We start from the raw sequence: 115,343 nt of genomic DNA, 5'->3' as shown, positions 1-115,343 counted from the left end.
ACGTGTCTCGCGCAATGGAAATCATGCCGGCGGTAGAGCTGTCCGAGCAGATTTCGACGGCCGGAATGGAAGCGTCGGGCACCGGCAATATGAAGATGGCGGTTAACGGCGCGATCACCATCGGCACTTTGGACGGAGCGAATATCGAGATTCGGGAGCGGGTGGGCGAGGACAATATTTTCATTTTCGGGCATACCGCCGAGCAGCTCGGCGAACTGCGCCGAAGCGGCTATAACCCTTGGAACTATTACCACGCCAACAAGGAGCTGAAGCTCGCGCTCGAGATGATTTCGACGGGGTATTTCTCGGCGGACGAGCCCGATCGGTTCAAGCCCTTAGTCGACTCTTTGCTTCGAGAGGGAGATAGGTTCGCGTTGTTAGCGGACTATGAGTCGTATATCGCTTGCCAGGAGGAAGTCGATCGCTTGTATCGCGATCCCGAGATGTGGACGCGAAAAGCGATTTTGAACGTCGCTTTTTCCGGTTGGTTTTCGAGCGATCGCGCCATCGAGGAATATGCGGAGCGAATCTGGGACATACCCACCCGCCGGTAAGTCTAGAACAGCGAAGGTGCCCGCCGCCGGCAGATCGCCGTCGGCCATTCGGCGAACCGGCCGGTTCTAGGATAGGGGCGATCAGGCTGTAGTCAGACCTTCCTCGTCGGACGCTTCGGTGTGCGAAGCGTCGTGGACGCCTTCGTGCCGTCCTTCGAATGCCTTCCTGGCCGCTTCGGCGCCATCGCGTACGCCTTCTTCCAGTGCACTGTGCGCGGGAAGCAGGTTGGCGACCATCAATGAGCCGAAAACCACGCCATAGCTCAAGTAATAGAAACCCGAATACACGCCTTTGTGAATCATGCCGCCGACCTCCGGAATGAGTTCGGCAAAAGCCGAACGTGCGTGTTCTGCGCCTTCCTTGATGGCTTCCCCGAAGCCTTCTCGGGCGCCTTCTGCCGGTTCGGTAACCTTTTCTGAAATATATTCCGGGCGCTCGCCCACGGAACCGGTAGTGGGCTCTGCAGCGGCTTTCTTAACGCTTTCGGAAGCCGGCTTTTTCTTGGTCTCCGCAGTATCCTCGGCGTGCTTTGAGGGTTGCTTCTTTGCCATAGTCGTTCTCCATCTCGAACGAAGAAGAAGGAATGTGAGAGATTCCGGTCGGAATGCCAGTGGGACGATTATATCGCCATAGCGCAGTTACCGGGATGTGTTCATCAAAGACCAGAATTCCGACGATTAGTTCGACCGGTTTGCCACAAGGGCGGGGGTGAGTCGGAAGTCTTGGGATTACGGAGACTCGCAAGACCTTTCGACGGAGCAAGCGCCGGATGAGCGGTGCTTGCTCCCGATCTTTATCAGACGTAGCGAAACTGGCCTGGCCAATCGCGGTAATTGAACACCTGTCCGGTTTGCCGGATGTGGGCTATCGAAGCGAGATCGATTTCGGCGTAAACCCACTGCGCTTGATTGAGCTCGCCGATGGCGAGTATTCCGTTGTCCGGATAGCCGTAATCCACCGGCGTGTAGACCGCGGCGGCGCCGATATTGACGTCCACCGCTTCCGACCACGGCGCCTGACCCACCGTGGGCGATTGCACGATATAGCATTGGTTCTCCAGAGCGCGTGCCTGGCAGCCGATGCGGACGCGGTGATAGCCCGCCAGTGTGTCGGTACAGCTCGGCACCAGAATCAAATCGGCACCGGCCTCAACCTGCTTGCGAGCGATCATCGGGAACTCGCTGTCGTAGCAAATATTGATGCCGATCCGTCCGAATTCGGTATCCAGCGTCTTGATTTCCTCGCCGCCGGTAATCAGCCAGTGTTCGTTTTCGAACCGGGTCATCTGAAGCTTGTCCTGATGATCGGTCGTTCCGTCCGGCCGGAACAGAAACGACCGATTCCGATAGCTGCCGTCCTCCATTCGGACGGGAAAGGAACCGGCCACGATATGGACGCCGTGTTGTTCCGCCATGTCGGAAAACAGCATCACGAAATCCGGCAGCAGAGTCTGCATTTCGCTCAGTTGTTTGGACAGCGATTTGTAAACTTCTTCCGGGAAAAGGGACGCGAGCTCCATGCTGAAGTACTCCGGGAACAGCAGCATCTTGGCGCCGTTATCCGCGGCGTCGGCGACCCAGCGGGCGATTTTGGCGGAATAATCGTCCCAGCTTTTGAGAAAGCCGATGTTGTATTGCGCGGCAGCTAAAAGGAATGCTTGAGATGGCATCAGGTGTTTTCCTTTAACCTAGAAACGGCGGTTGGACGTGCCCGAGTGTGCGGCGGGCGGGACGGATGGCAAGGCGCGGCGATGCGGCGGGGTAGTCTCCCGCAAAGAGGAGCAACGCCGCCAGGTGGCCCGCCCGCCGTGCAGTCGGGTGCGTAGCGGCGTCACCCAAACGGTCAGGCAGAAAAAAGCTAGGACGATTAGAAGTCATCGGACTTTCCCGGTTCATCGAAGCGGTCAACTGCTGTTTCTAGGTTAATGGCTTGAGCCAGAAGACCATGGGTTTGGGCGATTCGATTTCCTCATCCAGGTCTTTCCACGTGTATGTGGTCGCCAATTCCGGATGCTTGGTATAGCCGAATTTGCTCCAGATCCGGTCGAGCGGGACGTAATCCGCGGGGCGACGCGGATGATTTTCGGGGCGCTGCACGCAGCAGAAGCAGCTCCAGTCGAATCGGCCAAGAGACCGGGCGTGGCCTTCCCGTTCCTCGAAGAACTTGGGATAAATGCCTTTACCGCGGTAGTCCTTCAGCAATACCGATTCCCCGCAATAAAAAATTTTCTTCGGGTCGTAACCGTGTTCCACGAAGGGCTTCTGAAACTCTTCGGTTTCATGTTCCATCGGAATTCCGGTCGTCGCGCCCACCACTTTATCGCCGTCCAGCACCAGCACGATCACACTTTCCGGCGACCGCGTATAGGTCTGGAGGTATTTCTCCTCGTACTCGTAGCTTCCGTCGTAGAGATATGGAAAATCCCGGAATACTTCGATTCGCAGTCGCGCCAGATCAGGCAAAAACGGCTGCAATTCCGGGTCTTGGCCGGTAAAGCGCTTGATGCTGATCGAGTCGGTCATAGCCTTAGCCTTAGCCCTTTTCGACTTGGGCGATCCAGTCCTGCAAGTTGTAGTAATTGGTGATGCGCGCCACCTTGCCGTCGCGGATGTCGAAGAACGCGCCGGCCGGAAGACGATATTTCTGGCCTTTGGCGGGCGGCAAGCCTTCGTCGGTCACCAGATATTCGCCGAGAACCACGAATTCCGCAGCGGCCCGTTTGCCGTCGTCGCTGGTCATGATGACCATGTCGACCAACTGTTCCTTGTAGTTCCGATTCATCCGGTTCATGAACTCGCGAAATGCTTCTTTGCCGATTTCCCGCTGTCCTTGGTTGATGTCATGGATAACATCATCGGTAAGCAGGCTTAGAAACGTATCCATGTCTCCGGCGTTGAAAGCAGTGTAGTACTTTTCGATCAGTGCTTGGCTCTCTTTGTTCATGGCAAATTCCGCTAAAGGTTGATGTCGTTCCGGATCGCATCCGGGATATATAGGAAAAAATGTAAACTCGCTAGTTTAATCGATCTTGACTGGAATATCGATGAGGCGAATCGATTGTTTGTAGTCGCTTATTGCGTTTGTAAGAAAAGGCTTACAGAAAAATTTTCATTTAAATGATACGGTTTTTCTGCCCTTCAGCCAGGTATCGTCGTGGATTAGCGTACGATTCGGAAATGTGCTCTAAAATAGTGCTCCAGGGAAGCGAGTCACGTGATACTAAACGGACATCCACAACGGAATAATAACAATAACAAGAGGTTAGCCGTGCGAAACGTTACGTTGTTCAAAACGCCGGAGCATCGGTTCATTTTGCTAAACGAGAGCGAACCGGGCGAAGAAGAAGGTATCCGTTCCAATCAGTATCTGGTTCTCCATGATGGATATGGAGTCTTGCTCGATCCAGGTGGTTTTGGGGTTATGCCTGGGGCGCTCACCGAATTGCTTCAATATCTTGAGCCTCGGGATTTACGCGCCATCATTTTGTCGCACCAGGATCCCGACATCGTGGGTGGACTTTCTACTTGGTTAGAGCTCACCGCGGCCCCGGTATATGCTCCTCGCATCTGGCTCCGCTTTCTTCCGCACTACGGCATCAGGGATTTGAGCCGCTTCGTTCCAGTACCGGATGAAGGTATGTCATGTGCTTTTTCGCCGGGCTTTGAGTTGAAATTATTGCCGGCACATTTCTTACATTCCGAAGGCCAGCTCAATGTTTATGATCCGATCGCCAAAATCCTATTCACCGGCGATATAGGAGCGGCGATGCTTCCAGAGCATTTGGCATACGAGTTCGTTGATGATTTCGCGAGTCATCTCCCTTATATCGAAGGATTTCACCGCCGCTACATGTGTTCGAACCGAGCTGCCAGGTGCTGGGTAGATACGATTTCAGGCCTGGAAATCGAAATGTTGGCTCCCCAGCATGGGCCGATTTACCGGGGCAACGCTGTAAGGGATTTTATCGGCTGGTTTTCGAATTTGCAGTGCGGGATCGATCTCATGGAAAAAGGAGGACGCTTTCCTAAGGACACGCAATTATGAATTTGATGGCCAAAACCATCCCCGATTCTCTCGACCCTCAGCGTGGAATGCCATCGCAGCTCAATAAGCTGCGCAAACAGGTGATGGAGCAGTTATCCTCGCTGCTCGAAAGTCAAACCCGGACGCAGATGTTCGGCGCCACGATTCGAGCCATGATAGAACGCGTCCACGCTAGCGTCATTGCCGATCTGGAAAGCGATACCCCGAGATCTAAAATCATATTGCAGCACTGCAGTAAATTAGATCGCAGCTTGAATCTGCTGGCGGACGAAAGACAGCGGCAATGGCATCGAAACGGAAAGTACATACAGGAAGTTTTGAGGGAGTTCAGTCAGACCATGGATCTTTTGGCTTCGACGCTGGTGGAGAAAGAATTGTTCGAGCGCCAGAGCCAAGTGTTGGAGCAAATCATTTTTTCCCATGAGCGTGTGACGCATTGGGATGAGTTCGTTCAGGAAATTCTTGTCGGTTTCCGCAATATCTTTCCTTTTGATTTCTTTTTCATCGCCTTTCTCGAAGATCACGGCTTATCGCTGTTTTTCTATTACTTCGGCTCGTATTCCGATCAAATCAAATGTTCGGTCAAGGAGCGACTAATCGGGGAAGCGATCGAAAAGCTCAAGCTGCCTCCGGATGCGGCGGTCGAGATCGAAGAATATCAGGTTGGCGGTGACGCAAATATCATTGATCTAGACGATATCAGAACCCTTGCCGTGATGATGCCTGAATATGCGCCTCAGCTCGCGGGATTGCTCGGGGTGGTTTACTCCTCAGCAACGCCGCCGGATGTGCAGGAACTCAGCATGATCCGTTCTTTGCTGTCGGTAATGGTTATGGTGGTTGGTTCAAGCAAGTCGCTGGGGCACACATTGGATGAGCTGGAATACTATTCCGAGCACGATCCGCTCACCGGACTTTGCAACCGGCGACGGTTTACCGAAATGTTGGATTACGAAATCGAGCGCTCTGCGCGGCACGGGCATGAGTTTTCGATCTTGTTGCTCGATCTGGATAATTTCAAGGACATTAATGATTCGTACGGCCATCCCGCTGGCGACAAAACGCTGGTTCAAATCGGTGAATGCCTGCACGGTTATTTACGCAAGGGCGACATTGCTTTCCGCATTGGCGGGGACGAGTTTGCTGTGATTCTGCCCGAGACGCCGCCATCGGGTGCGCTGAGTGTGGCCGAGTCGCTGCGGGAGCGGCTGCGTGGAATGCGACTCGAGGCACCGGACGGACGCCAGTTCTATATCACCACTTCGATTGGTCTGGTCAGTTATCCGAAGAACGGGAAGGATGCCGTCGACTTGATCGCTGGCGTGGACATGGCCCTCTATCACGCCAAGGGAATGGGCAAGGACGAAGTATCGACGCTTGAATCGGCGGACGAATCGGTGAAGCTGAGCCGTCACAGCCGGATCTATGCAGAAGAGCTTCGGCAAGCCCTGAGCGAACACCGCATCATTCCTTATTATCAACCGATCGTTGATTGCCGAAAGGGGGCATTGTTCGCTTACGAAGCGGTTGCGCGCCTCATCAAACCCGGACGAGAAGTCGTGTCGGCCGGGGTATTTATAAAGACAGTTGAAAAATACGGATTGGCTCGGGAATTGGATAGGTCCATTCTGACGGATGCGTTTTCCGCCGCGAGCGCGTTAGTCGGAGCGGATGACCCCTTGCCTCGCTTGTTCATCAATTTATCGGCTCAAGAAATGCGAGAACGTGGAATTCTCGGGTTTGCGGAGGGGCTATGCGATCGCCTCGGTTTTCCGCCGAGTCGTGTCGTCTTCGAAGTCATGGAGCGGGAAGCGATCGGCGACATGGCTCATATGCGTAAGTTTCTGGCCAAGTTGCGGCGTATCGGCTTTTCCTTCGCCCTGGATGATTTCGGGAGCGGTTACAACTCTTTCCATTACCTGCGGGAATTGCACTTCGAGTATGTCAAGATCGACGGCGAGTTCGTGCGCAACATCTTGAATTCCCGCATCGATCGGGCGTTGGTGGGCAATCTCAGTCGTCTTTGCCGCGATCTCGGCATTAAAACCATTGCAGAGTTTGTCGAATCCGAAAACACCTTGGCGGTTCTTCAAGACATGGGAATCGATTACGTCCAAGGCTTCCATATCGGAATGCCGCTGCCTGATTTTGTACCGAAGCCTGGCGTATAAAGGTGATAGCTTCCTCCTGATCGCCGCCATTTTTCAGGATTTTCGCGCCTCCTCGATTCGGCTGATCAGGATGCCGTCCGCAAGCCGGGTCTCCATGCTTTCACCTGGCTGGATATCGCGATAAGAGCGCAGAATTTCTCCCGTGTCCTGTTTGTAGGCGACAGCATAACCGCGTGTCAGCGTCGCCAAAGGGCTCACCGCGTGGAGGTGCTCCGCGAGGCCGGAGACATGCTGATCCTGCTTTTCGAGAGCCCGCTGAATCGCGAGACAAAGGCGTTGGTAAATCTGACATCGTCTTTCTTCGAGCATCTGTAGGCGCTGTTGGGGCCGGTGTCTGGACAAAGCAGCGAATTGTGTCCGCAGTCGCACGTCCAGATTGGACAGCGAATTTCTCGTTACTCGCTTGAGTTGGAGGTCCAAACGATCCAATCGCTGGCTTTGGGTTTGGAGGCGTTTGCTGGGATGTTCTTGCTGCAAGCGTTTGCCGAGAACGCGCAGTGTATTTCGATCGCGTTCGAGCACCGCTTTCATGCGGAGGCAAAGCTGCTGCTCGATCCGTTCGAATCGGGCCAGCAAGGCGGCGCAATCGGGCGTTACCGCCTCCGCGGCTGCCGACGGTGTCGGCGCGCGCAGATCCGCGACGAAATCGGCAATCGTGGTATCTATCTCATGCCCGATCCCCGTAGCCACCGGCGTCTTGCATTCGAAAATCGCGCGGGCCACGATTTCTTCGTTGAACGCCCATAAGTCTTCCAGAGATCCGCCGCCGCGGGCCAATATCAGGACATCGCACATCTGTAGCCGATCCGCCGCGGCGAGGGCCTTCACGACTTCGAATTTAGCTTCGGCGCCCTGTACCTTAACCGGGAAAATGATTACGGGGACCGAGGGGTAGCGGCGCCGGAGCACGGTAAGAACATCATGGACGGCTGCCCCCGTCGGCGAAGTAATGACGCCTACGCATTGCGGCAGACTCGGGATCGGCTTTTTGTGCTGGGCATCAAATAGTCCTTCGGCCGCCAAACGCTGCTTTAAAGCCTCAAACGCGCGCAACAGCAGGCCGTCGCCGGTTTCTTCCATGTATTCGACGATCAATTGGAAATCGCCGCGCGGTTCGTAGAGGCTGACTTGAGCCTTGATCAGCACGTGATCGCCGTTCTCCGGCTTGAAGTCGAGGGATCGGCTCTGTGCACGGAACATGGCGCAGCGTATCTGAGCCTCGGTATCTTTCAGGCTGAAATAAATATGCCCGGAAGAGGGGGTCGAGAGATTGGAAATTTCACCCTCGATCCAGATGCTGCCGAAGCAGTCGTTGAGCAGAAAACGGGTTTCCCGGTTCAGTCGCGAGACGGTGTATACGACCTCCGGCCGAGGAGCGGGTTTAGACGACATGGTCATCGTGGTTGAAAGGCGATTCAGAAAATCTACGCGCTACTATTCCGGGCTGCGCTTGAATCGGTGGATCTGGCGCCGCTCCTTCTTGTTCGGCCTGGTTTCCGGTTGGAGGGAAAGCGACCGTTCATCGCGTCGCCTGTCGACTTCAGCCTGCCGGCGCGTGATGCTTTCCGGAGTCTCTTCGTAAAGCAGCACTGCTTCGGCGGCTGGACGACGCTGGGACGATAAAGCTTGAACCGTAATATCCCAAATGTATTGATCCTTGCTGATTCTAAGCTTTGCGCCGACGCCGATTTCCTTTCCGGGCTTCGCCCGTTGTCCGTTTAGATGCACTTTGCCCCCGTTGATGGCATCTATGGCCAGCTGGCGGGTTTTGAAAAACCGGGCTGCCCACAGCCACTTGTCGAGGCGCATTCGCCCTTCAGAGGCCGAGCGATCGTCTCCATTACGACTAGACGCCATAAGCTTCAAGAAGCGGGAGGCGTTTCCACCGCTTGGCCGGATTCCTGCCAAAGTTTAAAGCCGCCCGCGAGGCTGACGGCGTTTACGTAGCCCAGCTTTTTGAGTGCCTCGGTCGCCAGAGCCGAACGGCCGCCGGTCTGGCAGTAGACGAGGATGTCGGCGTCACGCCGATTTTGAAACGTCGGGTGGCTGTCGATCTTGAACTCCAGTACGCCGCGCGGAATGTTTACCGCGCCAGGCAAGGCGCCTAGCGTGAATTCTGCCGGTTCCCGGACATCCAGAACCAGTGCTTTGCCGATTAGGGCTTTAGCTTCTTCAGGATTGACTTCTCTAATGTGTCGCTTCGCTTCGGCGACCAGATCCATCGGAGTTAAAGGCATCGGAATTCTCCTCTCTTTATCGTGTCTCTTTATGGTACGCCCGCGGTTATTAATTGGGTATAGGCAATCGGTGCCCGCGTATGATAACGGGAGTTCCACATTTAGTTGTTTGTGTGGTAACATGCGTCTATAAACAGCGGGTTACTTTAGAGTGTGTGATTAGAGTCGCCCCGCTTTGATAAGGTATGCCCCATAGGGGCTTTTTTAGTTTTTAAAGGGAATAACAAAACAAGAATGGGCCATTGCGCCCATTTTTTGTGAGTGAAATTTACGAGGTCGCAATGAAGCCGCAGGAGCGTTTGGCGGGTTTGATTGAGCCGGTCGTTAGCGGCTTGGGATATGAACTGATAGACATAGAGTTCGACGCCCACCGGCGCGTGCTCCGAGTCTACATCGACAGCGAGTCTGGCATCACTCTCGACGATTGCACGAGGGTTAGCTATCAACTGAGTGGCGTACTCGATGTGGAGGACCCGATTCCCGGTCGTTATCAGCTTGAAATTTCGTCGCCAGGTCTTGACCGGCCGCTTTCCAAGTTGGAGCACTTCGTGCGCTTCAAGGGTAGTCTGGCCCGTTTGCAGCTCGCCCGGCCCATCGATGGGCGGCGCAAATTTAAGGCTTACCTGGCAGGCGTGGAAGGCGATTACGTTCTAATTCAAGAGGGTGGCGAAACTTTGCGAATTCCATTTGAATCAATTGAAAAGGCGCGCCTGGCGCCTGAGTTTGGTAGTTAAATCTAAGGACGACGCGATGGCGAATAAAGAAATCTTGTTGGTGGTGGATGTCGTATCCAATGAGAAAGACATCGATAAAGAGGTCATTTTCGGCGCCATAGAGGATGCGCTTCGCACCGCAACAATCAAGCGCCACGACAACAAAATCGACGTGCGCGTCGCGATTGACCGGAAAACCGGGGGCTATGAGACATTCCGTCGTTGGCTGGTCGTTGACTCCAATGCGGACTATGAGGCTGGCGTCGAAAACCCGGATATCGAGATTTCCTTGGACGAGGCACGAAAGATTCGGCCCAATATTCAGGTTGGCGACTATATCGAACAGCCCATCGAATCCATTGAATTCGGACGCATTGCGGCGCAGACCGCCAAGCAGGTTATTGTACAGAAGGTGCGGGATGCGGAACGCCGGAAAGTCGTCGATGCCTACAAGAACCGGGTCGGCGAGCTTGTGACCGGCGTCGTCAAGCGCGTCGAGCGGGGCAATGTCTACCTCGATCTGGGCGGTAACGTCGAAGCCTTTGTTCCCAGGGACGAGATGATACCCCGCGAGGCTGTGCGGTCCGGCGATCGTTTGCGGGGCTATTTGAAAGCTGTACGCCCGGAGTCTCGGGGGCCTCAGTTGTTCGTCAGTCGCACGGCACCCGAACTTTTGATTGCATTATTTAGGCTGGAGGTTCCGGAGGTCAGCGAAGGGGTCATTGAAATCAAGGGGGCTGCTCGAGATCCCGGGGTTCGTGCGAAAGTGGCCGTAAAGAGCAACGATCTACGGCTAGATCCGGTGGGCGCATGCGTGGGTATGCGCGGTTCCCGGGTCCAGGCGGTATCCAATGAGTTAGCCGGTGAGCGTATCGATATTATTTTATGGAACGAGAACGACGCTCAATTCGTGATTAACGCGATGTCGCCGGCTGAGATCGTCTCGATCGTGGTCGACGAGGACAAGCATTCGATGGATATTGCCGTGGCGGATGAAAACCTGTCTCAAGCCATTGGGCGCGGTGGACAAAACGTGCGACTTGCATCGGAGCTGACCGGATGGACGCTCAACGTAATGGGCGCTTCCCAGGCGGAAGCCAAGAATGAGCTGGAGACGGCCAAGCTCATGCAGTCGTTCATGGAACAGCTGGACGTGGACGAGAGCGTCGCCGAGATTCTGGTTAGAGAGGGATTTTCGACGGTTGAAGAGTTGGCTTACGTTCCAGCCAAGGAGCTATTGGAGATCGAGGAGTTCGACGAAGACATCGTCGAGGAGCTACGAAATCGAGCGCGCGACGCGTTGCTGATCAAGGCGATCGCCAACGAGGAAGAATTTGAATCTTCGGAGCCTTCCAAGGAGTTGCTGGAGATGGAGGGAATGGACCGTGAAACGGCCTTTCGTCTTGCTGCGCGAGGTGTGAGGACAATAGAGGACTTGGCCGAACAATCGGTCGACGAATTGCTGGAGGTTGAGGGTATGGACGAAGCTAGGGCTGCGCGTTTGATCATGACGGCCCGCTCACCGTGGTTTGCTGAAGGTTAAGAGGATTTGACAGGGCAGGGGCTGAAAGAATGAGCGATGTGACGGTACGGCAACTTGCCGATGTGGTCGGCATTCCGGTAGATCGACTGCTTACGCAGTTGGGCGATGCGGGTTTGGAAAAAAGCGACGCGGACGATGTTCTCAGTGATACTGAAAAGCTTCGATTTCTGAGTTATTTGCGGCAGAGCCACGGCAGAAGCGAGGGGGAAATGGCAGAGCCGAAGCGGGTAACGCTGCAGCGGCGCACCGTTAGCGAGCTTAAGCAAGGCAAGATTCCCGGCAAGGGCGTGAAGACCATCAGCGTAGAAGTCCGCAAGAAGCGGACCTATGTCAAGCGAAGCGAGCTTCCGGAGCTGAGCGAACGTCGCACTGAGGTGGAAAAGGCGCGGCAGGCACTCGAGGACCAGCAGAGAGAACTTGAAGCCCAGGAGGCTTTGCGCGCTCAGCAGGAAGAAGTCCGTCGTAAGGCTTTGGAAGAAGAAGAGAGAAGGAAGCGCGAAGAAGCGGAGAGAGCCGCCGAGCAACAGCGTTTGCTCGAAGAGGCTAGACGAGCGGAAGAAGAGAGGCAGCGGGAGGAGGCTCGACGTCTGGTCGAAGAGCAGCAGCGTACCGAAAAAGCAGTGAGTGTGGAAGAGCGTGAGCCGCCCGCACCCGCGGCAGAAATACCTGCGCCTAAAAAACCGGTCGTTCCGCCTGTGTCGGCCGAGCGGGAAGAGGTGGAGCTCCCACGTCATTTAGAGTCAGAAGCCAAACGTGCCAAAAAGAAGCCGGGCGTTGAACGTCCTAAAGGCCGAAGCGAAGGTGCTCGTGAGCCCTTTGGTCTCGATGACGCAAGAAAAGATAAAAAGAAAAAGCTTAAAGTCACCAAAGGCCCTGTTGCATTTCCGGAAGCCCGGCACGGATTTGAGAAGCCAACCGCCCCGGTGGTGCGTGAGGTCGCCATTCCCGCATCCATTACGGTATCGGATTTGGCCCAGCGGATGTCCATTAAGGCGACCGAAGTCATCAAAACGTTGATGGGAATGGGAGTGATGGCCACCATCAACCAAGTACTCGATCAAGATACCGCCACTTTGGTGGTCGAAGAGTTGGGCCATAAGGCCATACCGCAGGTCGAAAACGCTCTGGAGGCCGAGATTATGGCTACCATGTCGGTGGCTGAGGAGATTGAGCAGTTGCCGAGAGCTCCGGTGGTAACCATCATGGGACACGTCGACCACGGCAAGACTTCATTGCTCGACTATATTCGCAAGAGCCGCGTCGCGGCCAGCGAGGCGGGTGGCATTACCCAGCACATCGGCGCTTATCAGGTCAAGACGGATCACGGCGCGGTGACTTTCTTGGATACGCCTGGCCATGCCGCGTTTACGGCGATGCGTGCACGCGGTGCCAAGGTCACGGATATCGTGGTGCTGGTGGTCGCTGCCGACGACGGCGTGATGCCGCAAACTCGCGAAGCCGTGGAGCACTCCCGCGCCGCCAATGTTCCCCTGGTCGTGGCAGTCAACAAGATCGATAAACCGGAAGCCGATCCGGATCGAGTAAAACAAGAACTAACCGGGCTCAATGTGGTCCCGGAAGAATGGGGTGGGGACACCCAATTCGTGAGTGTTTCCGCCAAGACCGGTCAGGGTATCGACGCATTGCTCGACGCCATTCTCGTGCAGGCTGAGGTTCTTGAGCTCAGAACGCCTTTCGAGATACCCGCAAGCGGCGTGGTATTGGAATCGAAGCTCGAGAAAGGGCGAGGGCCAGTGGCAGACATTCTCGTGCAGCGTGGACAGTTGAAGAAGGGCGATTTTATCCTGTGCGGCATGGAATTCGGGCGTGTCAGGGCCATGTTCAACGAAAATGGCAAGCCAGTGAAAGAGGCCGGACCGTCGATGCCCGTCGAGGTGCTGGGGCTGTCGGGCGCGCCGAACGCCGGCGATGAATTCATCGTCGTTGCCGACGAGCGTAAGGCGCGTGAGATCGCCTTGCATCGTGAAGAAAAACTGCGTGTCAGTAAATTGGCGGCGCAGCAGGCGACCAAGCTCGAGGATGTCTTCTCGCGCATGGAAAGCGGCGAAAGCGTGGATCTGAACCTGATCATCAAGGCCGACGTGCAAGGCAGTCTTGAAGCGCTGAGAGCGTCGGTGACGGACCTTTCGACTGATAAGGTCAAAGTGAAAGTCATTGCCGGTGGTGTCGGCGGCATCAACGAATCCGACGCCAATCTTGCTTTGGCGTCCAACGCGATCATCATCGGATTCAACGTCCGTGCCGATGCGGGTGCGCGCAAGATCATTGAGGAGCGGGGCATCGATTTACACTATTACAGTGTGATTTACGATGTGATCGACGAAATCAAGAAGTCCATCAGCGGGATGCTGGAACCCGAGTTCAAGGAGCAGATCGTCGGCGTTGCCGAGGTTAGGGACGTGTTCCGTCATCCGAAATTCGGTGCTATCGCCGGCTGCATGGTGCTGGACGGCCACGTAAAACGGAATCTGCCGATCCGCGTGTTACGAGACAACGTGGTGGTCTTCGAAGGGCAGTTGGATTCTCTGCGCCGCTTCAAAGAGGACGTCGGCGAGGTCAAAGCGGGCATGGAGTGCGGTATGGGCATAAAGAACTACAACGACGTCAAGGTCGGCGACCAGATCGAAGTGTTCGAAAAAGTGCAAGTGCAACGCTAGACGATTCAGTATCGAGACGGTCTAAGTTCATATGCCGAGAGAGTTTAAACGGAGCGACCGGGTTGCCTCGCAGCTCCAAAGGGAATTGGCGGATCTTATTCGGACGCAGGTAAAAGAACCTCGCCTTGGAATGGTTACCGTGAGCGATGCCGTAGTAAGCCGTGATCTTGCTGTAGCCAAAGTTTTCGTGACTTTCTTGGGAGCCAAGGAGCCGGCCGAAAAATGTGTGGCGCTCTTATCGACGATGGTCCCGATGCTGCGTCGCGAACTGGGAAAGCGCCTTCGCATCCGTAATATGCCCGAGATCCATTTCGTCTACGACGATTCGATCGAGCGCGGCATGCATATGGATGCACTCCTGGATCGGCTGCATGAAGAGCCGAAAAGCGGCGAATAGGTGGTAGCGATGAGTCGCCGCAACGATTTGCGGTCCATTAACGGCATTGTGCTGTTGGACAAAGCTTCCGGTATGACGTCAAACGCGGCACTGCAAAAGGTCAAGCGGATTTTGAAAGCGCAAAAGGCCGGTCATACCGGAAGCCTCGATCCGCTCGCCAGCGGTTTGCTCCCGATTTGTTTGGGCGAAGCGACGAAATTGTCGGGGTTTCTCCTGAATACGGACAAACGTTATCGGGTGAAGGTTCGCCTTGGGATAGCGACACTTACCGGAGATTCCGAGGGCGAGATTGTCGAGACGAAGGCCGTGAAGCCACTGAGCGAGGACGTGGTTGAGCAGGTTCTGGCTGGATTCCGCGGCGAGATCCTTCAGGTTCCGCCGATGTACTCTGCGCTCAAGCATCAAGGGCGACGCCTTTACGATTTGGCCCGCCAAGGCATCGAGGTGGAACGGGAACCCCGTCGAGTGGTCATTCATGAATTGAAGCTGCTGGGGTTCGATTCGTCGAGTCTGCAATTGGACGTCGCGTGTTCGAAAGGCACATATATCCGGACCCTTGCCGAGGACGTCGGCAAAGCGTTGGGTTGCGGCGGCCATGTCGAGATGTTGAGACGTACGGGGGTAGGAGACTTATCGATTGCCGACTCTCACACGCTGGAAAGTATGGAAACACTCGATGAAAGCGAATTGCTGGGACTGGTTCTCCCGATGGATCGCATCGTATCCGCCTTGCCGGCGGTTCAATTGAGTGACGAACTCGGTTTTTATGTGCGAAAGGGCCAAGCCGTTTTAGTTCCTAAAGCGCCGAAGCATGGATGGGTTAGATTGTATGCAAAACAATCTGTTTTCATGGGAGTGGGCGAGATTCTTGACGACGGACGGGTGACACCGCGGCGTTTGGTCAAGGCGGTTCAGAGCGATGTTCAGGAGCTATCTTAATAGGGTGGCTCTTAGATCGTAAATTACTCTGAGTTCGTTGGCGTTTCGATTGAAACGCATCTAGAGCTACAGTTACAATTGTGAGTTTATTAAGTTAAACAAGTTTGTTCAGGAGAAAAAAATGGCCTTTGAAACAGCAGACAAGAGCGCTGTGATGCAAGAATATCAGCGAGCGACGAACGACACCGGCTCGCCGGAAGTTCAGGTGGCCCTGCTTACCGCCCGGATTAACCACCTTACTCCGCATTTCGTTAAACACAAGAAAGATCACCATTCGCGGCGCGGCTTGTTGCGCTTGGTCAATCGACGTCGCAAATTGTTGGATTACTTAAAGAGCAAGGACTCCGACCGTTATCGGACTTTGATTGAACGATTGGGTCTACGTAAATAGTTGTTCACCCGGTAAAGGTATTATTGTGAATCCGATTCGGAAACAGTTTAAGTACGGCGAATATCTCGTTACCTTCGAGACCGGCGAAATTGCGCGCCAGACGGATGCCGCCGTTATGGTGGATATGGCCGGAACCGTGGTTTTGGTCACTGCCGTTGGCGAGAAAGAGGCGTCGCCCGAGACCGATTTCTTCCCCCTGACCGTCAACTATCAGGAGAAAGCCTACGCGGCGGGTCGCATCCCCGGCGGCTTTTTCAAGCGCGAGGGACGGCCGAGTGAGAAAGAAACCCTCACCGCGCGCTTGATCGACCGGCCCATTCGTCCGCTTTTCCCGGAAGGATTCACCAACGAGGTTCAGGTCGTTGCCACGGTTCTCTCCCTGAATCCCGAAGTCGATCCGGATATTCCCTCGATGCTGGGGGCATCCGCGGCTCTGGTGCTTTCGGGCATGCCTTTCCAAGGACCGATCGGCGCAGCGCGCGTCGGCTATATCGATGGCCAATTCGTGCTCAATCCTTCCGGTTCGGTTCTTGAAGATTCAAAGCTGGACTTGGTCGTTGCCGGTACGGAAAAGGCGGTTCTGATGGTCGAGTCCGAAGCCGATATGCTTCCGGAAGAAGTCATGCTCGGAGCCGTGTTGTTCGGCCACGAGCATATGCAGACGGCTATCAAGGCGATCCATGAACTGGCCGAGACCGTGGGTGTCACGCCATGGAACTGGGAGCCACCCGCTGCCAACGCGGCCTTATACCAGGCCGTTAAGGATTTGTCGGCAGCGCAGATTGCCGAAGCTTATCAGACAGCCGATAAGCAGACTCGTCAGCAGAAACTCAGAGAAATTCGCAAAGCAACGATCGATGCTTTGACGGCGGGCGGGAATTATGCCGAGAACGCCGTTCGAGGCATGCTGGAAAAATTGGAATCGGATGTGGTCCGGTGGCGGATTCTGAACGAATCCAAACGCATAGACGGACGGGATTTGAAGACCGTACGGCCGATTACGATACGTACAGGCGTACTGCCGCGTACTCACGGTTCCGCACTGTTCACCCGCGGCGAGACTCAGGCCCTGGTGGTTGCCACCTTGGGTACGGGACGCGATGCTCAATTGATCGATGCAATAGAAGGCGAATATAAAGAATCCTTCATGTTGCACTACAATTTCCCGCCTTTCTGCGTGGGAGAGATCGGCCCGATAGGCGCGCCGAAACGGCGTGAAATCGGACACGGCAGGCTGGCGAAGCGCGGCGTGCAGGCCATCATGCCCGCTCCGGAAAGCTTCCCCTACGTGATTCGAGTCGTTTCTGAAATTACCGAATCCAACGGCTCCAGTTCGATGGCGTCGGTGTGCGGAACCAGCTTGGCACTGATGGATGCCGGGGTTCCGACCAAGGCTCCCGTTGCCGGGATCGCCATGGGCTTGATCAAAGAAGGCGATCATTTTGCGGTGCTCTCGGACATCATGGGCGACGAGGATCACCTCGGCGATATGGATTTTAAGGTCGCCGGCTCCAGCGACGGCGTGACCGCATTGCAAATGGACATCAAGATCGACGGCATCACGCCGGAAATCATGCGGCAGGCGCTCGAGCAGGCCAAAGAAGGGCGTTTGCATATTTTGGCGAAAATGGCGGAGGCTTTGCCGGCTCCCCGGAAGGAGATGTCGGATTTTGCGCCGCGCATCATGAGTTTCACCATCGATCCGAGCAAGATTCGCGATGTCATCGGCAAAGGCGGCGCGACGATTCGTGCGATCACCGAAGAGACGGGAGCCAGCATCGATATTAGCGACGACGGTGTCGTTAAAGTGGCTTCGGTCGACAAGGAAGCCGGAATGGAGGCGCGTCGCCGTATCGAAGCGATCACGGCCGAAGTCGAGGTTGGGAAAGTTTACGAAGGCCGTGTCGCCCGGCTGATGGATTTCGGCGCATTCGTTACGATTCTCCCTGGTAAGGACGGGCTGGTCCATATTTCGCAGATTTCGGACGAACACGTGGAGAAAGTCAGCGATAAGCTGGCCGAGGGCGACATCGTCAAAGTTAAGGTTCTTGAGATCGACCGTCAGGGAAGGGTTCGTCTCAGCATGAAAGCCGTCGACTAAATAAGTCGATACTTCCGACGTGGCGGGGTTCCGGCTCCGCTGATGGCTTTTCCGGAGTTTTGAAATCTTATCCGACCGGCGTCTTGTACGGTCGGCCCACCTCCTCCCGAACGAGTTTGGGAAGCAGATAACCAGGCAATGCTTCCCTCATGACTTGGTAAATCGCTAACGCATCTTCCGTCGACAGGTCGAAATGGCTGGTCCCTTGCGCCTTGTCCAGTACGTGCAGGTAATACGGCAGCACGCCGTTCTCGAAAAGTGTTTCACTCAGTCGAACAAGGGTTTCGGCATCGTCGTTCACGCCTTTTAACAATACGGTCTGGTTAAGGAGTGTAATTCCGGCCTTTTGGAGTGCGTTTAACGCATCGTTGACGTCGTGATCGAACTCGTTCGCGTGATTGGCGTGAATGACGACCACGCTTTTTAAACGAGCCTCCGTCAGCGCGGCGATAAGTTCGGTTGTGATGCGGTTCGGTAGAACTACCGGGAGGCGCGTGTGAATTCGAAGTCGCCTGATGTGCTGTATCTCCCCGATTTTTTGGATTAACTGGGCCAAGCGTTCGTCGCTCAGCACCAAAGGATCCCCGCCGCTGAGAATCACTTCGTTGATACTTAGGTCGCTCCGAATGGCGTCAACGGCATCCTGTTCCTGCCGTTTGCCGATCATGTTCGCGTCGTACGGAAAATTTCGCCTGAAGCAATAACGGCAGTGGATGGCGCACGCACCGGTGGTGATCAGCAACATTCGTCCATGGTATTTGTGCAGCACTCCCGGGGCGGTCACGGCTTTTAAGTCTCCCACCGGATCGTTTGCAAAGTTCGGATGGTCGATCAGTTCCTGCGCATCGGGCAACACTTGAAGCAAAAGCGGGTCGCGAGGATTGCGTTTGCTCATGCGCCGAGCGTAGCTTTGCGTAACGCGAAACGAAAAACGGTCCGTCGCCTCCAGGAATTCCGGTTGATGGATCTCATCCAACTCCAAGAAAGCGAAGAGGTCGGCGGGTTTGGTAAATGAGTCGGCCAGCTCGGCCTGCCAGGGCGTTTTCATAGAGACGTCGGGTTTCTTAGGACAAAGCCGTACATTATAATGCCCGGTATTTTTTGAGTTAACTGAAGCGAACGAGGAGAGAATGGCGACATTCAGCACCAATGAATTCAAGGGCGGCTTAAAAGTGATGCTCGACGGCGATCCGTGTTCGATCATCGAGAACGAATTCGTCAAGCCTGGTAAGGGGCAGGCATTTAACCGCGTAAAGCTCCGCAATCTCAAGACCGGGCGTGTCATCGAGCGCACGTTCAAATCCGGAGAAACATTGGAAGGTGCGGACGTCGTCGATACGGAAATGCAATATTTGTACAACGATGGCGAGCAATGGCACTTTATGGTTCCGGAGAGTTTCGAACAGTATGCCGCTGATAGCGACGTGGTGGGCGATGCCAAGAAATGGCTCAAAGAGCAGGACGTATGCATCGTCACCCTGTACAACAACGCTCCCATTTCCGTTACGCCGCCCAACTTCGTGGAGCTGACGATTGTTGAAACCGATCCCGGGGTGCGTGGCGATACCTCGGGCGGCGGTGGCAAGCCGGCAACCCTGGACACCGGAGCGGTCGTGAGAGTCCCTCTGTTCGTGCAGACCGGCGAGGTGATTAAAGTCGATACCCGCACGGGCGAGTACGTGTCGCGCGTCAAATAACATTATCGTCACACTCGACGGCGGATACTGCGTATCCGCCGACCTCAAGCGACGTTTCTTCCGACGATGGCGGACTGGCGTCCCAGTTGTTCCCTGGCTGCTCTTGAGAATCGGGCAGCTTTGCTTGCGACAATTCGGCAGTTTTTTTCGGCTAGAAACGTCTTGGAAGTCGAGACGCCACTGCTGTGCCGCGCCGGCGTTACCGATCCGAATCTCAATCCTTTCACGACCGTTCTCCGTCGGCCCGGCAGTAGTGAGGGCGAACAACTTTATCTGCAAACCTCTCCGGAGTTTGCAATGAAGCGCCTGCTGGCGGCGGGCAGCGGTTCAATCTACCAGATCTGCAAGGCCTTTCGGAACGAAGAGTCGGGGCGGCATCACAATCCCGAATTTACGCTTTTAGAATGGTACAGGGTGGGATTCGATTTAGCCGAATTGATCGACGAGGTCGATGCGTTGCTGGCAGAAATCTGCCATGATCACCTGATTTTGGCAGCGTCCGAGCGATTTAGTTATCGCGAACTTTTTAGTAAGCATGTAGGCGTCGATCCGTTATCGGCCTCGTTCGAGGAACTCTCCGAACGCTCAAGAGTTCGGGATCTTCCCGAGGCTGAGGCGCTTTGCGGCAGAGATCGCTCGCTTTGGCTCGATTTGCTCTTCAGTCATCTGGTCCAGCCCCATCTCGGGCGAGGGCGGATCACTTTCGTTTACGATTTCCCCGCTTTTCTTCCTTCCCTTGCGCGAAAAAAGCCGGACGACCCGCTTGTGGTCGAAAGGGTGGAGATATTTCTCGAAGGATTGGAGTTGGGCAACGGGTTTCACGAATTGGCCGATGCTGTCGAGCAGGAAGAGCGCTTTGATCGGGATCTCGTCATCCGAGAAGAAAACGGTTTGCCCTTGCCGGCTAAAGACGAGCGCTTGCTGGCGGCGCTGAGGAGTGGACTGCCGGATTGCTCGGGTATAGCTCTTGGATTGGATCGCCTGCTGATGATCAGGATGCGAGCGGAATCTATCGGGGATGTCTTGACGTTTCCGACGGCGCAAGCTTAACCCGGAAAGGCGCCGAATGGCAGAATCTACAGAGACGGTGAATGCGTCAAGGCTTGTTCCTTCTCGTACGCGCTCTGGCAGGCAATACAGCGCTCGGTCGTAGGGTTCGCCTCCAGCCGCGCTAACGCGATCGGTTGCTCGCAATCGACGCAAATGCCGAATTCGCGGCTGCCGATACGGATGAGAGTGGATTCTATCTCGCGAATTTCCTGAATATGCCGATCTATCGTTTGCAGTTCCATATCGATGACCAGATTGGCGACCGAAGCTTCTTCCGAGTCGTGAACCTCGCCGGCGACATCGGTAAAGTGGTGACGACCCGACTGAATGACTTCTTCACGAACGCCTCGGGTCAGTTCTGCAAGACGCGTTTCGAGTCTATTGCGGAATGCTTCGAGCTGTTTATCGGTAAGGTGCTGCGGCATAACGTTATCCTCTCGTCAGTGGAACAAGGTGGCCGTTATAACGGAATTAAGGATTGTCCGGGTCGCAAGAGCCGGTTCTGATCCAAACTCCGTAATCGCAGCGCAGAAGCGTATCGCCGCTACAAACATACGTGCCGTGAGCATATCGTTTGTCGTTGAAGTGACAAACCGGTTCGCCGGGCACTTGCTGCTTTAATACCAGATAATCGTCATCGAATTCCTCCAGAATCGGCGACGTCCTCAGCTCCGGGTCGGGAGCGCCCACTTGGGGTTTGGCGATGCGTTCGGCCACAACGGCTCCTTTGTACAACGTCTTCGATTTGGACGACGAGTGATTATCGGCCGAACGATCCGATCAAAAAATACGTGCTATTCCCACCGTTCGACCATCTTGACCCGCGGTGTGACGCCGCAGAGCAGGGCATAGGGAATAGTCGAGGCGTATTGAGCGATTTCCTCGACGGGCAGGCCTTTGCCCCATAGAGTGACTTCATCCCCAACCCGAGCGTCGGGGCAATCCGTGAGATCGAGGCTGATCATATCCATGGAAACGCGTCCGATCAGGCTTGCCCGCCGACCACGAACCAGCACCGGCGTGCCTGACTGCGCGTGGCGAGGATAACCGTCGCCATAGCCGATCGAGACGATTCCGAGGCGAGTCGGGCGCGGGCAAATCCAATCACCGCCATAACCCACGGCATCGCCGGCTTTCAGATTCTTTATCGCGATGAGCCGGCTCCGGAAGGTCATCACCGGTCTGAGGCCTTCGTCCGGACCGGTACGACCAGGAAACGGCGACACACCGTAAAGCGCAATTCCGGGGCGGACCCATTCGACACGTGCGGTATCCCAGGCCAGAAGTCCTGCCGAATTGGCGATGCTGCATTCGGTTTGAACGTTATGGAGCGCGCTTTTGAAGCAATCCAGCTGTATTGCCGTAATCGTGTCCTGAAAAACGTCGGCATTGGCCAAGTGAGTCATCACGGGAATAGGTTGGCGCACAGCGGAACACCGTTGAAGCCTCGAATAACAGGATGAGAATTCGTCCGGCAGCAAGCCGAGCCGGTGCATTCCTGTATCCAGTTTCAACCAAACCGATACCGACTCCATCGAGGAAACTTGCTCCAGAAGTTCCACCTGAAACGGGGAATGGATGACGGGCTCCAATCCGTGGCGACTATGGAGCTCCAGTTCTTCGCTATCGACGAAGCCTTGAAGCACGGCGATACGCTGCCTTATGCCCGCGTCGCGAAGGGCGATGCCTTCGCCGAGGCGGGCTACGGCGAAGGCATCGGCATCGCTCAATACCTTGGCGATCCGAATCAGCCCGTGGCCGTAGGCGTTGGCCTTGATCACCGCCATGATTTTCGCTTTCGGCGCAAACGCTCGAATGCGCGTGAGATTATGCGTGACTGCCGTCAAATCGAGCTCGGCATAAGCAGACAGCATCATTCTTAAAAGTCCTCGCCCGCGTACGGATCCGAGATAAAGTTTTCGAAGCGCGTGTATTGGCCGAGGAAGGTAAGGCGCACGGTTCCGATCGGGCCGTTACGCTGTTTCGCGATGATGATTTCGGCGGTGCCCTTGTCGGAGGAATCGGGGTGATAGACCTCGTCGCGGTAGATGAACACGATCAGGTCCGCGTCCTGCTCGATCGAGCCCGATTCGCGCAGGTCGGATGGAACCGGCCGTTTATTGGGGCGCTGTTCGAGATTGCGGTTGAGCTGCGAAAGGGCGATCACCGGAACGTTCAGCTCCTTGGCCAATGCCTTGAGCGAGCGGGAAATTTCCGAGATCTCCGCCACACGGTTTTCGCCGCCGGAGCACTGCATGAGCTGAAGATAGTCGAGCACCACCAATCCGAGTTGACCGTGCTCGCGTGCCAGGCGGCGGCAACGGGCGCGGACTTCGGTGGGTGTCAGGGCAGGGGTGTCGTCGATGAACAGCTTGGTTTCCGCCAGGATATTGATGGCGGAAGTCATGCGCGGCCATTCGTCGTCCTCCAGCTTTCCGGTGCGCACCCGGTGCTGGTCGATGCGGCCCAGAGACGACATCATGCGCATGGCCAGTTGTTCGCCCGGCATTTCCATGCTGAATACGGCTACCGGAACCTGCTCCTTGATGGCCACGTTTTCGGCAATGTTCATGGCGAAGGTGGTCTTTCCCATGGATGGGCGGCCGGCGATGATGATGAGATCGGAGGCTTGCATGCCAGAAGTCATTTCGTCGAAATCGGCGAAACCGGTGCTCGCGCCAGTGATGTGGCCTTCCTTGTGGAAGAGCATCTCGATTCGGTCTATGGCGGCCGACAAGAGCGACTTGATCGGCTTGAAGCCGACTCCGCCGCGCCGCCGCTGATCGGCGATCTGAAAAACCTTTTGCTCGGCTGTTTCGAGCAACAGGGCCAAATCGCGATTTTCCGGCTGGAAGGCTGAATCGGCGATTTCGGTACCTGCATGGATCAGCTGCCGCAATACCGACTTTTCACGCACGATATCGGCATAGGACGAGATATTGGCGGCGCTGGGCGTCTCCTTGGCCATCATCGCGAGATAGGCGAGTCCGCCCGCTTCTTCCAGCGAACCGGTTTTTTCCAGGACTTCCGACAGGGTGACGACGTCGAACGGCGTCTGTTTTTCCGCAAGCTGCTTGATCGCGCGGAATATCAGTTTGTGATCCTTGCGGTAGAAATCCTCTTCTCCCACCCGGTCGGCCACGACGTCCCAGGTTTGGTTGTCGAGCATGAGACCGCCGAGTACGGATTGCTCGGCGTGGATGGAATAAGGGGGAACGCGAAGCGCGTCCACCATTCTGTCCGTTAAACGGGCGTGATCAGACATGTTCAGGTATTGCGTATGGCTTGAATGATTCGGGTGGTCGAATAATCGCCTAGAAAATCCAGAATCCTGACTTCTCCTCCGTTGGCCAGAACATGATCGTGGCCGGCTATTTCGGTGATGTCTTTGTAGTCGCCGCCTTTCACGAGAATATCGGGCAGCAGGCGTCCGATGACGTCGCGCGGCGTATCTTCTTCGAACGGCACGACCCAATCGACGCATTCGAGAGCCGCCAGCATGGTCATGCGATGTTCGAGCGGATTGACCGGGCGGCCGCTGCCCTTGAGGCGTCTTACCGAGGCGTCGCTGTTGACCAGCACGATAAGCCGGTCACCCAGAGCTCGGGCTTGCTGGAGGTATTGGATATGGCCGGGATGCAGGATGTCGAAGCATCCGTTGGTGACGACGATCTTCTCTCCTTTGCGTCGCGCCGTGCCGAGCAAAGGCAAAAGTTCGTCGAGCTCGATCGCGCCGCGATGATGGGCGCGCTGACCGTGCAGGGCGTCATCCAATTCTTCGAGAGTCACGCTTGCCGTCCCTAGCTTGCCCACGACGATTCCGGCGGCGAGATTTGCAAGACCCGTGGCATCCTCCAGCGATGCGCCCGCCGCCAGAGCTGCGGCGAGAGTCGATATGACAGTATCGCCGGCTCCGGTTACATCGTAGACCTCTTTGGCGTGGGCTGGCAAATGCCGGGGGGATTCGCCGCGTCGCAGCAAAGTCATCCCGTGTTCGCCGCGTGTAATCAAGAGGGCCTTTAGCTCGAGCTTTTCCAGCAGGCCAAGGCCCTTATCCGCCAGTTCATGATCATCCCGGCAAGGTCCGGCCACGGCCTCAAATTCGCTGCGATTGGGAGTAATGAGGGTGGCGCCGCGGTATCGATCGAAATCGGTGCCCTTTGGGTCTACTAAAATCATTTTGCCCGCTTCTCCGGCGAGTTGAATCAGTTCCTGAACTGAATTGAGGGTTCCCTTGCCGTAGTCGGAGAGTACCACGACATCGGCCTCGTTCAACTTCCCGGCGAAATTCGCGAGGAGATGGGCCGACGGGACGTCATGAAAGCGGTCCTCGAAGTCCAGCCGGATGAGCTGTTGATGGCGGCTCAGCACTCTGAGCTTGGTGATGGTCGGCCGTCCCGGAATTTGCTCCACAACACAGTCGATACCGGCGGATTGCAGGAGAGCGATAAGATTCTGTCCGGCTTCGTCGCGCCCACAATAACCGATGAGGCTGGTTTGCGTCCCAAATGTCGCAAGATTGAGGGCGACGTTGCCCGCACCACCCAATCGTTCCTCGACGCCATTTACCAGTACGACCGGAACCGGAGCCTCCGGCGAAATGCGGGAAGTGCCGCCGTGCCAGTAGCGATCGAGCATTAAGTCGCCGACGACCAGGATGCGGGCCGAGTCGAAATTAGGAAGCTGCATGGATTCAAGGAAGCGAAAAACGGGGCGATAGGATACCACCACCGGGTAGCTTTGATCTTCGGAAAAGCGCGCCTTAGGACGATTATCTCGTTCGGCGGGAGGCGAATAGCGATTCGATGCCCTGCGCCGATCGGACTAGTGTTTCGTCGTTTCCCCACGATCCAGCGATTTGTATTCCGACCGGTAAACCGCGGATGACGCCGGTCGGAATACTGAGGAGAGGAACGCCTGCTTGAGTCCAGGGCAACTGCATCACCGAGTCGCCGGTGCTGTTCAGCCCATGAGGGGCCGGTCCGGTCGCGGAAGGGGAAATCCAAGCATCGATGCCATGTTGTTGCATCAGCGCTGCGAGGTGTGCTCCCTGACGTAGTCGGACCGCTCTGGCGATCTCAAGGTCCGATGCCGAAGCCTTGAGGCCGCGCTCGATGAGCTCTGCGGTTTCCGGACGGTAAAGCGGTTTGTACTTTCGGTACCAATTTTCGTGTACCTGCGCAGCTTCGGCAGCAACGAGCAGATGATGCGAACGATAGAGTTCCTCGAAATCGGGAAATGCCGATACTTCGATGAGAACATACCCGTTGGCTCTAAGCGTCTCGCAGGTCTCTTGAAAACCGAGTCTAGCGTCCGGCGTGACATGATCGAGGTAAGGGCCGTCCGGAATTCCAAACCTCGGACGACCATGGGTTAGGGATGATTTCCAGTCCGGAACCAGCGCCTGTGCAGCCAATTCGATTCCATCGACATCGGAAGCGAACCAGCCGACATGGTCCACGCTCGGCGCCAGGGGAATTACGCCGTCCACGGGAACTCTTCCGTAGCTGGGCTTGAATCCGCAGACGCCGCAGAAAGCGGCGGGCCGATTGATAGATCCGATGGTCTGCGTGCCTAGCGCCAATAGGCAGAGGCCGGCGGCTACGGCCGCCGCGGAGCCGCTGCTCGATCCACCCGGCGTGTGCTCGGGATTGCAGGGATTGCGTGTCGGACCGGGGGCAATATAGGCGAATTCAGCGGTGACGGTCTTTCCGATAATGAGAGCGCCGGCATCTTTCAGGCGCGTCACGGTGCTGGCTTCCGCACCGCTAAGTTCTTCGGGCGGCAAGCGACTGCCTGCGCGCGTTTCAAATCCGTCGATGTGAAAGATATCCTTGATGCCTATCGGCGTGCCGAACAAAGACGGCCGATTCTCGGGCTTCGGATAACGGTGCAGCAAATCGTCGGCCTCCCGATAGAGCCGTGTCCAGCGATGCTCCTCGGGCACGAAAGCCAGGACGTTCGGCTCGATTTCGGCAAAGCGGTTTTCGAGCTCATGGAGGTACGCCAGTAAAGGCCATTCACCGCTTCGAAGCCTGTTTGCAACTATGGTCGATTTCATGGCGTTGTTCATTTAGCCGGCAAACATGGACCAGCCATAGGCCAGTGCGAGTCCGAGATAGACCAGAAAGCTCAATCCCAGGAGCCAGCGTCCGGTATCCGGCGGTCTGGCCCATATCGGCAGCTGCGGCGCAAGGCGGCGAAAATTGAGCAGATACAAAGCCACGGGGAACATGACGGTTCCCGCAAAACCGATGACGGCGCTGGTCAGGATCAACGTGCCCGGCGTATCGAGCAGCATGGTCAACGACGTGATCAGCGTCAGTAGCGTCAGAAAGATGTAATACCAGGTACGTAGAGCGATTCGCCGGCTTTTCGGAAAGAGTACATGGACGATGTCGGCCTGCATCCGGCTGACGGCATCCGCCGTCGCCAGCCAAGTATCGGTCAGAAAGGCCGCGGCTACCGCGAGGAACAACAGCCGCCCGATTTCGCCCCAGCCGACCTCGAAAAAGCGGCTTTGCACCACCGCAAGTTCGTACTCCTGAGGTAACAGGCCTTTGGGAAACAGGAGCGCATAAGCCAGAAGACAGGTCATGAGTGTCGTCAACAGATTGCCGACGATCCCGATCAGAACGTCGGCGCGAAGGAATTGCTGCCATTTCCGCCAGCGATCCTCGTTTTCAGGCAACGCATCCGGAAGAAAGCCGTCGCTGGTGATGACCTCGGGCTTGCCGGCAACGGGCCCCGTGATTTTGCCCATGTGCACCGCCATCCCGACGCCTTTGTCACGCAGCCAGTACGAATAGAACAAGATCCAAAAGCCGCCCAATCCGGCGAACGCGATGGCGGTAAGCAACTTAGTGGCGTCCTGCGGTTCCCAAGGACGAGGCAACGGAGCCGTAGGGCCCAATAGACCCCGAAGAAAGCCCGGTACCGCCGCGATGACCTCGGTCTGGAGACAAGCCCAGAGCAGGCCGGCCACGGTGGTGACGGCCACTATTTTCATGAATCGCTCGACCAAGACGTATACGACTTTGCTGAACACGATGGCGGCCAAGAACACGCCGATCGAGCAATATCCCCAAAACAGCGATTGGCTACGGGCGTCCCAGCCTTCGGGAAGGTGGGTCAAGGCCGCCAAAGCCGTACCGCCCGCCGAGGCGAAGGCTCCGAACCAGAGGAACGAGACCGACATCAATATCCACAGAAGAATGCCGAAAACGCGGTTGAGCCGGATGAACCCGTGAAAAATGCTCTCGCCGGTCAATAGCGTGTAGCGGCCGATTTCGACGTTGATCGGGTACTGGAGCAAGCAGGCCGGAATCAAGAGGAATAGGAATGTCAAACCGTATTTCGCGATCAGATAGGGCCACCAGATCAGTTCGCCGCTGCCTTGTGCCAATGCCATCCATACGATTCCGGGGCCTAGGGCGGTCCACCAGCCGGGAAAGGCGGGTAAAGGTTTTCGGGCGAGATCGGACAGCGCGGAGATCGGGCGATTCATAGTGTTATTGTTATCAGTGATCCGAATGGGGGTTTGAAAAGCCGATTAGCTTAGCGTTTTAGCGGCCACCCGCAAAATATCGAGAAGATCGAAAACGCGGGCGACATAGTGATCCCGGACTCGATAATTCCGATGCTCTTTTCCGCGAAGTTCGTCGCCTATCGCGTCGATAAACTGATTGAGACGCCGTTCGTGTATGCCCGTTTTGGCCAGCAGGGGATCGACGACGACCCAGGATAACGCCGCAATCGCACTGACGGCGGCCATCGTCGTGCCAGTGGCGGCGATAATCAGTCCGGTCGACGCGGACGCAGGAAAGAGGCCGTAATACCAGGCTCCGATCGTGGGACCCAGCAAGAAATTGGCGATGGCCGTGTGCTGGGCGATGGCGGAGGCTGCGGCCATGCCGGTCGAGAACGCACCGGGTAGGGCTTTGTTAAAAGCGGCGTAGCTGGTGGCGAGCGAAACCAGGCTGCCGGCGAGTTCGGTGACGGCGATGCGGGTTTTGCCGTATTCAGCCAGATTGCTTTCCAGCTTCCGGCGAAATTCGGGGTGATCCGCCTTGCTTCGGATTTGTCCAAGAAATTGCTCGCACAGCTCGGAAATCTCGGGATTGCACAGAATGGTTTCCATAAGGGCATCCCGGCGGGATGTCCGTTTCCCCTGAACATACGGCAGTTCCAGCAGTTCGGTATAGATCAGCCACTGCAATTCCGCTTGTAAGGCGGTCGGTATGCCGGTCGGCATCTTGTCGAGAATCCGGCTTATCCTGTGACCCCCGGTTTTTCGAAACAGAGCCGCCGTGCCATGAATGATGAAGCTGGGCAAACCCCATAGCATGTTCAGCGGATGTTTGTAGAAGTCCTTGCCGAAGGTTTTTTTGTGGAGCGCCAAGGCGCCCGTGAAAGAGAAATATTGCTCGACGAATTCGGGAACTTTAGCTTTTCGTGCGACCAAATAGGTTTCAATCCCTTGTGTTACGGCGCGTTCGATGGTCCGAAGTGTGTCGGTTTCCATAGGCATCAGTCATCGTTGGGAATCGGTGCAACCTAGTGAACTCTGCCGCCGGAAGCCATGTGTACGTAGTGTCGGCAGTCGGGCTGAATCCTTAAATTGTCTGGCAACCGGCGCCGTTCGTGCTCATAATAAATGTCTTTTTTGCTTTGGTTAGAGACAACCATTCGTTAGGTTTGATTATGAAAAAATTGATGATTGCGTTTTTGGCCGTTTTTTTGCTGGCCGGTTGCACGAGCAAGGAGAAAACCACTCTAAAAGAGGCGCTCGTCGCTAAATTCAAAGACGATTCCGATTTGAAAGATTATAAGCTCGATCCCGAGACTATCGCGGATTGCGTAGTTGGGGAAATCAGTAACGGATTGCCGGGTTTCGCGGGTGATCCTCGTCGTGAACAATTTTTTCAAGCATATACGCATTTCGCGAATGCAAAATCACCGGCTGATGCGGAGAAAGCCGTTAAGGATTACGAGCAATTATTTGGTTCGGTTAAAGAAGCCCGGCATGCTGCGTTGAGCATTACCGACCATGTCATGACTTGTATGGGCAAGGCGGTGGCTGTAGCTGGAGGGGATCAGGACGAGGGCAATTAAGCGGCATCCTCCTGACTACACAGTTAAGACGGAACAATCTCGGGGATGGCACCATAGAGCACCTGACATCCGAAAAGATTGTTTCTTAGGGGAAATACCGCTGAAATCGAACTCCGCCCGCGCGTGAATGCACAAAGACTTACGTCATAAAGACCGCGATTCGGATTGTAAAAACAAGCGGCGCGCGGGCGGCTACCTTAAGGAACAGTCTACGTATCCGAGATACCGGTAAGGAACGAATTCAGCCACCCCATATCGGATGGTGGTTATCGGGGACAGCCTTCTAGTTTAAAAATTGCATAGCCTTGGGTTTCGATGTCTTTCTGCATTTCCGCCGGCGCATGCGGTTCGCTATGGCAATAGGCACAACTTTCGGAGTTCACGACGGCATCTTCCTCACCGACGGACCGTAGCCAGTCGCGGGCACATTGCAGGGCTTTTGTTGGATCGTTTTCCGGAAGTATCACATCGAAGTGCATGATTTTTCCGCTTGCGCTACGCGCGTAGGTATCAAAAACATGGATTTGGCTCATATCTTCTCTCGTCGATGTTGAGGATGGATAAAGGAGTCGTTTGCGCACGGGAGACTGTGGCGATAACGTGGTGCCGCGCGATATCCAACGAGGGAATGCGTGCGCTCGTCGATTTTGAGCTCGGCAATGGCTTTGTGAAGCCGGACATGTGCACGCTTAGGTTTTGGATCTTAAACCCCGGATGCGGCAGTACTTGCGAACAGTGCACCGAGGCGGGTGATTAAGCCGACAATCGTCGATGTTCATACAGAATTTCCATATCGACATGGACAAATCTTGAAAAAACGGAGTGCGCCTGCTATCAGAACAGTGAGACACGGAGGTTTCGCATTCCACGACCAAAGGAATTGTCGGTTCTACATGATGTCAATAGGTATTGTGTCGATACTAACTCTAGCGGAACTTTAAAGATTTTGTCAATATGATATTGATCCGATACTATTAGATGTATGAATACTGAATCGATTTACGATTACTTGGAACGTATCGCCAACCTCATTCGGACAGACGTCCGAAAGACGGGGGTTGCGAAAGGATTGCAACCGGTGCAGTTGGAAGCGCTCCATTATCTGAGCCGGTGCAACCGATACAGCAACACGCCAGTTGCGGTGGCCGATTACTTGGGCCTAACCAAGGGAACGGTATCGCAAACCTTGGGGGTCTTAGAATCTAGTGGCTTTATCGAAAAGCAGGCCGACCTCAATGATCGTCGTGTGGTTCATCTCAATCTGACTGTTGACGGCGCTCGCGTGGTTTCGGATGCAATTCCGCCTAATATCCTGAAATCCGCAGTGGATGGGCTGTCTGAGACCTCCCGGAATGAGATTACAGCAACTCTGAATCAGGTTTTGAGGGAGTTGCAAACGGCGAACAAGCTGAAAACGTTCGGCTCCTGCAAAACTTGCAGGTATCACTTGACCCAGGAAGACGGAAGGCGCCGGTGCGGACTGACCATGGAGTGGCTAACGGAGGCCGACGCGGAAAAAATATGCCGGGAGCATCAGCCAACAGCGGAAAGTGTCTAGATTTGCAAAGTGATTAATAGGACGGGCCGAGAGCCCGCCCCAAAGGACAGAATCAAATCGCTTGCTCGCCGGTTTCACCGGTCCGAATCCGGATAGCCTGCTCGAGGTTGGTTACAAATATTTTGCCGTCGCCAATTTTGCCCGTGTTGGCGGCTTTGATGATGGAATCGACAGCCTGATCGACCATGCTATCGGTTACCGCCACTTCGACTTTTACTTTGGGCAAGAAATCAACCACGTATTCGGCGCCGCGATAAAGTTCCGTGTGTCCTTTTTGACGCCCGAAACCTTTTACTTCCGTTACCGTAATCCCGCTGATTCCAATTTCGGACAATGCTTCCCGAACATCGTCCAATTTGAACGGTTTAATGATCGCGGTGATGAGTTTCATTATTGTCTCCGATGATGTGAAATGTTCTTAGCCTCGGTTGGCTCGATTTCGAATGATATCGTCGACCACGGTAGGATCTGCCAAGGTGGAGATATCGCCGAGATTGCGGATATCGTTGGCCGCGATTTTCCGAAGTATGCGGCGCATGATCTTGCCGGATCGCGTTTTCGGTAGTGTCGGAGCCCATTGAATGATATCGGGTGTGGCAATCGGACCGATTTCCTTGCGGACCAGCTGCACTAGCTCCTCTTCAAGCTCTGGGCTCGGCGAGACGCCGGCTACCAAAGTGACATAAGCGTAGATTCCCTGTCCTTTGATATCGTGCGGATAACCCACAACGGCGGCTTCCGCCACATGGTCATGCAGGACCAAAGCGCTCTCGATTTCTGCGGTGCCCATGCGATGGCCCGACACGTTCAGCACATCATCGACGCGCCCGGTGATCCAGTAATATCCATCGGCATCGCGTTTGGCACCGTCACCGGTAAAGTACTTGCCAGGATAAGTTGAAAAATAAGTATCAAAAAAGCGTTGGTGACTGCCGAATACCGAGCGAGCCTGGCCCGGCCAAGAGCGGGTAATCGTCAGTACCCCCTCGCACGCTCCTTCCAATACGCTACCCTGGCTGTCGACAATGGCCGGTACGATGCCGAAAAACGGACGCGTCGCGGAGCCCGGTTTGAGCGGCGTGGCGCCGATCAAGGGAGTAATGAGTATTCCACCGGTCTCCGTCTGCCACCACGTATCGACTATAGGGCAGCGGCCGCGGCCTACCTGGTGATAATACCATTCCCATGCCTCTGGATTGATGGGTTCGCCGACAGAGCCCAGAACGCGCAAGCTGTCCCGGCGGGTGCTATCAAGCCAATCTTCCCCCAGGGCCATCAAGGCGCGGATGGCGGTGGGAGCGGTATAAAAAATATTGACACGATGCTTTTCAACCACACGCCAGAAGCGGTCGGGAGCCGGGTAGGTCGGAACGCCTTCGAATATAAGCGTGGTTGCGCCGTTACACAGAGGGCCGTAAACGGTATACGAATGGCCGGTAATCCAACCGACATCCGCGGTGCACCAATAGATTTCGCCCGGACGGTAATCGAACACATATCGGTAAGTCATTGCCGCATAGACCAAATAACCCCCGGTCGTGTGAAGTACCCCCTTCGGTTTTCCGGTAGATCCGGAGGTGTAGAGAATAAACAACGGGTCTTCCGCATCCATGGATTCGGGCGGGCAATCGGGAGAAGCCTCCGACACCGCCTCGTGATACCACACATTATGACTGTCCCAATCGATACTCCCGCCGGTATTCCGAACGACAAAAACCGTTGTCACATTTGGACAAGCCCGCAGTGCGGTGTCCACATTGGCCTTCAGCGGTACTATTCGTCCACCCCGTCTTCCTTCATCCGCACAGATGACATACCGACAGTCGGCATCGAGAATGCGATCCCGTAATGCGTCGGCGGAGAAGCCTGCGAACACGATGGAGTGGACGGCCCCGATCCGAGTGCAGGCCAGCATTACCACTGCCGCTTCGGGGATCATTGGAAGATAGATGCAAACCCGGTCACCTTTTTGAACGCCATGCTTTTTCAGAACATTAGCAAACCGGCAGACTTGTTCGTGCAGCTCGCGGTAGGTGAGCTTCTTGTCGATATTCGAATTGTCTCCTTCCCAGATGATTGCGACTTCGTCACCCTTTTCGACTAAGTGGCGATCGAGGCAGTTATAGCTGACGTTCAGTTTGCCTCCTTCGAACCATCGAATACGGGCGGTACCGAAGTCGCAATCCTGAACCTTGTCCCACGGCTTGAACCAGTCGACAAAACGTTCCGCTTGTTCAGCCCAAAATTTGTCCGAATCCGTGATGGAGTGTTCATACATCTCCTGATAAAGCGCTTCGGTAATTTGCGCTTCGGCAGCTACTTCCGGCGGCACTTCGTAGACTTTTTCGAAGGACATTGGCTTTTCCGATGATCTTCAGAGTGGGATAGGGAGGCTCTGACAGGTGTTGATTTTACCGAATTTTCCGGCGAGTGACCCGCATCATCAAGTCTAACGAACATCGGCATCTTCGTTCTTAAGCCCGCCTCAGCCATAACGCTAGCTTGAGGGCAACCAACATGACCGGCTTTTTAGTACAACTTAGGCGTTCTTAACCAGAACGTTCCTGGCTTCGCGAAGTTCACGTCAAGGGTCCATGAAATGGGACGTTCCGGCTGAGCGATCGGTCAGCGAGCGACCACGAACGGAAGTTGCACGAATAAACTTAAAATTGGAGAGTGTATTGAGCAAAAGGTGCTCTTAGGGCGAGATACTCGCCACTTGAGAGCTTTTGATATCCGAAGTGCGGCGGCAGATCGTGAGTTGGCGGGCTATCGGCTATTCTCGATCCGGACGGATTTAGATCGTCCGTATCGAGAATATCGTTAATAGATATGCAGTGCCTTGGTTTCCCGACACTTCAAAGGACATCTGGATAGCCCACGGCGTCTTAAAGCTAAACTGACGTTAATGAAAGATTGTATCCGCGGTAAAGCCGTCGGTTTCCAATATGTCGCGAAGGCGATTTAGAGCTTCCATCTGAATTTGACGTACTCGTTCCCGGGTAACGCCCATCACGGTCGCGACTTCTTCGAGAGTGGAATGATCATAGCCGCGCAGACCGTATCGGCGGGAAATGACTTCCCGCTGCTTGTCCGTGAGTTGATCCAGCCATTCGGAAAGATTATTGGAAATTAGCTCGTTCTGAAGAGTTTCCGGAAGGGGGAGTTTATCCTCCTCGGAAATGCATTCCACCAAGGACTTTTCAGAATCTTTCTTAAAAGGAACATCGATCGATACAACGCGCTCGTTGAGTTTGAGCATTTTTTCGACCGTTTTTATCGGTTTGTTCAGATATTTTGCGACATCTTCGGCACTTGGATCATGATGCATTGTAATGGCCAAATGACGATACGCTTTTAGGTAGACATTCATTTCTTTTACGACGTGAATCGGTAGACGAATCGTGCGCGTCTGATTCATCAAGGCACGTTCAATCGTCTGCCGAATCCACCATGTGGCGTAAGTCGAAAACCGAAATCCGCGATCGGCCTCAAACTTCTCAACGGCTCTTATCAGTCCGAGATTTCCCTCTTCGATTAGATCCAGAAGTGGCAGTCCGCGATTCAAATAACGACGGGAAATTTTTACAACCAAGCGCAAATTGCTTTCTATCATTTTCTTGCGCGCCGCCTGGTCACCTTTTTGCGCTAAACGGCCGTAGTGCTTTTCTTCATCTGCGGTCAGCAGCTGAGAACTTCCCAATTCCTTTAGATATAGGCGGGTGGCGTCATATTGGTATTCCGAATCGACAGTACCCAGCTCTGCGTCGTTCCAGATCGGCGAATCTTCTTCAAGATCTTCGTTCGCTTCGAAATCTTCGACGAAGGTGGCCGCATCATCGTATAAGCCTGCCTCTCCAAAGGTTTTTAATTCTTCTACGATTTGTTCAGACATACCCATGCCCCCCACACAATTGATTTATTATCGATAGCCTATTTGATAAACCAGAACTTCCGTCATCAATACTTTGTTAATCGGAGCCAACAGCTCTGTGTCAAACCATTTATCGTGCCAATATGCTCTGCGAGCTCCGTACTGCTTTAAATCTGCGGATCATCCATTTTTTGCTTCGCATCGGGTCACTGGGCGCATCGGAAAAATGGCGTTTGGCGACCGAGCGGAGTTACCGTGCGACGGGTTTTTGACGGTTATCTTTCTTATCGGCTTATTATTTTTTTTCTTTAGCAGCTTTTTTGTGACTCAGATAGCAATTTTTAAATGGTGGGATTTTTTTATGATGCCGAATTCGCGCGACCACGCGGGCGCGCGCTCAAACGCACGCGCTTACAGACAGAAAAGGGGATCGAGAGGTTCGGGGATGATTTATAGAGACGAAAAATGCCGACATTCCCAGTTTTTGCTCGATGGCTTGCTAAGCCATTTCCGTGTCAAGCTAGAGCATTTTTCGCTTCCACATAGCGGATTTAGTGCGTGAAAATCCTACCAAGGTGCCGCTGAACGCGGTGCTTGTTTTAGGGCGGGGAGCCGCCCCGCACGCGGGTTCCTTTTGCAAAATCCTTGTGGGATGTTGCTTCCCGCTTTGCCCCCAAGTCCAGGGTGTCGCTCCCTGGATACCCGCTTGCCTTGGGAGCGCCAAGGCAAGCCCCTGGGTTTTATCCTGCGGACCCGCCTTCGGCGGTCCAAATTGACAAGGTCCTTTCCTGGACGCTGCCCTTCGGGCGAACGTCGTTCGTCCCATTCCGCTCCCGGCGAGCCCCCTGATCCTGCGCGTTTCGCACGACACCGGGGCGCTCGAACGGGACGAAGAAAACCGTGTAGCACCCGCTGCCGCGGGCGCTATACCGAATCAGAAAATACTCTAGCCACGGCCGTGCTCGGCGCACCCAGTACACTTCGACGATTTTACCGTCCCAGCAGAACGTCTTTGGCCTGATTGATTTTCGCCGCGAGATAGTCGGAGCCACCTCGGTCGGGATGAATCCTCTGCATCAGGCGACGATGAGCGTCGATAACAATTTCACGAGAAGATCCAGGCGGGATGCCCAGAACACGATAAGCTTCTTCCGCCGTCATTTTGCCGTGGTCCTGATCTGCGGTTCGGCTTTCGCGCTCTTGCCAGGATACGCCATGGACGCGCTCTATATATGCCTTCAGCAGCGATGCGGATTCGGGGTCCTCGCGGACATAGTCACCGTATAACTCGGTCAGTTGTTTCAGGGTCAGGTCGTGCAAGCTACGGCCGGCATGGAACCCTGTCAGTACTACGCCCACGATTTCGCCGGTTGTATGATCGAGTTGCATCCGTAAAAAACGCGACTCAACAAACGAACTGCTACGGCGACCGTCCGAAGCCGTCCGCTGGGATGCGGCTCGTTGTTGCCGCCAGCGTCGTATCAGCGGCGCATATTGAACCAGGAGTTGAACGAGAATTGGCGCAAGCCGGAGAACGGCGGCGATCAGTGCCCCGACCAGCGGGATCAACCAGCCCAGCCGTCCGGTCGCGGCAAGAAATAACAGGGCCAGAATTCCGGTCCAGATCAGCCCGCGTCGAAACTTGTTGGCCAGCGCTTCAGAAGGCGCGGAGTCGAGAAAACGGCGCACCGTGAGCACGGCAAGAACGACGAGAAAAAGAAGCAGAATGAGTTGAATCAAGATTTTTTCATTTCGTGGGCTAATTGCAGAGCGAGCCCGCCTCGGACACGACCGAAGTCTTCCAAAGCCTTCAATCCGCCAGCGGCATAGACCGCAACAGCATTGAGCAGTTCACGGAGTTGCCGTGCACTTCCGGCGTCGAGGCGGCAATGGGCGCCGTGAGTCAATTTGGCGATCTGTTTGAATGCGCGTTCGGCGGTCGGATCGAATCCTTCCTGAAACAGAAACGCTTTGACGCCCCGAAGGCCCAACTCTCCGGCTGTCTTGCAGAGATAGTCGACATTTTCTTCCATACAGTCGCCAACGAATACCAAAGCGTCGACCTTGCTTTTCCGTGTCTCCTGCAAAGCATGCTCCAGAACCTTGCCGATCTGGGTGTATCCCCCGACGCATTCCACGTCAGCCATGCGCCGCCGTAAGTCTTCGGCGTGAATCAACCACGGGAAAGCTTCGAAATCCGCTATTCCGCGGTAATAGCAGAGCTGGATTTCCAAGCCGCCTAGAGCCGCCGCCGCATCGAACATTTCCGCTTGGATACGACACGCCTCCCTCCAAGTAGGTTCGCGGCTCGCCGTCGCGTCCAGGGCAAAGATCAGCCTTCCTTTGCGTCCAACCGGTTTGACGTTGGGCGTTTGCGCAAGTTTTTTCAAGAACGCCTGCACGTCGCTGTTGCTGGATTGTGACGGAAACTTTTTCGAGTCATTCATTTTGGGGGTTCGATAGACACAACGCGGATTATTCTACCCGGCAGAAAATCGCATAAGGAAAGTCATGACCGAGCAGGTTTTCCTTGCGAACGATTAGACCACCCGGAGGCAATTTTGGCTCCAATTACACATGCGCGCATTTGTCGCTCCCCAAATCGCAAATATAACCATGGAGCGTGATAAAGTGCAGTGTTTCCAAATCGCTTCTACGATGCTGTGGAGCAAGCAAATTAACTGTTTGCATTATATTGACAACATGGTAATTTGCGCCTGCTCCAGAGTGTTCGTTCATGAACTCGGGAGGCGATAAGAACTTATAAGAGGAGGTATAGCGTAATGTCCGAAGAGAATAACCCGAGTAAGCCCGCGCAAGGCATTCTCGATACCTTGAAGAGCAACCCGAAAGCTCTCTACGCGGCGATCGGCGCAGTGTTGGTGATCGTTCTCGTTCTCGCAATGAGCGGCGGCGGTGAAGAAGTACAGATCAAAACGACCGTATCCGTAGGCCAGCAGGTGACTTTGGATAATCCGAATGGCGGCGGTTCGCATTTGACGACCATGCCTGGTTTAATTAGCACCTCGGAAGCGGAAGAGGACCAGGAGCAGAGCGTATGCGTCACCAAAGCAGGGACGAAGGCAACCGTTGAAGAAGAAATGGTAGTTGGTCAGTTGCCGTTCGTTAAAGTAAAAGTATTGGACGGAGACTGCCAAGGGAAGAGCGGCTGGACATCGAAAGTCAACGTCAAGGGTAGTTGATAGAAATGGCGATGAGCGCCAGATTATTCGCCCATCGCCATTTCTTGTTTTCTCGTACTCTAAAGTTCTCGCAGCACGCGCATTGGGCTGTTTTTTACGACCGACCGTGTATTCAGATAGCCTGCCAGCCCAACCACCAGCGCACCTAAAACAGGGGTGGCCAGCCAGGTTTCCCAATGGAAACGATACGCTAAGTCAAACACCCGGCTGAACAATGTCCACGCGATCACCTCGCTGATGGCCGATGCCAGGATGCCGGCCAAGAATCCCAATGCGGCGAATTCCACCCATTGGGCATTCCGCAACAAGCGCCGGCTGGCGCCCATGGTCCGAAGCAACACATCCTCGTAGATACGTTCATCCAGCGTCGCTCGGACCGCGGCGAACAGCACGGTAAATCCCGCCGCCAAAGCCAATAGCAAGACATATTCGATGGCGCTCGTCACTTGTCGCAAGATGGTCTGAAACTGTTTCAGCAGCGCGTCCACTTCCAGGATTGTCATGCTCGGGAACGATTTGGCCAACTGTCCCAGTACTGGCTTAAGCTCTGGTGGCACATAAAAGCTGGTGAGCCAAGTGTGCGGATACGTATCGAGGCTTCCCGGCGAAAAAATCATGAAAAAATTCGGGGTCATGGTATCCCAGCGGACGCTGCGGGTGCCGATGACGGTAGCGATAAGCTCCTGTCCCGCAATATTGAATGTGAGTTTGTCGCCTGGCTCGATATCTAGACTCTTGGCTAGCTCGGTTTCCACCGAAACGCTCAGGGGACCACTTCCGTCGACCCATTTTCCCCGAACTACACGGTTGTCGGGCGGCAGTTCCGACGCCCAGGTAAGGCTAAGTTCGCGATTAATCGATGCTTCAGCGCGCGAGTCTTTGTGGACGATTTCGAAGACGTCTTTACCGTTAACGGCAGTCAAACGGCCGCGCACGATCGGATAGTAAGCGCTGCTGGCGATACCCTCTTGGTTCAGCGTGTTGCGAAATCGCGCCAAATCGGTATCGAATAAATTCAGTGCGAAATGATTAGGGGTATCCTCGGGCAGTTGGCGCTTCCACTCCTGCAGCAGTTCGGTACGCACCAAAATACTGACCTGCATGGCCACCAGGGTTAGGGCGAAAGCGAGTATCTGGCTAACTCCCAGTCGCGGCTGACGGGTCAAGTGCTGGAGACCGAAGCGCCATGACAGCGACACGTAAGGCAGGAGCAGACGGCCAAGCCCCAGCATCGATAAGCCGAGCAGGCTGAACAGCGCTATCGCAGCGCCAGCGATCGCCAATACGCTGACGGTCATCGTCCAATCGCGGGTATAGCGCCAAAGAAGCGCGCTCAGAGTAAGGGCGGCTAATCCGTATACCACCCAAGCGCTGGACGGCAGAGGTTCCAGATCGCGGCGCAGTACTCGCAGGGGAGCGAGTCGCTTGAGCCTGAGTATGGGAGGCAGGGCGAAGCCGAGCAGGATCAGGAGTCCCGTGGCCGCGCCGAAGATCACTGCGAGCCAACCGGGACCGGCTAAGGTATGGGGCAGCAAAGAGCGGAGCAACTGGATCACACCGTGCTGAGCCAGGTATCCCAAAGCGCAACCCAACGAGCTCGCGACGAGGCCGACGATCAAAAACTGGCTGGCGTAGATCCACAGGACGTCCCGCTCGCGAGCACCCAAGCACTTGAGCATCGCGGTCATGTCGTAGTGCCGTTCGGTGTAGCGGCGCGCAGTCATGGCGATGGCAACGCCCGAAATCAACACCACGGCAATGCTGGTCAGTCCCAGATAACGCTCTGCACGGTTCAGGGCATTGCCCAGTTCGGGCCGATCCTCGTGTACGTCGAGAATACGTTGACCCGGATGCAGTTGGGGCTTGAGCCATAGCTTGAATGTGCGTAGCGCACGCTCGTCCCCGGCAAACAATTCGTAATAATGAACATGACTTCCGGGTTGAATGACCCGGGTCTCGGCGACATTGGCTCGATTCATCAGCACCCGGGGCGAGAGGCTGTAGAGATCGCCACGGCGGTCGGGTTCATGGGTGAGAATGCGAGTGATTCGCAGCGGTTTTTCACCCACTGTGATTTCGCCGCCCAAGCTCAAACCCAAGGTTGTGAGCACGCGCTGCTCCACCCAAGCCTCCCCGCTTTTCGGGATGTCGTGGGTTTCAACTGCGGCCGTGACATCGCCCAGAGTGGTGCGAAGCGAGCCGCGTAGCGGATAACCTTCCTCGACGGCTTTGACGCCCACCAGAAGCAGTTCGTCGTTTTCGATCAAAACGCTGGAAAATTCGGTGGTACCGGCGACTAGCAGCCCCTGTGCGGACGCCTGTTGCCGCCAAGCATCCGATGGCTCCTGATGGCCGCCGATAACGAGATCGGCCGCCAAGAACTCCGCCGCCTGGAGACTCATCGTACGGGTCAATCTGTCGCCCAACAGGCTGACCGCGGTGGAACTGGCCACTGCGATCAGGAGGGCCGCCATCAGGATGGTTAATTCGCCGCTACGCCAATCGCGTGCGATCAGCTTCAGGGCAAGCTTGAAGTTTCTAACCACAATGCCATTTTCACCGCAAAAGGGATGCCTGAATCAAAGACAAATCGGCCGAAAATAAATTCGAACGTGCGAATAACGCCCGGAAGGGCTCGCACCGGGAAGAGGCACGGAATGCCGCGTTTACCGCTTAAAGATAATTGAAAAGAGACAGTCCTTGTACTTTAACATAAGCTTGCTGCGCAGCCTGTAGCGCGACAAACTGGATGTTGTACCGACTGATTGCTTCTGCGTAGTCCAGATCCTCTATTTCGGAAAGATTCGCTTGGGTGTCGATGATGAATTTGTCGTGAACATCCTCTTGTTCGTCCAGCGCATTCAAGCGTGCGCCGACGCTGGCGCGGGTATCCAGGATGTTCTGGAGGGCGGCATCGATGTCCTTCAATGCGGCGCTGGCAGCGTCGTGGAAAGCAACGTCGGCTCCTGTGCCGGTCTGTGGGCCGGCGAAGCCGAAATCGGTCAGGACTCCATCGGTGTCGTCACTGATCTCCACGGATGAGGCAGTCCCGGTGGTTGTCGATACGAACTCGATAAAGCCTGATCGATGTTGGGCGACCACGGTTCCATTCAAAGCGGTGGCGTTGATGCCGGCGTTTATGGCGGCAACGAGATCATCCGCTGAAGCATAATTCGCTGCGGCGACGGAAACCGTGACCGGCGCACCGCCATCAATGGCCAGATCGAAATTCTTTGCCGGGCCGCCGCTGTAGTCAATGCCGGAGGACAGATCGTTCGTTCCCATAACGGCGCCGTGGGATGCGGTGAACTGTCCGCTCAAAGTCCGGGTGAGGGAGTACAAGGTATTGAGTATGTTCTGGGTACCGCCTGAGGCCGCGATCGCATTGGCACCCGAGCTCGAAGGAATATTCTCGAATATGGAAAATCCGGAATCGCCATCGGCCATATGTCGTTGCGGAGCGATTTGCAAGAGGCGCTGATTCTTGTCGCCTTGATAGACGTAGCTCGGCGGCGTCCCGCCGCCGTCAAATGCGAACGGGACGGTATCGGAACGGAAGCCGGCGAAAATATATTCGCCGTTGGCGTCGCGCGTATTCGCCAGTCCGAGCATTTCGTCCAACAGCTGCTGCATTTCCTGCCCGATCGCCTGCCGATCACTCGGGCTGAGCGTATCATTGAGGCTTCGGACAGCCAATTCACGTGCGCGCTGCAACACGTTGTCCGCTCCCGCCAAAGTGGATTCCTCAAATTCGAGTCTCGAGCGAACAGCCTGAATGTTGGACTGAAATTGCCGATTGTTTTCCAGCGACTCCTTCAAGTCCAGCGCACGTACCGCGGCGCTGGGATCATCCGAGGGCGTCAGAATGCGCTGGCCGGTGGAGAGCTGCAATTGGGTCTTGGAGAGCTTCGCCTGCTGCCTGAGGATGGCGTCGATGCCGAATTGTTCCATCAAGGGCGTCGAAATGCGCATGCTTATCTCCTTATGGCTCCGATCAGTGCGTCGAACATACTGTTCAGCGCGGGAATCAACTGCGCGGCGGCTTGATAGGCTTGTTGATACCGAAGCAGGTTGGCGGCTTCCTCATCGAGATTCACCCCTGAAACCGAGTCTCGTGCCTGTCGAGCATGGTCGAGCAATTGTTTCTGAGCGGTGCTGTCGATGTCGGCGGCGTGGGTCAGCGTGCCCACATCGCCCACGATCTCGTTATAAGCGTCCTGGTAACTCGCTTTACCGCCCAAAAGCGAGGGCAATGTCTGTAGTTGAGCCAGGGCGCGGGCGTTGGTGTTGTCACCGGGGCCTGCAAAAGGCGACCCAGCTGCAGCAATTTCTCGGGGGTCGGTCAGCGAAACGCTTAGATCGCCGGCTACTCGGCGGAACGGGCGAATGAGAAAGCTGTCGCCGGCTGCTACAGCACCGCCGCCAATGCCGATAGCCAAGCCATCTATGGCAAAGGCACCGGTCGCATTGTTGAATTGCGTATTGTCGCTCAGGCGCGTGAGGGTGTAATTGGCGCCGTCATAATCCAGGCGATAGTCGCTTGCGGTCAGATCGGAGGAACCGTTTCCAGCGCTGTTGTCGAACGCGACGGATAATATGGCGTTGCCGCTATTCGTTTGCCTGCCGAACCAACTATACTGGCCGATTGCGGCGTTTGTAACGTCGCTGAAGAAATCGGCCCCGGCGTTTCCGTTCAAGTCGGAGCCGAGCGAGTGCTGCGCGTTGAATGTTGCGGCGAGCCCCGCAGCGATACGGCCCAGGGCGTTTTGGGCCGGGTCGAGTACCTCGCTGCCGAAGCGCAACAATCCCCCGATTTCTCCGCCGCTGATAGCAGTGGTCACGACAACAGCGACAGAACCGCCGGCGGTAATGGCAATGTCTTTCTGATTGGGATCATAGGTCGAGTTCTGCAAGCTGAGCTGGTTTGCCGTCGAGCCCATCACCAGCGCCTGTCCGCTGCCTATAAACACGTTCAAAGAGCCGTCCTTTTGCTCGAACAAGCTGGTGCCTACTTTCTGCGCCAACTGTTCGGTCAACAGATCGCGCTGATCGAGCAAATCATTGGGCGGTTTGCCTGCTTGGTTATAGGCAACAACAATGCGCTCGTTCAAAGAGGCGATACCTCTGGCCAGACCGTTGATCTCGTCGATATTGGTGCTCAGGCTCTGATTCACTTGGCTGCGCAGCTCATCCATGCGGCCGTTCAGCGTATTAAGACGCTGCACCAGCGTTTCGCCTTCGGTCAGCATGACGCGTCTCGCGGCGATGGATGTGGGGTCGTTGACTACGTCCTGCACCGAGTTAAAGAACGATTGGAGCGAGGGCGACAGACTGGCGTCCGGATCGGCGATGAAGTTGTCGACCTGTGAAGCCATGCCGTGATACGTCTCCAATTCCCCATGCGCGGAGAGACTGCTTCGGAGCTGAGCGTTAAGAAAACTGTCGTAGGAGCGGGTAATGGACGCAACGTCGACGCCGTTGCCCACAAATCCCGCCCCGGTAAACGAAGGCAAGCGCTCGACTTGTTCCGTTCTTTGGCGGCTGTAGCCGTCGGTGTTGACGTTGGCGATATTGTGTCCGGTCGTCGCCAATCCGCGCTGAGCCGCCATCAGTCCGGATGTCGCTATGCCAAGAAGTCCGCCAGCCATGATTCAACCACTCGAATGGATAATGTTCTTACGCCTGTTATCGGCACCGATCGTCCTAACTGAAGACCGGATCAGGCAACGGGCAACTTTTCAAGCGCACGATTTTCCTCGTATATGGAGAGAACCTTGCGTGCATAATAAGGATCCGTGGCGTAGCCGGCCTTTTGCAATGAAGCCATGAATTGCCGTGGATTATCGGCATGCTCCAAGGCCGTTGCGTAACGAGGGTTGGTCTTAAGGAACTGCACGTAATCGCGAAAACTCTCGGCGTAATCGTTGTAGGTGCGGAATGCTGCTCTATTACGCACGGCGATACCGTCGGCGTATTCCAGGGTGCGGGCGGTCATATGACGGCCGCTCCAGTGCCGGTCCGCCTTGATGCCGAACAGATTATGGCTGTGTCCGTCGTTCCCTCGTGCCGCCATGGATTTTCCCCAGCCCGTTTCCAAAGCCGCCTGCGCCAGCAGCAGCTTGGGGTCGACGCCCAGTTCGGCGGCCGCTTCCTGAGCATGAGGCCAGAGCGCCTTTACGAATTCCTCGGGATTGGCGAATGCTCCGGTTCGGGAGTCACTCTGGGCGGACCGAGGTTGCACGCGAGCTTTATCGGTCATCCGAGCTCCAGCTCCATAATCCGATTTCGAATTTTCGGCTGTTGTATGCTCGGAAGATCCCTTATCGATCCTGACTAACGCGTTGCCGCGGTAATCGTCCAGACCCATGCCGGGTTTCGCCTCATCGGAGGACTTTTCGCCGCCCAGTTGCCGAACCAGCATATCGGAGAGGCCGAGACTGGATCGCTTGCCGAGTTCCACCGCCAATTGCTGATCGTACATGTCGCGGAACATCTGCGACTGCTTGCCGTCCGTGAGCCCGCCGTTCGGGACCGCCTCCCGCATGCTTTTCAAGGCCATCTGGATGAACAGAGACTCGAATTGCCGGGCGGTCTCGTTCAGCGCCGCTTTCGGATCATGCTTGGCCTGATTCCTGAGCCGGGCGGTGCCGTTGAAATCGGTATACACATCGGCCATGCCAGTCTGCTTTATCATGCCGGTTCTCCTATATCACGATCAGCTCGGCCCGCAACGCTCCGGCGCTTCGCAGGGCTTCCAGAATGGCGACGAGGTCGCTCGGTGCAGCGCCCACGCGATTGACCGCCTGCACGATTTCATCCAGCGATACGCCGGGATTGAAAACGAACATGCGATTCGCTTCCTCGTTCACGGTTACGTCCGAGCGGGGCACTATGGCGGTCGAACCTCCGGATAAGGCCGGAGGTTGGCTGACGATGGGCTTTTCGCTGATGGTCACCGAGAGGTTGCCGTGGGTCACCGCGGCGGGTTGAACCCGGACATGGCTGCTGATCACTACCGTCCCGGTACGCGAATTGACGATGACCTTGGCAGGGGCTTCGCCCGGACTCACGTCCAGATTTTCGATCAGCGACGTGAACGAGACCCGCTGAGCCGGATCATGGGGTGCGCTGACCTGAACGGACGCCGCGTCCAAGGCGCGCGCCACGCTTCCGCCGTAAGTTCGATTGATGATGTCGGCCACTTGGTTGGCGGTGGTGAAATCGGGCGTATGCAAGTTGAGTATCAGATGGCTGCCTTGCGCGAATCCTGTCGGAACTTCGCGCTCGACCGTGGCTCCGTTCGGAATCCGGCCGGCGCTGGGCACGTTGACGGTAACCTTGGAGCCGTCTAGGCCTTGAGCGCTTAACCCGCCGACGACGAGATTGCCTTGGGCAACCGCGTAGATCTGGCCGTCGGCGCCCCTGAGGGGCGTCATCAAGAGGCTGCCGCCGCGGAGACTGGTGGCATCGCCCAAAGATGAAACGTTCACATCTATCGTTTGGCCGGGCTTTGCAAATGCCGGAAGGTCGGCTTGTACGGATACGGCGGCGATATTTTTGGATTTCAGGTCGATACCCGGCGGCACGGTGACGCCCAATTGGAGCAGCATGTTGCGCAGGGTTTGGCTGGTGAAGCGGTTCTTATCGCCAGTGCGGTTCAGACCGACGACCAGCCCGTACCCGATCAGCTGGTTGCTGCGGACCCCGGCGACCGAGGCGATATCCTTGACCCGTTCAGCCATCGCCGGGGATTGTGAGAACGCCAAGCCGAGAAGACCGATTTTTATGACTGAGTGCAGAGTGAACCTAGCCATGGTCTTACCTCAGTCGATCAGAACGGGAACAGTATGCTGGTGAAAAAACGTTGCAGCCAGCCCATGCGGTTGACGTCCGCCACTACGCCCTCTCCATTGTAAATGAAGGTCGCGTCGGCGACCTTGGTGGAATCCACGCTATTGGTGGTGTCGATATCGACCGGACGCACCAGCCCCGAGAGCTTGATGTATTCGTTGCCTTGGTTCAGGCCGACCCGTTTTTCGCCTCGTACCCGAAGATTGCCGTTGGGCAGGACTTCCACCACGGTCACGCTGATGTTTCCCGTCAAGAGATTGCTCTGATTACTTTCGCCTTTTCCTTCGAATTTGTGGGTCGATTCCAGACTGCTGGATACGTTGTAGCCGAGGATTTCAGCCGTTTCCTGCCCCATCAGCATGGGTGCCTTTACCTGGGTGGTTGCCGAACGGTCAGCCTTGGTGTCCGCGTCTTTCTGGGCATTCGTCCGTTCGACCAGCTTAATGGTAAGGGTGTCACCTACCCGGCGCGCTTTATGATCCTCGAACAACCGCATGTCGTAGCCGGACTGGAAAATTGCGCCGGGATTCTGCATGGGCGGCGTCATGTCCTCGGGACGGGCCGGCGCGTAGGCGGGATCCCGGCGCGGCGGCGGATTGAGGATGGAGGCACAGCCGTTCAAGGTCAGCAGGATGAGAAAGAAAGCCGCGTATTTCATCGGATCAATCAGAGAGTATTGGTGGCGAACCCGAGCATCTCGTCAGTGGTTGCGATCGCTTTGGAGTTCATTTCGTAAGCGCGTTGGGTTTCGATCATATTGACCAGTTCTTCCACCACGTTCACGTTCGAGGTTTCCAAAGAGCCCTGGACGAGCTTTCCGATACCGTCTTCTCCCGGTACGCCGACGATCGGAGCACCGCTCGAAACCGACTCCCGGTACAGGTTTTCACCGATTGGTTCCAATCCCGTCGGGTTGATAAAGTCCGCCAGCTGGATTTCGCCGATGACGTTGGGGGTGGGGTTTCCCGGTTCGAGCACGGATACCGTACCGTCGTTGCCGATAGTGACGCTCAGGGCGCCTTGGGGCACGGTCATGGCTGGTTCCAGGGGGTTGCCGCCGTTGGTGACGATTTGTCCGTTGGAATCGAGCTTGAAGGAGCCGTCCCGGGTGTAGGCGAGATCGCCGTTCGGCATCAGGATCTGGAAAAAGCCCCGGCCGTTGATGGCGATATCCAGGGAGTTTCCAGTCTGTTGGATGTTGCCTTGAGTATGAATCTTTTCCGTGGCGACCGTCCTTACGCCGGTGCCCAATTGCAGGCCGGAAGGCAGAGTCGTGTTTTGCGTGGACTGAGCGCCTACCTGCCTGACGTTTTGGTACAGCAGGTCTTCGAACAAAGCTCGCTCTTTTTTGAAGCCGGTGGTGTTGACGTTGGCCAGGTTGTGCGAAATCACCGACATATGGGTTTGCTGCGCATCCAGGCCGGTCTTGGCGATCCAAAGGGAAGGGGTGGTCATGGTCGTGAACCTCTCGGAGTGTCTTTTAGCCGATCCGCATGAGCTCGGCGCTGGCATTGCCGTCGTCTTCGACGGTCTTCATCATCTTGATCTGGTATTCGAACTCACGCGCCAGTTCGATCATTTGCACCATTTCTTCCACGGTGCTGACGTTGCTGCCCTCCAGTGATCCGGTTACCAGTTGAACCTCGTTGGTGGCTTCTACGGGAGTACCGTCCTTGATTCGCATCAGGCCATCCTCGCCTTTTTCAAGCTGCGATTTTTCGGGTTTGACCAGTTTGATGCGGTCGAGAATCGCCAGGGCGGTGGCGTTGGCACCCTGCGGAATGATGCTGATGGTGCCGTCTGAGCCGATTTCGACCTTCTGTGCGGGCGGAATGGCGATGGGGCCCGCGTTGCCGAGCACCGGCAGACCGCTGCCGGTGACCAGCTGCCCTGCAGGCGTAATATGTAAGTCTCCGGCCCGGGTGTAAGCTTCGCTGCCGTCCTTGGCCTGCACGGCCAGCCAGCCATCTCCGTTGATCGCGACGTCGAGGTCGCGCCCGGTGGTTTGCAGGGAGCCCGTCGACAAATCGACGCCAGGGCGCTCGGTCATGGCGTAGACCCGACTCGGATAGCCGTTTCCGAATACCGGCATCGAGCGGAGTTGCTCGAAATCCGCTCGAAACCCCGGCGTATTTGCATTTGCGAGATTATTGGCGTTGGATGCCTGCGCCAGCAGAATCTGCTTGGCACCGCTCATGGCGACATAAAGGCTGCGATCCATGGTCGGAGTTCCTGGCTATCGGGTGTTAACGAATGTTGAGCAGTGTCTGGGTGATCGTGTTTTCGGTGGAAATGGTCTGCGCGTTCGCCTGATACGCCTGTTGGGCGATAATCAGATTGACCAGCTGCTGGGCCAGGTCCACGTTGGCTCCTTCGAGGGCGCCAGCCTTGATGGAACCGAAACTGCTGGTGCCGGCTACGCCATTGATCGGCACCCCGGAGTTTGCGCTTTCTCCCCAGGTGGTATCGCCGAGCTTGGACAATCCTTGCGGGTTTTGGAATCGGACCATGGCCACCTGGCCCAGCGGTTTGGAGCCGCCGTTGCTGAAACGGGCAAAAACGACACCGGTGTCGTCGATGTCCACGCCGGTGAGCCGGCCGATGGTCAGACCGTCTTGGTTCAAGGTGTCGACGCTGAACGCGCTGCCCAGTTGTGTCGAACCGGCCAGATCGATGGTGAGCTGGATGGGTTGGGCGCTGGGGTTGATGGACACTAAGTCGGTCGTGAATTGGGTCGTTGCCGGGTTGCCGTCGACCGAGGCGAGCTTGCCGTCGTTGTCGAATGTCAGAGGAATCGAGTTGGGGGCCGCGTCGTCCAGCATGTCTACCCCGTCCACATAGACATATAGATCCCAGGCATTCAGCGCCGCGCCTTTGACGTAGTAACTGGTCGCGATGTGGGTGTTGCCAAGCGAGTCGTATGTCGTGACCGATGTTGCATGGGTATAGCTGGTGGGGTCTGCCGGGTCGAAAGGCGATGTGGCGGGCGTGGTTTTGCGCGAATCCAGATTGACGCTCATGTCTATCGAGCTCGTGGCTTTCGGTAAGCCCTGCGTAGAATCGAGTTGCAGGGTCTGGAATACGCCGGTACTGAAGCCTTCCTCGACTGTTTCGCCGTTCGGCGCATAAACCAGCAGCGGCTGGCCGAGGTGATTGACCACATAGCCTTCCCGGTCCATGTGAAAAGAACCGGCGCGGGTGTAGACCCGTTCGTTGATGTTGTTGACGTTGTCCCCCATGACGAAAAAGCCTTCGCCACTGATCGCGAGATCGAGGTTGTTCTCGGTGAAATCCAGGTTGCCCTGGGTGAACTGTTGCGCCACATTGGTGACCCGGACACCGGCTCCTGGCGTGATGGACGAGACGCCTCCCAAGCTACTCGCATAGACATCGGCGAATTCGGAGCGCGATTTCTTGAATCCGGTCGTATTGGCGTTGGCAATGTTGTTGCCGGTCACCGAGAGCATATTGGATGCGGCATTCAGGCCGCTCAAGGCACTGTTAAAAGCCATGTCTTACCTCGCTAGATGACTATGATGTTCATTAAAGGACAGCCCGGATATCGCCCAGGGTGTAACGTCCGAGACCGCTGAGCTGGACTTCCATGCCTTTCGAGCCGCCCACGGTTACGCTTTCCACGGGCGCGGCGATTTGGGTTTCGAGCGCAGTCGTTTTGCCGGCGATAACGGCCTCGGCTTTGATCCTGTAAAGTCCGGGATCGGCAAAGTGCAATTCATCGTCCAGTTTTCCGTCCCACTCGAACGACAACGGCCCTTCGGTTTGAGGCCCGAGTTCCAATGTGCGGATCAAGTTGCCGTTCTTGTCCATGATCCGAATATTGACCTGCGAGGCCTCGTACGGCACGGCCAACTCGCCCTGGATCGTGCCGTTCGCGGCCAGAATCGCTTTATCGGACGCGATCAGCGCGGATCGTCCCACCAGGTTCGCGGCCATCAAGGCCTGTTCCTTGTTGGCGGACGCCGCAAAGTCGGCGAACGAGGATTGCAATTGCTGGATTCCCGTGACGGTGCTGAACTGCGCCAGCTGATTGACGAATTCGGCGCCGTCCTGAGGCTTTAAAGGATTCTGACTGGTCAACTGGGTAACCATCAGCTTGAAGAAATCTTCTTGCCCCAGTTCGTTGCGCTTCCGAGTCGGTGCCGCGGTTTCGGTCAGGCCAAGCGATTTGAGCGTGTTGATGTCTAGGCTCATGATCGGTCACCTCAGATCTGTCCGAGACGCAGGGTCTGAAGCATCAGTTGCTTGGCGGTATTCGCCACTTCGACGTTGTCCCGGTAGGAGCGGGACGCGGACATCATATTGGTCAGTTCTTCGATTGTGTTGACGTTCGGCTTGAAGATATAGCCTTCGTCGTTGGCCATCGGGTGGTCCGGCGCATATTCCATGCGCAAGGGCGCCTGACTCTCGACGACGCCGAGTACCTGCACGCCGACCGGCGTGTTTCGCTTGTCCACGGCCTCCTGAAGCTGTGCCGCAAATACGGGCTGTCGCGATCGATAAGTCTGTTCGACGCTGCTGCTGACGCTGTCCGCATTGGATAAGTTACTGGCTACCAGGTTGAGCCGCAGCGACTGCGCAGTCATGCCGGAGCCGGCGATATCGAAGATTTTGAACGACGACATGGTTATTCTCCTGTTAAGGCGGTTCGCAGAGAGGCGATCTTGCCACTCAAGAAGTTGAGCGTGGCCTGGTATTGCACCGCGTTTTCGGCGAAACGCATCTGTTCCTGCTCGGTTTCCACCGTATTGCCGTCGAGACTGGGTTGCGACGGTAGCCGATACAGGGCTTCTCCCCGCGATCCGGGCGCTGTCGCAGTCACATGCCCGGCTTGTGTAGCCGCGAGCTTGAGAGGGGACGTGTGGACGCTTTGCAGTACCGAACGGAAATCCAGATCGCGGGCCTTGTAATTCGGCGTGTCGGCGTTGGCCAGGTTGGAGGCCAACAACTCGGTACGGCGGTCGCGGAGTTTCAGTGCCAGGGGATGAATGCCGAGGGCATTGTCGAAGTTGATCGTCATAAACATATCCTCGTTGCCAGTTATGTGGCGTCAAGCACGAGGTATGCCACGTAAAAATCCTTTGTTTAAACAAAGGCTTGCAAATTAAGACGTGAGAGCGGAAAAAAACGGCGGCAATTTTTCGCCACTTGAGGCGGCAAATTTGCCGGGTGGCGTCAGAAGGCCGGCTTTAGACGGTAATAGCGACAAGAGGCCCCGCGAACGGTTTCATAAAGATCGAGTCCGGAGGGAAGGGATTCCGTGCTGCTTAGGAACAGATAGCCGCCTGGATTGAGCGCTTTGGCCATGCGCGTCAAAATATCGCGCTTCAATTCTTCGGAGAAGTAAATCAGTACGTTACGGCAAAAGACGATATCAAACCTGCCTAGCGCCGCGAAAGGCTTGAGCAGGTTGAATTGTTGGAATCGGACCCGATCAACGATCTCCGATTTAAGTTTCCACTTGTCCTGATAGCGATCGAAGTAGCGTGACCTCAGATTTTCATCCAGTCCGCGCGACAAGGCCATTTCGCTATAGACGGCCTGAGAAGCTTCGGCCAAAACCGATTCCGAAATATCGGTCCCGATGACCTGTACGTTTCTTTTGATGCCGGTCCAACCGTAACGAAAAAATTCCTCGACGCAGATGCCTATCGAATAAGGCTCCTGTCCCGAAGAGCAGGCTGCGGACCAAATTCTCAAGGTGCCGCCGGTTTTGTTGGCTGCCCAGGCAGGCAAGAGAACATTTCTAAGTTCCTCGAAATGGGTGTTGTCACGAAACCAAAAAGTCTCATTCGTGGTCATGGCATCGATAATACGGGTTCTGAGCTTAGCGGAGACAGCATCGCTTCGGAGCGCAGTTACCAACTGCGCTATGGATGAATAATCACTCTCTTTTAGCAGGCCGGTCAAACGATTCTTCACCAGGTATTGCTTGTTGTCGCTGAGCAATATCCCGCAGGCGTCCACGAGAAATTTCTGGAACACCGCGAACGCTTCGGGATTCAAGTCCGAATTCATGAATACTCCAATCGACACGCCGATGGACGGCGCTTGCGTTTTGCCCGATATAGCCAGTTCAGAAGTCCCTGCGCCCTGTTGTCGCTTGCGCGGCGATATGGTCTTTGAGGCGTTGCTGTACGACCCGAGCAAGATCGTCCGGATCGTATTTGGCGAGGAATTTGTTGGCGCCGACTTTTTCAACCATCGCCTGATTGAAAACTCCGCTCAGGGAGGTATGGAGCAATACGTATACTTCCTTCATAGCAGGGTCTTTGCGTACCTTGGTCGTGAGCGTATAGCCGTCCATTCGAGGCATCTCCACGTCGGAAATGATCATCGCCAAGTACTCGTTCAAATTCTTTCCTTCCGATATCCAATGTTCGAGGATTTCCAACGCCTCCTGACCATCTTTGGCAATTGTGCTCTCCACTTCGAGTTGGTTCAAAACACGCAGAATTTGATTGCGGGCCACAAATGAATCATCCACGACGAGTACATGCTGCTCAAGGTTCTTGGCGTCCTCCTCGATCACACCGTCCGAAACCTGGTCGCACTCGCCCATGACTTCCTTCATCACTTTTTCAACGTCGATAACTTCGATGAGTTCCTTCTCGTATTGCGTTACAGCGGTTAAATAGCTTTCTTTGCCTGCGCCTTTCGGCGGCGGCTGAATCTGCTCCCATCCCATATTGATGATGCGATCGACAGTGCTGACGAGGAATCCTTGGGTGGATCGATTGTACTCGGTAATGATGACATAGCCACTCCCGTCGCGTGGTTGCGGGCGCGCGCCAATTGCCATGGAGAGATCCATCATGGGTATGGTCTTGCCGCGCAAGTGAGCGACGCCACAAATCACCGGGTTCGATTTCGGCAGCTGAGTCAAGGGCGGGCACTGTATGACCTCCTGCACCTTGAACACGTTAATACCGAAGCGCTGGTTGCCGCCAAGTTTGAAGAGCAGCAGCTCGAGGCGGTTATGTCCCGCGAGCTTAGTTCTTTGATCTACGCCTTCGAGTATGCTTGCCATTGTGAATTTCCTGGGAAGATTGACGGTGACTAAAGTGTAGCGGCAGGTGTGCGATCCGCTTGAGTCCGGCGCGGCATATTAGATGCATGTCTTGGTCCATCATCGGAGGTTATCTATGCGTGCCAAACTCAAATTCCTGCTTCTGCTCGCGCTGGCGATTCCCGCGGCTTTCGCGGCAGACCGCCTGCAAACCAACGAATCGATAGCAGCTGCGATAATGGCCCTGATCGAGTCGGATTTCCGTCAGCGGAATCAGGAATTCCAGGCAGACCCGGTCAGGCTGGACGGTCGTCTGCAATTGCCGCTTTGCGATCGGCCGCTGGAGGCCTTCTTTCTTCCAGGGCGGCGCGAAAGCGGTTTTCTTTCCGTCGGCGTGCGTTGCGAAGGAACGCATTCTTGGACCGTGTACAACAAGGTTCACGTGAAAGCGTATCGGGAAGTCGTCGTTCTGAAAAACGCCGTCCGGCAAGGCTCAGTTCTCACCGAGGCGGATCTCGGCTTCGAAAAACGAGACCTCGCGAACTTGCGCGGCAGTTATTTCACTTCTTTCGATCCGGTCGTCAATCGGCCCGTCAAACGCACCTTGGCGGCCGGCGCGGTACTGAGCCCCGAATGGTTATCTGTGCCGAAAATGATTCGGCGTGGACAGAAGGTCATTATTCAGGCGGAGAGCAGTCATTTTGCCGTCAAGATGTCGGGACAGGCTCTGAATGATGGGGAGGCGGGGCAGCGTATTCGCGTTCGCAACGACCAATCCGCGAGAATCGTGGAAGGTACGGTTGCAGGTCCTGGCCTCGTATTGATACGGCTTTGAACGCCGGACAGAAAAACGTGGTTTTGCGCTAAAGTTCACCGTCGGGAGGCCGATAAGAATTGAAATTCCCGAGAGGATACGGTCATGGAAATCAAACTTCAAAACAGCGTTAGCGGTCTTTCCGTCGGCGGACTACAAAAGAAATCGAGCACCGCGGCAGGTACAGGCGGCGGCAATGCCTCATCGACCTACAGTGTCAGCGTGTCGCCCGAAATGTCGCTTCGGCTCTCCGAGATCAAACAACGTCTGTTGAGCGAACCCTCGGTCGACGAAGCGAGAGTGACCCGCATTGCCAGCGCGGTTCAGTCGGGAAACTACGAGATCAACCCGCAGCGAGCGGCCGAAAAGCTGATCGCCATGGAACAAAAGCTTCCTGAATTTTCATGATCGCGCACGGCCAGGATCTTCACGACCTTTTCAGCCAAACGCTGGACGGACTCGGCGAAATGTCCAGGCTGCTTGAGGAGGAGGCGCGAAGTCTAGCGGCGCGCGACACGGAGGCGTTGGAACTGACCGCCTCGAAGAAACAGAAACTCGCATTCCTGCTCAACGATTTGGCCGCTCGGCAGAACCATCTCGTCCGCGCTTGCGGTTTTCAGGGCAACGAAGGCGGCGTTGCGGCCTTCCTTGATCGGCTCGATCCCGAGTCGCCGCAGACCAGAGCCCTCCTTGCCGAATGGCGGGAAATCGTGCGCCTCGGTTCGGCTTGCAGAAAGCAGAATGAGCTTAACGGCGCTTATATCGCGCTCTTGCAGCGTCATATCGATTCCAGTTTGAATTTTCTCTACGGCGCTTCGTCGGCGGATGCGACCTACGGGCCGGATGGGTCGACGCGCCGCGGAGAAACTTCACGCCAGTCATTCTCGGCCTGACCGCCGTGCCAGGCGGTTTCCGTCGCAGGTGCCAGTGAACAGGGCGCTAACCGGCCGCAGCATCACTATCCGGCTCGAATCCTTCAATTTCGGACAAATTGCCATGTGCCTCTGCTGCCTCCGATCGAGGCACCGGGCGCCTCCCGGATTTCTTCCTTGTAATAATTTTTATTGCATAAGTAGACGACCGGTCGTATAGTCGCCACATGGCTCGAATCGGCAACAAACAGATTACTCGCGAAAAGCTTTTGGACCAGGGTGTTGCCATGCTCATGGAGCATGGCTATCACGGCACCGGTCTACAGGACTTGCTGTCCAGCGTTCAGGTTCCGAAGGGATCGTTTTACAACTACTTCTCTAGCAAGGAGGAGTTCGGGGCGGAAGTGGTCCAGCACTACATAGAGCCATTCATTCGACAATTGGGCGATTACCTGAGTCGGCCGGAGTTGGATGCGCTGTCCGCGATGAAACGTTATTTCTGCGATTTGATCGCAGAATTGGAGCGGAGACAGTTCAAAGGAGGATGTTTACTGGGCAACCTGATCGGCGAGATCGGAGATACCAACGAGACCTGTATGGCCGCTCTCCGGGATGCCTTTCATCGTTACAGGGATAAGTACACGGAAGGTTTAGCTCGCGCCCAGGCGGAAGGAACGATACGCGCCGATCTGTCGGCCGAATTGATGGCGGACTTGCTTGCTGATGGCCTGCAAGGCGCTTTGCTGCGAATGAAAGTCGAGCAATCCGTACGTCCGTTGGAGGTCTGCTTGAGCCATTTGCTCGACGACTATTTCAAACCCAAGAGTGACTAAAAACCAAGAGGTTATGCGATGAAAAAGCAACGGATAAGAGAAAAGAATCTGGTTCGGGCGGTTCGGGGCATGACGCTGGGATTGGCATCCGGACTGGTTTTGGCTGGAATCGGCATGTCCCCCGTCCAGGCGGATGAGACCTGTCTGTCGCCTTATATGGCGAAAATCACGGGGCAGGAAGATTACGTATACGTTTGGACCCTGGGTGCGACGGGTGTCGGCGACGAGCAGGACAAGCTGGTGACCGTGGACATCAATCCGAAGTCGCCCAAATACGGGAAGGTAGTGGACAGTCTCTCTGTTGGCGGACGTAACGAAGCGCACCATTCCGATTTTACCGACGACCGGAATTATCTCTGGGCTGGCGGGTTGGACACCAGCAAGATTTTCATCTTCGACGTCCATAGCGATCCAGCCAAGCCCAAGCTGCATAAAACGATTACCGATTTCGTCGCGAAAAGCGGCGGCGTGGTCGGGCCTCACTCGTTTTACGCTTTGCCGGGACGGATGCTGATCACGGGGCTCTCGAACAACAAGGATCACGGCGGACGGACGGCGATGGTGGAATACACCAACCAGGGCGATTACGTGGCGACTCACTGGGTGCCCACCGACAGCGATCTGCGTGGTGCCGTGAAGACGGGCAAGTATGCCGACGGCTACAACTACGACGTGCGTGCGCTGCCGAGGCGCAACGTGCTGGTTTCCTCGTCCTTCACCGGATGGAACAACTACATGATGGACTTCGGCAAGATGCTGTCCGACAAGGAGGCGATGAAGCATTTCGGCAATACGGTGGTCGTCTGGGATCTTCACAGCCGCAAGCCTAAGAAGGTGTTCGACGTACCGGGTTCGCCCCTGGAAGTGCGTTGCGCCTGGGAAGAAAACCACAACTACTGCTTCACCACGACGGCACTCACCTCCAAGATCTGGCTGATCTACGAAGATGACAAGGGCGAGTGGCAAGCCAAGGAAGTCGCGGATATCGGCGATCCCTCGAAGGTGCCGTTGCCCGTCGATATTTCGATCTCCAACGACGACAAGCGGCTTTGGGTGAATACCTTCATGGACGGCAACACCCGGGCATTCGATATCTCGAATCCGCACAAACCGGTGCAAATCTACGAGAAGCACATCGGCGCGCAAGTCAATATGGTGTCGTCGAGCTGGGACGGGAAACGGCTTTACTACACTTCGTCGCTGCTTGCCAACTGGGACAAGAAGGGCAAGGACAATGAGCAGTACCTGAAGCTCTATCACTGGGACGGCAAGGAGTTGAAAGAGCAGTTCGCTATCGACTTCTACAAGGAAAAGCTCGGACGCCCGCACCAGATGCGTTTTGGCGCTTACTCGCTGTATAAGAGCGTGGCCGAAGCAAAGCCGGCGGAGATTTTCGCGGAATTTCAGCGTCGCTGATGTGACGGACTTCGGAGCCGCCTGATGGCGGCTCCGAAGTCCCGACGGTTTTTTGACGACTATAACGAGAGGAGGCTGATATGCCCAAGTACTTAATCGAACGTGACATTCCAGGCGCGGGAAAACTGTCTGATCAGGAGTTGCACGCCGTTTCGCAGAAATCGTGCAGCGTGCTGAACCGTCTGGGACCGCAAATTCAGTGGGTGCAGAGCTATGTCACCGACGACAAAGTCTATTGCGTGTATATCGCCCCCAACGAGAAGATGATTCGGCAGCATGCCCAAGAGGGTGGTTTTCCGGCCAACCGGATTTCGGAGATCAAGACGGTAATCGATCCGACTACCGGCGAGTGATGAGGGGCGTGGGAACGGCTCCGACCGTTCCCACGCCTGCTTCGACTACTTGACCCGCATTCCCGGCTGCGCGCCTTCGTCCGGGATCAAAACGAACGGTCCTCCGCGTTCGTCGCTCGCAGCCAGCACCATGCCTTCCGACAGACCGAACTTCATCTTGCGCGGTGCCAGATTCGCGACCATGACGGTCAGCTTCCCTTCCAATTGTGCCGGATCGTAGGCCGATTTGATGCCCGCGAACACTGTTCGTGTCTCGCTGCCGATATCCAGAGTCAGCTTCAGCAGCTTGTCGGCGCCTTCCACGTGCTCCGCTTTGGCGATGCGGGCGATGCGCAGATCGATCTTGGCGAAGTCGTCGATCGATATGGTGTCGGCGATCGGTTGAATCGTGTGTTGCTGATGCTCGGCGTGACGTTGCTGGGAATGAGGTTCCGGCTGAGCAGCGGCTTGCAGGTTGTGTTTGTTGGCTTCCACGAGTGACTCGATTTGTTTAGGGTCGATGCGGGTGAGGAGGTGTTGGTATTCACGCAGCTCTTTGGGAGCGCGAACTGGGCGATAGTCGAGATCTTCCCAAGACGGATTGTCAGGGATCTTGAATAATGCAAATGCCTTACGGGCTGTATCAGGAATTATCGGTGCCAGGAAAATCGTCAAGCGATAAAACGCTCTGAGACAATCGGAACAGATAGCATGCAGTAATTGACGCTTGGTCGGGTCCTTGGCGATTTCCCAAGGTTTATTCTGGTCGAAATATTGATTTATTTGATCGGCAAAGCTCATTGCCTCTCTTACAGCCTTTCCATATTCGCGCGCTTCATAAGCCTCGGCAATGAGTTCCTCATGGGTGATTGACGCAGCTAGAAGAGTGCTTCCAGCCTCGCTTGGTTCATCAAGGCGGCCATCGAAATACTTTTGAATAAACGTTGCGGAACGGCTGGCAATATTGACGTATTTCCCCACCAAATCACTATTCACCCTCGCCACAAAGTCTTCCAAATTGAGATCGATGTCCTCCATCGTCCCATTCAGCTTGCAGGCGTAGTAATAGCGCAGCCATTCGGGGTTCAAGCCCTGCTGGAGATAACTTTCCGCCGTGATGAAAGTGCCGCGGGATTTGGACATTTTCTCGCCGTTCACGGTCAAGAAGCCGTGGGCGAAGATCTTGGTGGGAGTGCGGAAATCCGAGTGTTCCAGCATCGCCGGCCAGAACAGCGCGTGGAAATAGAGAATGTCCTTGCCGATGAAGTGGTAGAGCTCGGTACTCGAATCCTTGTTCCAATATTGGTCGAAATCGAGATTCAGCCGCTCGCACAGGTTCTTGAAGCTACCCATGTAGCCGATGGGAGCGTCCAGCCAGACATAGAAGAATTTGCCCGGCGCGTCGGGGATTTCGAAGCCGAAATAGGGCGCGTCGCGGGAAATGTCCCAGTCGGAGAGCCCCGCCTCGAACCATTCCGCCATTTTGTTGGCGGCTTCGGTTTGAAGTGGGGGTTCGGGAGTGAGTTGCCCGGTTGTCCATTTGCTTAGGAAATCATGGCAACGCGAATCCGAAAGTTTAAAAAAGTAATGCACCGACTCCTTCCGCACCGGAGCTGCGCCGGAAACGGCGGAATAGGGGTTGATCAGGTCGGTCGGCGAATAGGTTGCACCGCAGGCTTCGCAGGAATCGCCGTACTGGTCCTTGGCATGGCACTTTGGGCACTCGCCCTTGATAAAGCGGTCCGGGAGAAACATTTCCTTGACCGGATCATAGTACTGCTCGATCGAGCGGTCCTCGATCAGCTTTCGTTCTTTCAGCCGACCGTAAATGGTTTCGGCTAACTGCCGGGTTTCCTCCGAATGGGTCGAGTAATAGTTGTCGAACTCGATGTGAAAACCGGTAAAGTCCCTAAGATGCTCGCCATGGACCCGTCGAATCAGTTCCTCCGGGGCGATGCCTTCCTTTTCGGCCCTGAGCATGATGGGCGTGCCGTGGGTGTCGTCGGCGCAGACATAATGGCAGGTGTTGCCGCGCATCTTCTGAAATCGCACCCAGATGTCGGTTTGTATGTACTCGACCAGATGGCCCAAGTGAATGGGGCCGTTGGCATAGGGTAGGGCGCTGGTGACGAGGATCGTTCGATGGGTGGTCATGTGGCGAAATTCAATGTTTTCTTGGGTCGCAAAATTATCCCACATTTCGGCCGAGCGTTCAGAGGCGCATAGCCACGGCGGACGCCGTAGAGTGGGGCTCCGAACCTGGTGCGTCGCCAGTCGAAGAAGCCTTTGATCCGTTAAGCTTCGCGGCCAATTGTGTAGAATAACGCCTTATTTGGCCCGAGATGCCGGAGATTCGAATGCCGCTGACTCAATCCGATGTTGAGAATGCCCTTAAGACCTTGGTGGATCCCAATCTGGACCGGGATTTGGTATCGACCAAGTCGATCAAGAAAATCGAAATAGACGATTCCCGGATTCGGGTGAAAGTGGCTCTGGGTTACCCGGCGGCCAGTTTCCACGCCGAACTCAAGAGTCTGATCGAACAAAAGCTCCGTGCGGAAACCGGCGCGACCGAGGTGACGGTGGAAATCGTTACGGAGATCGTTTCCCACTCGGTCCAGAAGAATCTAAAGCCGATGCCCGGCGTCAAGAACATCATCGCGGTCGCTTCCGGCAAAGGCGGTGTCGGGAAATCGACGACCGCCGCGAATCTGGCGCTGGCATTAGCGGCGGAAGGTGCGCGAGTCGGTATTCTGGATGCCGACATTTACGGACCAAGCCAACCGCTCATGCTGGGGATTTCCGGGCGCCCGGATACCGAAGGCGGAAACCGGTTGATCCCGATGGTCGCCTACGGCGTTCAATCCATGTCCATCGGTTATCTGATCGAGGAGGACGCACCGATGATCTGGCGCGGCCCCATGGTGACCGGTGCCTTGCAACAATTGCTCAAGGACACCAAGTGGGACAACCTGGATTATCTGATCATCGACTTGCCGCCCGGTACCGGCGATATTCAATTGACGCTGGCGCAGCAGATTCCCGTGTCCGGCGCGATCATAGTCACCACGCCTCAGGACATTGCGTTATTGGATGCCCAGAGAGGCCTAAAGATGTTCGAAAAGGTGGGGGTGCCGGTCTTGGGGATCGTAGAAAACATGAGCATTCATATTTGTTCGAATTGCGGCCATGCCGAGCCGATCTTCGGCGAAGGCGGCGGTGACAAGATGGCCCAAAAATACGGCGTCGAGCTACTCGGTTCTCTGCCGCTCGACATCAGCATCCGGAAGAACGCGGACGGCGGCCATCCCACGGTCGTCGCCGAGCCGGACAGCAAGCCGGCGCAAATCTACAAGGACGTGGCCCGTAAAATGGCGGCCCGATTGGCTTTGAAGGCGAAGGATTACAGTGCGCGTTTCCCCACTATCACCATCGTCAACGACTAGCATGGGCATCAAATCAGACCGCTGGATCCGTCGCATGGCGGAAGAATATGGGATGATCGAGCCCTACGAGCCGCAGCAAGTAAGGGAGGTGCAGAATTCCCGCGTCATTTCCTACGGAACATCGAGTTACGGCTACGACATTCGCTGTTCGAGCGAATTCAAGATCTTCACCAACATCAACTCCGCGATAGTAGACCCGAAAAATTTCGACGAAAACAGCTTCGTCGACGTGAGCTCGGACGTGTGCATCATCCCGCCCAATTCCTTCGCCTTGGCGAGGACCGTCGAATATTTCCGCATTCCGCGCGACGTGCTGACCATATGTCTCGGCAAGTCCACCTATGCCCGCTGCGGAATCATCGTCAACGTGACGCCGTTGGAGCCGGAGTGGGAAGGGCATGTGACCCTGGAGTTTTCCAATACCACGCCGCTGCCCGCCAAAATCTACGCCAATGAAGGGGTGGCCCAGGTGCTGTTCATCGGTGCGGACGAGATTTGCGAAGTTTCTTACAAGGATCGTGGCGGGAAGTATCAGGGACAGACCGGCGTGACCTTGCCCAAGACATAATAATTCGAGCAGGTATCGGTAGCTGTTTTCGAGACAGAGATTTCCAGAATTTATTGAGAGAAGACTATGGCCGACGTGTCCGCATTGTTCGCGGAAGCTCAAACCTACATTCCGGGCGGTGTGAATTCGCCGGTTCGTGCGTTTAAAGGGGTCGGCGGAACCCCTATCTTCGTGGAGCGCGCCGAAGGGCCTTACCTGTTCGGTGCGGATGGACGCCGCTATATCGACTATGTCGGCTCCTGGGGGCCCATGGTTGTCGGGCACGCTCATCCTGAAGTCTTGAAAGCCGTGCACGATGCCGTGGATCGCGGGCTGAGCTATGGCGCTCCTACGGCTATCGAGACCGCGATGGCGAAAAAACTGTGCGAGCTGGTGCCTTCGTTGGACATGGTGCGGATGGTCAATTCCGGCACCGAAGCGACCATGAGCGCCATCCGCCTGGCGCGCGGCTACACGGGTCGTGACAAGATCGTCAAGTTTGAAGGTTGCTATCACGGGCATGCGGATTCCCTTCTGGTCAAGGCGGGTTCCGGGGCGCTGACTCTGGGCGTGCCGAGTTCGCCCGGCGTTCCGGCCGGTTTGGCCGAACACACGCTGACCCTCCCGTTCAACGACGGCGACGCGGTGCGCGAGGTGTTTTCGCGTTTCGGCGGAGAGATCGCCTGCATCATCGTGGAACCGGTCGCCGGCAACATGAACTGCGTGCCGCCGAAATCGGGCTTCCTGGAAACCCTGCGGGAGGTCTGCGATGCCCACGGATCGGTACTGATCTTCGACGAAGTCATGACCGGATTCCGCGTGGCGCTGGGCGGAGCGCAGGCGCATTACGGCATCTCGCCCGATTTGACCACGCTCGGCAAAGTCATCGGCGGCGGCATGCCGGTCGGCGCCTTCGGCGGGCGGCGCGACATCATGGAAAAGCTGGCTCCGCTAGGTCCCGTTTATCAGGCGGGTACCTTATCCGGCAATCCCGTGGCCATGGCGGCGGGATTGAAGACCTTGGAACTGATTTCCGCGCCGGGCTTTTTCGATCGCTTGAGCGAAAGAACCCGCTATCTGATCGAGGGCTTGCAGGAGCGGGCGTTAAAGGCCGGAATTCCATTTGCGGCCAATTGGGTCGGCGGCATGTTCGGTCTCTTTTTCACCGAGGAGAAGGCCATCGACAGTTTCGAAAAAGTCATGGGCTGCGATCAGGAGCGCTTCAAGCGCTTTTTCCACGCCATGCTGGACGAAGGCGTTTATCTCGCTCCGTCCGCGTTCGAGGCCGGCTTCGTCTCGGCGGCCCATGATTTTGACGTTCTGGATCAAACCCTACAGGCGGCGGAGCGCGTCTTTAATCGACTTTGAGCTTTGAAACGATTTACGCATGGATCGCACTGCATCCCCACCACGCCGGCCTAGCGGTCTTTTTGATTGCCATGGCCGAATCCTTGGCAGTGGTGGGGCTAGTGGTTCCCGGCGTCGCCATGATGTTCGCCGCCGGGGCGCTCGTAGGCGCTGGAGCTCTTTCCTTTGCTCCGACCTGCGCTTACGCGATAGCCGGAGCGGTAGTCGGCGACGGGATCAGCTTTTGGCTGGGATGGCGTTATCGCGATCGCTTATCGTCTCTGTGGCCGTTTACGCGCTATCCGGGAATGATCAACCGCGGCATCGATTATTTCCACCGCTACGGGGGACGCAGCGTGCTGTTCGGGCGTTTCGTCGGTCCGGTCCGCGCAGTGATCCCCTTGGTGGCGGGCATGCTGACGATGCCGGCGCGGCGGTTCGTTTATATCAATGTGTTGTCCGCCGTTCTCTGGGGTCCCGCATATTTGCTGCCGGGCATGGCCTTCGGCGCATCCCTCGATCTGGCGTCAAAGGTGACCGGACGCTTGGCCGCCCTATTGATTGCGTTGCTAGTGGTCCTATGGTTCGGGGCCTGGTTGAGCAAGCATCTTTATCTTTACTTCCAGCCCCGGGCGCACCAGCTCATTCTGGCGACGTTCGACCTTAGCCGAGAGCACCCCCTGCTGGGACGTCTCACCGCTCCCCTCATCGATCCTGAGCAACGCGATTACGCCGGCCTATCGGTGTGGGCGGTGATTTTGGGCCTGTCTGGTTTGCTGGCCTGCTTCTTGGTACCAGCCGATTCGGTGCCCGTGTCCTTGGAAGCCTGGCGAACTCCTTGGTCCGATTATGCCTTGATCGTGTTCGAGGAATTGGGCGAGACCTTGTCCGTGTCGGTTTTCTCGGCGGTCGTGCTCGGCTGGTTATTGATCCGGAAGCAAGCTGTCGCCGCGGCGCATTTCCTGGGAGCGCTGATTTTCGCGTTGGCGCTCGGAACGGTCTGCCGTTTCGTTGACGATAATCCGCTGATCGATAGTCATGTCCTGAACGGCGGCGCGGTGTACGGTTTTGCGGCAGTGTTGACCGCGGACAGCGCGACGCCGCGTTGGCGCTGGTTGATTTACTCCGGGGCGACCCTGCTGGTCACCGTTATCGCGTTCGCTCGCGTCTATGCCGATACGGGCGAGTTTCTCGCGGCTTGCTTTACTCTGTCGATGGTTCTGATCTGGCTGGTCCTGCTGGGGGTGGCCTATCGGCGCCATCGGCACGGCGATGTACCGATCAGAGGCTTGATCGGGATCGTGATGGTTTCCCTAGTGGGCATCGGGGCGGTTGTTTGGTATAGCCACTCGCTGGAAGAGTTTTACTATCGGCGACCGCTTCTAAGCGTAAGCGAGGAGCACTGGCTCGAACAGGGCTGGCGGTTTTTGCCGGCCTACCGGGTGAAGACGATCGGCCGATCCGAGCAGGCGCTCAGTGTTCAATGGGCATCGTCGATCGATACTATCCATTCGGATCTGGTTAAACTTGGCTGGCAAGAGCCGAAGCCTTTGACACCGACCCAGGCGCTGCACTTTCTGAATCCTCAGACCGGAATGGCGGACTTGCCGGTTTTACCTCACTTCAACCAGATCGATGTGGATACTCTTCGTATGATCAAGGCGACTTCCGACGGGCGGTGGTTGATCGTCCGTTTCTGGCCGAGCGGACAACAGTTGCAGCCGGGAGCCATCCCAATCTGGCTGGGAAGTGTCGCCTTTTTGGAGGGGCGTAATGTCTTCGGTATCCTGAAGTTGTCCGAAGAGGCAGTCGACGGTACGGACGCACTCAACATCTTGACCGATGATCTCCTGTCGCTTCGTCCGTTCGTGCTGAGAACGAGCGAGAACGATCAGGTCGTCGTGTTGCTTCCCCCTCGTAAATCTCGATGATCAGCTCTTTTTTCCGGGCAGCGTGGGCCGATGGATAACACACATTGGGTGGCGGATATCGATAAGCTGCCGCCTTCTCTGATTCTGGCTGTCGGCATGCTTTTGGGACTGTCCGTCGGATGGCTGATAGCGTCTTTGCGCCACAGAGGACATCATCCGGAATTGTGCCGGCGATCGGCTGAGGAGCAGGCGGAGAAAATTGCTGAATTGTCGGAAGAGCTGGCTGATCGCCAAGATCGAGTCTATTCGTTGAGCACGGACTTGGCCGTCGCTGAAGAAAAAGCGGGACGCATCCCGCTACTGGAAAGCAGACTGGCCGAAACAAGCCAGCAGCTTACGGCCGCGCGGACGGAATGCGCCGAACTCAGGACGCGCCTCGAGAACGAAGAGAAAAACACCGAAGGAAAGCTGGCGCTGCTTCGTAACGCGGAAGTTCAACTGTTCACCCAGTTCGAAAATCTGGCGCAGAAAATACTCGAGGAAAAGACGCAGAAATTCACCGAACAGAACAAGAGCCAACTCGACGGCGTTTTGACGCCGTTTCGCGAACAGCTCGGCGATTTCCGAAAGAAGGTGGACGAAATGCATCTCCACGACGCGAAGGACAGGGCATCCCTGCGCCAGGAGATCGAGAACCTTCGCTTGCAGACCCAGCGTATCAACCAGGAAGCGGTCAATCTGACTCGCGCGTTGAAAGGCGACAAAAAATTGCAAGGCGCCTGGGGTGAACTGATTCTGGAGCGGGTGTTGGAGCAGTCCGGCTTGCGCAAGGGCATCGAATACGAGACCCAAGGCGGTTATCGCGACGGCGAAAATCGCTTATTTCGACCCGATGTCATCGTGCACCTGCCGGAAGGCAAGGACATCATCATCGATTCCAAGGTCTCGCTGGTGGCTTACGACCGCTGCTGTTCCCTGGACGACGGACCGGAGCGGGAGTCGGCGGTGCGCGAGCATGTTCTGGCCGTGCGTAACCATATCAAAACCTTGGCGCAGAAAGATTATTCCGGCTTGAATGGGCTGCGCTCTCTGGATTTTATTCTGCTGTTCATGCCGATCGAGTCGGCTTTCATGCTGGCCTTCCAGCACGACGACAAGCTGTTCTCGGATGCGTTCTCCAGCAATATCGTAGTGGTGACCCCGACCACCTTGCTGGCTACTTTACGTACCATAGAAAACATTTGGCGCTACGAGCGGCGGAATGAAAATGCGAAGTTGATCGCGGACAAGGCGGGCTCGATTTACGACAAATTGCGCGGATTCGTGGAAGACTTGGAAAAATTGGGCACCCAGCTCAGCAGCGTCCACAAGACTTATGACGACGCGATGAATAAACTTACCCGCGGGCGCGGCAATTTAATCCGGCAGGCGGAAAGTTTTGTGGAACTGGGCGCAAAAGTGAACAAACGGCTCCCAAAAAGTATTTTGGAGAAAGTCGATCTGGACGTCGAAGACGACATGTACGCCGCGCTAAAGCTGGAACTTCCGGCAATCGGGGAGACGAGCGAATCGTCCGAAGGATGATTATACGGCTTGTTTTGAGCTGAACGGCTTGGATCGGCTTGAAGGAGGGGCTTTTCTTGCTCCTTCAGCGCTTCATCATGTCGAAGAACTCGGCGTTAGTCTTGGTGTCCTTCAGTTTGCCCAGCAGGAATTCGCTGGCTGCCATTTCGTCCATCGGTTGCAGGATTTTGCGTAAAATCCAGCATTTTTGCAGTTCGTCCGCCGGAACGATGTATTCCTCGCGGCGGGTTCCGGATCGGTTGATATTGATGGCCGGATAAACGCGCTTCTCGGCGATTTTCCGCTCGAGGTGCAATTCCATATTGCCGGTGCCCTTGAATTCTTCGTAGATCACTTCGTCCATGCGCGACCCGGTATCGATCAGTGCGGTAGCGATGATCGTGAGGCTGCCGCCTTCCTCGATGTTACGAGCGGCACCGAAAAAGCGCTTGGGACGTTCCAGGGCGTTGGCGTCCACGCCGCCGGTCAACACTTTGCCCGAGGATGGGATCACTGTGTTGTAAGCTCGGGCGAGGCGGGTGATAGAGTCGAGGAGGATGACGACATCGCGCTTGTGCTCGACTAAGCGCTTAGCTTTTTCCAGGACCATCTCCGCCACTTGCACGTGACGCGCCGGCGGTTCGTCGAAGGTGCTGGATACGACTTCGCCCTTGACGCTGCGCTGCATCTCGGTGACTTCTTCCGGCCGTTCGTCGATCAGTAGGACGATCAGGTAACATTCAGGGTTCTTTTCGGCGACCGAATGGGCGATGTTCTGGAGGATCATGGTCTTGCCGGCTTTCGGCGGCGACACGATCAAGCCGCGCTGCCCTTTGCCGATCGGTGCGACCAGGTCGATCACCCGAGCGGTCAAATCCTCGGTGGTTCCGTTGCCGATCTCCAGTTGCAGGCGTTCGACAGGAAATAAGGGAGTTAGGTTAGAGAATAAGATCTTGTGCTTGGCGTTTTCCGGCGGCTCATAGTTGATTTGCTCGACCTTGAGCATTGCGAAGTAGCGCTCGTTGTCCTTGGGCGGACGAATCTTTCCGGAAATCGTGTCTCCGGTTCGTAAGCTAAATCTACGAATCTGACTGGGCGAGACGTAAATATCATCGGGTCCGGCCAAAAAGGAGCTGTCGGCGGACCTCAGAAAGCCGAATCCGTCGCTCAGGATTTCCAATACCCCGTCGCCGTAGATATCTTCCCCGCTTTTGGCCTGTTTTTTCAGGATCGAAAAGATCAAATCCTGTTTGCGCGTTCGAGCAACGCCTTCGATGTCGAGTGATTCAGCGATTTCGATGAGTTCGGAAACGGGTTTGCGTTTAAGATCGGTCAGATTCATAGACGTTAGTGAAGAGCAGATGTAAATGATCTAAGGAATTGCGCTCGTATGAGAGACGAGCTTGGAGAGAACGGCCGGAAGTGGCCCGGTTAAGAGGACGACGTTAAGAGTTACACCAAAGTTAGCACAGGCGTGCGAGGCCGTCTAGTCAGAACCGGCCCGCACATGCCGGATGCTCAAATATTGGCGTCAAGGAATGCAGCCAGTTGCGATTTGGCCAAGGCTCCCACCTTAGTGGCTTCCACTTCGCCGTTCTTAAACAAAATCAGCGTTGGAATTCCGCGTACGCCGTAGCGCTGGGGCGTTCCAGGATTGTCGTCGATATTGAGCTTGGCGATCGTCAGCTTACCTTCATAATCCCCAGCGACCTCCTCCAGAATAGGTGCAATCATCTTGCAGGGACCGCACCATTCGGCCCAGAAATCGACTAGTACAGGGCCGCTCGCTTTGAGGACCTTATCCTCGAATTCGGCATCGGTAACTTGAAGTATGCGTTCGCTCACAATGAACTCCTCACGGTCTCAACGGGGAAATTGGAAGGGACTGGGGCGCCAACGGCCAGTACGAATGGGAATGGTGCAGCTTTCCCTTGCGTACGTGCATTTCAGCTTAAACGAATGACAATTTCAAGCCCCATGGTTCCGTACGTAAATTGCCTTCGGTAAACACCGGAATCGGCTCGCGGACGGACGGGCAAATGGGGGCGACGGACTTGTTTCGGGGATTGGCGCCGCGGTCGATTTCAGCTTGGAGGCATTAGCTCGCGAAAGTCCTCAATGGCGTCGAATTCGACGATGTTTCTTGGAGGTTGCCGGCTATCGGGTTTCTTCACGGCAACTACGTGCCGGATGCCAAATTGGCGGGCGGCGTGTAATACGGTCACGCTGTCGTCGACCAGTAGCGTCTTATCCGCCGAAAAGGGTTCTATGGCGCTAAGGGCTTTCCAAAAGCCGGGATGCTCCTTCGGAAATCCGAATGCATGCGAAGAGAAGATTTCGTCAAAAAAACCATGGAGGCAGGTTCGCTCCAACTTCAAACCCAAGCTTTTCGGGTGTGCGTTGGTTACCAGCACCAAACGCTTTTCGGCTTTGCGTACGGCATCGAGGAAGTCGGTGACATGAGGTAGTATCGCTATCAGTCCCGCGATTTCGGCTTTTAAGCCTACGATGTCCAGGCACAAACGATCAGTCCAGTAATCCAGGCAGTACCATTCGAGTCGTCCCTCGGTTTCCTTGAACCGGGGTGTCAATTCGGCTTTGGCTTCCGCGACCGAAAGTCCGTGCCGTTCGGCGTAACGCAGCGGAACGAATTCGAGCCAAAAGTGGTTATCGAAATTCAGGTCCAACAGCGTGCCGTCCATATCGAGAAACACGCTGCTAATGTTTCGCCAATCGATCATGGTTTAATATTTTACTCGGTTGCTTTCAGTCATTATCTTCGATTCCCTCCATTCAGCGTATCCAGTGAGTAGCTGCGGATTTCAAGCCATGCCCCTCAGAAAAGAACCCTCCCGCTTTCTCGAGACCGTAGTCGCTCTCGCCAAGGAGTCCGGGCGTCGTATCCTCGAGATCTACGGATCGGATTTCCGCGTCGGCGTAAAAGAAGATAGTTCGCCGCTCACCGCGGCCGATCTCGCTTCCCATCACTGTCTGGTCGAAGGGCTCGCGGCTTTGCGTCCGGCCTACCCGATCATTTCGGAAGAATCTAAAAGTTTGCCGTTCGAGGAGCGAAGCGACTGGGAGACCTTTTGGCTGATCGATCCTCTGGATGGTACCAAGGAGTTTATCAAGCGAAATGGCGAGTTCACCGTTAACGTGGCCTTGATTCATCGTCACCAACCGGTGCTCGGCGTGGTGTATGCGCCGGCAAAAGATCTTTGCTACTTTGCATCCGAGGGATGCGGCGCCTACAGGCAGATCGACGATTCGCCCCCGCAAAACATCGAAGTGACGACGAGTGCTCACTATCCGCTGAGAGTGGTCGGTAGTCGCTCGCACCAGACAGAGGAATTGGCAATCTACCTGAACCGACTGGGCGAGCATGAACTGATGTCGATCGGCAGTTCGCTGAAACTCTGCTGGGTGGCGGAAGGCGCGGCGGATCTCTATCCCCGCATCGGTCTGACCTCGGAATGGGATACCGCGGCGGCGCATTGCATAGTAAAGGAAGCCGGTGGCGAGGTGACCGACTTGCGCGGTCAGCCACTGCTTTACAACACCAAGCCGTCGCTGCTCAATCCTTATTTTCTGGTATTCGGCGACAAATCCAGAGACTGGTACAGATACGCGGGCGGCATAGAGGGCTGACGCGCACCCCGCTTGGTCGAATAAGGCCTTGGGCAGCTTTGATGAAGACCGCCGGGGCGCCACTCCTGAACAATCATGTTCCGCAAGACCCGAGGATGGCGCGGCATATGGCAACTAGCGGTGCATATCGAGGGAGTTGTTACGCCGGCGCGGGTCATCATGCTCGGAGCCAATCCATTCGAAGTGGAAATGTATCCAGAGCAAAAGTACCGGTTCGTCAACGCTGCGTAAGAGGCCGAAGTCACTATCGAGGCGTTTCCGCTGTCCAAGTACGGTACAATTCCGGGAAACGTCATGCGAGGATCGAACGAACGCCATCCGCGTGGCCGCGGCTTGACGGAGAATGTGAATCCGAGTACCGTTATCGGCTATTTTTATTTTGTTGTCTCGGCCGAAACGGGCGTTTTCGAAACGCCTGATTCTTTTTTAGGGGTGTTGAAACCGTGGAGCTCAGCGGCGCGGAAATCCTGGTCCAAAGTCTTAAGGACGAAGGGGTTGAATACATTTTCGGTTACCCCGGCGGGGCCGTATTGCATATCTACGATGCTCTGTTCAGACAGGACGACGTGAAGCACATCCTGGTGCGCCACGAACAGGGCGCGACCCATGCCGCGGATGGATACGCGCGCTCGACCGGCAAGCCCGGCGTGGTGCTGGTGACTTCCGGCCCCGGAGCCACCAATGCAGTCACCGGTATCGCGACGGCCTACATGGATTCGATTCCGATGGTAATCATCACCGGCCAAGTGCCCTTGCCGGTCATCGGCAGCGATGCCTTCCAGGAGTGCGACACTATCGGCATCACCCGGCCCTGTGTAAAGCACAACTTTCTGGTCAAGGACGTGCACAAGCTGGCGGAGACCATCAAGAAGGCGTTCTACATCGCCACCACCGGCCGACCCGGTCCCGTGGTGGTCGACGTTCCGAAGGACGTCACCGATCCCAATCTCAAGATTCCTTACGAGTACCCGCGCTCGGTTTCAATCCGCTCCTATAACCCGCAGGTCAAGGGGCATCGGTGGCAGATCAAGAAAGCGGTAGAGCTGTTGCTCTCCGCCAAGAGGCCGATGATCTATTCGGGAGGCGGCGTCATATTGGGCAATGCGTCCGAACAGTTGAAGGAAATCACCCGGATACTCGGATTTCCCATCACCAGTACCTTGATGGGATTGGGGGCCTATCCGGCCACCGATCGGCAGTTTCTGGGCATGCTGGGCATGCACGGAACCTACGAGGCGAATATGGCCATGCACGAATGCGATGTGCTGTTCGCCGTCGGTGCGCGGTTCGACGATCGGGTTACCGGCAAGCTCAGCCAGTTTTGCCCGCATGCGAAGATCATTCACATCGATATCGATCCCGCTTCCATCTCGAAGACGGTGCGTGTCGACGTTCCCATCGTCGGTGAAGTCGGCCCGGTCCTGGACGACATGATCGAGATACTGGGGAGCAGTGAGAAGCGGGCCGATGAAGATGCTCTTACCGCATGGTGGGATCAAATCGCGCGCTGGCAATCCTTGGACTGCTTGCGTTACGATCGGAATAGTCCGCTGATCAAGCCGCAGTACGTCATCGAGCAGTTGTACGAAGTCACCAATGGCGATGCATTCGTAACGTCCGATGTCGGGCAGCATCAAATGTGGACGGCTCAGTTCTACAAATTCGACAAGCCGCGCCGCTGGATCAACTCGGGCGGACTCGGCACCATGGGGTTCGGTTTGCCGGCGGCCATTGGCGCCAAGCTGGCTCACCCCGATGCGGACGTGGCCTGCGTGACCGGGGAGGCGAGCATTCAGATGTGCATCCAGGAGTTGGCTACGGCCCTGCAATACCGCACGCCTATCAAAATCGTTAATCTCAATAACGGTTACATGGGCATGGTCCGCCAGTGGCAGGAATTCACCTACGAAAGCCGCTACTCCCACTCCTACTTGGAGACCATTCCCGATTTCGTCAAGCTGGCCGAAGCTTACGGCCATATCGGCATGCACATCGAAAAGCCCGCCGACGTGCGCCCGGCACTGGAGGAGGCGTTCAAGCTGAAGGATCGTACTGTATTCATGAATTTCCTGACCGATCCGACCGAGAACGTATATCCGATGATCGAGGCCGGCAAGGCTCACCATGAGATGCGCCTCGCTCCCGGCGTCACCATCGAGAGGGAGCTTGCCTGATGCGCCACATCATTTCCATTTTGATGGAGAACGAATCGGGGGCGTTGTCGCGGGTGGCGGGACTTTTTTCCGCACGCGGATACAACATCGAGTCGTTGACCGTGGCGCCCACGGAGGATGCGTCCTTGTCGCGAATGACGCTGGTTACCACCGGCAGCGACGAGATCATCGAGCAGATTACCAAGCAGCTCAACAAGCTGATCGATGTGGTCAAACTCATCGATATTTCGGAATCTTCCCACATCGAACGCGAATTGATGATGGTGAAAGTGCGTGCCGTCGACAGGGCGCGGGAGGAAATCATTCGCCTGACCGATATCTTTCGCGGAAAAATCATCGATGTTACGCCGGTGAGCTACGTCATCGAGGTTACCGGCGAAAAGTCCAAGCTGGACGCGTTTCTCCAGACGCTCGATCAGGAGGCCATCATCGAGGTCGTGCGCTCCGGCACAACGGGCATTCTGCGCGGCGACCGCGGGCTTCACGCCTAACTAATGCCGATGACGACTGCAGCGTATAACAAATGCCAGTATTACCCGTCATTCCGGCAGGGAGTGCCGGAATCCAGAAGCCACGGAAGGTTTTAGCGTCTACGTCCCTGTAAACTGGACCCCGGCAGTCCCAATCGCAAACGGGCCTTTAATCGGCCCCTTCCCTGCCGGGGTGACGATGTGGTTTTTAATTTCGTTACGAATAGTAATCAACCAAAACGATAAATCACGAGGACCATTCATGCAGGTTTATTACGACAAAGATGCCGATCTTTCGATTATTCGGAACAAGAAGGTCGCCATTATCGGCTACGGCTCGCAAGGCCACGCTCACGCCAACAACCTGAAAGATTCAGGCGTTTCAGTCATCGTCGCATTGCGTCCGGGTTCGGCCTCCGCAGTGAAGGCCGAGAACGCGGGGCTGACCGTCATGTCGGTGGAAGAGGCCGTGAAACAAGCCGACGTCATCATGGTACTGGCTCCGGACGAACACCAGGCGAAACTCTATTCCGAGCAGATCGAACCGAACATCAAGCAAGGTGCGGCGTTGGCGTTCGCCCACGGGTTCAATATCCATTTCGAACAGATCCAGCCGCGCGCCGATCTAGACGTGATCATGATCGCGCCGAAAGGCCCCGGCCACTTGGTGCGTTCGACATACACCCAGGGCGGCGGCGTACCCTCCCTGATCGCGGTTTATCAGAACGCTTCGGGACAGGCCAAGGAAATCGCCTTGTCCTATGCCTCTGCAAACGGCGGCGGACGCGCCGGCATCATCGAAACGACCTTCCGCGAAGAGACCGAAACCGACCTGTTCGGTGAACAGGCCGTATTGTGCGGCGGCGCGACGGCACTCGTGCAGGCCGGGTTCGAGACCTTGGTGGAAGCCGGCTACGCTCCCGAAATGGCATACTTCGAGTGCTTGCACGAGCTGAAGCTGATCGTCGATTTGATGTATGAAGGCGGCATCGCCAACATGCGCTATTCAATCTCCAATACCGCCGAATACGGCGACCTGACCCGCGGGCCACGTGTCGTCACGGAGGAGACGAAAAAGGAGATGAAGAAGATTCTCGGCGAAATTCAGCGCGGCGAGTTTGCCCGCGAATTCATTCTGGAGAATCAGGCCGGTTGCGCCACGCTGAAGGCCAAGCGGCGTCTGGGTCGCGAGCACCAAATCGAACAGGTCGGTGCGAAGTTGCGAGACATGATGCCTTGGATCAAAGCCAACAAAATCGTCGATAAAAGCAAGAACTGATTCTTGCTTTCGGCCGGGCACGAGCCAATCGGTTCGTGCTCGACCCGCCGAACTGGCGGCGGGCTATGTTAAGCTAGCCCGCATTATCGGTTGATTCAACTTAAAGCGGGACTATGGAAGAACAAATTCCCCCTGCGAGGCGTCGGCGCGGCATCTATCTCTTGCCGAACTTGTTCACGACAGCAGCGCTTTTCGCCGGTTTCTACGCCATCACCGCCGCCTTTAACGGGCGCTTCGAAGTGGCTGCCGTCGCCATCTTCATTGCCATGATTCTGGACGGTCTCGACGGACGCGTGGCGCGCCTAACCAATACGCAGAGCGCCTTCGGGGCCGAATACGACAGCATGGCCGACATGATTTCCTTCGGTGCCGCTCCCGCCTTGGTCGCCTACATCTGGTCGCTGACGACGCTGGGCAAGATCGGATGGGTTGCCGCTTTCGTGCACGCCGCCGGTGCAGCGCTTCGCTTGGCCCGCTTCAATACCCAGATCGCAACCGCGGACAAACGGTATTTTCAAGGTTTGCCGAGTCCTTCCGCCGCCGCGATTTTGGCCGGCTTTATCTGGTTTAGCGAAACCTACGGTCTGACCGGCGAGTCCATGCGCTATGTCTCGCTCGGACTAGCCTTGATGACCGGGCTCCTGATGGTCAGCAACTTCCGCTACTACAGCTTCAAGGATGTGGATCTCCGCGGACGGGTGCCGTTCATGTGGGCTATCCTCGTGATGCTGGTATTCGCCTTCATTTTTACCAATCCGCCCCTGATGCTGTTTGTCATGTTTACGGCTTACGCTGTTTCGGGGCCGGTATTGACCTTTCTCGGGCGACGTAAAATGCGGAGCGAGCGCCGAACCTGAGAAGGGACGGGGAATCTGCTGACATTAAAGTCCTTCGTCGTAAGGCGAAAGTATTCCTCACTATGGCGCTTGTACGGTATCCGGATGAGTAATATAGTTGCTCGAAAGGCAGTCACAAATCCATGCATTCAATCGCCAACCTACAACGCTGGAAATCCGACCGACTCATCGGCCGTGTCAGCACTGTCTGCCGCTCTGAATTCCTCGACCTTCTGCGTTTTCGTCTCCTGCCCTGAGGGGCAGGAGACTTGACGCATTCCAAAATCCTACGCGCGAACATAAATGCAGGGGCCTCTTGAAGAGAGGCCGCGAGAGATAGACGAGGTTTTATCATGAGCGACAAACTCATCATTTTCGATACGACGCTGCGGGACGGCGAGCAAAGTCCCGGCGCTTCCATGACGCGGGACGAAAAGGTGCGCATCGCCAAGGCGCTCGAGCGTCTGCGGGTGGATGTGATCGAGGCCGGTTTTCCGGCGGCGAGTCCCGGCGATTTCGAATCGGTGCAAGCTGTGGCTCGGGCGGTCAAGGAAAGCACGGTATGCGGTTTGGCGCGGGCTTTGGATAGGGACATCGACCGTGCGGGCGAGGCGCTCAAGGAAGCCAATCGGGCGCGTATTCACACGTTTATCGCGACTTCGCCGATTCATATGCAAAGAAAGCTGCGCATGGAGCCCGATCAGGTGATCGAGTATGCCGTGAAGGCTGTAAAAAGGGCGAGGCAGTATACGGATGATGTCGAGTTTTCGCCGGAAGACGCCGGACGTTCGGAAGAAGATTTTCTGTGTCGAATACTCGAGGCGGTTATCGATGCGGGCGCGAAAACCTTGAATATCCCCGATACCGTCGGTTACAGCGTGCCGGAGCAATTCGGCGCCACCATCCGGCGTTTGAGAGAACGTATTCCCAACTCCGATAAAGCCATCTTTTCGGTGCATTGCCACAACGATCTGGGGTTGGCGGTTGCGAATTCATTATCCGCCGTCATGAACGGCGCGCGGCAGGTCGAATGTACGATCAACGGCTTGGGCGAACGGGCCGGCAATGCCGCGCTGGAGGAGATCGTCATGGCGGTCAAGACCCGTAAAGACGTGTTTCCCTGCCGAGTCGAGATCGACACCCGCGAAATCGTTGCGTGTTCCAAACTTGTCTCGAATATCACCGGTTTTCCGGTGCAGCCCAACAAGGCCATCGTTGGGGCCAATGCTTTTGCGCACGAGTCCGGCATTCATCAGGACGGCGTTTTGAAGAGCCGCGAGACCTATGAAATCATGAGCGCGGAGGAAGTCGGCTGGACTGCAAACCGGATGGTGCTGGGCAAGCATTCCGGGCGCAACGCGTTTCGCACGCGCATGCAGGAACTGGGGATAGAGTTCGGATCCGAGGCGGAATTGAACGACGCATTCCAGCGTTTCAAGGACTTGGCTGACAAAAAGCACGAAATCTTCGATGAAGACCTGCAGGCTTTGATCACGGAAGCGGGCGTCGAGGCGGAGGACGAGCGGGTTAAGCTTGTCGCGCTCAAGGTATGCTCGGAAACGGGCGAGGTTCCTTGCGCGCGAGTGTCGCTCAAGGTCGAAAACGAAGAAGTGAGCGGCACCGCCCAGGGCAGCGGCGCTGTCGACGCGAGCTTCAAGGCCATCGAATCCGTAGTTCATACCGACTCCACCTTGTTGCTGTATTCGGTCAATAACATCACCACCGGCACCGACGCTCAGGGCGAAGTGACGGTTCGCCTGGAAAAGGGCGGGCGGATCGTCAACGGCCAGGGCGCAGATACCGATATCGTGATCGCTTCGGCCAAGGCCTACATCAATGCGGTCAACAAACTCCTGGCGCCGCGGCAACGCATGCATCCTCAAGTGGCGGGAGACGTTTGATAATGCCCGAGTTTTGCGAAGAGGCGGTCTAAGAACGGTTCCGGCCTATGCCTCGCGATGAACGACGCCTGGATTATCTCCATTCGATGGGTATCCAAGTTTGGGTACCCCGGCGGCGTGCCGCGTTCGAGGCTGCCGAAAATCCGGACCTACCCCAGGCTACGCCGGATGGCTTGAGTGAGAGCCTAATAAGCGCGGTGAATTCGCCTCCGATCGATGCTGTGTCTTCGGGTTGTCTGCCGGATTGGGCGGATTTGGAGGCCCGCGTAGCGGGATGTACCGCCTGTCCGCTACACCAAGGCCGTACTCAGACTGTTTTCGGCGTCGGCAATCGCGAAGCCGAATGGATGGTGATTGGCGAAGCGCCTGGAGAACAGGAAGATCTGCAAGGCGAACCATTCGTGGGGCGGGCCGGGCAATTGCTCAACGAAATGATTCGGGCCGTCGGTCTCAAAAGGGAAGCCGTTTACATCGCTAACGTGATCAAATGCCGTCCGCCCAGGAATCGCGATCCGGCCCCGGAGGAAGCGGCGGCCTGCGAGGGATATTTGAAAGGGCAGGTCGCCTTGATCAAACCTAAGATTATTCTGGCCGTAGGCCGTATTGCCGCGCAAAACTTATTAAAAACCGCGACGCCCATCGGTAAACTACGCGGCCAGGTGCATTATTACGACCAGATTCCGCTGGTGGTGACTTACCATCCCGCTTACCTGCTGCGCTCGCAAACGGAAAAACGTAGGGCATGGGAGGATCTCAAACTAGCCATGCGGGCTTTTCGACAACAAGCATAATTATGTCCGCCATGTTCGATTTGTTCGGCTTGTTCGAGCGCATCAGGAAATTCATCAGTTATGATGCCGAAACCGAGTTTTATTACCGACACTTTCCCAGCCTCGTGAAGAGTGCCGAGTTGATCATTCGTCCGATGCGGCGGTCAGACCTTAAAGTGGTGGCCGCCATTGAGCAAAGTGCATACGAATTCCCTTGGGAGCCGACCACTTTCCGGGACTGCTACACCGTAGGATATTGTTGCTGGGTAGGCGAAAGGGCAGGCCAGGTTGTAAGTTACGGGATCGCGTCGGTGGGGGCGGGGGAGTCGCACGTACTCAATCTCTGTGTGTCGCCGCAAAATCAGGGACAGGGCTACGGGCGCTTGATGCTCGAGAAACTCATGGCGGTCGCCAAGGAGCACAAGGCCGAAACGATTTTTCTCGAAGTGCGTCCTTCCAACAAGCCCGCCATCAAACTTTATCACCAACTGGGGTTCAACGAGATCGGTACCCGCAAAGGCTATTATCCGGCCCGAAACGGCCGGGAAGATGCCCTGGTCATGGCTCGCATGCTGTAATCGCCGGATCGAAAGGCATCTCGTAGGTCGGCAATCCATTGCCGACAAGTTCCTCGCCGATCCAGCGTGTCGGCAACGGATTGCCGACCTACGATTTCACAATCCTCAACATTAATCCGCAGTAAAAATCGCTCTAGCGTCTACGACGGCTCAGAAAAACGTGGCGGCTCATCGAGGGTTTCGAACCGGCCGAATTTGAGCAATATCGTCGGCATAAGCAGCAGATTGAAAAGGGTGGACGATACCAAACCTCCGATAATGATCGCGGCCATGGGACCCATGATCTCGCGACCCGGATTGTCGCTGTCGACGGCGATGGGCAGCATCGCAAGCGCGGTGACTAGCGCCGTCATCAAGATCGAAGGGAGGCGTTCCTGTGCACCCTGAATCGCGGTTTCCAGATTCCACGACTTGTTTTCCCGTTCTACCAAATGCCGGTAATGGGAAATCAGCATAATCGCATTGCGTACCGTGATTCCGAACAAGGTGACGAACCCTACCATCGACCCGACCGAAAGCGTACTGCCCGTCAGGAATGCGGCAGCAACGCCTCCGGCCAGCGAAAAAGGCAGATTCACCAAGGTGAGGAGGGTATGGCGCACACTGTTGATGGCCAAAAAAATCAGCAACATAACGCCAACACCCGACAGCAGCGCATGGACCGTCAGTTCCCGGCGTGCTTTACCTTGCTCCACGGCGGCGCCGCTGAACTCGGGATAGACGTCTGGCGGAAAATCGATGGCGGTGAGCGTTCGCCGGCGAAGTTCTTCCATAAACGACGCCGTGTCCCGACCGGCCACGTTTGCCGTGACGGTCTGCACACGCTGGCCGCCCCGATGAAGTATGTTATACCGTCCGCCGACCTGCTGGATCTCCGCGATTTGGCTCAATTCCACGATAAGACCATCCGCGGTGCGCAGCGGTACGTGCGCTACCGTTTCCGGCCGGTGCCGCAATTCCGGCGGCAGAATCACCGCTACCTCGTAAGCGCGATTGTCCAAGTAATAGGCGCCCGCGATCCGTCCCTGCAAAGCCGTTTGCAGGACATCGGCCACTTCCATCGGACGCAAGCCATAAGCGGCCAAATCGTCGAGTTTCAGCCGGATTTGAAGCTGAGGCGTGCTCGGAGGCGATCGCAGTTGTACGTCGATGGCGCCGGGAATGGTTCGGACAAGATCGGCGATCTGGCGCGCTTTCTGATCGAGTTGATCGAGGTCGCTTCCGTAGAGATTGATCACGATCGGTGCCGTGTAACCGGAAATGGTTTCGTCGACCCGCTCGGTCAGAAAGGTGTTCGCTTCGAACAGGATTCCCGGAAAATCGTCCAAGATCTGTCTGAGCCGGTTCAGCACAGATTGTTGAGCTTCGCCTGAAAGCGGCTTCAGCCGAACTTCGTACTCGCTGTAGTGGCTGCCGTAAGTGTCGGCACCGCGCTCGGCTCGGCCGGCCCATTGCGAGACCGATTCGACTTCCGGGATCTCGAGAAATTGCCGGGTCAGCAGCCCGCCGATTCTGAGCGATTCCTTCAATGATGTGCCAGGAAGGCTGCTCGTGTGTACGATGTAATGGCCCTCTCGAAGTCGGGGCAGGAATTCTCCGCCGAGATCGGTCAACGCCAGAATCCCTAATCCGCAAATAACCGCGCTGATCGACAGCGTTGCTCTCGGCCGTTTTGCAACGGATCTCAGCAGGGAGGCGTATTTAGGCTGAAGCAGCCGAATCAGCGGCGGGATCTTGTCGGTCTTGCCGCTCTTCAAGAGCATGTAGCAAAGCGCGGGCGTTACCGTCAGCGCTACGAGCAGGGACATGAGAATCGCCAGGATATAGGCATGACCGATCGGAGCGAACAAGCGTCCTGCAATTCCGCCGAGCGTCAGGAGCGGCACAAATACCAATGCGACGATGAAACTGGCGTACACCACGGAGCTGCGTACCTCCATGGAGGCATCGTAGACCACGCGGAAAGTCGGACGCGGATTCGGCCTTAGCCGGTTTTCCCGGAGGCGGCGGAAAATGTTTTCAGTGTCGATTATGGCGTCGTCAACCACCTCGCCCAAGGCGATCGCGAGTCCGCCCAAGATCATGATGTTGAGATTGACACCCAGGTTCAGCAAGGTCACCACGGCGGCGGCTAATGAAAGCGGAATGGCGACAGCGGAGATGAATGCGGTGCGGAAATCGAACAAAAACGCGTAAAGCACCGAGACCACCAGAAAGCCGCCCACCAGCAAATGCCCGGCGAGATTTTGCAAGGATCGCTCGATGTAATCCGCCGGCCGGAATAGCCGGGGGTGGAAATCGATAGCCCGTTTGGCGAAGAGCTGCTCGAACTCCTCGAGCACGCTTTCGACGTTTCGCGAGACGCTCAGCGTATTGGCGCCGTACTGACCGATCACCATCATGACGATGCCGGGCTTTCCGCCGACGGCTGCTGCGCCGATGGGCGGTCTAGGCGCCGTGGTTACGGTCGCGACATCCGCCAGCGTGATATTCGCGCCGTTCTGGCGCAACAGTACGACTTGCCTCAAGGTCTCCTCGGCCGCCGGAAGGCCGACGATGTTCAAACTGATCCGCTGGTTGTCGTTTTCCACGAACCCGGCCCCCGGCATGCCGGTCGCCTGGCGGGCTGCGAGCACGACATCCCCGGCAGCCAGGCCGTAGCGGCGCAGCCTGGCCGGATCGATTTGAATCTGCAATTGGCGGATTTCGCCGCCGAATACGTTCACATCCGCAACGCCCGGTACGGCCAGCAAACGCGGCACGATGGTCCAGTCCACCAGATCGCGAAGCTCCATGAGGCTGTGGGAAGGCGAGCTAAGTCCGATAGTGAGAACCGTCGCGGAGGCCGATGAAAGCGGTACCATCACCGGTGGACCGGCGCCTACGGGCAGTTTGCCGGCGAGCATGTTCAGGCGCTCGCCGACCAGCTGCCGGTTACGGTAAATGTCCGTGCCTTCCTCGAAGACGGCCGTCACCACCGAGAGGCCCTGGATGGATTCGGACCGGATGCTGTCCAGACCGACCAACCCCGCAAGATGCCTTTCGATGCGCGAGGTGACGAGAGTTTCCGTCTGTTCGGCCGTAAGACCCGGTGCTTCGGTCTGAATAACCACGCGGGGGGCGGAAAATTCGGGAAAGATGTCGAGGTTCGCCTGACCGAGACGGAGCGCGCCGTAAATCAGCAGCAGGAGAGAGAGTGCAACGACCACTCCGCGCCGGTGCACGGCGAAGCGAATGATGGCAGACAGCATCAGTCGTCGTCCTCGTCCGGAATATTTCCGCGGAACTCCTCCGAGAGCAATAACTGTCCGCCGGTTACGACGATCTTGTCGCCGGCGGCAAAGCCGTGGTCGACGAACCAGAAATCGGCGTGCTCGCGGTAGGCGGTGATTTCGGTGCGGATGAATGTGCGGTCGTCGGACTGGCGGTAGGCCCAGGGTTTTCCGGCATGCCAAACGATGGCCGACAGTGGCATGGCGATGCCGATCAAGGGCTCACCGGAGGTCGGCAGCCAGGCATTGACTCTCATTCCGGCGCGCAGTCGGTCGCTTGGCGCATGAAAGAAAAAAGTTTCGCCCTGCACGAGATCGTCGGTTTTCGGGGCGGGAGAAATGAGTTCTGCCCGGTGTGCCGCGCTCCGGTCGTTTTCACGGGCGACGAACAGAGATCGCTTGTCGGGCGGCAAGGATTGGCCGCTCGGCAAGGCGATCAGAAGCAATACCCGGCTCCGGCTCAAGAAATCCTGAAACAGACGCGATTCGCCGTCGAAGGCGATGCGGGTTAGTTCGTCGCCCCAGGCCTGCCGGGCTTCGTGCCGAATCTCCCTCATCAGTCGGCGGGCGGCCTCGAGCTTGGCTCGATCGGCCTGATATTGCGCCTCGGCTTGCGCCAAATCGCGGCTGGCCACGATGTCCTCGCGGTGCAGGGTCGTCAGCCGGTTGCGGTTTTTTTGAGCCAACTCGACGGCGGCGTTTGCGATTTCGGCCTCGGTGCCCGCCGTTTGATAACGAACGTGCAAAGCCAATAAAGGCTGAATGTCGACTACTTTGCCGTAGGCCATTATCTCCGGGTGAAACGTCAATGCGTTCAAAACCTCGACGGTCAAGCCGCTAGCCTTTTGTTGCTCCGCTGTCATTCGGACCGCCGCGGCACTGCGGGACTCGGGTTCGCTTTTTTGAATCGACGCCGGCCGGTCGGAACGCGCTTTCGCGTCGGGGTCGTCATCATCGGAGAACGCCGGAAAGACAAGAGCAGCTGAAAGCAGAACCGCCATGACGGGCGGACATAAGGTCGGCTTCATTGAAAAAGTCGTAACTACGTGAGATTAAAGCGAAAAAAAGATAGTTTCAGAGCCGCGAGACTATAACCCGGCCGATTTGCGAAACACAAACTATCGGCCTGAAAACCCTGACGTGCGTCTCTAATCAGACATGATCTGTCAAAACGATTTGACACTGTATCGACCGAAAACCAAAATGAAAGGCGGATGCTTTCCCGTCATGGCCGGAAAGCTGTCCGACGGATGATGCGTGTAGCACGCATGTCCGGCGACTTAAATTCCACACATCCCATAGAAAGAAAAAGAGGAAAAACCAAATGAGACTCAAGTGTTCGCTCTCTGCTTTGCTATTGGCCGCTGTGGCGGGTACCGCGGGTGCCAACGAAGATCCGGCTGTCGCACGCACAATCGACCAGGTCAAAATGCTCGATGCGTTGTACAAGACCGCGGTCGTGCTGATTACCGAGCATTATGTGGAAAATCCGTCCTCCATTTCGGCAGCAACGGCGTCGAAGCTGTTGTTCGCGGAAATGAAGAAGAACGGGTTTCATGAGGCCCGCCTGATCGGATTGACGGATCAACTGACCAATCCCGAAGAAAACCGTCCGACGGGAAATTTCGAAGAGACGGCGAAGGAAAAGCTATTGTCCGGTGACGAATACTATACGCGGGTGATCAAGGAAGGCGACAAGCGCTATCTTTATATGGCCACAGGAGTCCCGGTCGTGATGGAAAAGTGTGTAATGTGCCACGCCAATTTCAAGGGTAAGACCGGTCCCATAGGCGCACTGGCCTATAAGGTTCCCGTCATCGAATAACTTATCCAAAGCCGAGGAAGCACGGTCTTGGGCCGTGTTTCCCACCCGGCGCTTCTCCATTCCGTTCGTCTTAACCGGCAAGCTGACGAAACGTTGCGGTGCTTCTAACGGATCATTTATTCTGCAATGAACTGCCAAGGAGTCCGTCTATGTTCGATCCAGCGCAATACGGCCCGGTTTTTCAGCCCTTGTTAGACCAAGAGCGATTGAATTCGCTCGGTCCGGGTACGCCTAACGATAAGGCTTTTCCCTTGCTTCAGGCATTGTCGGTCGAGCAGGCATTTCTTCCTCGCCCGGTAAAAGATGTCGGCATGGCCAAATGCTGTCTCGCCGGCTTGTGGCTTTATCACGACTATCTCGAAGAGAGCCATCGCATCAGTCAATCCGTCTCTACCTCCACCGGCAGCTATTGGCACGGCATCATGCACCGCCGAGAGCCGGATAGCTGGAACAGCAAGTATTGGTTCGATCGGGTAGGACAACATCCGGTTTTTCCGGATTTATGCGAGGCTGCAAAAAATCTCGCGGAGCGAGATTCGCCCCTTCCCGAGACGCGATTCTTGCTCGAGCAGAAGCGCTGGGACCCGCATCGGTTCGTCGATCTTTGCGAGGCCAGCCGAACGGGAAAAAGCCGAGGCGAAAACCTGTGCCGAAAGATTCAACTGCGGGAATGGCAATTGCTGTTCGATTATTGCTACAGGCAGGCTGTCGGGATGTGATCGCCGCGGACTAGCGTGCGGACTGTCCATAGCGCTTTTCACGCCACCCGCAGCACTTTCGCTCCACGAATCCGGCGCATTTTGAGGTCGAGCAGCGCGCGATTGGCATCTTCCAGCGCGTATTCTTCGACTTCGGGGCGAATGGGAATCTCGGCGGCCAAGGCCAGAAAATCGCCGACGTCGCTTCGGGCGACGTTCGCCACGCTCTTGATTTCCTTTTCCATCCACAGATGGCTCGGATACTCCAGCCGTAGCAGAGAATCCTTATCGGCATCCTCCTTGCGGATCGCATTGATGACCAGCCTTCCGCCGGGGGCGAGATGCCTCAGGGATTCGACCACGGGCTTCCAAACCGGCGTGGTATCGATGATGGCGTCCAGTTTTGCCGGAGGCTCGTCGTCGGTGTCGCCGGCCCATGCCGCGCCCAACTCCAGGGCAAAGGTGCGTTCCTCCGGATTTCTGGCGAACACGAATACCTGCGTTCCCGGATAACGGTGGCGGACCATCATCAGGACCAGATGGGCCGACGCGCCGAATCCGGTAAGCCCCAGGATCTCGCCATCTTTGAGTTCCGTCAGTTTGAGCGAGCGATAGCCGATCGCGCCGGCACACAGCAAGGGCGCGGCCTCGACGTCGGAGAACGCGTCGGGAATGGCGAACACGAACTCTGCCTGTGCCGTCATGTATTCCGCGTAGCCGCCGTGGGCGTCACGCCCGGTGGCTTCGAATTGCTCGCAAAGATTTTCGTTTCCTGCCCGGCAATAGGCGCAGATTCCGCAGGCCGAGTGAATCCAGGCGACGCCTACGCGATCGCCGACGGAAAAACCGGTGGCCGAAGACCCGAGTTCGTCCACTCGGCCTACGACCTGATGCCCTAGGATCACCGGTAGCCGGGGCGGGGGCGTGCGGCCTTCGATCTCGTCCAATTCGGTATGGCAGACGCCGCAGACGGAGACTTTGATCAGCAACTCGTCGGAATGCGGAACCGGTTTTGGCCAATCCGCCAGGGCCAGCGGCGCCGGATTCTCGGCCAGCTTGGAAATTCGTTCGAGGACCATCGCTTTCATGACATCGCTCCTGTGGGAAAGTCCTGCCGGTGTCATCGGCGTGGATCGTACTCGTTGAGATAGGTTGTAATGCCGTAGGAAACCGGCCAGAACAGGGTCTCTATGGCGGCGCCGAAAGGCAGCACCAAGCCCGCCACCGCGCGCTCGGTGAAGGTCGGTTCGGTAAACATGTCGAAATCCCTTCTGAGCTTTTCCCGATCGTCCGTCAGAAGGGCATATTGCAGGCGGGTATCGTGAAACGCCATGGGCCGGTCGGTTCCGCCCAGGCTCAGCGAAGTACAACCGGTTAAGGCCGTCATTGCCATCGAAACTAGCAGCGCCCGAACAAAAAAGGTATTCATTTGGCCTCCGGTCCCCTGTTGAGATTCGGCATTCGGATAAATTCTCCGGGCAGATCAAGAAATAGTCACGAGGTTAGGGGGCCTCGGATGTTCAGGCGCGATGGGTACTCTCGCCCCGGGAGATGCCGCCGGCGATGATGTGAGCGGTGCGCAAAGGCTCCGGCAGCCGGCCATGAACCGCATGCAGCCGGATTAGAGCTTCGGTTTCCCTTACCGACAAGCCGGCACGCTGAACGTAAACTCCCGCGATGGGCTCCATCGGTCCGGCGCGTTCGATAAGCCGCCATTTTCGTTGTCCGCCCCGAACATGATCGAGCAAGGCATCGCGGATTTTATCGAGATTCGGGAGATGGCGGGCTACGACGAGCACCGGCCGTTCCAGTGTATTCTGCAGCCGGTGTATGTCGACGACATTGAATCCGGCGAAAGCGATTCCCTGAAGCAAAACGGCCTGAAGATGGGGATAAAAGCGAGAACCCGTAATCAGTTGAGCCAATATCCGAGTCGCGTTCGCACCGTCCCGGCGCACTTTTCCCGAGAGGACGCCGTCAAGACGAGCGCCCGCGTAGAAGGCGCCTACGATCATGACATCGCCCCGATGATGCCGGTCGAAAGGCGCATCATCGAACCCGATCGCATGAGAAAGACGAGGAGATGCCATTGAGTCTCGCAGTCCGGCGAAATAGCCTCGAAGTTCCAGAACGCGTTATCGTGCTCGACTGTACCGGTTGAGCCGGTGTTCCGACCGGGGCTCGCGGCGCCGTTTCCGGGTTCAAGTCTCAGCCTAAGTCGGTCTCGTTGATGACCAAATTGCGTCCGCTGTCTTTCGCTTTGAGGAGGCAGCGTTCGGCTCGTTGCATCAGATCGGATAGGGTGTCGCTGGGATGCATTTCTGCAACGCCTGCGCTGATTTTCACCGGGATGGCTTTGCCGTTGTATCGCAATGGAATCCGGTCCAGCAAGGTACGGAGACGGTCAAGAGCGAATGTGGCTCCCGAGGCGTTGCCGCCCGGGAAAACGGCGACGAATTCCTCATCGCCGAAGCGAGCGAAAATATCCTGCGTTCGCAACAGCCCGCGGGCTGCCGTGACCAAATGGGTCAGCGCCTGATCGCCGGCGTCACGACCATGGGCGTCATTGATCTGGCTGAGCCAGTCGATATCGATCAGGCCGATCGATATCTGATCTTTCTGACGCCGGCTTCGCGTGAATTCGCGAGTCAGGACGATGTCGAGACCGCGCCGGTTCAAAATGCCCGTCAGCGGATCGATTCGGCTCAAGCTTCGGCTTTCCTTTATTTCATCCTGGACGCGTTGGAGCAATTGCTGGGTTTCCCGTAACTCGGCCTGGGAGTCGGCGACTCTTTGCCTGAGCTGGGAGAGCGTCTTCATGATTTGGCTAAGCGCCTGCTCCACCGAAAAGTCTTGCGTATCGGCGCTCTTCTCGTTGAAAAGCTTCTGAAAGTGGCCATCGAACGTCCCCAACTCAGCGGCGAGACCGAATGTCGTGTCGGTAAGAATCTGCAAGATCGTGTCGACGGCGGCGGTTACTTCGGCCTCGGGTGTCGATTCACCCGGCGATGGCTCCGGCTTTTGTCCGCTCAATTCCCCGGCGATCAGATAATAATGCTCCGCATAATGATCCGGGGTAGGCGGCAAACCCGATTCCGTCAGGCGTCGTAATGCTTGTCGCGCTACCGCAACGGGTTGAGGAGAGATGGTCTCGGCTGTCATTTTGGGCACTTCATCCGTATGGGCGTGGGTTTATAGCGAAAAATAGACTAAATAGCTTGGTTAAGTAAGTTTTGAGCGACATGAACCTAGCGCAAAGCTTCTGGCCTCCGGCCGAAAATTCGGAACGTCAAACATCCGCCATTCTAGCTGCTTCGGGATAGTGGCGGCTCGCGGCGGCGAACATGATCGCAGTGGCGAGCATCAGCAGCGAAAAAAACCAGAAATAATCGGCTCCGGCCAGTTTCGAAGTACCATCGGGGTTCTGAATGAAAAAGTTGACCGCGCTGGTGAAAAGATTTCCGGCGGCGACGGAGACCATGAAAAAGGACATCACGAAGGATTTCATGGTTGGCGGAGCCTGAGTGTAGGAGAACTCCAGACAGGTGATCGACACCATGACTTCCGATGCGGTCAGAACGACATAATTGAGCAGCTGCCAACCGATGGACAGGGAAACGCCGGCATCCAACGCACGCTGAATCCAAGCCGCGAATGCGAATGAAAAAGCCGCCAGCAACATGCCCGCGCCGATTTTCCTCAGCGCCGTGACAGGCATGCGACGTTCCAGGCTCGGATAAATGCCGTAGTAGAAAAGCGGCGTCAGAATCATGATGAGCAACGGATTGGCTGCCTGGATCTGCGAGGGCAGAATCCGGTAGCCCAGAAATGTCTGATCCATCTTCTGGGCCTGTAGCACCCAAGACGAACCGGTCTGATCGAACAGTGCCCAAAACATCGCTACGAACGCATAGATGACGCCGAGCCGGGCAAGGATCCGCCAACTCTCATGACTCAATATTCCCTGCAAGAAAGCGACCCCGCCGGCAGGAATGTGGGCGAAGCGGTAACGGCCCGACCAAAAAATGACCGTAGCGATGAGCATCAGGACTCCCGGCAGCGCGAACGCTGTCGAGGCACCGTAGTGCTCCAGCAACCAAGGCGTCACCAGCATCGATGTGAATGCGCCGAAATTGAGGGCGAAATAAAACCAGCTATAAACCCGGCTGAGCAAATGCCGGTTGGTTTTCGCGAATTGATCGCCGACGTGGGCGGAAACGCAAGGCTTGATGCCGCCCGCGCCCAATGCGATCAAGCTTTGTCCGATCAGGAGCCCGGTGCGGGTGTCGTCCAGTGCGAGGGCCAAGTGCCCCAAGCAATAAACCAGCGACAGCACGATGATCGTGCGGTATTTTCCGAGCCACCCGTCGGCGAGCAGCGCCCCCAGGATCGGGGTGAAATAAGTGGCCGAGACGAATAAGTGAAAATAGCCCTTGGCTTCCTCTTCGCTCATAGGATCTGGATAACCCGCAGGGCTCATCAGGTATTGGCTCATGAACACCACCAGCACCGCACGCATGCCGTAATAACTGAATCGCTCCGCCGCCTCGTTGCCGATGATGTAAGGGATGCCGGGCGGTAGTCCTTCGATCGGAAGAGGCTTGGTGCGGTACGGCGTCATGGTTGCATCACGGTTTGCAGATCGCCTAGGAATGCCGGCGTACCGGAAAAATCGACGTGGTGCGGACGTGTACTGTGACAGGCCTCCGCCAATCTCGGCCTTTTTTGATTTAAATCAAGAAACGCAGAATTTCCATTGGTTACTGTATACCCGCGCGCCAATTCCGGCGCAGTAATAAAAACAATCATTCGCAAAAAACTATTCTGAGGAAGCCGTAATGGAAAAAGAGAAAGACTACTTCTGGTTCTACATTGGCGGTGTCATCATCGCAGTCGCGATCACTTTGATGATGGTCAAAGGAAGCGAGCACGACAAATACGCCACGGCCGCCAAGGCCATAGCCGAGGATTCCACCAACTCCTCTTACCGATAAAGGCCGGCACGAGCTGCTTTACCGGTCCCGACCCTATCACCAAGCGTATTAGGCAGCCAAATGCAACGTAGGATGAGCGGTTAACCGTGCCCATTCTACGTTGCTAGTTTTTGAGCAGTCGAAAAACGAGCTGCAAGGGGCCTTGCAACCGCAACCGGTATACGAGACCTCGATGCTCATTTCAAGCGCAACGCTTTTTTAGTGCTTTTTCCTCCGGATTATCCGTCGGACTGCTCAGGACAGAGTCTTCATCGCTACCTCGTAGACATCCTTCGAAACATTCTCGATTCCGGCGATCCGCTGAAGTTGCTGGCGCATCGATTGCTGCCGCTCCGTGTCGTAGCGCCGCCATGGCGTCAAGGCCGTCAGCATTCGGGCGGCCACTTGCGGATTCAAGGCATTCAAGGCGATGACATGGTCGGCGAGAAACGCGTAGCCCGCGCCGTCGCGGACGTGGAAATTGACCGGGTTGGCCTGGGAAAACGCGCCAATCAGCGAACGAACCCGGTTTGGGGTTTTCAAGTCGAAAGCGGGATGCGAAAGCAATTCTTTGACCCGATCCAATGTTCCAGGTAGACGGCAGGTGGCCTGCAGGGTAAACCACTTGTCGATCACCAGGTCTTCTTCCCGCCAATGCTCGTAGAACTCGGCCAGACAATCGGTTTTTTCCGGATTGCGGCTGTTCACGATCGTCGATAACGCCGAGATTTGATCGGTCATCGTGCGCGCATCGCGGAACTGCCGGACGCTGAGGCGATAAGCTTCTTCGGTCTCCAGCTCGCCTAGGTAAGCGAGACAGACGTTCTTCAGCCGGCGCCGGCCGACGGCCTCGGCGTCGAAGCGGCCGGCCTCGTCGAGATGATGTGTCTGATACAGGCGGCGGAATTCCTGTTCCAAGGTGCGAGCCAGCGCCCGTTTTACGGTTTGCCGGGCTTGGTGAACGGCATCGGGATCGATCACCTTCATCGATGCGCTGATGTATTCCTCGGACGGCAGGGTCAATAGCAACGCCAGATAGGACAAATCGGGCCAGTGATCGGAAATCACCTGCCGATAGGCCTCGGTGAGATGGCTATCGACGGTTTCCGGCGTCTCTCCCTTGGAGAATTGGCCGACGAGATCGAGGATCACCTGGGTGGCCAACTGTTGTCCGGCGTCCCAGCGGTTGAAAGGGTCGGGATCGCGGGAGAAAAGAAAAGCGAGTTCCTGGTAGCCGCGTTTCAGATGCAGCCGGACCGGTGCGGAAAATCCTCGCAGGGCGGAGACCACGGGTTTTTCCGGCAGACCGACGAAGCGGAAGCGCTGTTCGGATTCCTTTACGTCCAGCACCCGGGTTTTCTGCCGATGCGGCTCGGATTCGCCCTCGAGCTGCAAGGGCAGCTCCGTGCCGTCCGGCGCCAGCAGGCCTATTGCCAAAGGAATGTGGAACGGGGTCTTTACCGGTTGGCCCGGCGTGGGCGGGCAGCTTTGCCTCACGGTAAGATTGAGAGCTTGGGTTTCCGCATCGTAATCGGCGGCGATACGCACTTCGGGCGTTCCGGCCTGGCTGTACCAGCGGCGGAACTGCGTGAGATCGACGCCGTTGCCGTCCTCCATGCACCTGACGAAGTCGTCGCAGGTCACCGCTTGTCCGTCATGGCGCTGGAAATAGAGATCCGTGCCGTTGCGGAAGCCGTCCTTGCCGAGCAGCGTTTGGATCATGCGGACCACTTCGGCGCCTTTTTCGTAGACGGTCAAGGTATAGAAATTATTGATTTCGATATACGACTCGGGTCGCACGGGATGGGCGAGGGGGCCCGCGTCCTCCGCGAATTGCCGGGTGCGCAGCATGTTGACCTCGTCGATGCGTTTGACGGCTCGGGAAGTCCGGTCGGCGCTGAACTCCTGGTCGCGGAACACGGTCAAGCCTTCCTTGAGGCTGAGCTGGAACCAATCCCGGCAGGTGATGCGGTTGCCGGTCCAGTTATGGAAGTACTCATGGCCGATGACGCCCTCGATATGCTCGTAGTCGGCGTCCGTAGCGGTGTCCGGCCGGGCCAGAACGTACTTGGTGTTGAAGATGTTGAGCCCCTTGTTTTCCATGGCGCCCATGTTGAAATGACCTACCGCCACGATCATGTACAGGTCCAGGTCGTATTCCCGCCCGTAGTTCTCCTCGTCCCAGCGCATGGCGTTCTTGAGGGATTGCATGGCGTGATCGCATTTGTCGAGGTCGTGCTTTTCGACGAAGATCTGCAAGGTGACTTCCTTGCCGGAGCCCGTCACGTAACAGTCTTCGAGGCATTCCAGCCGTCCCGCGACCAGCGCGAACAGATAGGATGGTTTCTTGAAGGGGTCCTCCCATTTCACCCAATGGCGGCCGTTCTTCAGCTCGCCGGTCGCGATGCGGTTGCCGTTGGACAGCAGCACCGGATAACGCGATTTGTCCGCGACCAGGGTCGTCGTGTATTTGGCCATCACGTCCGGGCGGTCGGGGAAATACGTGATCTTCCTGAACCCTTGGGCTTCGCACTGAGTGCAGAGCATGTCCTTGGAGAGATAAAGCCCTTCCAAGGCGGTGTTCGCTTTGGGGTTGATGCGGGTGACGATTTCGAGATCGAACGGACGGTCCGGAACGCTGGGGAGAACCAGGGTCTCTTCGGTCAGACGATACTCGGGGGCGCTTAAATTGCGGCCGTTCAGCCGGATCGATTCGAGCAAGAGCTGTTCGCCGTTCAGTTCGAGTTCCCGGTGCTCGCGCGGCGATTCCGGATTCCGCCGCACCCGAAGCTTGGCGGTGACGCGAGTGTTTTCCTCGTCCAATTCGAAAAAAAGATCGACGGTTTCGATGAGATAGTCCGGCGGCGTGTAGTCTTTGAGGTAGACGGTGTTTGGTGTGTGTTCGCGCATCGTGGTCGAGCCTTATGTCGATGATGGTGGAATGATACGGCTTAGACCGGGGAAACGGGAGAGCTGTCGGCTTCCGATTCGCTTTCGATCTTGCTCGATGGCTGAACATGGCCGAAAGCGGTTACCATGAGCGAATGATACGCCCAATTTACAATGCTTCAGTCCTTGCGGCGGCGCTGCTGCTTCTCGGTTGCGGACAGGACCAATCGAGCCGCCGCGTGGTCGGCATTCTGGAATGGGATCGAGTGGAGTTGATTGCCGAAGTATCGGAGCCTATCGTCGAAATTCCGGCCGAAGAAGGCGACTGGGTCGAATCGGGGCAAGTTCTGGTGCGCCTCGATCCGGCACGGCAACAGGCTCGGCTGAACGAGGCGGCGGCGGCGCGGGATCGGGCTGCCGCCCGGTTACAGGAACTGGAAAGGGGACCCCGGATCGAGCGCATCCGGGAGGCAAAGGCCCGGTTCGAAGGCGCCCATCAGGTGTACGAAGTACGCCGTCGCGAATTCGAGCGGGTGAACGAGTTGCTGCCCCGTAAGCTCGTCAGTCCGGACGAGGTGGACCGGGCAAGACGGGAGTTTAAAGCCGCTCTTGCCGAGCGCGACTCGGCTTCGGCCGTACTCGAGGAGCTCAAGGCCGGCACCCGTGTGGAAGAAGTGGAGCAAGCGCGCCAGGCGCTGGCCTCCGCCGAGGCGGCCGTGCAAGTCGCCGAAACCAATCTGGAACGCCTGACCGTGCGGGCGCCTGTGGCGGGGCGTCTTGACAGCCTGCCGCTCAAGCTCGGAAATCAGCCGCAAGTCGGCGCCGTGCTGGCCGTGCTGCTCTCCGGTGCTGCGCCCTATGCACGGGTCTACATTCCGGAACCGATCCGTGTATCCGTCATGCCCGGAGACGCCGCCCGGGTTTGGCTGGACGGTGTCGCCGAGCCGTTTCAAGGCACCGTTCGCATGGTGAGTTCGGATCCCGTCTTTACGCCCTTCTTCGCCCTGACCGAGCGCGACCGGCGGCGTCTAAGCTATGTCGCGAAAATCTATCTGAGCGAAACGGTCCGAAACGTGCCGGCCGGGCTTCCGGTCGAGGCTGAACTCTCGGCCGTTGGGCGGTCCGAGCGGCCATGAGCGGCGACTATGCGATCACGGCGCGCGGGCTGACGCGCCGTTTCGGTACCGTCATCGCCGTCGATCACGTCGATCTCGCCATTTCCCGCGCCACGATCTACGGATTTCTCGGACCGAACGGCTCCGGCAAATCGACCACGATCCGCATGCTGTGCGGTCTGCTGACGCCGTCGGAGGGTGAGGCCGAAGTCTTGGGGCATCGTATTCCCGGCGAAGCCGAAGCCATCAAGCGAAAAATCGGCTACATGACCCAGCGTTTCTCGCTTTACGAAGATCTCACGGTCCGGGAAAACCTGGAGTTCATGGCCGATGTCTACAGTCTGCCGCGTAGGTCCGCCCGGCAGCGCATCGGCCAATTGCTCGATAAATACAATCTCGCGGACCGTGAGCGGCAGCGGGCCGGGACACTCAGCGGAGGCCAAAAGCAACGCCTCGCGCTAGCGGCGGTGACGGTGCACGAGCCGGAACTGCTGTTTTTGGACGAACCGACCAGCGCGGTCGATCCGCAGAGCCGGCGCGATTTCTGGGAAAGCCTGTTCGAGCTTTGCGACAAGGGGACGACGATTTTGGTGTCCACCCACTACATGGACGAAGCGGAGCGCTGCCATGGCCTCGCAATCCTGGACCGCGGTCGGGTGGTCGCGGATGGCGCGCCGCAGGAGTTGGAAAGGCGCATCGACGCCAGCGTCGTGGAAATGGAAACCGGCGATTCGAGGACCGTGCGGCGGCTGCTGACGGATTTGCCCGGCGTGCTCAGCGTGACCCAGCTCGGCATGCGCCTGCGGGTGCTGCTAGACCGATCCGTTGCCGATCCGCTGGCGCTAATCCGTACGGGTCTCATCGGGCAGCGGCTTCAATTCGATGCCCGGTTGACCCACCCGAACCTCGAAGACGTCTTCGTCGCCGCCACCCAGGGCCGCTATCTCAAAGCGCAAGCGTGAAAGGTCTGCTGCGACTTTTTGCCATCCTGCGGAAGGAGGTCCGCCAGCTCAGGCGCGACCGGCTGACGTTCGGCATGATCGTCGGCATTCCGCTGTTGCAGATCACGCTGTTCGGTTTCGCCATCAATACCGATGTGCGCCATTTGAGCGCCGGCGTGGCCGATCACGCCAACACGCAGTTTTCCCGCATTCTGGCCGCCGACGCGCAAGCATCTCAAGTCGTCGACATTACCCGGCGGGTAGAAACGCCGGAACAATTGGAAACCCTGCTTCGGCGAGGTGAAATCTCGGTCGGGATTTTCATTCCTTCGGATTTCGGGCAGCGTCTGGCAAGGCGTGACAGACCGGCCGCCCAGCTCATGATAGACGGGTCCGACCCTCTGATCCTGGCTGCCGCGCGTCAGCTTACCGGAATGAGCTTGCGCTACGATACGGCGCCCAGGCAGACCACTGAGGTGCCTTTGTTCGAGATCCGCAATTATTACAACCCGGAACGGCGCTCGGCCGTCAATATCGTGCCCGGCTTGATGGGAGTCATTCTGACGATGACCATGGTGCTGTTCACCGCGGTGGCCATCGTGCGGGAGCGTGAGCGCGGCAATCTCGAACTGCTCATCAATACGCCGGTAAGAAATCTGGAGCTCATGGTGGGGAAGATCATTCCCTACGTCATCATCGGATTGATCCAAGTGAGCCTGATACTTTTGCTCGGCGTTCTGCTGTTCCACGTGCCGATTCAAGGCCGAATGATCGATATTTATCTGGCCGCATTGGTGTTTATCGCGGCCAACTTAACGATGGGATTGGTGATTTCGACATTGGCCCGGACGCAGTTTCAGGCGATGCAGACCACTTTTTTCTTTTTCTTGCCCTCGATACTTATTTCGGGCTTCATGTTTCCCTTCGACGGCATGCCCAGGGCGGCACAATATATTGCCGAATTGCTTCCGCTGACCCATTTCGTCCGGCTGATCCGGGGTATCATGCTGCGCGGCGCGGAATTGTCGGAACTGCTGTCCGAAATGTCGGCTTTGATGGCGTTCATGCTCATCACTCTGGGCGTCGCCATGCTGCGATTCAAGAAGCGGCTGGATTGATCGCGCGAACGTCGCGAAGGTAGAGTATCCTCTCGGGATACGCCGTTGTGGTGCACTCTTTGCTGGATTTTTCGAGACCCCAAGGTGTCTTATTGGAATCCGTTCGAGAATTTCCACCGTCCGGAGTTGCCACCGATCGATGTTCGCTCTGCCCTCGCTCTTTCAGACCGGATTGCATTGACACAGTGCTGCGAGGGAGTCGCCATGCGGAAATCGTCGGCGAGCGGTAACACGTGTACCCCTCTGGCGAGGGCGGCTTCGAGAATGGTGGACCAGCCTTCTGTTCGCTCGAGATTTTGCGGTGACCGGTGCAGGCGTGCTTAAAGTCCAATTCGGATATCGGGTATGAGAATTCCTGATCGCTTCCGTCGCTCCCGTCTCGCTGGGAAGGAGAGAAATTCCATCCATGCGGATGAAATGCGAGCGTCGCAGATCAAGCTTCTGTATCAACAGCTTCCGTCGGCTTTGATCGCCACGGCGGCCAACGCCGCGATCCTGGTCCTCATTCTCTGGCGAGAGGTTTCCCGACCGTTGGCAATCGCTTGGCTATTGGCCGTCGGCGCTCTCGTGTTGGTTCGTTACGGCCTGCTCCGCGCCTATGCGCAAGCTAATCCGACGAGCACCGATGCACCTCGCTGGGCCCGATTTTTCTTGCTCGGCGTCGCCGCCAACGGGGCGCTGTGGGGCTTGGCAGGATTTTTCCTTTTCGTCGAGCACAGTTATGTGCACCAGATATTTCTCGGTTTCGTGCTCGGCGGAATGGTCGCGGGAGCGATGTCGACCTTATCTTCGTTCCGTCACGCTTTTCTGGTCTTTCTGCTGCCGGCACTGCTTCCGTATACGGCGCAGATACTACGCCACGGCGGAGATGTCCATATCGCGATGGGAGCGATGTTAGTGCTCTTCGTAGCCATGATGTGGATGATTTCCGAGCGCTTGTACGCGACCGTGGCGGAATCCTTGCGGCTTCGTTTCGATAATCTGGACCTTTTGAGCGATCTCACTTCGGCAAGGGATCGGCAAAAGGCGGTCAATCAGGAATTGTCCGGTCAGATCGCGGAAAGACGAAGGGTGCAGCGCGAGTTGCAGGAGTCTTGCGAAAAACTGGAACAGCGGGTGAGAGAGCGCACCGAAAAACTCGCCCGATCCGAAGAGGCGTTGCGTGACGCCAACCGCCGCAAAGACGAATTTCTCGCGATGCTGGGCCATGAACTCAGGAATCCGCTAGCACCCATCCGGAATGCCGTGCAGGTCATGCGAAAACTCGAGCCGGACGAGACGAGGCTTCGATGGGCGCGCGACATCATCGATCGCCAAGTCGATCATCTGGCTCGGCTGGTCGACGACTTGCTCGACGTGTCCCGCATCGTTCAGGGAAAGATCAGCCTGCACCCGACGACTCTGGATCTCGCGACGGTCATCGATCAAGCCGTCGAGGCCAGCCGGCCTCTGATCGAAGCGCGCGATCATGATCTCCTGGTGACGATGCCGGACCGTCATCTCCAGGTTAAAGGCGACCGGGTACGATTGGCGCAGGTCATTTCGAATCTGCTCAATAATGCCGCCAAATATACGGATGTAGGCGGAAAGATATGGCTGGCGGTCGAAGCGTCTGAGTCCCGCGTGAGCATCCGCGTCAGGGATAACGGCGTCGGCATACCGGAAGAGCTTCTGCCTCATGTCTTCGACCTTTTTAGCCAGGCCGATCAAAGTCTTGCGCACGCTCAAGGCGGCTTGGGCATTGGGCTCACTTTGGTCAAGCGATTGGTGGAGATGCATGGGGGAGAAGTCGAGGCCCATAGTGCCGGCCCCGGCCGGGGTTCGGAGTTTTCGATACACCTGCCGCGTTTTTTCGACGATGCCGACGAGGTCGATGCAGTCCGTTCGAATACGGCGTAACGCCCGCTCGGACTCGAGTCTGAGGGGCGCCAGATTCACGGCAGGCTAGAGCGTTTTTCATCTCGGTGTACGGCTTCGTGTCGGGTGGGAAGAACGTAGGTCGGCAATCCCTTGCCGACGTATCGGCTCGGCAAAGGATTTTGTTGGAAGGGGCGTCCTGGCGCTCCCAGGACGGCCGTTTTGCGATTGGAAGGGTCGCGACTAAAGCGACCGTTTGCGATTGGGAAGGGATTGCCGACCTACCTATCGGGCTCTCTGACACCGAATCGGAAAATGCTCTAGGACTGAATCGGCCGGAAGTCCCGCCCGAAGGGAAACAGCGATAACGGAATCAGCTTGATGTGCTGCAAGGCGAAAGGAATGCCGATGATGGTGACGGCCAGTACGGCTGCGCTGGCAAGGTTCGCGAGCGCAATTTCCCAGCCGAAAAGTAGCAGCCAGATCAGGTTGAAGATGATCCGCAAAGGGTTGTTCGCGCCGTCGAGTTCCACCACCTCTTTGCCGAACGGCGCGAATACGGCAAACCCGAGCTTGATCGACTGAACGCCGAAGGGTATGCCGATCAGGGTAAGGCAGAGGCCTATTCCCCCGATCACATATCCCAACCCGGTGATCAAACCACCGAAGATCAGCCAAATAATATTGCCCAGTAAGCTCATGACGACAGCGGCATGATTCGGAACCCTTCCTTTTCGAGTCGTTATCCGTGTGCTTGGTTCGTTACGGAATCCGATAATAAGGATAACAAACCGCGCAGCAAATCGATCGGGGTTGGTGGACACCCGGCAATGGCGAGATCCACCGGGATTACATTGGAAATCGCGCCGCAACTGGCATAGGACACGCCGAACTCGCCGCCGCAGACCCCGCAGTCGCCCACGGCGATCACCCATTTGGGATCGGCCGTCGCCTCGTAGGTTCGTTTCAAAGCGGCTTCCATATGGCGCGAGACCGGCCCCGTCACCATCAGGATATCGGCATGGCGCGGAGAAGCGACGAAATGCACGCCGAAACGCTCAACGTCGTAATAAACATTGTTGAGGGCGTGGATTTCCAATTCGCAGCCGTTACAGGAGCCGGCATCCACCTGGCGGATGGACAGGCTGCCCCGAAAACGTTTGTCGATCACTGCCTTGAGCCTGGCGCCCTCGCGTTCGACGGCCTCGTCTTTTGAGGCTGGCGGAATGCCCTCCGTTAGCACTCCGGTTCGAAAAATTTTGCCATACAGTCGTAACATCGAAACCTCCAGGAGAAAGCTGTCAGCCATCAGCCGTGGCCGTCAGCCATCAGCTGAAAACTGACTGCTGACGGCTCAAAGCTGATACCTATCTCAAAGATCATGACCGGAATAAGATCCGTTGACCGATTTATTGCAGACCGGAAAATCCGGCACGATGTTGCCGAGCACGAGTTTTTCCAGGGCCGGCCAATTGATGACGCTGGGATCGCGCGGGTAATAGCGGCTTATGCGGCCGCCCGCGCCGAAACGGACGTAGCAGAGAATTTCGCCTCGCCAGCCTTCCACGGCACCGAAGCCTTCGGCGCCTTCCTTCGGTGTTCGCCATTCCGAGACAAGGTCCCCGGAAGGGAGGCCGGCCAGCATTTGCTCGATCAAGCGCAGTGCGGCGCGCAGTTCCTTATAACGGACCCAGAATCTCGAGGCCACATCACCCTGGACTTCCACTGGCACACGTACCTTCAGACTTTCGTAAGGGGAGTAGGGGACATCGCGGCGCACGTCGAACCGCTGTCCGCTCGCCCGGCCCAGGTAGCCCAAAGCGCCAAGAGCAGAAGCCAGTTCGCCGGACAGCACGCCGGTGGTCAGGAACCGGTCTTCCAGCGACGAGTTGGCGTCGAGTATGGGCAGCAGTTCGTCCAGTTCCCGTCGCAGCGATGCAGTCGAATCCTGCATGCGACCAGCCGCATCCGGCGGGACATCCACGGATACGCCGCCCGGAACCAATGTATTCATCATCAAACGATGGCCGAACAACGCCCGATTTTCCCTAAGCCATAGCTCGCGCAAACGGCCGAACTGATAGTAGCCCGCGGCGAATCCCACGTCGTTGCACAATGCAGCCAAGTCCCACAGATGATTGATCACCCGCTCGCGTTCCGCCAGGATGCCGCGGATATAAGCCGCGCGCAGGGGAATTTCGACCTTGGCCGCGCGCTCCATCGCCATGCAGGCGGTCCAGCTATGACCGATTGGCGTATCGCCCGATACTCGCCCGGCCAGCTTGACGAGTCCTAACGGATCACGTCCTTCGGCGATTTTCTCGATGCCCTTGTGTACATAACCGAGTCGTTCCTCCAGGTGCAGGATGGTTTCCCCCACCGCCTGGAAGCGGAAATGGCCGGGCTCGATGATTCCCGCATGGACCGGGCCGACCGGAATTTCGTAGACGCTCGCGCCATGGGCCTTGAGGAAAGGGTAGTTGCTGTCCGGTGGCGTCGAAGGCGGCGGTTGTCCGTCGGCCGGGAAGTTTTTCCGCAAGGGATAGGCGTTTTCGTCCCAGGCCTGATGGCGAATCCAGCGCTTGGGGTCCGGGTGGTCGATGAAACGGATGCCGAACAGATCCCGGATATGCCGCTCCGCCCGATCCGCCGCCCAGTAATATGGCGCATGCGAAGGCAGGCTGGGTTCGTCCGGCGGCAGATAGGTTCGGAGGATCAGGTAGCGCCCTTCCTTCTCGAGGCAGGCATTCATTGCCAGGTCGGAGCCGCGGTCTTCCGCCCATGCCCCGGCCCAGCGCCAGTTCTGCGCGCTCGCTTGCTGCGCGGTTTTGCCCCAGTCTTCGCTTTCGATCTCGGTCAAGTCGGCCGGCAGCAACGGACTGGGCGTGATCGGCAGGATTTTCACGCCTTCCGAAAGTAGGGCCGCATCGAGCATTGCACGCGCGTCGAGGTTTTCCGTAATGATCGACTCCTGCCGGCCGGAATTCTTCGAGACGAATTCCTTAGACTGATTCACCGCGGCCGGCTCTCCAGTTGAATAGCTTGCGGCGGCGCGCCGCCAGCGGATGATCCGAATAGGCGTCGTATCGCTCCAGGCCATGAACTTCGCACCGGCCGCCTGCCGCAATATAGTCGTGACGGAAGTGTTCGATGAACTCCATGACGGTATGGTCGACCAGGGATGCGTAGGTCAGATCGAAAACGATGGTTTCGCCGGCCGGCAGTTCGGCCAGCTCATCCTTCAGGGCCAGAAAATTGGAAAAGATGGCCGCACCGTTGAGCTTGATCCGGAAGCCGTTCGTGTCCCGCATGATCCGATAGGAGAGCTGGAACAGATTCCCGAGTTTCACGCCTTGCCAGCGGTGTATCAGCAACTTGGCCGCAATGCCGATGGCAACCCCGATCAGGAGGTCTGTAGTCAAAATGCCCACGATGGTAATGATGAACAACGCGAGCTGTTCGAAGCCGATATCGAGCGTCTTGGCGAACGCCTTGGGCGAAGCGAGTCGATACCCGGCGTAGACCAGCAAAGCCGCGAGCGATGCCAGCGGAATATCGCGGATGAGACGCGGGAACAAGGCCACGAACAACAGCAGAAAGAGGCCGTGGAAGAAATTCGACCAACTGCTGCGCGCGCCGTAACCGACGTTGGCGGAGCTGCGGACGATCTCGGCAATCATGGGCATGCCGCCGATCAATCCCGATAGCGTGTTGCCGACGCCGATGGCGGTAAGATCCCGATCGAGATCGGAGCGGCGGTGCTCCGGATCGAGACGATCCACCGCGGAGGCGACCAGCAAGGTTTCGAGACTGCCGATCAGCCAGAGACTCAAAACGGCATTCCAAAAGGCGAGCGTCCCGATTTTTGAAAAATCGGCGAAGACTAGGCTGTCCAAGAAGCTATCCGGAATATCGGCGAGAAATTGCGGAGTATTCACAAAGACATGCCGGTGCCAGGCTTCATTTTCGGGACCCTCGGAAAGGAGATAAAGCTCAGCCTGGTTCAAATCGAACGCCCGCCCCAGTATGAACCCGCTCAGAACGACCAGAATGGGCGCGGGAACCCTGCCGAAACCTTTGTTTCCCAGCAGCGGCCAGGCAAACATGATCAGAAGGCCGATGCCGCCGATCAGGAAGATTTCCGGATTGTAATGAAGAAGGCTTTGGGGAATATGCGCCAGACTCTGCACGGGCGTTTCGACGGCGGGTCCGGCGCCGACCAGGATATGGATTTGCCTCGCGATAATCATGATGCCGATGGCGGCCAGCGTACCGTGGGCAATGGCGGCCGGAAAGAAAGTCGCCAGCCGTCCCGCCCTGAAAATGCCCAGCAGGAATTGCAGAATGCCCGCCACGACGATCGCGGCCAGGGTGTAGCGGTAGCCGGCGAAGAGATCGCCTTCGCCCAGGGTATGAACCGCGGTGAACAAGACGGTGATCAGCCCGGCGGCAGGGCCCGTGATCGTCAGGCGGGCGCCGCCGATCCGGGAGACGACAAAGCCTCCGATAACGGCGCTGAGGATACCCGCCATCGGGGGAAATCCGGAAGCCATGGCGATGCCGAAGCACAAAGGCAGGGCGATTAGGAAGACCAGAAAGCCGGAGACCGCATCGGTTCGCCAGTTCTCGGCGAGATCGGTCACACTGCTTCGAATTGACTGAGGAATCCGTTTCAAAGGGGTGATGCTCCTGAAATGAGTTGAGTGGCCTGGCTGAACCAATCGCCCAAGAAGCCCGGAATGGATAGTCCGAGCCAGAGCACCAGAGCCAGGTGGATCATTACCGGCAACAAATTGGCCGGGATGGGCTTTTGGCCCTCCGGGACGTCCCCGTAGACCATGAGTTGCAAATGCCGGAACAGGCCGGCAAAGGCGACGCCGATGCCGATCAGAAGCAAAGGCGTCAGCCAGGGGTAATCGCGCATGGTGGCGATGAGCACCAGGAATTCGCTGGCGAACACGCCGAAGGGCGGAAACCCGGCGATGGCCACGGTGCCGATAAGAAGCCCCCAGCCGATGGCGGGCTGGGTCAGGATCAGGCCGCGAATCCGGTCCATGCGCTGGGTGCCGGCGAGCTGGGCGGCATGTCCCACGGTGACGAAGATCGCCGATTTGGTCAGCGAATGGGTGGTCATGTGGAACAGGGCGGCGAAGGTGGCCCAAGGGCTGCCGATGCCGAAGGCGAAGGTCATGAGTCCCATGTGCTCGATGGAGGAATAGCTGAACAGGCGCTTGATGTCGGTCTGCCGGTGCAGAAACAGGGCCGCCACCAGAAAGGACAGGAGGCCGAAGCCCATCATCAGATAACCGGCGACCTGGGTGCCGAGGGAGCCGTCCACCAGCATCTTGCAACGCACCACCGCGTACAAGGCGTCGTTGAGCAATAGCCCCGAGAGGATGGCCGACATCGGGGTCGGGCCTTCGGAATGGGCATCCGGCAGCCAGTTGTGCAGGGGCACGAGGCCGATTTTGGTGCCGTAACCCACCAGCAGGAACACGAAGGCCAGTCTCATGATATTGGGTTCGAGCGCGCCGGCGTTCACGTGCAGTACCGTCCATAGCAGCGCGTTGCCGCCTATGCCCAGTTTTTGTTCGGCGGCGAAATAAAGCAGCACCGTGCCGAACAGGGCGAGGGCAATCCCCACGCCGCACAGGATGAAATACTTCCAGGCCGCTTCCACCGACTCGGGCGTGCGGTACAGGCTGACCAGCAGCACCGTGGCCAGGGTCGCGCCTTCCATCGCCACCCAGAGGACGCCCATGTTGTTGGTCGTCAACACCAGGTACATGGCCAACATGAAGCCCTGATACATCGCATAGTACAGCCGCAGGCGCTTGACGTTGACGCGCCCGGTTTCCAGTTCGTGAGCCATGTAGGGGCCGGAGAAGATGGACGTGGTCAGCCCCACGAAAGCGGTAAGCACGATCAGATAGACGTTGAAGGAGTCGATGTAGAGAAGCTGACCCGAAGACAATCGGGGGCCGTGAACCAGCACGTCGATGGCGAGCCAGATCGAAGCCGCCAAGGCCCAGGCATTACAGTGCACATTGATGCGTCCCGCCCGCCGGCTGTCTGCCAGAAGTCCGAGAATCGCCATGCCAGCCAGAGGAATCACCAGAACGAGATAGGCCGCGATCATGGCTTATCTACCTCGGTTAGCTTGCTGAGCCGATCCACGTCGAGAGAGTCGATACTCTCGCGGATCTGGAAGAAGAACACGCCGAAAACGACCGCGGCGACCAGGACATCGGCCGCGATCCCCAATTCCACCACCATCGGCATGCCGTAGGTGGACACCACGGCCGCGAAGAACAATCCGTTCTCGATGGACATGAAGCCGACCACATGAGCCACCGCCTGCCGCCGGGTGATCATCAGCAGCATGCCCAAGAGGACGACGGCCAGGCTCACAGCAATGGCGTTGAGCGTCACCAGGGGCGAATGGGCGACGACGGGAAGACTCACGTAATAACTGAAGACCACCAGGAATGCCCCGCCCATCATTACCCTCGCCGGATGCTCGATCGTGTCGAGTTCACGGTGCAGTCCCAAGCGATAGATCATCCGGTGCAGCATGACAGGGATGAGTATGCCTTTGAGCAGAAAGCTCAAACCCGCCGAAATGTAAAGATGGGGAAAATCCAGGACGCCGGCGACCATGGCCGTGGTCGCGGCGAGCAGGATGCCCTGGATGGCGAATACCAGGACCAGTCTGACCAATCGGGACTGGCCGAGCATCAGGAACGAGGTCAGCGCGATGAGTCCCGCCAGCAGCAGGACTGCTTGGCTGTACAGGCTGAGTTCGGCGAAATCCATTAGCGAGCCGCCTCCAGAATGATGTGGCTGAGCATGCCGAGAACGCTGAGAAGGTAGGCGAAGCTCAAATACTCCTGCACCCGAAAAATACGCATCTTGGCGAACAGCACCTCGGAAACGGCCAGCATGACCGCCAGTACGGCGAGCTTTAGGGTAATTACTCCGAGACCTAATGCCAGCGCATTCACAGTGAAGGTTTGGGCGATCCCCCACGGAAAGAAGATGTTGGCGATGAGAACGCCATAGAGCATGAGTTTGATCTGGGATGCCCACTCGATCAGAGCCAGCCAGCGACCGCTGTATTCCAGGATCATGGCCTCGTGGATCATGGTCAGCTCCAGGTGGGTGGCAGGGTTGTCCACGGGAATGCGTCCCGTCTCGGCGATCGCCACCAGCATCAACCCCCCGAGGGCGAATACGAAGGACGGGCGCAGCACCAGTCCGGTGTCGAGCACGAAGTTCACGGCTTGGGACAGATTGGTGGTATGCGCGCTCATGGCCAGGGTGAACACCGCCATGAGCATGGCGGGCTCGGCCAGAGAGGAAATCGTCATCTCGCGCGACGAACCCATGCCGCCGAAGGCGGTGCCGACGTCCATGCCGGCCAGCACCAGGAACATCCGGCCGAGGGCGAAAAACCCCACCAACACGATGACATCGGCGATGCGCGCCGTGGGCAAATGAATCGCCGCCAGGGGGACAGTGGCCGCCGCCAGCACGGTGGATGCGAAGACGATGTAGGGGGCGGCACGGAAGATCCACGAGGCTGGATGCGGCACGATGGGCTGCTTCCGGTAGAGCTTCCGCAGATCCCGGTAAGGCTGGAACAGAGAAGGGGCCTTCCGGTTTTGCAGCCGGCACTTGACCCGCTTGATCCAGCCGGAAAGCAAGGGCGCCAAGGCGATGAAAAGCAGAGTCTGAAGTATTGCCATCAACCAGGCCATCAGCTCACCACCCACAGCAGAATGATCAGGGTAAAAAAAGCGTACCCGAGATAAGTGCGGATATTGCCGGTCTGCACGCGCCCGACCCAGCGGGCCAATCGGGTGACGGCCCGTCCCGACGGCTCGTACAGAACCGCCCAGGCGCGATCCAACACCTGGAATTGATATCGAAGCCCCGTCACGCGTGTGCTCGCAGGTCCTTCGGTTTGTTCTTCGACCGTCTCGCGGGTATCGAACACCGGCTCGAAAATGCGGCGTATCGGCATGCTGAATGAGCCTGAGGTGTATTGGGTACGAGGAGTCAATCCACCGAAACCGCAGTCCCAGGGTTCGGCCCGGCGCGGCTCAAGACCGGTGCGGCGGTAAAGGAGGTAATAGCATAGCCAGCCCACCGCCACGGTGCCCAGGAGGACTAGCGCCGGCGAATACGCCGCCACCTCCGGCGACACTGGCGTCAGCCATAGCCAGCCGAGGGCCGAGATGTTCGGCAGCACAAATCCGGTCAAGGATTGCGTCAAAGCGCCTAGCGCGTTGATGAGGGGCATCGGCAAAACGCCGAACAGCACACAGCAGGCGGCGAGTAAAGCCGGCCCCGCCAGCATGCCGGGGTGGCGGATCTCACGGGCGCGAGCGATGTGGCGGGAGCGGGGAAGCCCCAGGAAAGCCACGCCGTACACCTTGACGAAACAAGTGGCCGCCAATGCGGAGGTCAGTGCCAACACCGCGCTGGCAGTCGGAATCAGGCTGCGGAGTATGCCGCTTTGGATGCTGCCGGCCTGCAAGGCCGTTTGGAATATCAGCCATTCGGAAACGAAGCCGTTGAAAGGCGGCAGGGCGGAGATGCTCAGCGTGCCGATCAAAAACAAGGCCGCCAGTTTCGGCATGCGGTGGATGAGACCGCCCATGTTCTCAATGCTCTGTTCATGGGTTTGATGCAGGATGGCGCCCGCGCCGAGAAACAGAAGGCTCTTGAACAAGGCATGGTTGAGCGAATGCAGTAACGCCGCCACCAGCCCCAGCGTTCCCAATAGGGATTGTCCGCTACTTTGGAAAATCAGCGCAAGACCCAAAGCGGTGAAAATAATGCCGACGTTTTCCACCGACGAGTAGGCGAGAAGCCGCTTCAGGTTTTGCTGCTGCAACGCATAAAGAATCCCGAGCACGGCTGACGCCGATCCGATCAGGAGGACCAGCACGCCCCATTGCCACAAAAGAGACGGCAGTAAATCGAAGGTGAAGCGGATGAAGCCGTAGATCGCGATTTTCAGCATCACCCCGCTCATCAAAGCGGAAACGTGAGACGGCGCGGCCGGGTGGGCTTCCGGCAGCCACGTATGCAGGGGGACGAGCCCCGCCTTCATGCCGAAGCCTGCGAGCGCCAGTGCGAAGGCGATGCTCGCCCACAATGGGTTCAGCGCCGCACTGCGCAAAGCCTCGAACGTCAATCCACCGGAAAATCCCGCGAGGACGCCGAAAGCCAGAATGATCGCGATCGCCCCGATTTCCGCCATCAGCAAGTAGAGAAAGGCTGCGCGGCGATGGGCCGCGTGCTCGTGCTGGTAGGCGACCAGAAAATAACTAGCGACCGACATCAATTCCCAGGCAATCATGAATAGGAAGGCGTCGTTGGCGAGCAGTACCAGTTCCATGCCGGCAACGAACAGCCCGGTGAAAAGACCGAGGACCGAAAGCTTGTGTTTGCCGTGCTCGAATTCCCGAACGTAACCGGGACCGAACAAGCTGGCGGCGATCAGAGGAATGCCGAGCACGCAAAAGAAGAAACCGGCTAGCGGGTCCAGCGCCAAGTGCCAGTTCAGCCAGGGCAGACCGAAGGGCAGCGTCACGGTGCGGGTGGCGCCGCCGAGGAGCGCGATGAGGCCGGCTGTTACGGCGAACCCGCCCGATGCTCCCAACAGAACGAAGGGCATTGTCCGCGCCAGACGGGAAAAGCGACCCGGGGTAAGTCGTTCGTTAGTCCGCGCCGGACGGAAAGTCGCTTGCCCGACCCATCGCAGCATTCCGTGCCATAACAAGCCGTTCGGCCCCGAGACCAGTGCTGCAAGGGCGGACAGCAGCGCAGCCAGGACCGAAATGCCGGCTAAAAATAGGGACATCGGGGACGGGGATTTGTAAACCGCATGGGAAAAGCCGCATGCAATTCCGTTGCCAACAAAACGTCATCCATCATTTCAAGCACCTACACCTATCCCGCGGCCGCATTAGGTTGAAAACACCCGCTATAAGCGGTGATACATGTTCAATAGCACCATCGAAATGGCGCTCTACATTGCATGTTGCGACGATGTCGAGTCCCGTCCGAGTGGTAAATCTTAAAACAATTAACATCTTATGTGCATAAGAAGTTATCGGAACCCATATTGCGTGTTTGACACTGCTCATCTATCCCGATAAAAAAGCTACTTTCGAACGTTCGTGCGTGGACCGCGATGTTACTTGTTTGCAAATGGTGAGCAGGTTGATCCGGGAAGCTTATGGGGCCGGATTGGAAGGAACACGTATCCGAAGGTCGGCAGAGCGAATCGTAACGCCGCGCCTTCGATAAAGATCGAAAAGTTCGTAGTAGTCGCGGATCAAGTCGTCCGTTTGTTGTAAAAACGCTGTCTTTGGTCGTAGTATCGGCTTGGCGTGGGGGGATGTGGTGTCACTATTCGTTGACCGAATAACCGAGTTCGCCCGGAACCGCCGGAAAAAAATGCGCGGGAGTTTCCTTAAGGAAGCTCTGATTAAGTCCTTCGACAGGCCTGTCCTGAGCCGAGTCGAAGGGCTCAGGACGAACGGTAAGGTATTGATTCCGTTCGTGGTGAGCTTGTCGAACGCTCTCCTGAGCCTGTCGAAGGGCATGAACGGAATCCACTTGTTCAGAGCTTCCTTAAAGCGAAACGGAAAGCCTAGCCCAGCTAACAGGGTTGGTTTTTTGCAGTATCGGCGTGTCTCGATTCCCATAGCGAAAAAATAAGCCGAAAAACCGCCGTTTTTCGGTTTATCGCATTTTCGGCAGGAGGATGTCGGAAAACCAGGATGACAGTCCTCTGCTAAAGTTAAGCCGACAATTCATTGTCGGTCCTCTCTTCAGAATAAGAACAAGAAAAGGTGTTGCTTGAGGATGATGTCTAAATCCACCGGAAATTTGCACCGACTGATCGGGTGCGGGTGGGTTAGCTTTCTCCTATCACTTGCACTTGCGGTAATCGTTGCCCTTGGCTGTGCCGGCAAGCCCGTCATGGCAGGCGAGCCCAGCCCCAAAATTTATGCAGCGGAAGAGCGAGCTGATTCACTCTCCGCTGACACCCTGCGCGAAATCTTCTTCATGCGATTGACGAGTTGGCCTGATGGCACGCCAATTCGTGTTTTCGTACTGCCGGATAAACATCCTCTGCATGTCCGTTTTTCCAAGGAAGTGTTGGGTGTCTATCCCTTCCAGCTACGCGCGGCATGGGACCGGCTGGTTTTTTCGGGGACAGGTTTAATCCCGCATATGGTCGAGACGGTCGGAGAAATGCGCGAGATGGTTCGGGCGACTCCTGGAGGTATTGGATATGTTGACAAATAGGGGTTTTCTAGGGAAGGCGCTGGCCATGCGGATCGTCGGTCCTCGAACGATCGCGCGTATGGCTGCAACGGTCGCCTGCTTTTTCGTATCCGGCGTGGCAGCGGCGCTGGATTTCAGCACTATTGACTGGCAGTTGCATGGTTTTGCGAGTCAAGGATTTACCTATACCACGAGCAATCAAGTGTTCGGCGCGAGCCGTGGCGGCAGTCTGGATTTCACCGAAATTGGCGTCAACGGATCCGTGCGATTGCTGCCAAACCTGTTGTTTTCCGCTCAAGGGCTCTATCGCAACGCCGGAGGTTCCGATCGGGAGGATTTTCGGCTCGATTTTGCCCAAGTGGATTACAACGGCACGTTTCTCGACTCGGCTTTAACGCTTGGCGTGCGGGCGGGGCGAGTCAAAATACCGTTCGGACTATACAACGACACTCGGGATGTGGTCTGGACCCGGCCTTCGGTGATTCTGCCCCAGTCGGTTTATTTCGACACGCTCGGGCTCAGGCAGGCGATGATCTCGGCCGACGGAGGACTGCTGTATAGCCGCTATAACTGGGGCGATCATCGCTTCAATTTGGAATTCATGGTCGCGGAACCGCAGGATGATACCGGCGATGCCACCGATTTCCTCACCGGCATGCTCAACTCGCCCGGTAGAATGGATGGGCGTCCCTTGTTTCTCGGGCGAGCCGTCTATGAGTGGATGGGCGGGCGGGCGCGTGCCATGTTCAGCGTGGTCGACCTGGACCGTGACTTCAGGTCGCGTGCAAGCGGAGTTCCATCCGGCAACATCCAGGCTTTATATCCTTTGTTCTCTCTGCAATATAATGCAGAGCGCTGGTCGTTGACTGCGGAATACGGTTGGGTCGATGCCCGTCGCAGTGGTTTTACACCGGTTCCCATAGAGAATACCTCGGAGGGGTTTTATGTACAGGGAGAGTACCGATTGAGCGATGACTGGTCGGCCGTACTTCGCTATGACGTTTTTCATGCGGACCGTGACGACCGAAGCGGTCGTTCCTTGGCCGAGCAAACCGGCCAAGCACGCCACCGCTTTTACGCTTATGATCTTGCCGTCGGTGTCCGCTGGGAATTTGTGCGGAATTGGCTGATTGCGGCGGAATACCACAACGTGGAAGGTACCGCCTGGCTCTCTCCTCACGACAATTCCGACTTGCTGAGAGGCGGGGGAGATCCTCACTGGGATCTCTTTTCTGTAATGGTATCGTTTCGTTTCTGAAGCCGTTGCTGGAAAGGATAAATGAGGAATGACACAAACCGTTTTTGGACATTGCGCCGAAAAGGGTTTGTACTGTTGAGTCTGCTCTTGTTGACGCTCGGTGTCGCTTTCGGCGCACTGAACCATTGGAATTTAAGGACTCAATTCAAAAACCAGCAAGCCGTTCGCAACGCGGCTCTTAGGACTGAATTCAAAGAGCTTATAGAGCGTTCGGCCGACCGCTTGCAACGCCTGGGCGTGGTGCTTGCTTCGCTCGGTAGGTTGGATCGGTTCATCACGGCGCCGCGCGAGAATCAAACCGCTGCCCGTTTGCAGGGATTTTTTTCCAGCGTACGGTACGAATTGGACGTCGAGCGGATCGAGCTGTTCGATGCGGCAGGTAATTCAGTTCTGAGCTGGTCTTCGTCAATGGCGAACGCGGTTCCACAAGACCGGTTACAGGACGTTTTGAGCCGAGTCCTCGAAACGGAGCAGCCGATGACAATCTTGACCTGTCAACCGGGTTGCAGCCTTCATGCTTTTGTTCCGTTGCTTTCTGCGGGACGAAATGTAGGCATCCTTTCTCTCAGCCAGATGATTACCGATCTGGTGCTGGACTTTTCGGCGGGTGCCGGAACGGCTGTCGCAATCCTCGTGGCCTCTCCGGGAACCGGCGAAAAGGTTCTGGAAGCCTGGGGCTTGCGTGTTGCTGCGTTGTCCAATCCGCAACAGCTGGAGCCTTTCTTGAGGAATCTCGCCGAGCACTATCCGGGGCCGGATATGCTCACAGCCGACCAATGGCTGGAATGGAAGAAGAAAAAATTCACGGTTTATGCTTCGCCGCTGAACGACATCCTGGCGGGTGGCGAGACCGGCCAACTTATGTTCATCGTGGATGCTAGCGCTTCGGCCGCGGCGCTCGACCAGGCCAATCGGGACGCCCTGGTTGTCGTCGGGATGTCTTTAGCCATAGCCGAAGTCCTGCTGTTGGTATTGCTGCATGCTCCGCTACGGCGCATTCAACATCTTGCATCGACATTGCCATTGCTGGCTCACGGCAACTATCACAAAGTCAACGAGCGGCTAAAGACGCTCAGCCGCCTGGTCGAATGGAAAGACGAAATCGACATCCTCTATGCCACGTCCATCCGTTTGGCTCATCAGATCGAAGAGCATCAAAACACCCTCGCGGCGGAGAGGGACTTTATTCAAGGGCTGCTGGACAACGCCCAGGTTTTGATTCTGACTCAAACTCGCGACGGCAGAATTCGTACGGTTAATGAATTGACGTCCCAGATCTTGGGACGTCCCGGCGAGACGCTCAAAAACGCCCGATTCGTCGAGCTGATCGAAATCGATAACGAAACCAGTGATATCGCCCGGAATCTCGAAAAGCTGTTCTCCAACCTGCTGCATCGTCTGGAACACGAGTCGGTCCTGACCTGCTGCGACGGCACCAAGCGGCATATCGTATGGGTGCATACGCGTTTGGGCTTGGAGCAGGAGAACGGCATTGCCGTGCTGTCCATCGGTTTGGACGCTACTGAAAGAGTACAGGCCGAATCCCGTATACGCTGGCTGGCGAACCACGATTCATTGACCGGGCTCCACAATCGGCTCTGGTTCAAGGACGAGCTGGAGCGGAGTTTTGCCGAGGCGGAGCGGAACGGTACCCCGGCGGCCCTGCTCTTGTTCGACCTGGACCATTTCAAGGACGTCAATGACAGCAGCGGACACGCTGCCGGCGATGCGCTGCTGTGCCTTTTGGCCAATGAGCTGCAGGCGCGGGCACGCAAGTCGGATGTTCTGGCTCGCTTGGGGGGCGATGAGTTCGCCGTTCTGATGACCGGTACTGACCGGTCGGGAGCAGAGTACTTTGCTCAGGATCTCAATCAGCGCTTGACCGAGAAGCCTTTCCGCTTCGGCGACCGAAGCTATCGCATTTCCGCGAGCATAGGTATCGCCCTGATTCCGGAACATGGCAAGGATGTGGAAGAGCTTATGGCGAACGCCGACGCGGCCATGTATCAGGCAAAAAAAGCAGGGCGAGGACGGTGGCATTTGTTCTCTCACTCGGGCGAAGAACGCGCTCAGATCAGTCACCGGGCGTATTGGCGCAACGTTATCGCCCAATCTTTGGATCAAAAGCGTCTATTTTTTCATTATCAGCCCGTAGTAGACGTGGCGACGGGGCTTGTCGCTTATCACGAGGCGCTGCTTCGCTTGAAGCTGGACGACGGACGCATCGTTCTTCCGGGTGAATATATGGACGTCATTTTGCGTTCGGACTTGATGAGCGCCATCGATTCATATGTCACTCGGGAGGCGATCGAAATCCTTGGCAAGGTTCGTTCGGCGCGCCTTTCGATTAATCTTTCCGCTGCCGCGCTGACCGATCCGGGATGGGCGGAGCCGCTCAAACAAGCGGCGCGCGACGGAGTCTTGGCTCCGGAACGTTTATTGCTCGAGATCACAGAGACTGCCGCGATCGCCGATTTAGAGGCGGCTCGGCGGATTATGGACGAATTAACCGATATTGGCTTCGGATTCGCGATGGACGATTTTGGGGCCGGGTTTGCGTCCTTTCATTACCTAAGACACTTGCCGATCAAGCATGTGAAGATTGACCGTTCGTTTATCAGCCGTCTAGCCAATGACGATGACGACAAAGTGTTTGTCAGCGCCCTGACCACGCTCGCTCATGGCTACAGGCAAAAAATCGTCGCCGAAGGAGTTGAAAATGCGCAGACACTAATTCGGCTTCGAGAATTAGGAGTCGATCTGGTACAGGGCTTTTTTATCGGACGTCCCGATCGACAGTTAAAGCCGGCAACAATGTCCGTGATCGATTTACCGTTGGTTGGATCGTAAGCGGCATCCGCATACTACTTTTATCAACTAATAATTATGAGTACGATCACGCTACCCGAATTTTACTGTCCGTTTCCCTCGCGCCTCAATTCTCATGCCGAAGCGGCTAATCGTCATACCCTGGCGTGGGTGAGGCGTTTCAATTTGGTTACCGACGATCGCGAATGGCAGCGGCTGGAAGCTTCCAAATTCAGCTGGTTGGCAGCCCGCGCCTATCCCGATGCTCCTTACGAAGGACTTAATATCGTCTCGGATTGGAACACTTGGCTATTCATTCGCGACGATCAATGCGACGAGTCGGGTTTCGGGCGGAGTCCGGATAAACTTGCCCATTTTCATGAGCGGTTGACTGAAATTCTTACCGGTCGCGAGCCTAACGAAACGGATCTGCCGCTTGCTCGAGCACTGCACGACCTTTACCTTAGACTGCGGCAAATAGCAAACGACGACTGGATGTGCCGGTTTATACTCAGCGTCGTCGAATATTTCGAATCCTCGGTTTGGGAAGCTAAAAACCGTGCAAGCGGAATTACGCCGGACCCGCTAACGTATGTGACGATGCGCCCGTTTACCGGAGGACTTTATACCGATATCGAGCTCATAGACGTCGTGGAAGACATAAGTCTGCCGCTGCACGTGCGCAAACACGATACGCTGCAGAATCTGATCCGGATGGCGAACAATGTGGTTTGTTGGTCCAACGACATCATTTCTTTCGCCAAGGAAGTCCAGCACAATGATGTCCATAACCTGGTCGTGACGTTCCAGCACCATCGTCGGTTGTCTCTTCAGGATGCAATTCAGCAAGCGGCGGAGCTGACGAATAGAGAAGTCCGCAATTTCATCGCATTAAAAGAGCAATTGCCCACGTTCGGAGCTGCGATCGATAGCGACGTTCAGCGTTTTGTCTCGGTTCTGTGCTCGTGGATGCGCGGCAATCTCGATTGGTCCTACAGCTCGGGGAGATATGTAGTGTCGATCGTCGGCAATGGCCCGAAATGATGAATAGAAAAACAGATGCCCCATGCGGTGGGGCGGATTGATCTCTGAACCAATATGCTTTGGACGCTCCGGCCGGCGCATTCCGGTGCGTCCGACCGGCGTCTCTAGGATTGTCTGACCGCCGGCTTGCGTCGATTCGTTAGACGCCGCTGCGATTGGCAATCGGAAATTTCACGTTTCGTTTTTTCCCGTGCCTCCGCTTGTGTGGGGGTGTCAATGACCGTCGATATCCCGCGGCCAACCGGCGAAACCGGCGTGTCCGAGGCGGTTTGAGACCGCTCGACATCGGCTCCTGTAAGTGCCCGAAGCTGCGCCAGCTCTCTAGCTGTGGCATCGAGTTTCTCTCGGAGTTCGTGTATCAACTGATAGAGCTGTTCGAAATGAATCTGGAAGTACCGTGCCGACGGAAATGCTGGCGGGACCGGCGCGTCTGCTTGTATGGCTGGATCGCATTCCTGGCGCCTGAGTCTGGGTGTCATCTGTTTCTCCTCTCGATCGTGAAATCACCGCCTCATGGCTTGGAAATGAGGCGGTGCCCCCAGTCGGCTAAGCACTAATGTTTTGATAGAGCAGCAGTGCTGTTGGCGTTTGAAAAGAAGAACGACCAAGCAAAATTCGCCGCTTGAGCAACGGCTCCCTTAACCCATATCTAGGGGGCCGATACAGTAAAACTGTGGAAACACCGCGAGTCCGAAAGAACACTTTTCACGAATGGAGCGCGGCGATGCCGCCAAAGCCGGCAGAGCATGACGATTGAGCGATGTCATGACTCTTGAGCATGAATGTTTCCATAAAAGGCAATCGCCATGCCACCCTCCTCAAGTGCTTGATGGGACGGCATCCGCGTCGGCTGATCCATCGCTGCGAGACATGGAGCGATGCGAATGCGAGCGAGTCGAGTAGTCCCCGGAAGCCCGAGCGCCGGGTGGATGGCCGAAGGTCGTTGCGTTAGCAACGGTCGTAGGCCATCCACAAGGCATCGCGACCGGGCGTCGAGCCATTGTGGAGCCAGGTTCCGACCCCTTGTCGGGTCGGGACCGGTCGAACGCAGGGCGTCCGGGGCGCCGCAGGCAATCACTTGTCGCCAAGTTTTTGCTCCTTTTGGTGACTCGGAAGTCCCAAAAGGTTTTGCAAAAAATGGCGACACAATCGCGGTGCGATCAGTGATTGGTATGGCAAAACACACAATCGATGTGACTTTTGCCCCGCCCGGCGCATCGCAGTCTCGAATACAGCCATTTTCTGTGGGTTGAATAGTGTGACCGTCGGGGTTTCGGTTCGAGACGTACTAGCGTGCCGGAACTTAATCATTCCATCGAGAACGTTCCGGTCGTGTAAGTGCCGTTTCGATGTAACCCATTTCTCACCTCGGGGCGGATGTAAGCGAGAAGGTCCAGGCCGTTTTCACCGCTGCCAGGCGGCGACGAGTTTGAGGCAGGCGCGGCGCCATTCGCAGTCGGGAACGGTGCATTGGAACCGTTCCTCGGTGCGGTAACAGGGGGTGCGCTGCTGGGCGCGTTGGACAGCCCGGACCCAGGCGGCCGGGGGCGGCGCGTCAGGTTCATCGGGTGCGGGGCGGGCAATCCGAAGTGGTGGTGCGGCATCCATCGGGCGGTCCATCCATGCAAAAGAGAGCGCCGCTCGCAGGCGGCGCCGGCAACCCAGTGAGGCGAATAGCACAGGCGCGGGCGGACGGCGGGCGCGGAGGAAGAGGGGGCTCCGCGCCCAAGCGCCCGCCCGGCGCTACCAGAAGACAGTGCAAGACAGGTGCCAGCCGTCAGGCCCGAGAACGCGGGCGCTCGCGCCAACCGCCGGTCGGACGGTGCGGGAAACGGCTGAGTGCGGTTAGGCTTTTCACCCGGCGCCACGCTTCAGTCGGTGTAATCGGAGGGGATGATCGCCGCCACCTGGCGCGAGCGCGGGCCGAGCGTCACCGGCATCTGGCCGCTGACGAAGGTCGCGGTGGTCCGGATGATCACCGGCAATGCCGGTATCGCATCGACCAGGGGAATCACAGGGATCGGGTCGCGGTCACGATCGAGGCGCGCCGCTGTCCATCCTCATCGGGTGGAACGTGAGCATGATTCCCATGGCCGTGATCAGGACGCCGAGGTAGGGGATGTTGGCCGCGACTGTGCCGATCACCGTCAAATGGCGGGGCAGCTCGGTTTCGAGGAACTGGCTGGTGGCGTACTGGTCGAGCTCGACGCGGCGGTAGAAGAATCAGAGGTCAAATGCCATGGCGACCCCGCAGAGGCAGGCTAGAGCATTTTCCGATCCGGTATCAGGGAGCCCGATAGGTAGGTCGGCAATCCCTTCCCAATCGCAAACGGTCGCTTTAGTCGCGACCCTTCCAATCGCAAACGGTCGCTTTAGTCGCGACCCTTCCAATCGC

104 protein-coding genes (1 of these 104 running past the window's edge) are annotated in these 115,343 nt (G+C 56.7%); 47 read left to right on the top strand and 57 right to left on the bottom strand.

Annotated features, from left to right (window positions below; genetic code table 11):
- Positions 1-554: the end of a glycogen/starch/alpha-glucan phosphorylase gene (locus tag JOD69_RS14100; RefSeq protein ID WP_086134396.1), read on the top strand. The gene continues 1,912 nt to the left of window position 1, outside the view; only the last 554 of its 2,466 coding nucleotides appear in the window; its start codon lies beyond the left edge, outside the window; it ends in the stop codon at positions 552-554.
- A gap of 81 nt (positions 555-635) precedes the next feature.
- On the opposite strand, the gene JOD69_RS14095 is transcribed toward JOD69_RS14100, so the two are convergent.
- The 4 genes from JOD69_RS14095 to JOD69_RS14080 all read right to left on the bottom strand — a co-directional run bounded on the left by JOD69_RS14095 (position 636) and on the right by JOD69_RS14080 (position 3,498).
- Entirely contained in the window at positions 636-1,106 is a 471-nt protein-coding gene (locus tag JOD69_RS14095; protein WP_086134395.1) for a hypothetical protein, read from the bottom strand.
- A 245-nt stretch (positions 1,107-1,351) separates the two neighbouring features.
- Positions 1,352-2,224 carry a carbon-nitrogen hydrolase family protein gene (locus JOD69_RS14090; RefSeq protein ID WP_077730424.1) on the bottom strand — a complete coding sequence of 291 codons (873 nt, stop codon included), beginning with the start codon at positions 2,222-2,224 and terminating at the stop codon, positions 1,352-1,354.
- 247 nt (positions 2,225-2,471) lie between these two features.
- Positions 2,472-3,077, bottom strand: a complete 606-nt coding sequence (locus tag JOD69_RS14085; RefSeq protein ID WP_077730425.1) for a GNAT family N-acetyltransferase — start codon at positions 3,075-3,077, stop codon at positions 2,472-2,474.
- Positions 3,078-3,087: 10 nt separating this feature from the next.
- Positions 3,088-3,498: a ketosteroid isomerase-related protein gene (locus JOD69_RS14080; protein WP_077730426.1), complete on the bottom strand. Its 411-nt coding sequence runs from the start codon at positions 3,496-3,498 to the stop codon at positions 3,088-3,090.
- 324 nt (positions 3,499-3,822) lie between these two features.
- Between JOD69_RS14080 and JOD69_RS14075 the strand changes: the two genes are divergently transcribed.
- The gene (locus tag JOD69_RS14075) at positions 3,823-4,599 is read left to right on the top strand and encodes an MBL fold metallo-hydrolase (RefSeq protein WP_077730427.1); all 777 of its coding nucleotides are present in this window, start codon (positions 3,823-3,825) and stop codon (positions 4,597-4,599) included.
- Positions 4,596-6,770, top strand: coding sequence for a bifunctional diguanylate cyclase/phosphodiesterase (locus JOD69_RS14070; RefSeq protein ID WP_240502518.1), 2,175 nt, complete (start codon positions 4,596-4,598; stop codon positions 6,768-6,770). The genes JOD69_RS14075 and JOD69_RS14070 overlap by 4 nt, the downstream gene beginning before the upstream one ends.
- A 33-nt stretch (positions 6,771-6,803) precedes the next feature.
- On the opposite strand, the gene xseA is transcribed toward JOD69_RS14070, so the two are convergent.
- The 3 genes from xseA to JOD69_RS14055 are packed head-to-tail and all read right to left on the bottom strand — an operon-like array spanning position 6,804 to position 9,007.
- Entirely contained in the window at positions 6,804-8,168 is a 1,365-nt protein-coding gene (gene xseA, locus JOD69_RS14065) for an exodeoxyribonuclease VII large subunit (RefSeq protein ID WP_077730428.1), read from the bottom strand.
- A 36-nt stretch (positions 8,169-8,204) separates the two neighbouring features.
- Positions 8,205-8,579 carry a S4 domain-containing protein gene (locus JOD69_RS14060; protein WP_240507005.1) on the bottom strand — a complete coding sequence of 125 codons (375 nt, stop codon included), beginning with the start codon at positions 8,577-8,579 and terminating at the stop codon, positions 8,205-8,207.
- Between the two features lie 53 nt (positions 8,580-8,632).
- Positions 8,633-9,007, bottom strand: a complete 375-nt coding sequence (locus JOD69_RS14055) for a rhodanese-like domain-containing protein (RefSeq protein WP_077730430.1) — start codon at positions 9,005-9,007, stop codon at positions 8,633-8,635.
- Between the two features lie 281 nt (positions 9,008-9,288).
- Here JOD69_RS14055 and rimP point away from each other — a divergent pair, with 281 nt between their 5' ends.
- From rimP to pnp, 7 genes are all read left to right on the top strand, one after another.
- Entirely contained in the window at positions 9,289-9,741 is a 453-nt protein-coding gene (rimP, locus tag JOD69_RS14050; RefSeq protein ID WP_077730431.1) for a ribosome maturation factor RimP, read from the top strand.
- 16 nt (positions 9,742-9,757) lie between these two features.
- Positions 9,758-11,263, top strand: coding sequence for a transcription termination factor NusA (gene nusA / locus JOD69_RS14045; RefSeq protein WP_077730432.1), 1,506 nt, complete (start codon positions 9,758-9,760; stop codon positions 11,261-11,263).
- A gap of 29 nt (positions 11,264-11,292) precedes the next feature.
- Positions 11,293-13,941 carry a translation initiation factor IF-2 gene (infB, locus tag JOD69_RS14040; protein WP_086134393.1) on the top strand — a complete coding sequence of 883 codons (2,649 nt, stop codon included), beginning with the start codon at positions 11,293-11,295 and terminating at the stop codon, positions 13,939-13,941.
- A gap of 31 nt (positions 13,942-13,972) precedes the next feature.
- Complete coding sequence (rbfA, locus tag JOD69_RS14035; RefSeq protein WP_086134392.1) at positions 13,973-14,338, top strand: 30S ribosome-binding factor RbfA; 366 nt, start codon at positions 13,973-13,975, stop codon at positions 14,336-14,338.
- A gap of 9 nt (positions 14,339-14,347) precedes the next feature.
- Positions 14,348-15,277, top strand: a complete 930-nt coding sequence (gene truB, locus JOD69_RS14030; RefSeq protein ID WP_077730435.1) for a tRNA pseudouridine(55) synthase TruB — start codon at positions 14,348-14,350, stop codon at positions 15,275-15,277.
- A 121-nt stretch (positions 15,278-15,398) separates the two neighbouring features.
- A complete protein-coding gene (rpsO, locus tag JOD69_RS14025; protein WP_086134391.1) occupies positions 15,399-15,668 on the top strand; it encodes a 30S ribosomal protein S15 in 270 nt (89 codons plus the stop codon).
- A 19-nt stretch (positions 15,669-15,687) separates the two neighbouring features.
- Positions 15,688-17,769, top strand: a complete 2,082-nt coding sequence (gene pnp / locus JOD69_RS14020) for a polyribonucleotide nucleotidyltransferase (RefSeq protein WP_240507007.1) — start codon at positions 15,688-15,690, stop codon at positions 17,767-17,769.
- Positions 17,770-17,836: 67 nt separating this feature from the next.
- On the opposite strand, the gene epmB is transcribed toward pnp, so the two are convergent.
- Positions 17,837-18,817, bottom strand: a complete 981-nt coding sequence (gene epmB, locus JOD69_RS14015) for an EF-P beta-lysylation protein EpmB (RefSeq protein ID WP_086134389.1) — start codon at positions 18,815-18,817, stop codon at positions 17,837-17,839.
- Between the two features lie 82 nt (positions 18,818-18,899).
- Here epmB and efp point away from each other — a divergent pair, with 82 nt between their 5' ends.
- On the top strand, positions 18,900-19,466 hold the full coding sequence (efp, locus tag JOD69_RS14010) for an elongation factor P (protein WP_077730439.1): 567 nt from the start codon (positions 18,900-18,902) through the stop codon (positions 19,464-19,466).
- A 66-nt stretch (positions 19,467-19,532) separates the two neighbouring features.
- On the top strand, positions 19,533-20,516 hold the full coding sequence (gene epmA / locus JOD69_RS14005) for an EF-P lysine aminoacylase EpmA (protein WP_086134388.1): 984 nt from the start codon (positions 19,533-19,535) through the stop codon (positions 20,514-20,516).
- Positions 20,517-20,542: 26 nt separating this feature from the next.
- Here epmA and JOD69_RS14000 read toward each other — a convergent pair whose 3' ends face one another.
- The 8 genes from JOD69_RS14000 to JOD69_RS13965 all read right to left on the bottom strand — a co-directional run bounded on the left by JOD69_RS14000 (position 20,543) and on the right by JOD69_RS13965 (position 29,040).
- Positions 20,543-20,941 carry a TraR/DksA family transcriptional regulator gene (locus tag JOD69_RS14000; protein WP_077730441.1) on the bottom strand — a complete coding sequence of 133 codons (399 nt, stop codon included), beginning with the start codon at positions 20,939-20,941 and terminating at the stop codon, positions 20,543-20,545.
- Between the two features lie 46 nt (positions 20,942-20,987).
- Entirely contained in the window at positions 20,988-21,233 is a 246-nt protein-coding gene (locus tag JOD69_RS13995; protein ID WP_077730518.1) for a DUF1496 domain-containing protein, read from the bottom strand.
- A gap of 77 nt (positions 21,234-21,310) precedes the next feature.
- The gene (alr, locus tag JOD69_RS13990; protein WP_077730442.1) at positions 21,311-22,393 is read right to left on the bottom strand and encodes an alanine racemase; all 1,083 of its coding nucleotides are present in this window, start codon (positions 22,391-22,393) and stop codon (positions 21,311-21,313) included.
- Positions 22,394-22,395: 2 nt separating this feature from the next.
- Complete coding sequence (gene dnaB / locus JOD69_RS13985) at positions 22,396-23,781, bottom strand: replicative DNA helicase (protein WP_077730443.1); 1,386 nt, start codon at positions 23,779-23,781, stop codon at positions 22,396-22,398.
- A gap of 2 nt (positions 23,782-23,783) precedes the next feature.
- Complete coding sequence (hldE, locus tag JOD69_RS13980) at positions 23,784-25,205, bottom strand: bifunctional D-glycero-beta-D-manno-heptose-7-phosphate kinase/D-glycero-beta-D-manno-heptose 1-phosphate adenylyltransferase HldE (RefSeq protein WP_077730519.1); 1,422 nt, start codon at positions 25,203-25,205, stop codon at positions 23,784-23,786.
- Positions 25,206-25,287: 82 nt separating this feature from the next.
- Positions 25,288-26,577 (bottom strand): amidase, encoded by a 1,290-nt coding sequence (locus tag JOD69_RS13975; protein WP_205781083.1) that lies wholly within the window; start codon positions 26,575-26,577, stop codon positions 25,288-25,290.
- A 12-nt stretch (positions 26,578-26,589) separates the two neighbouring features.
- Positions 26,590-28,023, bottom strand: coding sequence for an Nramp family divalent metal transporter (locus tag JOD69_RS13970; RefSeq protein ID WP_168183833.1), 1,434 nt, complete (start codon positions 28,021-28,023; stop codon positions 26,590-26,592).
- 45 nt (positions 28,024-28,068) lie between these two features.
- Positions 28,069-29,040 carry a DUF6635 family protein gene (locus JOD69_RS13965; RefSeq protein WP_240502521.1) on the bottom strand — a complete coding sequence of 324 codons (972 nt, stop codon included), beginning with the start codon at positions 29,038-29,040 and terminating at the stop codon, positions 28,069-28,071.
- Between the two features lie 179 nt (positions 29,041-29,219).
- On the opposite strand from JOD69_RS13965, the gene JOD69_RS13960 reads away from it, so the two are divergent.
- Positions 29,220-29,630 (top strand): hypothetical protein, encoded by a 411-nt coding sequence (locus tag JOD69_RS13960; RefSeq protein ID WP_077730446.1) that lies wholly within the window; start codon positions 29,220-29,222, stop codon positions 29,628-29,630.
- A 266-nt stretch (positions 29,631-29,896) separates the two neighbouring features.
- Here JOD69_RS13960 and JOD69_RS13955 read toward each other — a convergent pair whose 3' ends face one another.
- Positions 29,897-30,163, bottom strand: coding sequence for a DUF2024 family protein (locus tag JOD69_RS13955; protein WP_077730447.1), 267 nt, complete (start codon positions 30,161-30,163; stop codon positions 29,897-29,899).
- Positions 30,164-30,612: 449 nt separating this feature from the next.
- Here JOD69_RS13955 and JOD69_RS13950 point away from each other — a divergent pair, with 449 nt between their 5' ends.
- Positions 30,613-31,188, top strand: a complete 576-nt coding sequence (locus tag JOD69_RS13950; protein WP_077730449.1) for a MarR family winged helix-turn-helix transcriptional regulator — start codon at positions 30,613-30,615, stop codon at positions 31,186-31,188.
- A gap of 52 nt (positions 31,189-31,240) precedes the next feature.
- Here the strand turns inward: JOD69_RS13950 and glnK are convergent, their stop codons facing one another.
- The 5 genes from glnK to JOD69_RS13925 all read right to left on the bottom strand — a co-directional run bounded on the left by glnK (position 31,241) and on the right by JOD69_RS13925 (position 37,509).
- Positions 31,241-31,579 (bottom strand): P-II family nitrogen regulator, encoded by a 339-nt coding sequence (gene glnK, locus JOD69_RS13945; RefSeq protein ID WP_077730450.1) that lies wholly within the window; start codon positions 31,577-31,579, stop codon positions 31,241-31,243.
- A 27-nt stretch (positions 31,580-31,606) separates the two neighbouring features.
- Positions 31,607-33,544, bottom strand: coding sequence for an acetate--CoA ligase (acs, locus tag JOD69_RS13940; RefSeq protein ID WP_077730451.1), 1,938 nt, complete (start codon positions 33,542-33,544; stop codon positions 31,607-31,609).
- A gap of 549 nt (positions 33,545-34,093) precedes the next feature.
- Complete coding sequence (gene rpoS, locus JOD69_RS13935; protein ID WP_077730452.1) at positions 34,094-35,083, bottom strand: RNA polymerase sigma factor RpoS; 990 nt, start codon at positions 35,081-35,083, stop codon at positions 34,094-34,096.
- Between the two features lie 969 nt (positions 35,084-36,052).
- The gene (locus tag JOD69_RS13930) at positions 36,053-36,802 is read right to left on the bottom strand and encodes a hypothetical protein (RefSeq protein ID WP_086134386.1); all 750 of its coding nucleotides are present in this window, start codon (positions 36,800-36,802) and stop codon (positions 36,053-36,055) included.
- Positions 36,799-37,509 carry a hypothetical protein gene (locus JOD69_RS13925; protein ID WP_086134385.1) on the bottom strand — a complete coding sequence of 237 codons (711 nt, stop codon included), beginning with the start codon at positions 37,507-37,509 and terminating at the stop codon, positions 36,799-36,801. Before JOD69_RS13925 ends, JOD69_RS13930 begins: the two co-directional genes overlap by 4 nt.
- A 336-nt stretch (positions 37,510-37,845) precedes the next feature.
- Here JOD69_RS13925 and JOD69_RS13920 point away from each other — a divergent pair, with 336 nt between their 5' ends.
- Positions 37,846-38,265, top strand: a complete 420-nt coding sequence (locus tag JOD69_RS13920; protein ID WP_077730455.1) for a hypothetical protein — start codon at positions 37,846-37,848, stop codon at positions 38,263-38,265.
- A 59-nt stretch (positions 38,266-38,324) separates the two neighbouring features.
- Here JOD69_RS13920 and JOD69_RS13915 read toward each other — a convergent pair whose 3' ends face one another.
- From JOD69_RS13915 to JOD69_RS13850, 14 genes are all read right to left on the bottom strand, one after another.
- Positions 38,325-40,811 (bottom strand): FtsX-like permease family protein, encoded by a 2,487-nt coding sequence (locus JOD69_RS13915; RefSeq protein WP_240502522.1) that lies wholly within the window; start codon positions 40,809-40,811, stop codon positions 38,325-38,327.
- A gap of 127 nt (positions 40,812-40,938) precedes the next feature.
- Complete coding sequence (gene flgL, locus JOD69_RS13910; RefSeq protein WP_086134384.1) at positions 40,939-42,237, bottom strand: flagellar hook-associated protein FlgL; 1,299 nt, start codon at positions 42,235-42,237, stop codon at positions 40,939-40,941.
- 2 nt (positions 42,238-42,239) lie between these two features.
- Positions 42,240-43,913, bottom strand: coding sequence for a flagellar hook-associated protein FlgK (gene flgK / locus JOD69_RS13905; RefSeq protein ID WP_210023995.1), 1,674 nt, complete (start codon positions 43,911-43,913; stop codon positions 42,240-42,242).
- Positions 43,914-43,984: 71 nt separating this feature from the next.
- On the bottom strand, positions 43,985-44,959 hold the full coding sequence (flgJ, locus tag JOD69_RS13900; protein ID WP_077730458.1) for a flagellar assembly peptidoglycan hydrolase FlgJ: 975 nt from the start codon (positions 44,957-44,959) through the stop codon (positions 43,985-43,987).
- 10 nt (positions 44,960-44,969) lie between these two features.
- A complete protein-coding gene (locus tag JOD69_RS13895; RefSeq protein WP_077730459.1) occupies positions 44,970-46,079 on the bottom strand; it encodes a flagellar basal body P-ring protein FlgI in 1,110 nt (369 codons plus the stop codon).
- Between the two features lie 17 nt (positions 46,080-46,096).
- Complete coding sequence (gene flgH / locus JOD69_RS13890; RefSeq protein WP_086134382.1) at positions 46,097-46,774, bottom strand: flagellar basal body L-ring protein FlgH; 678 nt, start codon at positions 46,772-46,774, stop codon at positions 46,097-46,099.
- Between the two features lie 8 nt (positions 46,775-46,782).
- Positions 46,783-47,571: a flagellar basal-body rod protein FlgG gene (flgG, locus tag JOD69_RS13885; RefSeq protein WP_077730461.1), complete on the bottom strand. Its 789-nt coding sequence runs from the start codon at positions 47,569-47,571 to the stop codon at positions 46,783-46,785.
- A 25-nt stretch (positions 47,572-47,596) separates the two neighbouring features.
- Positions 47,597-48,337: a flagellar basal-body rod protein FlgF gene (flgF, locus tag JOD69_RS13880; RefSeq protein ID WP_077730462.1), complete on the bottom strand. Its 741-nt coding sequence runs from the start codon at positions 48,335-48,337 to the stop codon at positions 47,597-47,599.
- Between the two features lie 25 nt (positions 48,338-48,362).
- Complete coding sequence (flgE, locus tag JOD69_RS13875; RefSeq protein ID WP_077730463.1) at positions 48,363-49,628, bottom strand: flagellar hook protein FlgE; 1,266 nt, start codon at positions 49,626-49,628, stop codon at positions 48,363-48,365.
- A gap of 31 nt (positions 49,629-49,659) precedes the next feature.
- The gene (locus JOD69_RS13870) at positions 49,660-50,328 is read right to left on the bottom strand and encodes a flagellar hook assembly protein FlgD (RefSeq protein WP_077730464.1); all 669 of its coding nucleotides are present in this window, start codon (positions 50,326-50,328) and stop codon (positions 49,660-49,662) included.
- A gap of 11 nt (positions 50,329-50,339) precedes the next feature.
- Complete coding sequence (flgC, locus tag JOD69_RS13865; RefSeq protein ID WP_077730465.1) at positions 50,340-50,759, bottom strand: flagellar basal body rod protein FlgC; 420 nt, start codon at positions 50,757-50,759, stop codon at positions 50,340-50,342.
- A 2-nt stretch (positions 50,760-50,761) separates the two neighbouring features.
- Positions 50,762-51,154, bottom strand: a complete 393-nt coding sequence (gene flgB, locus JOD69_RS13860; protein ID WP_077730466.1) for a flagellar basal body rod protein FlgB — start codon at positions 51,152-51,154, stop codon at positions 50,762-50,764.
- A 155-nt stretch (positions 51,155-51,309) separates the two neighbouring features.
- Complete coding sequence (locus JOD69_RS13855; protein WP_077730467.1) at positions 51,310-52,152, bottom strand: protein-glutamate O-methyltransferase CheR; 843 nt, start codon at positions 52,150-52,152, stop codon at positions 51,310-51,312.
- Positions 52,153-52,210: 58 nt separating this feature from the next.
- Entirely contained in the window at positions 52,211-53,164 is a 954-nt protein-coding gene (locus tag JOD69_RS13850) for a chemotaxis protein CheV (RefSeq protein WP_077730468.1), read from the bottom strand.
- 115 nt (positions 53,165-53,279) lie between these two features.
- Between JOD69_RS13850 and flgA the strand changes: the two genes are divergently transcribed.
- From flgA to JOD69_RS13820, 6 genes are all read left to right on the top strand, one after another.
- Positions 53,280-53,978 (top strand): flagellar basal body P-ring formation chaperone FlgA, encoded by a 699-nt coding sequence (flgA, locus tag JOD69_RS13845; RefSeq protein ID WP_168175414.1) that lies wholly within the window; start codon positions 53,280-53,282, stop codon positions 53,976-53,978.
- Positions 53,979-54,062: 84 nt separating this feature from the next.
- On the top strand, positions 54,063-54,365 hold the full coding sequence (gene flgM, locus JOD69_RS13840) for a flagellar biosynthesis anti-sigma factor FlgM (RefSeq protein WP_086134380.1): 303 nt from the start codon (positions 54,063-54,065) through the stop codon (positions 54,363-54,365).
- Entirely contained in the window at positions 54,362-54,850 is a 489-nt protein-coding gene (locus JOD69_RS13835) for a flagellar protein FlgN (RefSeq protein ID WP_077730471.1), read from the top strand. Before flgM ends, JOD69_RS13835 begins: the two co-directional genes overlap by 4 nt.
- A gap of 206 nt (positions 54,851-55,056) precedes the next feature.
- A complete protein-coding gene (locus JOD69_RS13830; protein ID WP_077730472.1) occupies positions 55,057-55,662 on the top strand; it encodes a TetR/AcrR family transcriptional regulator in 606 nt (201 codons plus the stop codon).
- A 69-nt stretch (positions 55,663-55,731) separates the two neighbouring features.
- Complete coding sequence (locus tag JOD69_RS13825) at positions 55,732-57,078, top strand: selenium-binding protein SBP56-related protein (RefSeq protein ID WP_168183834.1); 1,347 nt, start codon at positions 55,732-55,734, stop codon at positions 57,076-57,078.
- Positions 57,079-57,158: 80 nt separating this feature from the next.
- Entirely contained in the window at positions 57,159-57,431 is a 273-nt protein-coding gene (locus JOD69_RS13820) for a DUF4242 domain-containing protein (protein ID WP_086134378.1), read from the top strand.
- 45 nt (positions 57,432-57,476) lie between these two features.
- On the opposite strand, the gene metG is transcribed toward JOD69_RS13820, so the two are convergent.
- Entirely contained in the window at positions 57,477-59,609 is a 2,133-nt protein-coding gene (gene metG / locus JOD69_RS13815; RefSeq protein ID WP_280859304.1) for a methionine--tRNA ligase, read from the bottom strand.
- Positions 59,610-59,767: 158 nt separating this feature from the next.
- Between metG and apbC the strand changes: the two genes are divergently transcribed.
- The 5 genes from apbC to rmuC all read left to right on the top strand — a co-directional run bounded on the left by apbC (position 59,768) and on the right by rmuC (position 66,205).
- Positions 59,768-60,856: an iron-sulfur cluster carrier protein ApbC gene (apbC, locus tag JOD69_RS13810; RefSeq protein WP_086134377.1), complete on the top strand. Its 1,089-nt coding sequence runs from the start codon at positions 59,768-59,770 to the stop codon at positions 60,854-60,856.
- A 1-nt stretch (position 60,857) separates the two neighbouring features.
- Positions 60,858-61,424 carry a dCTP deaminase gene (gene dcd, locus JOD69_RS13805; protein ID WP_077730477.1) on the top strand — a complete coding sequence of 189 codons (567 nt, stop codon included), beginning with the start codon at positions 60,858-60,860 and terminating at the stop codon, positions 61,422-61,424.
- A gap of 66 nt (positions 61,425-61,490) precedes the next feature.
- Positions 61,491-62,771, top strand: a complete 1,281-nt coding sequence (gene hemL / locus JOD69_RS13800) for a glutamate-1-semialdehyde 2,1-aminomutase (RefSeq protein ID WP_086134376.1) — start codon at positions 61,491-61,493, stop codon at positions 62,769-62,771.
- On the top strand, positions 62,768-64,681 hold the full coding sequence (locus JOD69_RS13795; RefSeq protein WP_086134375.1) for a VTT domain-containing protein: 1,914 nt from the start codon (positions 62,768-62,770) through the stop codon (positions 64,679-64,681). The genes hemL and JOD69_RS13795 overlap by 4 nt, the downstream gene beginning before the upstream one ends.
- Positions 64,682-64,711: 30 nt before the next feature.
- Positions 64,712-66,205: a DNA recombination protein RmuC gene (gene rmuC, locus JOD69_RS13790; protein ID WP_240507001.1), complete on the top strand. Its 1,494-nt coding sequence runs from the start codon at positions 64,712-64,714 to the stop codon at positions 66,203-66,205.
- A 64-nt stretch (positions 66,206-66,269) separates the two neighbouring features.
- On the opposite strand, the gene rho is transcribed toward rmuC, so the two are convergent.
- The 3 genes from rho to yrfG all read right to left on the bottom strand — a co-directional run bounded on the left by rho (position 66,270) and on the right by yrfG (position 68,925).
- A complete protein-coding gene (rho, locus tag JOD69_RS13785) occupies positions 66,270-67,526 on the bottom strand; it encodes a transcription termination factor Rho (RefSeq protein WP_077730480.1) in 1,257 nt (418 codons plus the stop codon).
- A gap of 176 nt (positions 67,527-67,702) precedes the next feature.
- Entirely contained in the window at positions 67,703-68,032 is a 330-nt protein-coding gene (trxA, locus tag JOD69_RS13780) for a thioredoxin TrxA (RefSeq protein ID WP_077730481.1), read from the bottom strand.
- Between the two features lie 236 nt (positions 68,033-68,268).
- Positions 68,269-68,925 (bottom strand): GMP/IMP nucleotidase, encoded by a 657-nt coding sequence (gene yrfG / locus JOD69_RS13775; protein ID WP_077730482.1) that lies wholly within the window; start codon positions 68,923-68,925, stop codon positions 68,269-68,271.
- A gap of 88 nt (positions 68,926-69,013) precedes the next feature.
- On the opposite strand from yrfG, the gene cysQ reads away from it, so the two are divergent.
- The 9 genes from cysQ to rimI all read left to right on the top strand — a co-directional run bounded on the left by cysQ (position 69,014) and on the right by rimI (position 77,840).
- Positions 69,014-69,832: a 3'(2'),5'-bisphosphate nucleotidase CysQ gene (cysQ, locus tag JOD69_RS13770; RefSeq protein WP_086134373.1), complete on the top strand. Its 819-nt coding sequence runs from the start codon at positions 69,014-69,016 to the stop codon at positions 69,830-69,832.
- Between the two features lie 75 nt (positions 69,833-69,907).
- Positions 69,908-70,063, top strand: coding sequence for a hypothetical protein (locus tag JOD69_RS13765; protein ID WP_156880032.1), 156 nt, complete (start codon positions 69,908-69,910; stop codon positions 70,061-70,063).
- Positions 70,064-70,275: 212 nt separating this feature from the next.
- The gene (locus JOD69_RS13760) at positions 70,276-72,006 is read left to right on the top strand and encodes an acetolactate synthase 3 large subunit (RefSeq protein WP_086134372.1); all 1,731 of its coding nucleotides are present in this window, start codon (positions 70,276-70,278) and stop codon (positions 72,004-72,006) included.
- Positions 72,006-72,497 carry an acetolactate synthase small subunit gene (ilvN, locus tag JOD69_RS13755; protein WP_077730485.1) on the top strand — a complete coding sequence of 164 codons (492 nt, stop codon included), beginning with the start codon at positions 72,006-72,008 and terminating at the stop codon, positions 72,495-72,497. The genes JOD69_RS13760 and ilvN overlap by 1 nt, the downstream gene beginning before the upstream one ends.
- 241 nt (positions 72,498-72,738) lie before the next feature.
- Entirely contained in the window at positions 72,739-73,755 is a 1,017-nt protein-coding gene (ilvC, locus tag JOD69_RS13750; protein ID WP_086134371.1) for a ketol-acid reductoisomerase, read from the top strand.
- A gap of 113 nt (positions 73,756-73,868) precedes the next feature.
- Complete coding sequence (gene pssA / locus JOD69_RS13745) at positions 73,869-74,612, top strand: CDP-diacylglycerol--serine O-phosphatidyltransferase (protein ID WP_086134370.1); 744 nt, start codon at positions 73,869-73,871, stop codon at positions 74,610-74,612.
- A 332-nt stretch (positions 74,613-74,944) separates the two neighbouring features.
- On the top strand, positions 74,945-76,492 hold the full coding sequence (locus JOD69_RS13740; protein WP_077730488.1) for a 2-isopropylmalate synthase: 1,548 nt from the start codon (positions 74,945-74,947) through the stop codon (positions 76,490-76,492).
- Positions 76,493-76,539: 47 nt separating this feature from the next.
- On the top strand, positions 76,540-77,283 hold the full coding sequence (locus JOD69_RS13735; protein ID WP_077730489.1) for a uracil-DNA glycosylase: 744 nt from the start codon (positions 76,540-76,542) through the stop codon (positions 77,281-77,283).
- A gap of 2 nt (positions 77,284-77,285) precedes the next feature.
- The gene (gene rimI, locus JOD69_RS13730; protein ID WP_240502524.1) at positions 77,286-77,840 is read left to right on the top strand and encodes a ribosomal protein S18-alanine N-acetyltransferase; all 555 of its coding nucleotides are present in this window, start codon (positions 77,286-77,288) and stop codon (positions 77,838-77,840) included.
- A 140-nt stretch (positions 77,841-77,980) separates the two neighbouring features.
- On the opposite strand, the gene JOD69_RS13725 is transcribed toward rimI, so the two are convergent.
- The gene (locus tag JOD69_RS13725) at positions 77,981-81,091 is read right to left on the bottom strand and encodes an efflux RND transporter permease subunit (RefSeq protein ID WP_086134369.1); all 3,111 of its coding nucleotides are present in this window, start codon (positions 81,089-81,091) and stop codon (positions 77,981-77,983) included.
- Positions 81,091-82,140 (bottom strand): hypothetical protein, encoded by a 1,050-nt coding sequence (locus JOD69_RS13720; RefSeq protein WP_240506999.1) that lies wholly within the window; start codon positions 82,138-82,140, stop codon positions 81,091-81,093. The genes JOD69_RS13725 and JOD69_RS13720 overlap by 1 nt, the downstream gene beginning before the upstream one ends.
- Positions 82,141-82,436: 296 nt before the next feature.
- Between JOD69_RS13720 and JOD69_RS13715 the strand changes: the two genes are divergently transcribed.
- The gene (locus JOD69_RS13715) at positions 82,437-82,937 is read left to right on the top strand and encodes a DUF3365 domain-containing protein (protein WP_077730491.1); all 501 of its coding nucleotides are present in this window, start codon (positions 82,437-82,439) and stop codon (positions 82,935-82,937) included.
- Between the two features lie 149 nt (positions 82,938-83,086).
- Entirely contained in the window at positions 83,087-83,656 is a 570-nt protein-coding gene (locus tag JOD69_RS13710; protein ID WP_077730492.1) for a hypothetical protein, read from the top strand.
- Positions 83,657-83,694: 38 nt separating this feature from the next.
- Here the strand turns inward: JOD69_RS13710 and JOD69_RS13705 are convergent, their stop codons facing one another.
- The 5 genes from JOD69_RS13705 to JOD69_RS13685 all read right to left on the bottom strand — a co-directional run bounded on the left by JOD69_RS13705 (position 83,695) and on the right by JOD69_RS13685 (position 88,256).
- Positions 83,695-84,723, bottom strand: coding sequence for a zinc-dependent alcohol dehydrogenase family protein (locus tag JOD69_RS13705; RefSeq protein WP_086134368.1), 1,029 nt, complete (start codon positions 84,721-84,723; stop codon positions 83,695-83,697).
- Between the two features lie 32 nt (positions 84,724-84,755).
- Positions 84,756-85,064 carry a hypothetical protein gene (locus tag JOD69_RS13700; RefSeq protein WP_077730494.1) on the bottom strand — a complete coding sequence of 103 codons (309 nt, stop codon included), beginning with the start codon at positions 85,062-85,064 and terminating at the stop codon, positions 84,756-84,758.
- A gap of 91 nt (positions 85,065-85,155) precedes the next feature.
- A complete protein-coding gene (locus JOD69_RS13695; protein ID WP_086134367.1) occupies positions 85,156-85,725 on the bottom strand; it encodes a DUF99 family protein in 570 nt (189 codons plus the stop codon).
- 118 nt (positions 85,726-85,843) lie between these two features.
- Positions 85,844-86,797 carry a diguanylate cyclase gene (locus JOD69_RS13690; protein WP_133716455.1) on the bottom strand — a complete coding sequence of 318 codons (954 nt, stop codon included), beginning with the start codon at positions 86,795-86,797 and terminating at the stop codon, positions 85,844-85,846.
- A 127-nt stretch (positions 86,798-86,924) separates the two neighbouring features.
- A complete protein-coding gene (locus JOD69_RS13685; RefSeq protein ID WP_077730497.1) occupies positions 86,925-88,256 on the bottom strand; it encodes a POT family MFS transporter in 1,332 nt (443 codons plus the stop codon).
- Positions 88,257-88,473: 217 nt separating this feature from the next.
- Between JOD69_RS13685 and JOD69_RS13680 the strand changes: the two genes are divergently transcribed.
- Positions 88,474-88,629 carry a hypothetical protein gene (locus JOD69_RS13680; protein ID WP_166642472.1) on the top strand — a complete coding sequence of 52 codons (156 nt, stop codon included), beginning with the start codon at positions 88,474-88,476 and terminating at the stop codon, positions 88,627-88,629.
- 234 nt (positions 88,630-88,863) lie between these two features.
- Here the strand turns inward: JOD69_RS13680 and pepN are convergent, their stop codons facing one another.
- Positions 88,864-91,518, bottom strand: a complete 2,655-nt coding sequence (gene pepN / locus JOD69_RS13675) for an aminopeptidase N (RefSeq protein WP_086134532.1) — start codon at positions 91,516-91,518, stop codon at positions 88,864-88,866.
- Between the two features lie 134 nt (positions 91,519-91,652).
- Between pepN and JOD69_RS13670 the strand changes: the two genes are divergently transcribed.
- The 4 genes from JOD69_RS13670 to JOD69_RS13655 all read left to right on the top strand — a co-directional run bounded on the left by JOD69_RS13670 (position 91,653) and on the right by JOD69_RS13655 (position 96,570).
- Positions 91,653-92,633: an HlyD family efflux transporter periplasmic adaptor subunit gene (locus tag JOD69_RS13670; protein ID WP_168175416.1), complete on the top strand. Its 981-nt coding sequence runs from the start codon at positions 91,653-91,655 to the stop codon at positions 92,631-92,633.
- Complete coding sequence (locus tag JOD69_RS13665; RefSeq protein ID WP_156880023.1) at positions 92,630-93,574, top strand: ABC transporter ATP-binding protein; 945 nt, start codon at positions 92,630-92,632, stop codon at positions 93,572-93,574. Before JOD69_RS13670 ends, JOD69_RS13665 begins: the two co-directional genes overlap by 4 nt.
- On the top strand, positions 93,571-94,671 hold the full coding sequence (locus JOD69_RS13660; protein WP_086134531.1) for an ABC transporter permease: 1,101 nt from the start codon (positions 93,571-93,573) through the stop codon (positions 94,669-94,671). The genes JOD69_RS13665 and JOD69_RS13660 overlap by 4 nt, the downstream gene beginning before the upstream one ends.
- A gap of 345 nt (positions 94,672-95,016) precedes the next feature.
- Positions 95,017-96,570, top strand: coding sequence for a HAMP domain-containing sensor histidine kinase (locus JOD69_RS13655; protein WP_086134530.1), 1,554 nt, complete (start codon positions 95,017-95,019; stop codon positions 96,568-96,570).
- Between the two features lie 278 nt (positions 96,571-96,848).
- On the opposite strand, the gene JOD69_RS13650 is transcribed toward JOD69_RS13655, so the two are convergent.
- The 8 genes from JOD69_RS13650 to hyfB form a co-directional block, all read right to left on the bottom strand.
- The gene (locus JOD69_RS13650; protein WP_086134529.1) at positions 96,849-97,229 is read right to left on the bottom strand and encodes a YccF domain-containing protein; all 381 of its coding nucleotides are present in this window, start codon (positions 97,227-97,229) and stop codon (positions 96,849-96,851) included.
- Between the two features lie 41 nt (positions 97,230-97,270).
- The gene (gene nuoB, locus JOD69_RS13645) at positions 97,271-97,807 is read right to left on the bottom strand and encodes an NADH-quinone oxidoreductase subunit NuoB (protein WP_086134528.1); all 537 of its coding nucleotides are present in this window, start codon (positions 97,805-97,807) and stop codon (positions 97,271-97,273) included.
- Positions 97,808-97,900: 93 nt separating this feature from the next.
- A complete protein-coding gene (locus tag JOD69_RS13640) occupies positions 97,901-99,544 on the bottom strand; it encodes an NADH-quinone oxidoreductase subunit C (RefSeq protein ID WP_240507019.1) in 1,644 nt (547 codons plus the stop codon).
- Positions 99,531-101,171, bottom strand: coding sequence for a SulP family inorganic anion transporter (locus JOD69_RS13635; protein WP_240507017.1), 1,641 nt, complete (start codon positions 101,169-101,171; stop codon positions 99,531-99,533). The genes JOD69_RS13640 and JOD69_RS13635 overlap by 14 nt, the downstream gene beginning before the upstream one ends.
- 29 nt (positions 101,172-101,200) lie before the next feature.
- A complete protein-coding gene (locus JOD69_RS13630) occupies positions 101,201-102,667 on the bottom strand; it encodes a hydrogenase 4 subunit F (RefSeq protein ID WP_077730503.1) in 1,467 nt (488 codons plus the stop codon).
- On the bottom strand, positions 102,664-103,344 hold the full coding sequence (locus tag JOD69_RS13625) for a formate hydrogenlyase (RefSeq protein WP_086134527.1): 681 nt from the start codon (positions 103,342-103,344) through the stop codon (positions 102,664-102,666). Before JOD69_RS13625 ends, JOD69_RS13630 begins: the two co-directional genes overlap by 4 nt.
- Complete coding sequence (locus tag JOD69_RS13620) at positions 103,344-104,288, bottom strand: NADH-quinone oxidoreductase subunit H (RefSeq protein WP_077730505.1); 945 nt, start codon at positions 104,286-104,288, stop codon at positions 103,344-103,346. Before JOD69_RS13620 ends, JOD69_RS13625 begins: the two co-directional genes overlap by 1 nt.
- Positions 104,288-106,402, bottom strand: coding sequence for a hydrogenase 4 subunit B (gene hyfB / locus JOD69_RS13615; protein ID WP_086134526.1), 2,115 nt, complete (start codon positions 106,400-106,402; stop codon positions 104,288-104,290). The genes JOD69_RS13620 and hyfB overlap by 1 nt, the downstream gene beginning before the upstream one ends.
- A 1,010-nt stretch (positions 106,403-107,412) precedes the next feature.
- On the opposite strand from hyfB, the gene JOD69_RS24710 reads away from it, so the two are divergent.
- The 4 genes from JOD69_RS24710 to JOD69_RS13595 are packed head-to-tail and all read left to right on the top strand — an operon-like array spanning position 107,413 to position 112,948.
- Entirely contained in the window at positions 107,413-107,859 is a 447-nt protein-coding gene (locus tag JOD69_RS24710; RefSeq protein ID WP_240507015.1) for a substrate-binding domain-containing protein, read from the top strand.
- The gene (locus JOD69_RS13605) at positions 107,846-109,096 is read left to right on the top strand and encodes a porin (protein WP_133716447.1); all 1,251 of its coding nucleotides are present in this window, start codon (positions 107,846-107,848) and stop codon (positions 109,094-109,096) included. The genes JOD69_RS24710 and JOD69_RS13605 overlap by 14 nt, the downstream gene beginning before the upstream one ends.
- A 21-nt stretch (positions 109,097-109,117) precedes the next feature.
- On the top strand, positions 109,118-111,946 hold the full coding sequence (locus tag JOD69_RS13600) for an EAL domain-containing protein (protein ID WP_086134525.1): 2,829 nt from the start codon (positions 109,118-109,120) through the stop codon (positions 111,944-111,946).
- 36 nt (positions 111,947-111,982) lie between these two features.
- Positions 111,983-112,948 carry a hypothetical protein gene (locus tag JOD69_RS13595; RefSeq protein WP_156880017.1) on the top strand — a complete coding sequence of 322 codons (966 nt, stop codon included), beginning with the start codon at positions 111,983-111,985 and terminating at the stop codon, positions 112,946-112,948.
- Positions 112,949-113,052: 104 nt separating this feature from the next.
- Here JOD69_RS13595 and JOD69_RS13590 read toward each other — a convergent pair whose 3' ends face one another.
- Positions 113,053-113,427, bottom strand: a complete 375-nt coding sequence (locus tag JOD69_RS13590; protein WP_086134524.1) for a hypothetical protein — start codon at positions 113,425-113,427, stop codon at positions 113,053-113,055.
- A 1,414-nt stretch (positions 113,428-114,841) separates the two neighbouring features.
- Between JOD69_RS13590 and JOD69_RS24705 the strand changes: the two genes are divergently transcribed.
- Positions 114,842-115,213, top strand: a complete 372-nt coding sequence (locus JOD69_RS24705) for a hypothetical protein (RefSeq protein WP_240502528.1) — start codon at positions 114,842-114,844, stop codon at positions 115,211-115,213.
- Positions 115,214-115,343: the final 130 nt, after the last annotated feature.

It is taken from the genome of Methylocaldum sp. RMAD-M, assembly GCF_017832375.1.
Taxonomy (GTDB): domain Bacteria; phylum Pseudomonadota; class Gammaproteobacteria; order Methylococcales; family Methylococcaceae; genus Methylocaldum.
This window is presented reverse-complemented; position numbering and strand designations above follow the sequence as displayed.

Bases quoted from the DNA above. Each gene is read 5' to 3' on its own strand.
- JOD69_RS14095 (WP_086134395.1), bottom strand. From the start codon at position 1,106: ATGGCAAAGAAGCAACCCTCAAAGCACGCCGAGGATACTGCGGAGACC.
- rbfA (WP_086134392.1), top strand. From the start codon at position 13,973: ATGCCGAGAGAGTTTAAACGGAGCGACCGGGTTGCCTCGCAGCTCCAA.
- JOD69_RS13680 (WP_166642472.1), top strand. From the start codon at position 88,474: ATGGAAAAAGAGAAAGACTACTTCTGGTTCTACATTGGCGGTGTCATC.
- JOD69_RS13835 (WP_077730471.1), top strand. From the start codon at position 54,362: ATGATCGCGCACGGCCAGGATCTTCACGACCTTTTCAGCCAAACGCTG.
- flgG (WP_077730461.1), bottom strand. From the start codon at position 47,571: ATGACCACCCCTTCCCTTTGGATCGCCAAGACCGGCCTGGATGCGCAG.
- hldE (WP_077730519.1), bottom strand. From the start codon at position 25,205: ATGCAGCTTCCTAATTTCGACTCGGCCCGCATCCTGGTCGTCGGCGAC.
- infB (WP_086134393.1), top strand. From the start codon at position 11,293: ATGAGCGATGTGACGGTACGGCAACTTGCCGATGTGGTCGGCATTCCG.
- rpoS (WP_077730452.1), bottom strand. From the start codon at position 35,083: ATGTCTGAACAAATCGTAGAAGAATTAAAAACCTTTGGAGAGGCAGGC.
- JOD69_RS13925 (WP_086134385.1), bottom strand. From the start codon at position 37,509: ATGAATGACTCGAAAAAGTTTCCGTCACAATCCAGCAACAGCGACGTG.
- JOD69_RS13720 (WP_240506999.1), bottom strand. From the start codon at position 82,140: ATGAAGCCGACCTTATGTCCGCCCGTCATGGCGGTTCTGCTTTCAGCT.
- JOD69_RS13595 (WP_156880017.1), top strand. From the start codon at position 111,983: ATGAGTACGATCACGCTACCCGAATTTTACTGTCCGTTTCCCTCGCGC.
- JOD69_RS13715 (WP_077730491.1), top strand. From the start codon at position 82,437: ATGAGACTCAAGTGTTCGCTCTCTGCTTTGCTATTGGCCGCTGTGGCG.
- alr (WP_077730442.1), bottom strand. From the start codon at position 22,393: ATGATGCTGTCTGCTTATGCCGAGCTCGATTTGACGGCAGTCACGCAT.
- yrfG (WP_077730482.1), bottom strand. From the start codon at position 68,925: ATGATCGATTGGCGAAACATTAGCAGCGTGTTTCTCGATATGGACGGC.
- flgM (WP_086134380.1), top strand. From the start codon at position 54,063: ATGGAAATCAAACTTCAAAACAGCGTTAGCGGTCTTTCCGTCGGCGGA.
- JOD69_RS13820 (WP_086134378.1), top strand. From the start codon at position 57,159: ATGCCCAAGTACTTAATCGAACGTGACATTCCAGGCGCGGGAAAACTG.
- JOD69_RS13725 (WP_086134369.1), bottom strand. From the start codon at position 81,091: ATGCTGTCTGCCATCATTCGCTTCGCCGTGCACCGGCGCGGAGTGGTC.
- dnaB (WP_077730443.1), bottom strand. From the start codon at position 23,781: ATGTCTGATCACGCCCGTTTAACGGACAGAATGGTGGACGCGCTTCGC.
- acs (WP_077730451.1), bottom strand. From the start codon at position 33,544: ATGTCCTTCGAAAAAGTCTACGAAGTGCCGCCGGAAGTAGCTGCCGAA.
- JOD69_RS13690 (WP_133716455.1), bottom strand. From the start codon at position 86,797: ATGACAGCCGAGACCATCTCTCCTCAACCCGTTGCGGTAGCGCGACAA.
- JOD69_RS13670 (WP_168175416.1), top strand. From the start codon at position 91,653: ATGATACGCCCAATTTACAATGCTTCAGTCCTTGCGGCGGCGCTGCTG.
- JOD69_RS13710 (WP_077730492.1), top strand. From the start codon at position 83,087: ATGTTCGATCCAGCGCAATACGGCCCGGTTTTTCAGCCCTTGTTAGAC.
- efp (WP_077730439.1), top strand. From the start codon at position 18,900: ATGGCGACATTCAGCACCAATGAATTCAAGGGCGGCTTAAAAGTGATG.
- JOD69_RS13960 (WP_077730446.1), top strand. From the start codon at position 29,220: ATGAAAAAATTGATGATTGCGTTTTTGGCCGTTTTTTTGCTGGCCGGT.
- rmuC (WP_240507001.1), top strand. From the start codon at position 64,712: ATGGATAACACACATTGGGTGGCGGATATCGATAAGCTGCCGCCTTCT.
- JOD69_RS24710 (WP_240507015.1), top strand. From the start codon at position 107,413: ATGATGTCTAAATCCACCGGAAATTTGCACCGACTGATCGGGTGCGGG.
- flgE (WP_077730463.1), bottom strand. From the start codon at position 49,628: ATGGCTTTTAACAGTGCCTTGAGCGGCCTGAATGCCGCATCCAATATG.
- JOD69_RS14060 (WP_240507005.1), bottom strand. From the start codon at position 8,579: ATGCGCCTCGACAAGTGGCTGTGGGCAGCCCGGTTTTTCAAAACCCGC.
- JOD69_RS13630 (WP_077730503.1), bottom strand. From the start codon at position 102,667: ATGATCGCGGCCTATCTCGTTCTGGTGATTCCTCTGGCTGGCATGGCG.
- glnK (WP_077730450.1), bottom strand. From the start codon at position 31,579: ATGAAACTCATCACCGCGATCATTAAACCGTTCAAATTGGACGATGTT.
- nusA (WP_077730432.1), top strand. From the start codon at position 9,758: ATGGCGAATAAAGAAATCTTGTTGGTGGTGGATGTCGTATCCAATGAG.
- epmB (WP_086134389.1), bottom strand. From the start codon at position 18,817: ATGAAAACGCCCTGGCAGGCCGAGCTGGCCGACTCATTTACCAAACCC.
- apbC (WP_086134377.1), top strand. From the start codon at position 59,768: ATGCCGCTGACTCAATCCGATGTTGAGAATGCCCTTAAGACCTTGGTG.
- JOD69_RS13975 (WP_205781083.1), bottom strand. From the start codon at position 26,577: ATGAAATCGACCATAGTTGCAAACAGGCTTCGAAGCGGTGAATGGCCT.
- flgL (WP_086134384.1), bottom strand. From the start codon at position 42,237: ATGCGCATTTCGACGCCCTTGATGGAACAATTCGGCATCGACGCCATC.
- flgC (WP_077730465.1), bottom strand. From the start codon at position 50,759: ATGTCGTCGTTCAAAATCTTCGATATCGCCGGCTCCGGCATGACTGCG.
- JOD69_RS13970 (WP_168183833.1), bottom strand. From the start codon at position 28,023: ATGAATCGCCCGATCTCCGCGCTGTCCGATCTCGCCCGAAAACCTTTA.
- JOD69_RS13590 (WP_086134524.1), bottom strand. From the start codon at position 113,427: ATGACACCCAGACTCAGGCGCCAGGAATGCGATCCAGCCATACAAGCA.
- flgF (WP_077730462.1), bottom strand. From the start codon at position 48,337: ATGGATCGCAGCCTTTATGTCGCCATGAGCGGTGCCAAGCAGATTCTG.
- JOD69_RS13965 (WP_240502521.1), bottom strand. From the start codon at position 29,040: ATGGAAACCGACACACTTCGGACCATCGAACGCGCCGTAACACAAGGG.
- pepN (WP_086134532.1), bottom strand. From the start codon at position 91,518: ATGCGCGAACACACACCAAACACCGTCTACCTCAAAGACTACACGCCG.
- JOD69_RS13850 (WP_077730468.1), bottom strand. From the start codon at position 53,164: ATGGCAAGCATACTCGAAGGCGTAGATCAAAGAACTAAGCTCGCGGGA.
- JOD69_RS13825 (WP_168183834.1), top strand. From the start codon at position 55,732: ATGACGCTGGGATTGGCATCCGGACTGGTTTTGGCTGGAATCGGCATG.
- JOD69_RS14055 (WP_077730430.1), bottom strand. From the start codon at position 9,007: ATGCCTTTAACTCCGATGGATCTGGTCGCCGAAGCGAAGCGACACATT.
- JOD69_RS13650 (WP_086134529.1), bottom strand. From the start codon at position 97,229: ATGAGCTTACTGGGCAATATTATTTGGCTGATCTTCGGTGGTTTGATC.
- metG (WP_280859304.1), bottom strand. From the start codon at position 59,609: ATGTGGGATAATTTTGCGACCCAAGAAAACATTGAATTTCGCCACATG.
- JOD69_RS13955 (WP_077730447.1), bottom strand. From the start codon at position 30,163: ATGAGCCAAATCCATGTTTTTGATACCTACGCGCGTAGCGCAAGCGGA.
- dcd (WP_077730477.1), top strand. From the start codon at position 60,858: ATGGGCATCAAATCAGACCGCTGGATCCGTCGCATGGCGGAAGAATAT.
- JOD69_RS14000 (WP_077730441.1), bottom strand. From the start codon at position 20,941: ATGCCGCAGCACCTTACCGATAAACAGCTCGAAGCATTCCGCAATAGA.
- hemL (WP_086134376.1), top strand. From the start codon at position 61,491: ATGGCCGACGTGTCCGCATTGTTCGCGGAAGCTCAAACCTACATTCCG.
- nuoB (WP_086134528.1), bottom strand. From the start codon at position 97,807: ATGTTACGACTGTATGGCAAAATTTTTCGAACCGGAGTGCTAACGGAG.
- JOD69_RS13740 (WP_077730488.1), top strand. From the start codon at position 74,945: ATGAGCGACAAACTCATCATTTTCGATACGACGCTGCGGGACGGCGAG.
- JOD69_RS13620 (WP_077730505.1), bottom strand. From the start codon at position 104,288: ATGGCCTGGTTGATGGCAATACTTCAGACTCTGCTTTTCATCGCCTTG.
- ilvN (WP_077730485.1), top strand. From the start codon at position 72,006: ATGCGCCACATCATTTCCATTTTGATGGAGAACGAATCGGGGGCGTTG.
- flgJ (WP_077730458.1), bottom strand. From the start codon at position 44,959: ATGATAAAGCAGACTGGCATGGCCGATGTGTATACCGATTTCAACGGC.
- JOD69_RS13765 (WP_156880032.1), top strand. From the start codon at position 69,908: ATGTTCCGCAAGACCCGAGGATGGCGCGGCATATGGCAACTAGCGGTG.
- JOD69_RS13870 (WP_077730464.1), bottom strand. From the start codon at position 50,328: ATGAGCCTAGACATCAACACGCTCAAATCGCTTGGCCTGACCGAAACC.
- JOD69_RS13855 (WP_077730467.1), bottom strand. From the start codon at position 52,152: ATGAATTCGGACTTGAATCCCGAAGCGTTCGCGGTGTTCCAGAAATTT.
- rho (WP_077730480.1), bottom strand. From the start codon at position 67,526: ATGAATCTGACCGATCTTAAACGCAAACCCGTTTCCGAACTCATCGAA.
- JOD69_RS13950 (WP_077730449.1), top strand. From the start codon at position 30,613: ATGAATACTGAATCGATTTACGATTACTTGGAACGTATCGCCAACCTC.
- xseA (WP_077730428.1), bottom strand. From the start codon at position 8,168: ATGACCATGTCGTCTAAACCCGCTCCTCGGCCGGAGGTCGTATACACC.
- JOD69_RS13605 (WP_133716447.1), top strand. From the start codon at position 107,846: ATGTTGACAAATAGGGGTTTTCTAGGGAAGGCGCTGGCCATGCGGATC.
- JOD69_RS14085 (WP_077730425.1), bottom strand. From the start codon at position 3,077: ATGACCGACTCGATCAGCATCAAGCGCTTTACCGGCCAAGACCCGGAA.
- JOD69_RS13685 (WP_077730497.1), bottom strand. From the start codon at position 88,256: ATGACGCCGTACCGCACCAAGCCTCTTCCGATCGAAGGACTACCGCCC.
- flgK (WP_210023995.1), bottom strand. From the start codon at position 43,913: ATGGCTGGCGGACTTCTTGGCATAGCGACATCCGGACTGATGGCGGCT.
- JOD69_RS13600 (WP_086134525.1), top strand. From the start codon at position 109,118: ATGAGGAATGACACAAACCGTTTTTGGACATTGCGCCGAAAAGGGTTT.
- JOD69_RS13695 (WP_086134367.1), bottom strand. From the start codon at position 85,725: ATGGCATCTCCTCGTCTTTCTCATGCGATCGGGTTCGATGATGCGCCT.
- JOD69_RS13895 (WP_077730459.1), bottom strand. From the start codon at position 46,079: ATGGCTAGGTTCACTCTGCACTCAGTCATAAAAATCGGTCTTCTCGGC.
- rpsO (WP_086134391.1), top strand. From the start codon at position 15,399: ATGGCCTTTGAAACAGCAGACAAGAGCGCTGTGATGCAAGAATATCAG.
- rimI (WP_240502524.1), top strand. From the start codon at position 77,286: ATGTCCGCCATGTTCGATTTGTTCGGCTTGTTCGAGCGCATCAGGAAA.
- JOD69_RS24705 (WP_240502528.1), top strand. From the start codon at position 114,842: ATGATCGCCGCCACCTGGCGCGAGCGCGGGCCGAGCGTCACCGGCATC.
- JOD69_RS14070 (WP_240502518.1), top strand. From the start codon at position 4,596: ATGAATTTGATGGCCAAAACCATCCCCGATTCTCTCGACCCTCAGCGT.
- JOD69_RS13665 (WP_156880023.1), top strand. From the start codon at position 92,630: ATGAGCGGCGACTATGCGATCACGGCGCGCGGGCTGACGCGCCGTTTC.
- flgB (WP_077730466.1), bottom strand. From the start codon at position 51,154: ATGACGATCAACTTCGACAATGCCCTCGGCATTCATCCCCTGGCACTG.
- pssA (WP_086134370.1), top strand. From the start codon at position 73,869: ATGGAAGAACAAATTCCCCCTGCGAGGCGTCGGCGCGGCATCTATCTC.
- JOD69_RS13920 (WP_077730455.1), top strand. From the start codon at position 37,846: ATGTCCGAAGAGAATAACCCGAGTAAGCCCGCGCAAGGCATTCTCGAT.
- JOD69_RS14090 (WP_077730424.1), bottom strand. From the start codon at position 2,224: ATGCCATCTCAAGCATTCCTTTTAGCTGCCGCGCAATACAACATCGGC.
- JOD69_RS13655 (WP_086134530.1), top strand. From the start codon at position 95,017: ATGAGAATTCCTGATCGCTTCCGTCGCTCCCGTCTCGCTGGGAAGGAG.
- JOD69_RS13705 (WP_086134368.1), bottom strand. From the start codon at position 84,723: ATGAAAGCGATGGTCCTCGAACGAATTTCCAAGCTGGCCGAGAATCCG.
- JOD69_RS14080 (WP_077730426.1), bottom strand. From the start codon at position 3,498: ATGAACAAAGAGAGCCAAGCACTGATCGAAAAGTACTACACTGCTTTC.
- JOD69_RS13700 (WP_077730494.1), bottom strand. From the start codon at position 85,064: ATGAATACCTTTTTTGTTCGGGCGCTGCTAGTTTCGATGGCAATGACG.
- cysQ (WP_086134373.1), top strand. From the start codon at position 69,014: ATGCCCCTCAGAAAAGAACCCTCCCGCTTTCTCGAGACCGTAGTCGCT.
- hyfB (WP_086134526.1), bottom strand. From the start codon at position 106,402: ATGTCCCTATTTTTAGCCGGCATTTCGGTCCTGGCTGCGCTGCTGTCC.
- rimP (WP_077730431.1), top strand. From the start codon at position 9,289: ATGAAGCCGCAGGAGCGTTTGGCGGGTTTGATTGAGCCGGTCGTTAGC.
- JOD69_RS13830 (WP_077730472.1), top strand. From the start codon at position 55,057: ATGGCTCGAATCGGCAACAAACAGATTACTCGCGAAAAGCTTTTGGAC.
- flgA (WP_168175414.1), top strand. From the start codon at position 53,280: ATGCGTGCCAAACTCAAATTCCTGCTTCTGCTCGCGCTGGCGATTCCC.
- JOD69_RS13735 (WP_077730489.1), top strand. From the start codon at position 76,540: ATGCCTCGCGATGAACGACGCCTGGATTATCTCCATTCGATGGGTATC.
- ilvC (WP_086134371.1), top strand. From the start codon at position 72,739: ATGCAGGTTTATTACGACAAAGATGCCGATCTTTCGATTATTCGGAAC.
- epmA (WP_086134388.1), top strand. From the start codon at position 19,533: ATGGCGGACTGGCGTCCCAGTTGTTCCCTGGCTGCTCTTGAGAATCGG.
- truB (WP_077730435.1), top strand. From the start codon at position 14,348: ATGAGTCGCCGCAACGATTTGCGGTCCATTAACGGCATTGTGCTGTTG.
- JOD69_RS13625 (WP_086134527.1), bottom strand. From the start codon at position 103,344: ATGGATTTCGCCGAACTCAGCCTGTACAGCCAAGCAGTCCTGCTGCTG.
- flgH (WP_086134382.1), bottom strand. From the start codon at position 46,774: ATGAAATACGCGGCTTTCTTTCTCATCCTGCTGACCTTGAACGGCTGT.